This is a genomic window from Corynebacterium uberis, from assembly GCF_020616335.1.
In the GTDB taxonomy this organism is placed as follows: Bacteria; Actinomycetota; Actinomycetes; order Mycobacteriales; family Mycobacteriaceae; genus Corynebacterium; species Corynebacterium uberis.
In genome coordinates, this window is sequence record NZ_CP085051.1 from 229,258 (window position 1) to 344,600 (window position 115,343).

At 65.8% G+C, this 115,343-nt stretch carries 102 protein-coding genes and 1 tRNA gene (2 of these 103 only partly in view); 78 read left to right on the plus strand and 25 right to left on the minus strand.

Going from position 1 to position 115,343, the window contains the following annotated elements; translation table 11 throughout:
- The 3 genes from topA to LH390_RS01040 all read left to right on the plus strand — a co-directional run.
- Positions 1 to 803 carry the 3' end of a type I DNA topoisomerase gene (topA, locus tag LH390_RS01030; protein ID WP_227326835.1) on the plus strand. The gene continues 2,179 nt to the left of window position 1, outside the view, so only the last 803 of its 2,982 coding nucleotides appear in the window; its start codon lies beyond the left edge, outside the window; the stop codon is at positions 801 to 803.
- A 6-nt stretch (positions 804 to 809) separates the two neighbouring features.
- Positions 810 to 1,550 carry a hypothetical protein gene (locus LH390_RS01035; RefSeq protein ID WP_227281013.1) on the plus strand — a complete coding sequence of 247 codons (741 nt, stop codon included), beginning with the start codon at positions 810 to 812 and terminating at the stop codon, positions 1,548 to 1,550.
- A gap of 139 nt (positions 1,551 to 1,689) precedes the next feature.
- Positions 1,690 to 3,165, plus strand: a complete 1,476-nt coding sequence (locus LH390_RS01040; RefSeq protein WP_227337381.1) for an HNH endonuclease signature motif containing protein — start codon at positions 1,690 to 1,692, stop codon at positions 3,163 to 3,165.
- Positions 3,166 to 3,313: 148 nt separating this feature from the next.
- Here LH390_RS01040 and LH390_RS01045 read toward each other — a convergent pair whose 3' ends face one another.
- From LH390_RS01045 to LH390_RS01055, 3 genes are all read right to left on the minus strand, one after another.
- The gene (locus LH390_RS01045; RefSeq protein WP_227281011.1) at positions 3,314 to 3,829 is read right to left on the minus strand and encodes a methylated-DNA--[protein]-cysteine S-methyltransferase; all 516 of its coding nucleotides are present in this window, start codon (positions 3,827 to 3,829) and stop codon (positions 3,314 to 3,316) included.
- Positions 3,826 to 5,853 (minus strand): OPT family oligopeptide transporter, encoded by a 2,028-nt coding sequence (locus LH390_RS01050; protein WP_227281010.1) that lies wholly within the window; start codon positions 5,851 to 5,853, stop codon positions 3,826 to 3,828. Before LH390_RS01050 ends, LH390_RS01045 begins: the two co-directional genes overlap by 4 nt.
- Positions 5,854 to 6,093: 240 nt before the next feature.
- On the minus strand, positions 6,094 to 7,641 hold the full coding sequence (locus LH390_RS01055) for an adenylate/guanylate cyclase domain-containing protein (protein WP_227281009.1): 1,548 nt from the start codon (positions 7,639 to 7,641) through the stop codon (positions 6,094 to 6,096).
- Positions 7,642 to 7,679: 38 nt separating this feature from the next.
- Between LH390_RS01055 and LH390_RS01060 the strand changes: the two genes are divergently transcribed.
- Together LH390_RS01060 and LH390_RS01065 are read left to right on the plus strand one after the other, a co-directional pair.
- Positions 7,680 to 8,900, plus strand: coding sequence for a DNA polymerase III subunit delta' (locus tag LH390_RS01060; RefSeq protein ID WP_399524710.1), 1,221 nt, complete (start codon positions 7,680 to 7,682; stop codon positions 8,898 to 8,900).
- Positions 8,901 to 8,987: 87 nt separating this feature from the next.
- Positions 8,988 to 9,063: transfer RNA gene (locus tag LH390_RS01065), tRNA-Thr, on the plus strand.
- Between the two features lie 85 nt (positions 9,064 to 9,148).
- Here the strand turns inward: LH390_RS01065 and LH390_RS01070 are convergent.
- Both LH390_RS01070 and LH390_RS01075 read right to left on the minus strand, forming a co-directional pair.
- Positions 9,149 to 9,745 carry a DUF5808 domain-containing protein gene (locus LH390_RS01070; RefSeq protein ID WP_227281007.1) on the minus strand — a complete coding sequence of 199 codons (597 nt, stop codon included), beginning with the start codon at positions 9,743 to 9,745 and terminating at the stop codon, positions 9,149 to 9,151.
- A complete protein-coding gene (locus LH390_RS01075; protein WP_227281006.1) occupies positions 9,742 to 10,077 on the minus strand; it encodes a PadR family transcriptional regulator in 336 nt (111 codons plus the stop codon). The genes LH390_RS01070 and LH390_RS01075 overlap by 4 nt, the downstream gene beginning before the upstream one ends.
- 203 nt (positions 10,078 to 10,280) lie before the next feature.
- Here LH390_RS01075 and LH390_RS01080 point away from each other — a divergent pair, with 203 nt between their 5' ends.
- From LH390_RS01080 to LH390_RS01090, 3 genes are read left to right on the plus strand one after another with little or no spacing between them, the layout of a single operon-like run.
- On the plus strand, positions 10,281 to 11,375 hold the full coding sequence (locus tag LH390_RS01080) for an S-(hydroxymethyl)mycothiol dehydrogenase (protein ID WP_227281005.1): 1,095 nt from the start codon (positions 10,281 to 10,283) through the stop codon (positions 11,373 to 11,375).
- Positions 11,375 to 11,995: an MBL fold metallo-hydrolase gene (locus LH390_RS01085; RefSeq protein ID WP_227281004.1), complete on the plus strand. Its 621-nt coding sequence runs from the start codon at positions 11,375 to 11,377 to the stop codon at positions 11,993 to 11,995. The genes LH390_RS01080 and LH390_RS01085 overlap by 1 nt, the downstream gene beginning before the upstream one ends.
- Positions 11,996 to 12,034: 39 nt before the next feature.
- Positions 12,035 to 12,979 (plus strand): NAD-dependent epimerase/dehydratase family protein, encoded by a 945-nt coding sequence (locus tag LH390_RS01090; RefSeq protein WP_227281003.1) that lies wholly within the window; start codon positions 12,035 to 12,037, stop codon positions 12,977 to 12,979.
- A 41-nt stretch (positions 12,980 to 13,020) separates the two neighbouring features.
- On the opposite strand, the gene LH390_RS01095 is transcribed toward LH390_RS01090, so the two are convergent.
- The 5 genes from LH390_RS01095 to LH390_RS01115 form a co-directional block, all read right to left on the minus strand.
- The gene (locus LH390_RS01095; protein WP_227281002.1) at positions 13,021 to 14,325 is read right to left on the minus strand and encodes a DsbA family protein; all 1,305 of its coding nucleotides are present in this window, start codon (positions 14,323 to 14,325) and stop codon (positions 13,021 to 13,023) included.
- A gap of 71 nt (positions 14,326 to 14,396) precedes the next feature.
- A complete protein-coding gene (locus tag LH390_RS01100) occupies positions 14,397 to 14,756 on the minus strand; it encodes a DUF2304 domain-containing protein (protein WP_227281001.1) in 360 nt (119 codons plus the stop codon).
- Positions 14,753 to 15,502: a glycosyltransferase family 2 protein gene (locus tag LH390_RS01105; RefSeq protein ID WP_227281000.1), complete on the minus strand. Its 750-nt coding sequence runs from the start codon at positions 15,500 to 15,502 to the stop codon at positions 14,753 to 14,755. The genes LH390_RS01100 and LH390_RS01105 overlap by 4 nt, the downstream gene beginning before the upstream one ends.
- A 7-nt stretch (positions 15,503 to 15,509) precedes the next feature.
- Positions 15,510 to 16,346 (minus strand): glycosyltransferase, encoded by an 837-nt coding sequence (locus tag LH390_RS01110; RefSeq protein WP_227280999.1) that lies wholly within the window; start codon positions 16,344 to 16,346, stop codon positions 15,510 to 15,512.
- Between the two features lie 11 nt (positions 16,347 to 16,357).
- A complete protein-coding gene (locus tag LH390_RS01115) occupies positions 16,358 to 17,626 on the minus strand; it encodes a hypothetical protein (protein WP_227280998.1) in 1,269 nt (422 codons plus the stop codon).
- Between the two features lie 811 nt (positions 17,627 to 18,437).
- On the opposite strand from LH390_RS01115, the gene LH390_RS01120 reads away from it, so the two are divergent.
- Complete coding sequence (locus tag LH390_RS01120) at positions 18,438 to 26,765, plus strand: VaFE repeat-containing surface-anchored protein (protein ID WP_227337382.1); 8,328 nt, start codon at positions 18,438 to 18,440, stop codon at positions 26,763 to 26,765.
- 414 nt (positions 26,766 to 27,179) lie between these two features.
- Here the strand turns inward: LH390_RS01120 and LH390_RS01125 are convergent, their stop codons facing one another.
- Entirely contained in the window at positions 27,180 to 28,274 is a 1,095-nt protein-coding gene (locus LH390_RS01125) for an alpha/beta hydrolase (RefSeq protein WP_399524903.1), read from the minus strand.
- Positions 28,275 to 28,761: 487 nt separating this feature from the next.
- Between LH390_RS01125 and lpdA the strand changes: the two genes are divergently transcribed.
- The 9 genes from lpdA to LH390_RS01175 all read left to right on the plus strand — a co-directional run bounded on the left by lpdA (position 28,762) and on the right by LH390_RS01175 (position 37,824).
- Entirely contained in the window at positions 28,762 to 30,171 is a 1,410-nt protein-coding gene (gene lpdA, locus LH390_RS01130) for a dihydrolipoyl dehydrogenase (RefSeq protein WP_227280995.1), read from the plus strand.
- Between the two features lie 598 nt (positions 30,172 to 30,769).
- A complete protein-coding gene (locus LH390_RS01140; protein WP_227280994.1) occupies positions 30,770 to 31,525 on the plus strand; it encodes a succinate dehydrogenase cytochrome b subunit in 756 nt (251 codons plus the stop codon).
- A gap of 76 nt (positions 31,526 to 31,601) precedes the next feature.
- Complete coding sequence (locus LH390_RS01145) at positions 31,602 to 33,617, plus strand: fumarate reductase/succinate dehydrogenase flavoprotein subunit (RefSeq protein ID WP_227280993.1); 2,016 nt, start codon at positions 31,602 to 31,604, stop codon at positions 33,615 to 33,617.
- Positions 33,617 to 34,366, plus strand: coding sequence for a succinate dehydrogenase/fumarate reductase iron-sulfur subunit (locus LH390_RS01150; protein WP_227280992.1), 750 nt, complete (start codon positions 33,617 to 33,619; stop codon positions 34,364 to 34,366). Before LH390_RS01145 ends, LH390_RS01150 begins: the two co-directional genes overlap by 1 nt.
- A gap of 132 nt (positions 34,367 to 34,498) precedes the next feature.
- On the plus strand, positions 34,499 to 34,801 hold the full coding sequence (locus tag LH390_RS01155; protein ID WP_399524901.1) for a hypothetical protein: 303 nt from the start codon (positions 34,499 to 34,501) through the stop codon (positions 34,799 to 34,801).
- A gap of 151 nt (positions 34,802 to 34,952) precedes the next feature.
- Complete coding sequence (locus LH390_RS01160; protein ID WP_227280990.1) at positions 34,953 to 36,272, plus strand: DUF445 domain-containing protein; 1,320 nt, start codon at positions 34,953 to 34,955, stop codon at positions 36,270 to 36,272.
- Between the two features lie 67 nt (positions 36,273 to 36,339).
- A complete protein-coding gene (locus tag LH390_RS01165) occupies positions 36,340 to 36,930 on the plus strand; it encodes a CGLAU_01105 family protein (protein ID WP_227280989.1) in 591 nt (196 codons plus the stop codon).
- Positions 36,931 to 36,959: 29 nt separating this feature from the next.
- Entirely contained in the window at positions 36,960 to 37,235 is a 276-nt protein-coding gene (locus LH390_RS01170) for a DUF2516 family protein (protein WP_227282664.1), read from the plus strand.
- A gap of 19 nt (positions 37,236 to 37,254) precedes the next feature.
- Positions 37,255 to 37,824, plus strand: coding sequence for a hypothetical protein (locus LH390_RS01175; RefSeq protein WP_227280988.1), 570 nt, complete (start codon positions 37,255 to 37,257; stop codon positions 37,822 to 37,824).
- Between the two features lie 6 nt (positions 37,825 to 37,830).
- On the opposite strand, the gene LH390_RS01180 is transcribed toward LH390_RS01175, so the two are convergent.
- From LH390_RS01180 to LH390_RS01190, 3 genes are read right to left on the minus strand one after another with little or no spacing between them, the layout of a single operon-like run.
- Complete coding sequence (locus LH390_RS01180) at positions 37,831 to 38,628, minus strand: LmeA family phospholipid-binding protein (protein WP_227280987.1); 798 nt, start codon at positions 38,626 to 38,628, stop codon at positions 37,831 to 37,833.
- A gap of 17 nt (positions 38,629 to 38,645) precedes the next feature.
- A complete protein-coding gene (locus tag LH390_RS01185) occupies positions 38,646 to 39,458 on the minus strand; it encodes a class I SAM-dependent methyltransferase (RefSeq protein WP_227280986.1) in 813 nt (270 codons plus the stop codon).
- 9 nt (positions 39,459 to 39,467) lie between these two features.
- A complete protein-coding gene (locus tag LH390_RS01190; RefSeq protein WP_227280985.1) occupies positions 39,468 to 39,968 on the minus strand; it encodes a DUF2505 domain-containing protein in 501 nt (166 codons plus the stop codon).
- 24 nt (positions 39,969 to 39,992) lie between these two features.
- Between LH390_RS01190 and LH390_RS01195 the strand changes: the two genes are divergently transcribed.
- From LH390_RS01195 to LH390_RS01230, 8 genes are all read left to right on the plus strand, one after another.
- Complete coding sequence (locus tag LH390_RS01195) at positions 39,993 to 41,105, plus strand: UDP-N-acetylmuramate dehydrogenase (RefSeq protein ID WP_399524894.1); 1,113 nt, start codon at positions 39,993 to 39,995, stop codon at positions 41,103 to 41,105.
- An 811-nt stretch (positions 41,106 to 41,916) separates the two neighbouring features.
- Entirely contained in the window at positions 41,917 to 43,584 is a 1,668-nt protein-coding gene (locus tag LH390_RS01200) for a TIGR03773 family transporter-associated surface protein (RefSeq protein WP_227280984.1), read from the plus strand.
- Positions 43,581 to 45,188, plus strand: a complete 1,608-nt coding sequence (locus LH390_RS01205) for an anchored repeat ABC transporter, substrate-binding protein (RefSeq protein WP_227280983.1) — start codon at positions 43,581 to 43,583, stop codon at positions 45,186 to 45,188. Before LH390_RS01200 ends, LH390_RS01205 begins: the two co-directional genes overlap by 4 nt.
- A gap of 2 nt (positions 45,189 to 45,190) precedes the next feature.
- Positions 45,191 to 46,120: a choice-of-anchor M domain-containing protein gene (locus tag LH390_RS01210; RefSeq protein WP_227280982.1), complete on the plus strand. Its 930-nt coding sequence runs from the start codon at positions 45,191 to 45,193 to the stop codon at positions 46,118 to 46,120.
- Positions 46,117 to 46,881, plus strand: coding sequence for an anchored repeat-type ABC transporter ATP-binding subunit (locus LH390_RS01215; RefSeq protein ID WP_227280981.1), 765 nt, complete (start codon positions 46,117 to 46,119; stop codon positions 46,879 to 46,881). Before LH390_RS01210 ends, LH390_RS01215 begins: the two co-directional genes overlap by 4 nt.
- Positions 46,878 to 47,723 carry an anchored repeat-type ABC transporter permease subunit gene (locus tag LH390_RS01220; protein ID WP_227280980.1) on the plus strand — a complete coding sequence of 282 codons (846 nt, stop codon included), beginning with the start codon at positions 46,878 to 46,880 and terminating at the stop codon, positions 47,721 to 47,723. The genes LH390_RS01215 and LH390_RS01220 overlap by 4 nt, the downstream gene beginning before the upstream one ends.
- 4 nt (positions 47,724 to 47,727) lie before the next feature.
- Positions 47,728 to 50,190: a choice-of-anchor M domain-containing protein gene (locus tag LH390_RS01225; protein ID WP_227280979.1), complete on the plus strand. Its 2,463-nt coding sequence runs from the start codon at positions 47,728 to 47,730 to the stop codon at positions 50,188 to 50,190.
- 64 nt (positions 50,191 to 50,254) lie between these two features.
- Entirely contained in the window at positions 50,255 to 50,554 is a 300-nt protein-coding gene (locus LH390_RS01230) for a hypothetical protein (protein ID WP_227280978.1), read from the plus strand.
- Positions 50,555 to 50,584: 30 nt separating this feature from the next.
- On the opposite strand, the gene LH390_RS01235 is transcribed toward LH390_RS01230, so the two are convergent.
- Positions 50,585 to 52,297 carry a long-chain-fatty-acid--CoA ligase gene (locus tag LH390_RS01235; RefSeq protein ID WP_227280977.1) on the minus strand — a complete coding sequence of 571 codons (1,713 nt, stop codon included), beginning with the start codon at positions 52,295 to 52,297 and terminating at the stop codon, positions 50,585 to 50,587.
- Between the two features lie 206 nt (positions 52,298 to 52,503).
- On the opposite strand from LH390_RS01235, the gene mshA reads away from it, so the two are divergent.
- The 4 genes from mshA (at position 52,504) to LH390_RS01255 (ending at position 56,651) form a co-directional block, all read left to right on the plus strand.
- Positions 52,504 to 53,775, plus strand: a complete 1,272-nt coding sequence (gene mshA / locus LH390_RS01240) for a D-inositol-3-phosphate glycosyltransferase (protein ID WP_227280976.1) — start codon at positions 52,504 to 52,506, stop codon at positions 53,773 to 53,775.
- Between the two features lie 119 nt (positions 53,776 to 53,894).
- Positions 53,895 to 54,644: a phosphoglyceromutase gene (locus tag LH390_RS01245; protein ID WP_227280975.1), complete on the plus strand. Its 750-nt coding sequence runs from the start codon at positions 53,895 to 53,897 to the stop codon at positions 54,642 to 54,644.
- A 16-nt stretch (positions 54,645 to 54,660) separates the two neighbouring features.
- Complete coding sequence (locus tag LH390_RS01250; RefSeq protein WP_227280974.1) at positions 54,661 to 55,944, plus strand: sensor histidine kinase; 1,284 nt, start codon at positions 54,661 to 54,663, stop codon at positions 55,942 to 55,944.
- On the plus strand, positions 55,941 to 56,651 hold the full coding sequence (locus LH390_RS01255; protein ID WP_227280973.1) for a response regulator transcription factor: 711 nt from the start codon (positions 55,941 to 55,943) through the stop codon (positions 56,649 to 56,651). Before LH390_RS01250 ends, LH390_RS01255 begins: the two co-directional genes overlap by 4 nt.
- Here the strand turns inward: LH390_RS01255 and LH390_RS01260 are convergent.
- On the minus strand, positions 56,648 to 57,568 hold the full coding sequence (locus LH390_RS01260; protein ID WP_227280972.1) for a DUF3109 family protein: 921 nt from the start codon (positions 57,566 to 57,568) through the stop codon (positions 56,648 to 56,650). The genes LH390_RS01255 and LH390_RS01260 overlap by 4 nt on opposite strands.
- Before the next feature lie 33 nt (positions 57,569 to 57,601).
- Between LH390_RS01260 and LH390_RS01265 the strand changes: the two genes are divergently transcribed.
- From LH390_RS01265 to LH390_RS01285, 5 genes are all read left to right on the plus strand, one after another.
- Positions 57,602 to 58,531 carry a Ppx/GppA family phosphatase gene (locus LH390_RS01265; RefSeq protein WP_227337383.1) on the plus strand — a complete coding sequence of 310 codons (930 nt, stop codon included), beginning with the start codon at positions 57,602 to 57,604 and terminating at the stop codon, positions 58,529 to 58,531.
- A 15-nt stretch (positions 58,532 to 58,546) separates the two neighbouring features.
- Positions 58,547 to 59,755 carry a DUF1097 domain-containing protein gene (locus LH390_RS01270; protein WP_227280970.1) on the plus strand — a complete coding sequence of 403 codons (1,209 nt, stop codon included), beginning with the start codon at positions 58,547 to 58,549 and terminating at the stop codon, positions 59,753 to 59,755.
- 55 nt (positions 59,756 to 59,810) lie between these two features.
- Positions 59,811 to 60,656, plus strand: coding sequence for a pyrroline-5-carboxylate reductase (proC, locus tag LH390_RS01275; protein WP_227280969.1), 846 nt, complete (start codon positions 59,811 to 59,813; stop codon positions 60,654 to 60,656).
- Between the two features lie 224 nt (positions 60,657 to 60,880).
- Positions 60,881 to 61,072: a helix-turn-helix domain-containing protein gene (locus LH390_RS01280; protein WP_227280968.1), complete on the plus strand. Its 192-nt coding sequence runs from the start codon at positions 60,881 to 60,883 to the stop codon at positions 61,070 to 61,072.
- A gap of 359 nt (positions 61,073 to 61,431) precedes the next feature.
- Positions 61,432 to 61,533: a 30S ribosomal protein bS22 gene (locus tag LH390_RS01285; protein ID WP_003855542.1), complete on the plus strand. Its 102-nt coding sequence runs from the start codon at positions 61,432 to 61,434 to the stop codon at positions 61,531 to 61,533.
- A gap of 72 nt (positions 61,534 to 61,605) precedes the next feature.
- On the opposite strand, the gene LH390_RS01290 is transcribed toward LH390_RS01285, so the two are convergent.
- The gene (locus tag LH390_RS01290) at positions 61,606 to 62,658 is read right to left on the minus strand and encodes an HAD family hydrolase (protein ID WP_227280967.1); all 1,053 of its coding nucleotides are present in this window, start codon (positions 62,656 to 62,658) and stop codon (positions 61,606 to 61,608) included.
- A gap of 292 nt (positions 62,659 to 62,950) precedes the next feature.
- Between LH390_RS01290 and LH390_RS01295 the strand changes: the two genes are divergently transcribed.
- The 20 genes from LH390_RS01295 (at position 62,951) to LH390_RS01390 (ending at position 84,009) form a co-directional block, all read left to right on the plus strand.
- Positions 62,951 to 63,199 carry a glutaredoxin family protein gene (locus LH390_RS01295; protein ID WP_227280966.1) on the plus strand — a complete coding sequence of 83 codons (249 nt, stop codon included), beginning with the start codon at positions 62,951 to 62,953 and terminating at the stop codon, positions 63,197 to 63,199.
- Positions 63,200 to 63,447: 248 nt separating this feature from the next.
- The gene (locus LH390_RS01300) at positions 63,448 to 64,911 is read left to right on the plus strand and encodes a glutamyl-tRNA reductase (protein WP_227280965.1); all 1,464 of its coding nucleotides are present in this window, start codon (positions 63,448 to 63,450) and stop codon (positions 64,909 to 64,911) included.
- On the plus strand, positions 64,908 to 65,819 hold the full coding sequence (gene hemC / locus LH390_RS01305; protein ID WP_227280964.1) for a hydroxymethylbilane synthase: 912 nt from the start codon (positions 64,908 to 64,910) through the stop codon (positions 65,817 to 65,819). The genes LH390_RS01300 and hemC overlap by 4 nt, the downstream gene beginning before the upstream one ends.
- A gap of 47 nt (positions 65,820 to 65,866) precedes the next feature.
- Positions 65,867 to 66,283 (plus strand): hypothetical protein, encoded by a 417-nt coding sequence (locus LH390_RS01310; RefSeq protein ID WP_227280963.1) that lies wholly within the window; start codon positions 65,867 to 65,869, stop codon positions 66,281 to 66,283.
- 614 nt (positions 66,284 to 66,897) lie between these two features.
- Entirely contained in the window at positions 66,898 to 68,625 is a 1,728-nt protein-coding gene (locus LH390_RS01315) for a bifunctional uroporphyrinogen-III C-methyltransferase/uroporphyrinogen-III synthase (RefSeq protein ID WP_227282662.1), read from the plus strand.
- A 112-nt stretch (positions 68,626 to 68,737) separates the two neighbouring features.
- Entirely contained in the window at positions 68,738 to 69,757 is a 1,020-nt protein-coding gene (gene hemB, locus LH390_RS01320) for a porphobilinogen synthase (protein ID WP_227280962.1), read from the plus strand.
- 45 nt (positions 69,758 to 69,802) lie between these two features.
- Entirely contained in the window at positions 69,803 to 70,393 is a 591-nt protein-coding gene (locus LH390_RS01325) for a hypothetical protein (protein ID WP_227280961.1), read from the plus strand.
- Positions 70,394 to 70,401: 8 nt separating this feature from the next.
- Complete coding sequence (locus LH390_RS01330; protein WP_227280960.1) at positions 70,402 to 70,836, plus strand: hypothetical protein; 435 nt, start codon at positions 70,402 to 70,404, stop codon at positions 70,834 to 70,836.
- Complete coding sequence (locus LH390_RS01335; RefSeq protein ID WP_227288250.1) at positions 70,829 to 73,429, plus strand: heavy metal translocating P-type ATPase; 2,601 nt, start codon at positions 70,829 to 70,831, stop codon at positions 73,427 to 73,429. Before LH390_RS01330 ends, LH390_RS01335 begins: the two co-directional genes overlap by 8 nt.
- Before the next feature lie 34 nt (positions 73,430 to 73,463).
- Positions 73,464 to 74,525 (plus strand): uroporphyrinogen decarboxylase, encoded by a 1,062-nt coding sequence (hemE, locus tag LH390_RS01340; RefSeq protein ID WP_227280958.1) that lies wholly within the window; start codon positions 73,464 to 73,466, stop codon positions 74,523 to 74,525.
- 47 nt (positions 74,526 to 74,572) lie between these two features.
- Positions 74,573 to 76,027 (plus strand): protoporphyrinogen oxidase, encoded by a 1,455-nt coding sequence (locus tag LH390_RS01345; RefSeq protein WP_227280957.1) that lies wholly within the window; start codon positions 74,573 to 74,575, stop codon positions 76,025 to 76,027.
- Between the two features lie 133 nt (positions 76,028 to 76,160).
- On the plus strand, positions 76,161 to 76,463 hold the full coding sequence (locus tag LH390_RS01350) for an urease subunit gamma (protein WP_227280956.1): 303 nt from the start codon (positions 76,161 to 76,163) through the stop codon (positions 76,461 to 76,463).
- A gap of 23 nt (positions 76,464 to 76,486) precedes the next feature.
- Positions 76,487 to 76,894, plus strand: coding sequence for an urease subunit beta (locus LH390_RS01355; protein ID WP_227280955.1), 408 nt, complete (start codon positions 76,487 to 76,489; stop codon positions 76,892 to 76,894).
- Positions 76,884 to 78,608: an urease subunit alpha gene (gene ureC / locus LH390_RS01360; protein WP_227280954.1), complete on the plus strand. Its 1,725-nt coding sequence runs from the start codon at positions 76,884 to 76,886 to the stop codon at positions 78,606 to 78,608. Before LH390_RS01355 ends, ureC begins: the two co-directional genes overlap by 11 nt.
- 29 nt (positions 78,609 to 78,637) lie before the next feature.
- Positions 78,638 to 79,102, plus strand: a complete 465-nt coding sequence (gene ureE, locus LH390_RS01365) for an urease accessory protein UreE (protein WP_227280953.1) — start codon at positions 78,638 to 78,640, stop codon at positions 79,100 to 79,102.
- A 47-nt stretch (positions 79,103 to 79,149) separates the two neighbouring features.
- The gene (locus LH390_RS01370) at positions 79,150 to 79,830 is read left to right on the plus strand and encodes an urease accessory protein UreF (protein WP_227282661.1); all 681 of its coding nucleotides are present in this window, start codon (positions 79,150 to 79,152) and stop codon (positions 79,828 to 79,830) included.
- 12 nt (positions 79,831 to 79,842) lie between these two features.
- Positions 79,843 to 80,475 (plus strand): urease accessory protein UreG, encoded by a 633-nt coding sequence (gene ureG, locus LH390_RS01375; RefSeq protein ID WP_227280952.1) that lies wholly within the window; start codon positions 79,843 to 79,845, stop codon positions 80,473 to 80,475.
- Positions 80,475 to 81,410, plus strand: coding sequence for an urease accessory protein UreD (locus LH390_RS01380; RefSeq protein ID WP_227280951.1), 936 nt, complete (start codon positions 80,475 to 80,477; stop codon positions 81,408 to 81,410). Before ureG ends, LH390_RS01380 begins: the two co-directional genes overlap by 1 nt.
- Positions 81,411 to 81,416: 6 nt before the next feature.
- Positions 81,417 to 82,280 carry an urea transporter gene (locus LH390_RS01385; RefSeq protein ID WP_227280950.1) on the plus strand — a complete coding sequence of 288 codons (864 nt, stop codon included), beginning with the start codon at positions 81,417 to 81,419 and terminating at the stop codon, positions 82,278 to 82,280.
- A gap of 847 nt (positions 82,281 to 83,127) precedes the next feature.
- On the plus strand, positions 83,128 to 84,009 hold the full coding sequence (locus tag LH390_RS01390) for a 3-hydroxyacyl-CoA dehydrogenase family protein (RefSeq protein WP_227282660.1): 882 nt from the start codon (positions 83,128 to 83,130) through the stop codon (positions 84,007 to 84,009).
- Positions 84,010 to 84,110: 101 nt separating this feature from the next.
- Here LH390_RS01390 and LH390_RS01395 read toward each other — a convergent pair whose 3' ends face one another.
- Positions 84,111 to 84,965 (minus strand): NAD(P)-dependent oxidoreductase, encoded by an 855-nt coding sequence (locus tag LH390_RS01395; RefSeq protein WP_227280949.1) that lies wholly within the window; start codon positions 84,963 to 84,965, stop codon positions 84,111 to 84,113.
- Positions 84,966 to 85,028: 63 nt separating this feature from the next.
- Between LH390_RS01395 and hemL the strand changes: the two genes are divergently transcribed.
- The 12 genes from hemL (at position 85,029) to rfbA (ending at position 97,946) form a co-directional block, all read left to right on the plus strand.
- On the plus strand, positions 85,029 to 86,375 hold the full coding sequence (gene hemL / locus LH390_RS01400) for a glutamate-1-semialdehyde 2,1-aminomutase (RefSeq protein WP_227280948.1): 1,347 nt from the start codon (positions 85,029 to 85,031) through the stop codon (positions 86,373 to 86,375).
- Between the two features lie 128 nt (positions 86,376 to 86,503).
- Complete coding sequence (locus tag LH390_RS01405; protein ID WP_227280947.1) at positions 86,504 to 87,118, plus strand: histidine phosphatase family protein; 615 nt, start codon at positions 86,504 to 86,506, stop codon at positions 87,116 to 87,118.
- Entirely contained in the window at positions 87,119 to 87,769 is a 651-nt protein-coding gene (locus LH390_RS01410; protein ID WP_227280946.1) for a TlpA disulfide reductase family protein, read from the plus strand.
- On the plus strand, positions 87,766 to 88,560 hold the full coding sequence (locus tag LH390_RS01415; RefSeq protein ID WP_227280945.1) for a cytochrome c biogenesis CcdA family protein: 795 nt from the start codon (positions 87,766 to 87,768) through the stop codon (positions 88,558 to 88,560). The genes LH390_RS01410 and LH390_RS01415 overlap by 4 nt, the downstream gene beginning before the upstream one ends.
- A 567-nt stretch (positions 88,561 to 89,127) precedes the next feature.
- A complete protein-coding gene (locus LH390_RS01420) occupies positions 89,128 to 90,075 on the plus strand; it encodes an ABC transporter ATP-binding protein (protein WP_227280944.1) in 948 nt (315 codons plus the stop codon).
- Positions 90,076 to 90,819 carry an ABC transporter permease gene (locus LH390_RS01425; RefSeq protein ID WP_227280943.1) on the plus strand — a complete coding sequence of 248 codons (744 nt, stop codon included), beginning with the start codon at positions 90,076 to 90,078 and terminating at the stop codon, positions 90,817 to 90,819.
- A gap of 669 nt (positions 90,820 to 91,488) precedes the next feature.
- Entirely contained in the window at positions 91,489 to 93,150 is a 1,662-nt protein-coding gene (locus LH390_RS01430; RefSeq protein WP_227282659.1) for a cytochrome c biogenesis protein ResB, read from the plus strand.
- A 244-nt stretch (positions 93,151 to 93,394) separates the two neighbouring features.
- Complete coding sequence (ccsB, locus tag LH390_RS01435) at positions 93,395 to 94,327, plus strand: c-type cytochrome biogenesis protein CcsB (protein WP_227280942.1); 933 nt, start codon at positions 93,395 to 93,397, stop codon at positions 94,325 to 94,327.
- A gap of 581 nt (positions 94,328 to 94,908) precedes the next feature.
- The gene (locus LH390_RS01440; RefSeq protein ID WP_227288251.1) at positions 94,909 to 95,190 is read left to right on the plus strand and encodes a helix-turn-helix domain-containing protein; all 282 of its coding nucleotides are present in this window, start codon (positions 94,909 to 94,911) and stop codon (positions 95,188 to 95,190) included.
- Positions 95,191 to 95,339: 149 nt separating this feature from the next.
- Positions 95,340 to 96,422, plus strand: coding sequence for a dTDP-glucose 4,6-dehydratase (gene rfbB, locus LH390_RS01445; RefSeq protein ID WP_227280940.1), 1,083 nt, complete (start codon positions 95,340 to 95,342; stop codon positions 96,420 to 96,422).
- 10 nt (positions 96,423 to 96,432) lie between these two features.
- Complete coding sequence (gene rfbC, locus LH390_RS01450) at positions 96,433 to 97,059, plus strand: dTDP-4-dehydrorhamnose 3,5-epimerase (protein WP_227280939.1); 627 nt, start codon at positions 96,433 to 96,435, stop codon at positions 97,057 to 97,059.
- Positions 97,056 to 97,946, plus strand: a complete 891-nt coding sequence (gene rfbA / locus LH390_RS01455; protein WP_227280938.1) for a glucose-1-phosphate thymidylyltransferase RfbA — start codon at positions 97,056 to 97,058, stop codon at positions 97,944 to 97,946. The genes rfbC and rfbA overlap by 4 nt, the downstream gene beginning before the upstream one ends.
- A 1-nt stretch (position 97,947) precedes the next feature.
- On the opposite strand, the gene LH390_RS01460 is transcribed toward rfbA, so the two are convergent.
- Positions 97,948 to 98,262: a hypothetical protein gene (locus LH390_RS01460; RefSeq protein WP_227280937.1), complete on the minus strand. Its 315-nt coding sequence runs from the start codon at positions 98,260 to 98,262 to the stop codon at positions 97,948 to 97,950.
- A 92-nt stretch (positions 98,263 to 98,354) separates the two neighbouring features.
- Here LH390_RS01460 and LH390_RS01465 point away from each other — a divergent pair, with 92 nt between their 5' ends.
- Complete coding sequence (locus LH390_RS01465; protein WP_227280936.1) at positions 98,355 to 98,648, plus strand: DUF4229 domain-containing protein; 294 nt, start codon at positions 98,355 to 98,357, stop codon at positions 98,646 to 98,648.
- 76 nt (positions 98,649 to 98,724) lie between these two features.
- Positions 98,725 to 99,621 carry a 3-hydroxyacyl-CoA dehydrogenase gene (locus LH390_RS01470; RefSeq protein WP_311516942.1) on the plus strand — a complete coding sequence of 299 codons (897 nt, stop codon included), beginning with the start codon at positions 98,725 to 98,727 and terminating at the stop codon, positions 99,619 to 99,621.
- Between the two features lie 15 nt (positions 99,622 to 99,636).
- Here LH390_RS01470 and LH390_RS01475 read toward each other — a convergent pair whose 3' ends face one another.
- The 3 genes from LH390_RS01475 to LH390_RS01485 are packed head-to-tail and all read right to left on the minus strand — an operon-like array spanning position 99,637 to position 103,360.
- Positions 99,637 to 101,472, minus strand: coding sequence for a hypothetical protein (locus tag LH390_RS01475; RefSeq protein WP_227280934.1), 1,836 nt, complete (start codon positions 101,470 to 101,472; stop codon positions 99,637 to 99,639).
- Between the two features lie 6 nt (positions 101,473 to 101,478).
- Complete coding sequence (locus LH390_RS01480) at positions 101,479 to 102,399, minus strand: AEC family transporter (protein ID WP_227280933.1); 921 nt, start codon at positions 102,397 to 102,399, stop codon at positions 101,479 to 101,481.
- 7 nt (positions 102,400 to 102,406) lie between these two features.
- Complete coding sequence (locus LH390_RS01485; protein ID WP_227280932.1) at positions 102,407 to 103,360, minus strand: 1,4-dihydroxy-2-naphthoate polyprenyltransferase; 954 nt, start codon at positions 103,358 to 103,360, stop codon at positions 102,407 to 102,409.
- A gap of 132 nt (positions 103,361 to 103,492) precedes the next feature.
- On the opposite strand from LH390_RS01485, the gene LH390_RS01490 reads away from it, so the two are divergent.
- Positions 103,493 to 104,359, plus strand: a complete 867-nt coding sequence (locus tag LH390_RS01490) for a glycosyltransferase (protein ID WP_227280931.1) — start codon at positions 103,493 to 103,495, stop codon at positions 104,357 to 104,359.
- 37 nt (positions 104,360 to 104,396) lie between these two features.
- On the opposite strand, the gene menE is transcribed toward LH390_RS01490, so the two are convergent.
- Complete coding sequence (menE, locus tag LH390_RS01495; protein WP_227280930.1) at positions 104,397 to 105,554, minus strand: o-succinylbenzoate--CoA ligase; 1,158 nt, start codon at positions 105,552 to 105,554, stop codon at positions 104,397 to 104,399.
- A gap of 76 nt (positions 105,555 to 105,630) precedes the next feature.
- Here menE and LH390_RS01500 point away from each other — a divergent pair, with 76 nt between their 5' ends.
- On the plus strand, positions 105,631 to 106,854 hold the full coding sequence (locus LH390_RS01500) for a YkvI family membrane protein (RefSeq protein ID WP_227280929.1): 1,224 nt from the start codon (positions 105,631 to 105,633) through the stop codon (positions 106,852 to 106,854).
- Positions 106,855 to 106,869: 15 nt separating this feature from the next.
- Here the strand turns inward: LH390_RS01500 and LH390_RS01505 are convergent, their stop codons facing one another.
- Positions 106,870 to 107,061 (minus strand): hypothetical protein, encoded by a 192-nt coding sequence (locus LH390_RS01505; RefSeq protein ID WP_227280928.1) that lies wholly within the window; start codon positions 107,059 to 107,061, stop codon positions 106,870 to 106,872.
- A gap of 523 nt (positions 107,062 to 107,584) precedes the next feature.
- On the opposite strand from LH390_RS01505, the gene LH390_RS01510 reads away from it, so the two are divergent.
- The 6 genes from LH390_RS01510 to LH390_RS01535 all read left to right on the plus strand — a co-directional run bounded on the left by LH390_RS01510 (position 107,585) and on the right by LH390_RS01535 (position 113,475).
- The gene (locus LH390_RS01510) at positions 107,585 to 108,466 is read left to right on the plus strand and encodes an MspA family porin (protein ID WP_227280927.1); all 882 of its coding nucleotides are present in this window, start codon (positions 107,585 to 107,587) and stop codon (positions 108,464 to 108,466) included.
- A 28-nt stretch (positions 108,467 to 108,494) separates the two neighbouring features.
- Entirely contained in the window at positions 108,495 to 108,737 is a 243-nt protein-coding gene (locus LH390_RS01515; protein WP_227280926.1) for a hypothetical protein, read from the plus strand.
- Between the two features lie 419 nt (positions 108,738 to 109,156).
- Positions 109,157 to 111,934 (plus strand): HNH endonuclease, encoded by a 2,778-nt coding sequence (locus LH390_RS01520; protein ID WP_227280925.1) that lies wholly within the window; start codon positions 109,157 to 109,159, stop codon positions 111,932 to 111,934.
- Positions 111,935 to 111,936: 2 nt separating this feature from the next.
- Positions 111,937 to 112,467: an SMI1/KNR4 family protein gene (locus tag LH390_RS01525; protein WP_227337384.1), complete on the plus strand. Its 531-nt coding sequence runs from the start codon at positions 111,937 to 111,939 to the stop codon at positions 112,465 to 112,467.
- A gap of 79 nt (positions 112,468 to 112,546) precedes the next feature.
- Positions 112,547 to 112,972, plus strand: a complete 426-nt coding sequence (locus LH390_RS01530) for an HNH endonuclease (protein ID WP_227280923.1) — start codon at positions 112,547 to 112,549, stop codon at positions 112,970 to 112,972.
- 5 nt (positions 112,973 to 112,977) lie between these two features.
- Positions 112,978 to 113,475 (plus strand): SMI1/KNR4 family protein, encoded by a 498-nt coding sequence (locus tag LH390_RS01535; RefSeq protein WP_227280922.1) that lies wholly within the window; start codon positions 112,978 to 112,980, stop codon positions 113,473 to 113,475.
- 39 nt (positions 113,476 to 113,514) lie between these two features.
- Here the strand turns inward: LH390_RS01535 and LH390_RS01540 are convergent, their stop codons facing one another.
- Positions 113,515 to 114,450, minus strand: a complete 936-nt coding sequence (locus tag LH390_RS01540; protein WP_227280921.1) for a 1,4-dihydroxy-2-naphthoyl-CoA synthase — start codon at positions 114,448 to 114,450, stop codon at positions 113,515 to 113,517.
- Positions 114,451 to 114,491: 41 nt separating this feature from the next.
- Between LH390_RS01540 and LH390_RS01545 the strand changes: the two genes are divergently transcribed.
- A protein-coding gene (locus LH390_RS01545; protein WP_227280920.1) for an o-succinylbenzoate synthase crosses the window boundary here: on the plus strand, positions 114,492 to 115,343 show its 5' portion. The gene runs 165 nt beyond the window's last position; only the first 852 of its 1,017 coding nucleotides appear in the window; it begins with the start codon at positions 114,492 to 114,494; the stop codon falls past the right edge of the window.

Below are 115,343 nucleotides of genomic sequence, written 5' to 3' on the forward strand. Positions count from 1 at the left end.
CCAACCCCGACAACGGGCGCATGATCGTGGCCAAGGAAGGCCGCTACGGCCCCTACGTCACCGAGCTGGTGCGCGACGACGAACAGACCACCGCCCAGGAGTGGGCCGAAGGCATCGTCGCCGAAGAACGCGCCGCCGAAGACGCCCAACGCGCCGCCGAAGGCAAGCGCGCCAAAAACTGGGAGACCAAGACCGCCGCGAAGCAAAAAGACAAGCGCATCGCCCAGCTCATCGACGAGCGCCTCAAGCCCGGCACCGCCTCGCTCTTCGCCTCCATGGAACCAGCCACCGTCACCCTCGACGACGCACTCAAGCTGCTCTCCCTGCCCCGCGACGTCGGCGTCGACCCCTCCGACGGAGAAGTTATCACCGCCCAAAACGGCCGCTACGGCCCCTACCTGAAGAAAGGCAACGACTCGCGGTCCCTGGCAAGCGAAGACCAAATCTTCACCATCACGCTTGACGACGCCCGCCGCATCTACGCCGAACCCAAACGCCGCGGCCGCGCCGCCGCCAAACCGCCACTCAAGCAACTCGGCGACAACGACGTCTCCGGCAAACCCATGACCGTCAAAGAAGGCCGCTTCGGCCCCTACGTCACCGACGGCGAAACCAACGCCTCGCTACGCCGCGGCGACACCCCCGAAACCATGACCGACGCGCGCGCCAACGAACTCCTCTCCGAACGGCGCGCCAAAGAAGCCACCGGCGGCGGTCCCGCCACGCGCAAGAAAGCCCCGGCAAAGAAAACGGTGAAAAAGACAACCAAGCGGGTAGTCAAGGCAGGATCGCGGAAGAAGTAGCTCACCGTGACCCCCATGACCGCGGGCGTAGAACTCACCCGCCAAGGCGTCCGCGCCCTCGCCGCCGCCATCGACCGCGCACGCACCAGCCCCCGCCGCGCCGCCTACCTGGCCCTCGGCGAAGCATCCAGCTGGCTGCCCCCGGTGCGCCCTATCGTCCCGCTGGCTCTGCCGCGCCCCGACATCGCCGCCGCCACAGCGCAGGCCGCCCTGCTTATCGACGCCCCCCGTGCCCGCGCCCTCCACGTTGCGGCTCGCCTCGGCGAGCAAGTCGGCCACGGCGTCGGGCTGTGGCGCCGCGGTGCGCGGCCGCAGCCCGTTCTGGTGGGCGTCTATGCGGTGGTGGCGGCTGGTGCTGCTTTAGGTGGTGTTGCTGTCGGTGGTGCTGCTGCCAGTGGGGGGTGTGTCTTCGGTGGGGGGTGTGTCTTCGGTGGGGGGAGTGTCTTCGGTGGGGAGCGGGGCGTCGAGAAGCGGGCGTGGGCTGCGGCGGTGCCGGTGCTGGGTGCGGCGGCGGTGGCCGCGCTGGGGCAGGATCGGCGCATGATTGCGCGGGAGGATGCGGCTGGTGAGGGCATCGGGCATGGGGTGAATCTGCTGCTCGCGGCGCAGGTGGCGCAGGCGTGTGTGGAGCCGCGGCTGTCTGCGGTGCGGCGCAGGTGGGTGCGGGTGCTGGTGCGCGCGGCGATACAGGACGTGCGGGTGATCGGCATGATGCTGCTCGCCGACGGCCTCCGGGTGCAGGAGTAGGGCTGGTGACCAGCATCATGTAAATAGGTCGCTCGCGGGGTGGTGGGGGATGGAAAGTGCGTGCTAATATGGTGGCAACGCACCGGGGAGGATACGGGGTGTTGGGGAATGAACCAGGCACGTGAAGGGGGTGAGTGTAGTGTCTCCGACGATTCGCAGATGTGTCGATGCTATAGATAAGGCATTCGAGCAGATCAACGCGCTCGTGCGCCCGGATCTCACGCTGTCTGAACTTGAGGCGCTCGCCCCGCAGCTGGGCCGGCTCGAAACCCTCATGGGCGCCAAGGATCGCCTCGACGTCACCGTCGGGTGGATCGCCCACTCGCGCAACGCGGGAGACCTTGTGCACTCCGCCCACCCCGTGAACTTCCTCACCGAGGTCCTGGGGATCTCCCGCTCGGAAGGCTACAGCCGCATCCGTCGCGGGCAGTCCCGCTACGCGCCGCCCCCGCCGCCGCGCGTCGTGCCCGCCCCGCCGCAGGAAAGCCCCGAGGCCGCCGCAGAGCGCGAAGCCGCCAACCGCGCCGCCGCGCAGCGCGCCGCCGCCGAACAGGCCGCCAGGAAGGAAGCCGAGCGCGAGGCCCAACGACTGCGCCTGGCCGCAGAAAAAGACCGCATCATCGAACGCGAACTAGCGCACCTGAACAAGGACGCCCACCGCGGGCGCAACGAGCTTCGCCTAGAGGCCATCCGCCAAGCCGCCACCCGCAGCCCCGAAGACCTGCGCGAATGGCTCCGCAGCGCCGTCGCCCGCGCCAACCGCTCCAGCGCGGACCCCTTCGCCGGGCACCGCAAGCGCACACTGACCATCTCCCAACCAGATGGCGATGGTGGCGTCCAACTCAACGCCTACCTACCGGCGCCCGTCGCAGCCCAACTCATCGCAGCCCTGCGGCCCGCCAACAACCCCGGATTCGACCTGCCCACAGACGCCACCGACCGGCGCACCCTCCCGCAGCGCCGCTGCGACCAATTCGCCACCTTCCTGCGCGAATGGTCCAGCGGAAAAGTCCGCTCCACCGGCGGCTGCGGCACCGTCGTCGTCTCCATGTCCACCGCAGACCTCGGCCTCACCGGCTCCACCGAACGCGGCTACGTCACCAACACAGGCGTGCGCCTCACGCTTGCCGACGTCCTCGCCCTCGGCGCCGCCCGCTGGGACCTCACCCTCATCCACGACACCACCACCGGCAACCCACTCATCTGCGGGCGCACCCGACGCACCGCCAACCTTGAACAACGCGCCGCGCTCGTCGCCAGCGAACTCGTGTGCACCCACCCCGGATGCACCATGCCCGCCACCAGCTGCGACGTCCACCACATCACCGCCTGGATCACCGGCGGGCGCACCGACATCGAAAACCTCACCCTGCTCTGCCGGGCACACCACACCGACAACAACGACGCCCGCAACCCCGCCGCCAACCGCGGCTGGGCCGAACGCGACCCCGTCACCGGCAGAGTCGGATACCGCCCACCACCAGGAAGCACCCGGCAAGACCACAACATCCAGTTCAACAACTCCGGAATCGCCGAAGAATCCGCCGGGGCACGCATCCGAGGGCGCGCCGGCCCAGACCCGGGCACCCACCCCGGATTCACCACCGCCGCCTAGCACGGGGTCAATTCCGGCACCCCAAAAGCGGGTGGTGCCCCGCAGTCGGTGTGCGCGCACGCTCTAGTGGGGCCAGGCTTGCGCTCACGCACGCCCAGCGACAGCGGCAATCACGGCTGCCCGCCTGCCGCAGCGACCACCGCAGCCCCTACGCGTGCCCCCGCGGCGCAACACCAGCCGCCTTCGCCCCCGGCAACCCCTCCAACTCCAACAACACTCGCTTCATCCACGCCCCGCCCGCATAGTTACCCAAGGACCCATCCGCATGCACCACCCGATGACACGGCACCACCACCGGCAAAGGATTGGTCCGGCACGCCGTGCCCACCGCGCGGGCAGCCCGCGGCGAACCCACCAGGGCAGCCAACTGGCCATACGAGACCGTCTGCCCCCACGGAATCTCCAGCAGGCCCCGCTGTGCGCGGGCACGGAAGTCTTCGCCGGAGGGTAAGGCGAGTGGCAGGTCAAAGGTGCGGCGCTGGCCGGCGAAGTATTCGGCAAGCTGGGTGGCGGCCTGATCCAGCACCTGCTCCAGCACCTGATCCAGCACCGGCGAGTCCGCCGACTCCCCGGCCCCGCGGTCACCGAACAGCACCCGTGTCAGCCGACCCGCCTCGGCAACCAGGGTCAGGGCCCCGAGCGGGCTATCGACGACCCGCCTCACGGCTGCGCGCCAACCTCCGGGCCAACCTCCGCATCAGCGCCACGGCCGTTGCTGACCTTCTTGACCCACTGGTAGCACCCCGCGATGACCACCGCGAAGACCACCGGGCCCAGCCAGGTGGCGGTCGGCTCGAAGCCTTCCGGAAGCAGCCCCAGCGGCTCCGACTTCCCGGAGGCCGCAATGATGCCGGCGTTGAGCACGCCGAACAGGCTCTCGCCCACGATCAGGCCCGTGGCCATGAGGACGCCCAGGCGTTTGGGGGCCTCGGACTCGGCATCCGCGTGGTGGCGCTTCGCCCACTTGTTGTAGGCCAGCCCAATGAACCCGCCCAGGGCGATCATGACGTTGAGGCTGACCGGCAGGTACATGCCCATGCCCACAGCCAGGGGCGGCAGGTGGAAGCGGTCGTAGCTCAGCCGGCCGAGGACCTCGTCAATGAGGATGACCACCACAGCAATGGCGGCGCCCAGGCCCACCTTGGACCAGTCGAGCGAGTCGCCGAAGATGCCCTGTGAGACCGAGGACATCAGAGCGGCCTGCGGGGCGGCCAGCGCGTCCGGCCCGGCGCCCTCCATGCCCTGGAACCCGAAGGCGGTGAGCATGAGTTGCAGGATCGGCGGGATGATCAGCGCGCCGAAGACCACGCCGATGATGAGCGCGACCTGCTGCTTCCACGGGGTGGCTTCCACCAGCTGGCCGGTCTTGAGGTCCTGGAGGTTGTCGTTAGAAATCGTGGCAATACCAAAGACGATCGCCGACGTGAACAGCGTGTAGGCGACCAGCGCCGTCGGGTTGGTGTGGGATTCGTCGCCCGTGATCACCTTGATCAGCAGCGCCGACGCGATGACGGTGATGATGCCCACCCCAGAAATGGGGCTATTCGACGAGCCAATCAGGCCCGCCATGTAGCCGCACACCGCCGCCACCAGCAGCCCGATGAGCAGCGTGAACACAATGGAAACGATGATCAGCGAGGTCGCGTGATGGTGAATGTCCGAGTCGGCGACAAACCACCACAGCATCAGCCCAATCGGCACCATGAGCACCAGGATGACCCCGGCGACCACGGGGAAGGGGATGTCTCGTTCCGTCAGGGGCACGCGCACGCCTTCCTTGCGCCGCGTGTTGGAGGCCAGCGAATCCTTGATCCCGCGGACGATCGGCCCAATGATCTTCAGCAGCGTCCACACGGCCGCCACCGCCATCGCGCCCGCGCCCACAAAGCGGACCTCCCCAGCGAAGATGCTCGACACCGACTCGGTGATGTCCCCGTCGACCGGCACCCGCCCGGCAGAAAAGTGCGGCAGCAGCACCCCATAAGAAATCGCCACACCAGTCAGCATGGCGATGCCCACGGTCACACCAACCAGATGGCCCACGCCGATCAGCGCGAGCGACAGGGAACCACCCAGCATGGTGCCGCCCGAGCCGACGCGTAGCGACGTCGATAGTGATCCGGACACCGCCCGCAGCGCGGTGAGCAGTGCGTAGCCAGCTGACGCCAGCGCGCCGGCGACGATGACCTTCAGGCCGCGCTTGTTCTCCGCAGCAGAGGCGGTATCGTCGCCCACCTTGAGCACCTCGGCGGCCGCAACCCCCTCCGGGTAGGGCAGATTGGAGCCCGTGACCAGGGCGCGGCGCAGCGGGATGGAATACATCACGCCGAGGATGCCGCCAACCAGGCAGATCAGCAGGGTCGTCCAGTAGGGGAAGCCCTGCCACCAGCCGACCATCACCAGGCCGGGGAGCACGAAGATGAGGGCGGACAGGGTGCCGGCGGCCGAGGCGATCGTCTGCACGATGTTGTTTTCCACCACCGTGTGGTTGGCCACGCCGCGCAGAATCGCCATGGAGATGACGGCCGCCGGGATGGAGGTGGCAAAGGTCAGGCCCACCTTGAGGCCCAGGTAGACATTTGCCGCCGTGAAGATGAGGGTGATCAGCCCGCCGATGAGGATGGCGCGCAGTGTTAGCTCGCGGACCGGATGAGCGGTGCGCGCGCCCGTGGTCTGGGTGTCTGCCACGGTGGGTTCTGCCTTTCGTTTCAGCTCCGCCCGGGGCAGGAAGTGTGAGTCCGCGGAGGAGTCGAATAAGTAGTGTCTTCGGACACGTTACCTTGCATTACGTTGCGCCCGACTCACTGCCTTCCGGCTCCACAGCACACGTGCGGCGGGGCGTACCCAACGGCTGTGCAAGGCCCGCACAAGGCCCGCGCAACGCCCCCGCGCAGCCCCAGCGCACCGGCCCCCGCGGCCCCCGCGCCCCTAGTCCCGCCGCACGGAGCGGTCCGCCAGCGTCTCGCGGATCGGCCGGGCCAGCTGGGTCATCTCGCGGCGCCCGCGCAGCTCCACCGACTTCAGTACCGTCCAGCGGGCCTGTTCGGCCTCGTTGGCCCCGCGCAGCGTGGCGGCGCTGGTGAGCACCCCGCCGGGGGTGTCCTTGGCCAGTTCGGTCAGCCGCGCGGCCTGGTTGACGGCGTCTCCGATGACGGTGTATTCGAAGCGGTCGTGTCCGCCGATGTGTCCGGCGACCACGTGCCCGGCGGCGACGCCGATGCCTGCCTGGAGTTCCATGCCTGCCAGCTCATCGCGCAGCTCGCGGGCTGCGGCGAGGGCGAGGGAGGTGGCGTCGGCAAGCGGGAGGGGGGCGCCGAAGACGGCGAGGGCGGCGTCGCCCTGGAACTTGTTGATGATCCCCTTGTTGCGGTGCACCGCCTCCACGACGTGCTCAAAGAAGGAGTTCAGCGCCCCGACCACCTCCTCGGGGGTGTGGTTGACGGCGAAGGTGGTGGATCCGATGACGTCGACGAACAGCACCGCCACCTTGCGGTCCTCCCCGCCGAGGGTGGGCTTTTCCTCCAGGGCGCGCCGGGCGACTTCCGCGCCGACGTAGCGGCCGAACAGGTCGCGCACCCGCTGGCGTTCCCGTAGGCCACGCAGCATTTCGTTGAAGCCGGCCTGGAGGACGCCGATCTCGGAGCCGTCGTAGATGTCTACCTCCGCGTGGGAGTCGCCGCGGCGCACCCGGTTGATGGCGTCCTGGAGTTCCAGGATGGGGTCCACCACGCTCATGATGGACAAGGTGGTGCCCACGTACCCGGTGATCAGCGCGGCGACGGTGAGCGCGACGATGGCGGGCAGGAGGGCGGCGACGTCGTCAAGGAAGTAGCCGGCGCGCTGGCCCGCGATGAGCAGCAGCACCCCCACCGACGGCAGGGCGGTGGACATCAGCCAGGTCAGCCGCAGCCGGGAGCGGATCGGCGGTTCCAGGGTGGAGTCCTCGAAGCGGCGGGCCAGCGCGCGGGCGGCCACCGGGCGCACCAGCCGTTCGGCCTCAAGGTAGGTCAGCAGCACCATGACCGCGGCCGCGAGCGCGAAGGTCACCCCCACCACCAGTGCCAGCGAGCTCGACTCGGCGGCGGCGACCGTCGTGGCGATGATGATGCCAATGCCCCACACCGCCGCGCTGACCGCCGCCTGGTAGACGGGCATGCGCAGCACCAGGTTGCGCACCATGTTGGGGTCGTGGGCGTCCGGGTTGCGCTGCCAGTCCAGCACCGGGCGGAACACCGCCAGCGTCGCCGCCGCCCCCACCACCACGGCAAAGACAAGGTAGGACACGCCCACCACGGCCAGGTAGGAGTAGCGGTGGGCGAAACCGTCCGGGTGGTCTAGGGCGGGCAGGGGCAGCAGGAAGCGGATGAACAGCATGACCGCCACCGCGCCGAGCACGTTGGAGCCCAGCACCAGCGCGGCGTAGAGAGGCCACGCCGTGCTCCACAGCCACCGAACGGCCCGCACCAGTCGACTCATGTCTCACACTCTAACGAGTCCCGCGCACCCAAGTCACTATGGTTGGTGGCGTGAGTTCCACCCCGCGCAGCGTCGCCGAGCAGCTTTCCGACGCCCCCCTCGTCCGCGACACCATTCTCGCCGCGGCCAGCGCAGCCCGCGACGGGTCCTCCGGTGCGATGACGCACTCCTGGGTGTTTACCGGCGCACCCGGCTCGGGGCGGGCCCAAGCCGCCCTCGCCTTCGCCGCCGCCCTCGAATGCACCGGGCCGCAGCCCGGGTGCGGGCACTGCCCCGACTGCCGCGCCGTGCTGGAGGGCGCGCACACGGACGTGGTGCGCGTGGTGCCGCAGGCGCTGAGCATCGGGGTGGACTTTGTGCGCGAGACCATCATCGCAGGCGCGCACCGCATGCCCACCACCGCCCGCTGGCGGGTGCTCATCATCGAAGACGCGGACCGGCTGTCCGCCTCCGCGGCGGACGCGCTGCTCAAGACGGTCGAGGAGCCCCCGGAGCGCACCGTCATCATCTTCTGCGCCCCGTCGACCGACCCGCTGGACTTTTCCACCACGCTGAACTCCCGTTGCCGCCACGTCTACGTGCCCACCCCCTCGGTGGAGGAGATCGTGCGCATCCTCGTCGAGGAGGAGCACGCCACCGAGGCCGATGCGCGCCTGGCGGCCCACGCCTCCCTGCGCCACATCGGCCGGGCCCGCCGCCTGGTCACCACCCCCACCATGCAGCGCCGCCGCGCCGCCGTGCTCAACTTGGCGGAGCTGATCACCCACGGCGACACCGCCTTCCAGGCCATGTATTCCCTGGTCAAGGCCATAGACAAGGAGGCGGAGGAGGAGTACGCGCAGGCCGATGAGCAGGAGCGGCACAACCTGGAGCGCTCGCTGGGCTTGGGCGGGCGCGGGCGGGGCGCGCAGAAGGCGGCGCGCGGGTCGGCGGGCGCGCTCAAGGAGTTAGAAAAGCAGCAGAAACTGCGGCTGACCCGGCGTCGCCGCGACGTCCTGGACCTGGCGCTGGTGGACCTGGCGGGCCTCTACCGCGATGCGCTGATGGTTGCGGTCGGCGCGGCCGGAACCGTCGCGCCGATCCACCCGGATTTTGCGCCCCTGGCCGACGAGCTGGCCGCCGAGGTCGGCGAGCAGGGCCTTGTTGCCTGCCTCGACGCGGTGGCGATCTGCCGCGGCCACGTGCGCGACAACGTCACCCCGACGATTGCCACCGACGGCCTGGTGGGGCGCTTGCGCCTGGCGTATAAGGCGCACTGAACTGCGGTTTTGTGTCCCACTGTGGGGCATCCGGTACACTGACCACCGGCTTGAGACTTGGCTATGGTGCCCAAGCCTCTTGCCCCCGCCGCCTTAGCTCAGTCGGTAGAGCGATTCACTCGTAATGAATAGGTCGCGAGTTCGATTCTCGCAGGCGGCTCCACTTTTTTGCTTATCGACGCCCCCCGCGGGGCCTCACCACGACCGGTAGCGCTGCGCCCGCCGCCGGTCTTTTTTGTTGCGCGTCCTCACGCCCGCTGGCTGCGCAGGGAGCGGCTGACCCCCTCCAGGGCGCGTCGCACGGTGCCCACGAACACCCCGCCGGTGACCAGCAGGGCGAGCGCGGGGGCCGCGGCGGCCACCGGCTGGCGGCGGCCGGGGGAGGCGGCGTCGCGCAGCGCGGCCAGGGCGGACAGAATCACCAGGGTGTCCAGCCCCAGGGTGGTGGCTGCGGCGGTGACCTGCGCGCCGGGCTCACTGCGGCGCGCCACCACCGCCGAGGGCACGGCCGCCACGGCACTCACGCCCAGCCACGTGGCTGCCGCCACCCGCCCGGATGCGTACTTCTTGGCCCGTCCGCCCAGGGTCCACTGGGTGGCGGCCCGCGGGTGGCGGGCCAGCAGCGCCGACGTCGCAGCGGCCGCGGCCGTGGCGGCCCACGGGCTCCAGCGCACTACCTTCCGGGTGGATTCCGGGATGTAGGCCTCCAGGTCCGGGAGGGAATCGTCGGGGCGGATGAGCCCCAGTTTGACTGCCACGGCGCCGAAATTGAGGTCCCAGCCGATGCCGTAGGTGCGGGGGACAAACCAGGAGGGGTTTTCTGGCTGGAAGTTGCGCGATGTCATTGTTGTGGTCCTTTCAGTGCGTGGGTGACGGCTGCGGACAGCCGCTCCCATTCGGTAGTCAGGTGGATGAGCCGGGTACGCCCAGCGGGGCTGAGCTCGTAGACCTTTCGGGGCGGCCCGGCCGGGGATTCTTCCCAGCTGGTGTGGAGCAGGCCGGCCGTGCGGAGGCGGTTGAGCAGGGGATAGACGGTGCCTTGGGTGACTTCAAGGCCGGTGTCGATTCGTAGGCGTTCGAGGAGCTGGCCGCCGTAGGAGGGGGATTGGGCTAGAAGGCCAAGGGTGATCAGTTCGAGTGCGCCCTTGCGCAGTTGGGACTCCGATCGAGCAACCATGCAATACATAGTACCCGGTATTGCCCAGCCGGAGGGGGAGTGGGGGCGGGGAGTGGGGGCAGGGGGCTGGGGCGCTGCCGCCGCGCGCACCTCCCACCCCCTACTGAACCCCATTTTCAATAACAGCATGTTATTGACAATCCAGTTAGGCTCGCGGGAAGAGGAACAACACCCCCCAACCCACACCAAAGGAGCCCCCACCCATGTCTGAGACCGTGACCGGAATCATCGCCCGCTCCAAGGGCGCCGAGGTCGAGCAGGTGCCCGTGGTCATCCCGGATCCCGGCCCGCGCGACGTCATCGTGCGCATCCAGGCGTGCGGGGTGTGCCACACGGATCTGGCCTACCGCGACGGCGACATCGAGGACGCCTACCCCTTCCTGCTCGGCCACGAGGCCGCCGGCATCGTGGAGACGGTGGGCGAGCGGGTCACCCACGTGGCCGAAGGCGACTTTGTGGTGCTCAATTGGCGCGCCGTGTGCGGCGAGTGCCGGGCGTGCCGCCGCGGGGAGCCGCAGTACTGCTTTGCCACCTTCAACGCGAGCGCCGCAATGACCCTGGAGGACGGCACGGAGCTGACCCCGGCGCTGGGCATCGGGGCCTTCGCCGAAAAGACGCTCGTCCACGAGGGCCAGTGCACCAAGGTCAACCCGCAGGAAGACCCGGCCGCGGCGGGCCTGCTCGGCTGCGGGATCATGGCGGGCCTGGGCGCGGCCGTCAACACCGCGGGCATCAAGCGCGGCGAGTCCGTGGCGGTGTTCGGCTGCGGCGGCGTGGGCGGTGCTGCGGTGGCGGGTGCGCACCTGAACAATGCCACCCGCATTATCGCGGTGGACGTCGATAAGCGGAAGCTGGAGTGGGCGCGCGAGCTGGGGGCGACGCACACGATCGACTCGAAGGACTTGAGCGAACAGGAGGTCATCGACCAGGTCCGCGAGCTGACCGACGGCTTCGGCCCGGATGTCACCATCGATGCGGTGGGCATCCAGCCGACGTGGCGCCAGGCGTTCTACTCGCGCGACCTGGCGGGCCGGATGGTCATGGTGGGGGTGCCCAACCTGACGGATCACATCGACATTCCGGCCATCGATTTCTACTCGCGCGGCGGCTCGCTGCGCCCGGCATGGTACGGCGACTGCCTGCCGGAGCGAGACTTCCCGGCGCTGGTAGACCTGCACCTGGAGGGCCGGTTCCCGCTGGATCGCTTCGTCTCTGAGCGCATCGGCCTCGGCGAGGTGGAACGGGCCTTTGCCACCATGAAGGCCGGCGAGGTGCTGCGCAGCGTGGTGGTGCTCTAATGCGCATCGATCACGTAGTCACCCACGGCATCTTCGCCCTTGACGGCGGGCAGTGGGAAGTAGACAACAACATCTGGATCCTCGGCAACGACCGGGAGGTCTACGTCATCGACGCCGCCCACGACGCCGACCCCATCGTCGACGCGGTCGCCGGCCGCACCGTCAAAGGCATCCTGTGCACCCACGGGCACAATGACCACATCAACGTCGCCGCCGAACTGTCCACGCGTGTCGACGCCCCCATCTACCTCCACCCCGGCGACGACATGCTGTGGCGCGACACCCTCCCGGAGGTCCCCCACGAAGACCTCGCCGACGGGCAGCTCTTCCACATCGACGGCGCGGACCTGCGGGTGCTCAACACCCCCGGCCACTCGCCCGGATCCTGCTGCCTCTACCTGCCGGAAGCCGGCGAACTGTTCTCCGGCGACACCCTCTTCCAGGGCGGGCCCGGGGCGACGGGGCGCAGCTACTCCTCCTTTGACACGATCATCGATTCGCTGCGCACCCGCCTGCTGGACCTGCCCGCAGAAACAATCGTGCGCACCGGGCACGGCGACCACACCACCGTCGGGGCGGAGGCCCCACACCTGGAGGAGTGGATCCGCCGGGGGTACTAAGGGCAAACACCGGCCCCGTGTCCCGCTAAGCTGTCACACATGCGCACACTGGTAACCGGCGGTGCCGGGTTCATCGGATCGACGTTGACTGACCTGCTCATCACGCAGGGCCACCAGGTCACCGTGGTGGACGACCTCTCCAGCGGCCGCCTGGACAACCTCCAACAGGCCCGCACCACCGGGGCGTTGACCTTCGTGGAAGCGGACCTGCGGGAACTGGACACGCAGGCGATGGTGGACCTGTGCGAACAGCACCGCCCGGAAGTCATCTTCCACCTGGCCGCCCAGATTGACGTGCGCCACTCCGTGGCCGACCCCGTCTTTGACGCGCAAACCAACATCCTGCCCACCATCCGGCTTGCCGACGCCGCCCGCCGCACCGGAGTGCGCAAAATCGTCCACACCTCCTCGGGGGGCTCCATCTACGGCGAACCCACCGACTTCCCCGTCGCCGAAACCACCCCCGTAGACCCCCACTCCCCATATGCGGCCAGCAAATACGCCGGCGAAGTCTACCTAAACACCTTCCGCCACCTCTACGGGCTGGACTGCACCCACATCGCCCCGGCCAACGTCTACGGGCCGCGCCAAAACCCCCACGGGGAGGCCGGCGTGGTGGCCATCTTCTCTGAGCGGCTGCTCCACGGCCAGCCCACCAAGGTCTTCGGCGATGGGGGCAACACCCGCGACTACGTCTACGTGGGCGACGTGGTCCGCGCGTTCGCGCTTGCCGGCGGAAACGCGGGCGGCGGGCAGCGCTTCAACATCGGCACCGCGGTGGAAACCTCAGACAGGCAGCTGCACACCCTGGTCGCGCAGGCGGCCGGCGCGCCCGATGGCCCCGAGTACGCCCCCGCCCGGCTTGGCGACGTCCCCCGTTCCGCCCTGTCCTACGCTCGCGCCGAGGAGGTGCTGGGCTGGCGCCCGCAGGTCAGCATCGCCGAGGGCGTGGCCCGCACCGTGGAGTACTTCCGGGGGCTCTAGCAGGGGGGCAGGGCGCCGCTCGGGCTTACTGCTGCTCGGGCTTACTGCTGCTCGGCCGGGGCGGGCGCATCCGCGGCGGGCGCGGGGGCCTCGTGCTGCTCGCCGGCGGGCTTGTCAGCCGGCTTCTCGGCAGGCTTGTCAGCGGCCTTGTCTGCTGCCTTGTCCTTGGCCGCCGGGGCCTCCGGCAGCTTCGGAGTCTCGCCGCGCAGGCCCTGCTCGATGAGGTCCTTGAAGGTGTCATAGTCGGGCAGGTTCGGCAGGAAGGTGCCGTTGATAATGAAGGTTGGCGTGCCGGAGATGCCGAACGCCGAGCCGTAGATCAGGGCGTTGGTGGCCACGGAGGCGTAGGTGCCGTCTTCAATCTCCTTGCGGAAGCGGTCCAGGTCGCTCACCCCGGCGTCCTTGGCAAACGCCACATACTTGTCAATGTCATTCTTGGGGTGCCCGGAAGCGCCTTCGCCGTGGTAGACGGCGTTCTTGAACTCCCAGAACTTGCCCTGGGCGGCGGCGGCGCGCCCCGCCTGCACACCGAGTGCGGAGGACTCGTTGACAATGGGCATGTCATTCCACTCCAGGCGCACCTTCCCGGCGTTGACATAGTCCTCGATGATCTTCGGCTCGACGTCCGTGTCAAACTTGGCGCACACCGGGCATTCCAGGTCAGAGAAGTAGGAGATGACCACGGGGGCGTCCTTCTCACCAATCGCCAGCGGGTCGCCGTCGAGGCGGCGGTGCATGTCATTGGGCTCGTGGAGCATGCGCACCGCGCCGACCTGGGAGGCGGCATCCTGGGCGATCTGCTGCTTGTGCCCGCTATTTTGGCCCAGGAAGTAGCCGCCGATGCCAGCAGCCAGGATGAGTACCAGCCCGCCTGCGACGATGGGGGCGATCTTGTTGGTCTTGCGCGCGCCGGCCTCTGCGGCGGCGGGGGAGTCAGGAGCCGGATCAGCAGCAGGGTCAGCCTCCGGGGCGGCCTGCCCGGTGACGGCCGGAGCCTCGACGGTGGGTGCCTCGGCGGGGGCCTCGGTGGGCGCCTCGGTGGACCGGCCGGCGTTGTCGGACAGGTCCGTGTCCTGGGCGGCGGGGGTCAGATCCTCGTGGGCGCCGGCGACCTGCGCGGCGTTGGCTCCTTGGTCGCCGGCGACGGCCTTCGCGTCTGCGCTGGGCTCCGCGGCCTGCGAAGCCTTCGAGACCTCAGACGCCTCCGGGGTCTCAGACACCTGAGGCGAATCCGTGGAGTCCGCTACCTTCGGGGCCTCCGGCGTGTCTGGGGTGCGCTGGAGGCGGGAGGAGCTGCCGGTCTTCTTTTCCGGTTCGTTGGGCTGGTCGGGGGTGCTATCAGACATGGGGATCCCTCCGGATCGGGTGTCGCGGCTATGGTCGTCCCCGAGTCTAACCACGCGGCGTGGCGGCGCGGCTAGCGGCCCGCCTGGGTGGTGTTTTCCGGCGGGATTGCGTTTTGGAGGGCCACGGCGCGGGCGAGCCGGGCGTAGCGCAGTTCTTGTTCCCGGAAGCGCACGTAGGTGGACATGGTGGTGAACATGAAGGCGACGACGAGCCCGTAGAGCAGCAGGTCGGTGCCGCGGTCAACGCCGAGCGCGTTGGCTAGGACGGTGAGGTCGTCGGGGCGCAGCACGGCCCAGATGCACACGAGGATGAACACCAGGAACAGCAGTTTGACGCTGGCTTTGGCGCGGGCTTTGCGCCGGTGGCTGATGAAGTACCAGACCAGGGCGATGGTGGCTAGCAGCAGTAGGGTTTGGATGATGGAGCTCATGGCAGCCTCTTGCTCAGTAGTTCGTCAGCCAGGATGTTCACGCCGTTGAAGAGGGACTGGCCTTTGCTCATGGAGTATTCGGTGTAGAGGATTTCTACGGGTTCTTCTCCGACGCGCCAGCCGCAGGTGTCCATGAGTGCCACAAATTCGGAGGCGTGGGACATGCCGTTCATGCGGAGGTTGAGGGAGTCTGCGACGGTGCGGTTGAAGGCGCGTAGGCCGTTGTGGGCGTCAGTCAGCCCGAGGCGGCGGGTGCGCGGGGAGAGCGCCACGACCGTTTTGAGCACGATCCTTTTGAGCAGGGGTACCTGGTCGTCTTCGGTTTTGGGCCGGCCGAAGCGGGTGCCCACCACGATGTCCAGGGGCTCGGTGCGCAGCCGGTTGACCATGCGGATGACGTCGGCGACTTGGTGTTGGCCGTCGGCGTCGAAGGTGACAAAGTAGCGGGCGCCGGGCTGGGCGCGGGCGTATTCCACGCCGGTTTGGATGGCGGCGCCTTGGCCCAGGTTGACGGGGTGGTTGACCAGGTGGGCGCCGGCGGCGTGGATGGCGGCGGCGGAGTTGTCGGCGGAGCCGTCGTTGACGGCAACGATGTTGGGGAAGGTGGCCCGTGCCTGGGTGATGACGTCCCCGATGACGGTGCCTTCGTTGTAGCAGGGCACCACCAGCCAGGTGTCATCCCAGGTTGCTGCTGGGGTAGCGGTGGAGTCCCCGGGGGTGGCTGCGGGGCGGAAATCGGCGTTCATTATGCACTCATGCTAGCGGGTGGGGGTGTGAGCGGTGGAAAAGACATGAATAAGCGCGACGTAATGCGCGCCGCGGCAGCAGCCGGTAGGCGGTGCGGACCAGGAAGTTGAGGGCCGCGCGGGGTTTGCCGATCATCCCGTAGGACACCAGGTTGGATTGCATGCGCGCCTCGGCGGCGAGCATGTCGCGCCCGGTGCGGCGGTCAAACTGGGCGTCGTCGACGCGGAAGTAGGTCAGCGCCTCGGGCAGGTTGTGCAGGTGGGCGCCGGTGGCCAGGGCGCGGGCGAAGAGGTCATAGTCTTCCATGTGGTGGACGTCGCGGTAGCCGCCGGCGCGGCGCACGGCGTCGGTGCGCATCATCACGGACGGGTTGTTGATCGGCGAGTTCCAGCGTGCGTACCGTGCGATGTCGCGGTGCTGTTCCGGGAGGCGTCGATAAGCGGTGACCTGGGTGGGGTCGGTGTGGAACTCGGCGAGCGCGGTGCCCAGGATGTCCGTGTCCGGGTGCGCGGCAAAGTAGTCCAGCTGCTGGGCAAAGCGGGTGGGCGCGGCGATGTCATCGGCGTCGAGGCGGGCGACAAACTCCTGGTCAATGGCCTCCATGCCGGCTGCGGCGGCGGGCCCGGCCCCCTGGTTGTGGGGCAGCCGGATGAGCTGCGTGTGGGCGTCCGCGGCGGCGTGCTCGGCGATGACCTCCTCCAGCTGCGGGGTCAGCGGCCCGTCGGCGACGATGACGGTGCGGTCAGCGGGGCGGGTCTGGTCGCGCAGGGACGCCAGGCAGGCGCGCAGCTGATCCGGCTCGATGCGGTGGTAAACGGTCACCAGGACCCCCAGGGTTGCCATGGCACCGTATCTTAGTGCAGCCCCTCAGGTGCGCCATGCTTATCGACGCCCCCCGTGCCCGCGCCCCCACGCACCTTTCCGGAGCGCGCCGCCTGCGCAAACGCCACCGTGTGCACCGCGGCTCCCGCTAGCGGCCCGACGAGCAGCGCCAGGCACACCGCCGGTTCGAGTGCCAGCGGGGTGTTGAGCACGGCCCACGCCACCACCGCGGCGGCGAGCCACCCGCCCACGTAGGCGCGGTGGGCCTTCGCCGCAACCACCGCCGCGCCGGTGACCATGACCACGCCGGTGCAGGCGGCGTCGAACGTCAGCGCGGCGAGCAGATGGCCGGGCACAAAGAGGTCTGCCCGGTAGAAAGTGCGCAGGATCCACGGCCCGAGCGCCCACGCGGCCGCCGCGCCGACCACACCCACACCCAGCACCGCGGCCACGGGCAGCGCCAGTGACGACCACGCCGAGCGGGCCTGCACGAACCGCACGATGAGCGCGGACTGGAAGCGCTGCAGCGGCACGAGCACAGGCGCGCGCGTCAGCGTTACCGCATTAATAATCCCCGCCACAGTCACCGCCGAACCCGCCGTGGGAAACGCCCCATTAATCAGCAGCGGAATCCCGGTAATCACAATTGCCGACGCCCCCGACGCCGCCATCGCCGACCCCGCCCGGCGTACAAACGTGCCCATCTCCACATCAATGCCGGCCCCCACCGCCGCGCGCACCCGCGCATCCGCAGCCAACATGACCAGCCAACTCGCCGCCCCAATCACCGTCACCACCAGGAAGGCATCCAGCCCCCAGCCGGCAGCAAAAGCGATGACCACCAAGACCAGGCGCACACCAGAGTCAAGAGCCATCAGACGCGCATAGCTTCCCCACAACTGCAAACCCGAGAGCAGCCCGGAGACCACCGCCTGGAAGGCATACGACGCCAAACCCGCGGCGAGCAGACTCACCCCCGTGCCCAGGTGCGGCAGCTCCGTGTAACCCCGCCACAGCGGAGCAGTAACAATCGCCAGCACCGCCGCGGCAACCGCCACCGCGGCGCCCAGGCGCCACGGCGCGTGCGTGGACCCCGCATGCTCATGGGACCGCCCCGCAGCGACGGCGCGAGTGGTCTCCTGCATGATGCCATCAATAAACCCCGTGCACGCGAAGAACAAGGCCCAGTAAGTCTGGAAAGACGTGGCCTGGTCCTGGGCACCAAGCGAGTTGACACCGACGTACATGACCACAAAGCCGGCCAGGGCGGCAAAGATAGTGGCAAGGCTAAGGGAGCGCACGAGAGGGAACCGGGCCTTATATATAGAGGAAAGAGCGGGAGACGCGGTAGAGCGACTGGCACGCAAGCTTAGCAATCAGGCGCCTATCTGCGGCCCTGAGGGGGCGATGGGGGGTTGCTGTCGCGCGGTGCGGGGGTGGGAACGCTACGGCGTGCGGGTTGTATGACGCAAATCATAGTCCTGAGATTTAGCAGAAATAACTTACGCGCCATACCTAGCCTGAGTGGACGCCAGCAACCTTAAGCAAAGTTAAAAAAACTCGCATAGTTGGATCCTAGATGCATGATTTGGGTGGAGCGGTTTTGCCCAATGAAGTATCTCAGGCCCCCAAGCTGCACGGATACGCCCGGAGACGCCACCTAAAAGGTATAGTTCATGCATCGCTGATGTAGCGGGCGCGATGCATTGTGTACCGCTAGCGTTGCGGGCGTTGGAGTGCGTCCTTACAGGCGTGATGCTACCTCCGATAAGGCCTCCGACATGCAGACCGTCGCCGATCCGGGGAGGGTGAGGGGTGGCCTTGCATGCGCCGCGCGGTCCGGTAACATATGGCGCAGCTAGGTCTAGCCTGGCCGGAGACTGCTTTGCCCCCTCCACCTTGCAGGTTGAAGGGGGGTGGAGTCCCAAAAATTCAACCTTGATGGCAATCAGCCACAATTACGCTGCCTGTTTTCCGGTTGCACCGACCGAAAAACAGGCCGTGTACAGCAAGATAGGAAAATATATGATAGGCAGGAACAGGAAGGCGCTAACCGTTCGGTTATACGCGTTCCTCGGGGCCTTGGCTGTCATCTTTGCTACGGCAGTAGTGGTGCACCCACCGACTGCCAAGGCGGATGAGACCAACGGCTACGGGGAAGCGGTAACCGGATGGACCGCCATTACCCCGGAGGGGGCACCGGCCAAACCTAATGCGCAAGGTCAGCTGGAAGGCCAACTCGTGGCCACACGTGACGGCAAGCAGGGTTATGGTTGGTGCATCGACTTTGGTATCCATAATCCAACCAAGGCGCCGAAGAATATAAAGTACACCGGCCCGGTTCGGTTGACCCATGTCAAGCCGTTGTATACAAGGGAAATTGCCCAAGTATTCAACTATGGCGATAAGCAGGAAACTGCTCGGGGCGTTGATCTTAACCAGGACAAGGATCGCCGTAATGTGATGATCCACCTGGTCAAGGAGCTTAAGAAGGCCCAGAAGCGTGGAGATACGGAGCGCGCGTCTAAGCTGGCCCGGTCCCTGCAGTTGGTTTCGGCTTCGTTCTATGAGACGAACAAGCAGGTGTTGCAGTACACCTACAATGGTGTCCGCCAATATGGCTGGAACCTGAACAATGCTGAGTTCGAGCAACTTACCGGCTACAAGGTGGCTAAGGGCGAGGATAGTCAGTACTTCCTCGAGCACACTGGAAAGGCTAACCCGCCTATCCCTGAGGCTGCGCCCGATGAGTACCTCACCATTATTTCGCCCACGGAATACCGACTGGACAAGGTCAGGCCTTCGGAGGCGCAGCGCCTGATCACGATCGATCAGCCCGGTCTGAAGATCGGACCGGAGATCGGTACCAAGGCTGCCTTCAAGGGCGAGAACCACCAGGTTAAGGCTGGCGCGGTTATTACCGATACCGTGTCCTACAAGAACCTGGCGGTCGGCAAGGAATACACGCTGAACGCGAAGCTCGTCGACAAGAAGGACGCCTCCCGCGTTCTCGGCGAGGCAACTAAGACCTTCAAGACGCCGGCGACGAACACCGACGGTGAGGTTATGGTTGATATTCCTGTCAAGGATGATGTGACCACGGCTGTGGAATCGGCCGTTGTCTTTGAGACTCTTACCTCAACTGCTGTGGATAAGGATGGTGCTCCCACCACGGATGGTGCAGTCCGGGAGATCGCCAAGCACGAGGACATTAACGACGATGCTCAAACTGTGACCACGGAGAAGAAGGTTAACGCCTTCAAGCCTGCGATTGGCACGGTTGCTTCGTGGGAGAACGGCAAGTTCGGCAACGATCGTGTCCCCAGTGTTGAGGGCAAGACCGGAAAGACTACGGTCTTCGACCGTGTCAAGATTGACAACATTGCGCCCGACAAGACCTACAAACTGACCGGTGTTCTTCATAAGAAGAACGCCGAGGGCGGCGATGGTGGCGCGATCGATGGGGCTACGGCTTCCCGTGAGTTCACCAGTGCTGAGCTTGAGGATGCGGTGACCAACGAGAAGGATGGTTCCGTTTCCGGTTACCTGGTTCTTGAGATTCCTGGTGGTGACAAGGTCAACGCTGGCGAGTCTGCTGTTGTCTTTGAGACTTTGACGTCGAAGGTTGTCGATAAGGAAGGCAACGATGTCGAGGGTGATAAGGATCAGGAGATCGCCAAGCACGAGAACATTGGCGATGCTGCTCAGACTGTGACGGTGACCAAGAAGAACAACGCGTTTGTTCCCAACATTGGCACTGAAGCTTCGTGGGAGCAGGGCAAGTTCGGCAACGACCGTGTGGCCAGCATGGAAGGCGAGACCGGTAGTGCCACGGTGTACGACCGTGTCAAGATCGACAACATTGCTAAGGACAAGACCTACAAGCTGACCGGTGTGCTTCACAAGAAGAACGCTGATGGTACTGATGGTGGCGCGATCGAGGGGGCTACGGCGTCCCGTGAGTTCACCCACACCGATCTTGTGGACTCCCGTGAGAACAAGACTGAGGGTTCCTACTCTGGATACCTGGTTCTTGAGATTCCTGGCGGTGACAAGGTCAACGCTGGTGAGTCCGCTGTTGTCTTTGAGAAGCTGACGTCGACTGTTGTTGATAAGGCTGGCAATGACATTGAAGGCGGCCAGGAGCAGGAGATCGCCAAGCACGAGAATATTGGCGACGCTTCCCAGACTGTCACTGTGACGAAGCCGCGTAATGCCTTCGAGCCTCGGATTGGTACCGAAGCTTCGTGGGAGAATGGCCGTTTCGGTGATGGTCGTGTGGCCAATGTTGAGGGTGCGACCGGCAAGGATGTTGTCTACGACAACGTCTATGTTGAAAACATTGCACCTGACAAGGAATACAAGCTGATCGGTGAGCTTCACAAGAAGAACGCCGACGGTACTGATGGTGGTGTCATTGGCACCTCTGAGCCGAAGACCTTTACTTCTGCGGATCTTGATGGTGAGCAGAATAAGGATGGTTCCTACTCTGGTTACATCGTCATCGAGGTTCCTGGCGGTTCTAAGATCAACGCTGGTGAGTCTGGTGTTGTCTTCGAGACCTTGACCTCTGCGGTTGTGGATAAGGAAGGCAATGATGTTGAGGGTGGTAAGGATCAGGAGATCGCTAAGCACCACGACATCACTGATGAGGATCAGACTGTTTCTGTGACCAAGGCCCCGAATGCGTTTGTGCCGAAGATCGGTACTGAGGCTTCGTGGGAGAATGGCAAGTTCGGTGACGAGCGTGTCTCTAATGTTGAGGGCGAGACCGGTAAGGCTAGCGTCTTCGACCGGGTCAAGATCGAGAACATTGCTAAGGACAAGACCTACAAGCTGACCGGTGTGCTTCATAAGAAGAACGCTGATGGTGGCGATGGTGGTGCGATCGAGGGTGCTACGGCTTCTCGTGAGTTCACCAGTGCTGAGCTTGAGGATTCGGTGACCAATGAGAAGGATGGTTCCGTTTCCGGTTACCTGGTTCTTGAGATTCCTGGTGCTGACAAGGTCAAGGCTGGTGAGTCTGCTGTTGCCTTCGAGAAGCTGACGTCGACTGTTGTTGATAAGGCTGGCAATGATGTCGAAGGTGGCGAAGAGCAGGAGATCGCCAAGCACGAGAACATTGAGGATGCAGCTCAGACTGTCACGGTGACGAAGAAGCCGAATGCGTTTGAGCCGAAGATTAAGACTGAGGCGTTCTTCGATGAGGGCCTGACGCAGAAGACTGCTGAGGGTGAGGCTCCGTCTGACTTTGTCTACGACAAGGTTTCTGTGAGCAATATTGTTCCTGGCAAGGAGTACGCGCTTGCTGGTGAGCTGATGTCGAAGGCTGAGGATGGTAAGAAGCTGGGTGAGGGTTCTGTGACCTTCACGGATGCTGAGTTGAAGGATCGGGTTGAGAATGCGGATGGTTCCGTTTCTGGTTCGATTGTTCTGAAGGTGTCTGGTGCTAAGTCTGTGAAGGCTGGCGAGTCGGCTGTTGTCTTCGAGACGTTGACGTCGAAGGTTGTGGATAAGCAGGGTAATGAGACTCCGGGTAATGAGGAGCCGAAGACTGTTGCTGAGCACAAGGATCCGAATGATGAGGATCAGATCGTTTCGGTTGGTAAGAAGCCGAATGCGTTTGAGCCGAAGATTAAGACTGAGGCGTTCTTCGATGAGGGCCTGACGCAGAAGACTGCTGAGGGTGAGGCTCCGTCTGACTTTGTCTACGACAAGGTTTCTGTGAGCAATATTGTTCCTGGCAAGGAGTACGCGCTTGCTGGTGAGCTGATGTCGAAGGCTGAGGATGGTAAGAAGCTGGGTGAGGGTTCTGTGACCTTCACGGATGCTGAGTTGAAGGATCGGGTTGAGAATGCGGATGGTTCCGTTTCTGGTTCGATTGTTCTGAAGGTGTCTGGTGCTAAGTCTGTGAAGGCTGGCGAGTCGGCTGTTGTCTTCGAGACGTTGACGTCGAAGGTTGTGGATAAGCAGGGTAATGAGACTCCGGGTAATGAGGAGCCGAAGACTGTTGCTGAGCACAAGGATCCGAATGATGAGGATCAGATCGTTTCGGTTGGTAAGAAGCCGAATGCGTTTGAGCCGAAGATTAAGACTGAGGCGTTCTTCGATGAGGGCCTGACGCAGAAGACTGCTGAGGGTGAGGCTCCGTCTGACTTTGTCTACGACAAGGTTTCTGTGAGCAATATTGTTCCTGGCAAGGAGTACGCGCTTGCTGGTGAGCTGATGTCGAAGGCTGAGGATGGTAAGAAGCTGGGTGAGGGTTCTGTGACCTTCACGGATGCTGAGTTGAAGGATCGGGTTGAGAATGCGGATGGTTCCGTTTCTGGTTCGATTGTTCTGAAGGTGTCTGGTGCTAAGTCTGTGAAGGCTGGCGAGTCGGCTGTTGTCTTCGAGACGTTGACGTCGAAGGTTGTGGATAAGCAGGGTAATGAGACTCCGGGTAATGAGGAGCCGAAGACTGTTGCTGAGCACAAGGATCCGAATGATGAGGATCAGATCGTTTCGGTTGGTAAGAAGCCGAATGCGTTTGAGCCGAAGATTAAGACTGAGGCGTTCTTCGATGAGGGCCTGACGCAGAAGACTGCTGAGGGTGAGGCTCCGTCTGACTTTGTCTACGACAAGGTTTCTGTGAGCAATATTGTTCCTGGCAAGGAGTACGCGCTTGCTGGTGAGCTGATGTCGAAGGCTGAGGATGGTAAGAAGCTGGGTGAGGGTTCTGTGACCTTCACGGATGCTGAGTTGAAGGATCGGGTTGAGAATGCGGATGGTTCCGTTTCTGGTTCGATTGTTCTGAAGGTGTCTGGTGCTAAGTCTGTGAAGGCTGGCGAGTCGGCTGTTGTCTTCGAGACGTTGACGTCGAAGGTTGTGGATAAGCAGGGTAATGAGACTCCGGGTAATGAGGAGCCGAAGACTGTTGCTGAGCACAAGGATCCGAATGATGAGGATCAGATCGTTTCGGTTGGTAAGAAGCCGAATGCGTTTGAGCCGAAGATTAAGACTGAGGCGTTCTTCGATGAGGGCCTGACGCAGAAGACTGCTGAGGGTGAGGCTCCGTCTGACTTTGTCTACGACAAGGTTTCTGTGAGCAATATTGTTCCTGGCAAGGAGTACGCGCTTGCTGGTGAGCTGATGTCGAAGGCTGAGGATGGTAAGAAGCTGGGTGAGGGTTCTGTGACCTTCACGGATGCTGAGTTGAAGGATCGGGTTGAGAATGCGGATGGTTCCGTTTCTGGTTCGATTGTTCTGAAGGTGTCTGGTGCTAAGTCTGTGAAGGCTGGCGAGTCGGCTGTTGTCTTCGAGACGTTGACGTCGAAGGTTGTGGATAAGCAGGGTAATGAGACTCCGGGTAATGAGGAGCCGAAGACTGTTGCTGAGCACAAGGATCCGAATGATGAGGATCAGATCGTTTCGGTTGGTAAGAAGCCGAATGCGTTTGAGCCGAAGATTAAGACTGAGGCGTTCTTCGATGAGGGCCTGACGCAGAAGACTGCTGAGGGTGAGGCTCCGTCTGACTTTGTCTACGACAAGGTTTCTGTGAGCAATATTGTTCCTGGCAAGGAGTACGCGCTTGCTGGTGAGCTGATGTCGAAGGCTGAGGATGGTAAGAAGCTGGGTGAGGGTTCTGTGACCTTCACGGATGCTGAGTTGAAGGATCGGGTTGAGAATGCGGATGGTTCCGTTTCTGGTTCGATTGTTCTGAAGGTGTCTGGTGCTAAGTCTGTGAAGGCTGGCGAGTCGGCTGTTGTCTTCGAGACGTTGACGTCGAAGGTTGTGGATAAGCAGGGTAATGAGACTCCGGGTAATGAGGAGCCGAAGACTGTTGCTGAGCACAAGGATCCGAATGATGAGGATCAGATCGTTTCGGTGACCAAGCCTGAGCCCACGGAGTCGACGACTCCGGAGGCGACGACGGAAGAGACTCCGACTGAGTCGACGACTCCTGAGGATGGTGGGGTTGTTCCGCCGCCGTCGGTGACGGAGGAGGAGACCACGCCTGAGATTTCTGATGAGCCGACTGAGTCGACGACGCCTGAGTCGCCGGTTGAGTCCACGACGCCTGATGAGTGTGCTACTGAGTCCACCACGCCTGGTAAGCCTGGCGAGCCGGGTGAGGGTGAGTCGACTACTCCGGGTAAGCCGGGTGAGGGTGAATCCACCACGCCTGGTAAGCCGGGTGAGCCTGGCGAGGGTACGACGACTGAGGAGTGCGAGCCGTCTGAGTCGACGACTCCGGACAAGCCGAAGGCGGAGCCGAAGATTGGTACCCGTGCTGATTTTGCTAAGGATTCCAAGACTGAGGTTGTTGCTGGCGCTACGATCATCGACAACGTTGAGTACACCGGTTTGGTTGGCGGCAAGGAGTACACCTTGAACGCGCAGCTGGTGGATAAGACTGATGCGTCGAAGGTTCTGGGTACCGGTTCTGTGACCTTTACCCCGGGTAGTGCTGATGGTGATGTTGATGTCACGATCACGGTTGATGAGTCTGTGACTGAGCCTGTTGAGGCTGCGGTTGCGTTCGAGACTCTGACGTCGAAGGTTGTGGATAAGGACGGCAATGATGTTGAGGGTGATAAGGATCAGGAGATCGCTAAGCACCACGACATCGATGACCCGAACCAGACGGTGATTTCCAAGCGTCCGACGGAGTCGACGACTCCGGAGGCGACGACGGAAGAGTCCCCGACTGAGTCCACGACGCCGGAGGAAACTTCACCTGAGTCGCCGGTTGAGTCCACCACGCCGGAGGAGACTTCGCCTGAGTCGCCGGTTGAGTCCACCACGCCGGAGTCGCCGGCTGCGTCGACGACTCCTGAGGAAGGTGGGGTTGTTCCGCCGCCGTCGGTGACGGAGGAGGAGACCACGCCTGGTGTTTCTGGTGAGTCGACGACGCCTGAGTCGCCGGTTGAGTCCACGACGCCTGATGAGTGTGCTACTGAGTCCACCACGCCTGGTAAGCCTGGCGAACCGGGTGAGGGTGAGTCGACTACTCCGGGTAAGCCGGGTGAGGGTGAATCCACCACGCCTGGTAAGCCGGGTGAGCCCGGCGAGGGTACGACGACTGAGGAGTGCGAGCCGTCTGAGTCGACGACTCCGGACAAGCCGAAGGCGGAGCCGAAGATTGGTACCCGTGCTGAGTTTGCTAAGGATTCCAAGACTGAGGTTGTTGCTGGCGCTACGATCATCGACAACGTTGAGTACACCGGTTTGGTTGGCGGCAAGGAGTACACCTTGAACGCGCAGCTGGTGGATAAGACTGATGCGTCGAAGGTTCTGGGTACCGGTTCTGTGACCTTTACCCCGGGTAGTGCTGATGGTGATGTTGATGTCACGATCACGGTTGATGAGTCTGTGACTGAGCCTGTTGAGGCTGCGGTTGCGTTCGAGACTTTGACCTCGAAGGTTGTGGATAAGCAGGGCAATGAGACTCCGGGTAACACGGAGGACACTGTTATTGCTGAGCACAAGGACATCAATGATGACAACCAGACGGTGATTTCCAAGCGTCCGACGGAGTCCACGACGCCTGAGTCGCCGGCTGCGTCGACGACTCCGGGCACCGAGGAGCCTGGTCCTGCCCCGTCGAAGACGGAGGAGGAGACCACGCCTGGTGTTTCTGGTGAGTCGACCACGCCTGAGTCGCCGGTTGAGTCCACGACGCCGGATGAGTGTGCTACTGAGTCGACTACTCCGGGTAAGCCGGGTGAGCCGGGTGAGGGTGAGTCCACCACGCCTGGTAAGCCGGGTGAGCCTGGTGAGGGTACGACGACTGAGGAGTGCGAGCCGTCTGAGTCGACGACTCCGGGTGTCAGTGATGAGTCCACTACGCCGGATGAGCCGGGTAAGCCTGGTGGTGGTGAGTCCACCACGCCGGGTAAGCCGGGTGTTCCGGGTAAGCCGGGTTCGGAGGAGCCTTCTAAGAAGACGCCGAAGATCTCTACGTCTGCTCATATTGAGGGTGATGGTGTTCTGGCTAAGGGTGCCAAGGTTGTTGATACGGTGACGTTTACCAACCTGGTGCCGGGCAAGAAGTACGTCCTTAATGGTGAGTTGATGTGCAAGGCTGGTGGTAAGTCCACTGGTGCGACCGGTACTGTGACGTTCGTTCCGTTCAAGGAGGATGGTTCGGTCAATCTGACCATTGAGGTCACTGATGGTGATTGTGCTGAGCAGGTTGTCTTTGAGACGCTGCGGGATCGTGATGGCAATGTGGTGGCTATCCACCATGACATCAATGATGCTGCGCAGACGGTGACTGCTAAGGATGCGTTGAAGCCGGGTCCGAAGGAGACGCCGAAGGACAAGAATGTCAATGTGGTCGTCAACAAGAAGCCGGATAATGGTAAGCCTTCTGAGCCGAAGGCTGAGCGTCGTCCGATTAAGTCTGTGCCTTCTGGTTCCCTGCAGTGGGTGCCGGGTATGGAGGTAGCTATCTAGTTTGGCTAGGTGCTACGTGTTGGCAGTAAGGTCCTGGTAGTTCGGGGCCTGGGGCGCCTGGGGTGGTGAGTGTTTCACCGCCTTGGGCGCCTTTTGCTGTGTGGGGGTGGGCGCTGTTGGGGCTGTTCCGTGCTCGTATTGGTGTGTCTGACTGTCGCTGTGGGGGTGTCAGGGGGTTGTAGGGTGTGGGCCACAGGGGGGGCACGGGGTTGTGGTCTCGTCTCGTTGGTGAGGGCCTGGGTGGTTGCTATCGCGCTGGTGTGGTGGGGTGGGGTTGCTGGTGGGTTGGGGTGTGGGCTGCTGCTGCCGTTGGGGTGGTGTGGGTATAGGAAAGCACCCCGTGGTTTGGTTGCCTTGGGGGGCGAACCAAAAAACGGGGTGCGGGGGTGTACGGAGTGTACGGGGAGTTACAAGTTAGAGCTCCAGGGCCTTGGCAAATACCGGCCAGGACTCGCGGAGATCTTCTTGCCAGTAGCTCCAGGAGTGGGTGCCCGTGTTGTGGAAGTTGAAGGTCGCGGGGATGTTCAGCTTGCGCAGCTTGGCGTCCAGGTTGTGCGTGCACACGTTGGTGGTGGCTTCGATGACGCCGCCGACGCCGATGGTCTGAATCATCGCGGAGACGGTCTCCGGCGGGGTGTAGTCCTGGAAGCGGGGACCGTTGGGCATGTCGTACTTGCCGGCGGTGCCGGAGCCGTTGGACACGTACAGGGCGGTGCCGGCGAGCTTATCGGCGTTGTGCAGGGCGTCGTTGTACATGTTGACTTCGCCCTTTTGGGGGCCCCACATGGCCTCCGGGGTGGTCTTTGCCCGGTCCAGGGTCAGGGCCATGGACAGCCAGCCTGCGGGGGTGGAGGTTTCGGCGCAGCCGGAGAAGGAGCCGACGGCGTCGTAAAGCTCGGGGTTGTGCTCGGCGAGCAGCAGTGCGGACGTGGCGGACATGGACATGCCGGCGATGGCGCGCTTGCCGTTGGCCTGGAGTTCCTTTTCCAGCGGCCCGGGCAGTTCCTTGGTCAGGAACGTCTCCCAGCGCTGGACGCCGCCGAGCTGGGGCACGTCGGTGACCCAGTCGGTGTAGTAGGAGAACTTCCCCTTCATGGGGATGACAACGTTGATGCCCTTGTCCAGGTAGAAGTCAATGACGTCGGTCTGCTGGATCCAGTTGGCGCCGGCTTCGCCGCCGTCGCCGCCGTTGAGCAGGTAGAGGGTGGGGGCGTCGGGCTTGCCGGCCTTGATGATCGCCAGCGGGATGTCAATGTTCATTGACGGGGAGTGGGCGATCAGCTCGACGGCGCGGTCCGCGTGGTGGCGGATGGCCTTGCGCCAGTAGGGCGTGGTGTCAGAAAAGCCCATGTGTTGGGGCTTGATGGTGGCCTGCGCGGTCTCTGCGTTGGGCTCGTCGCTAGCGCTGGTGGCGCTGGGGGCCTCGCTGTCGGGTGTCTCGCTGGTGGCCTCGGCGCTGGAGGTGGCGGCCTGGCTGGTTTCCTCAGCCGAGGCTGCGGGAATGGTCACGGCAGACAGTGCCACCGTGGCGGCTGCGGCGCAGGCGGCGGCGTGGCGTGCCAGCCGTGCGCGGGTGAGGGAGCGTGGAGTCAATCGTCTAACCTGTCGTAGTTGGTGCGTGCTTCAAAGGAGGCTGACCTGCCCTCGAGCGGACAGACTAAGGTCAGTTTAGACGCGCCACGGCGAAAGTCCAGCGTGTCTGCTGCCAAGGGTGTAGAACTTGGGGGGATCAGCGGTGGGCTGGGGGCGTCGATAAGCGGTGCCCCGTGGCCGACTGCACAGTGAGTAGAAGAGAAAGAGGTAAAGGTCATGACCCCTACGGAGAGCATTGTGGTTGCCATTTCTGGGCTGTTTGGCCAGCTGGGTAACGCCGGTTCGTCTGCTGGCGCGGAGCTGTCCATCGCCACCGATACGCTGCTCTAAGGCGGCCGGGGCAGCGGGGGTGCCCCCGAATTGGGCGACGCGGGTGGGGTAGTTTGCCGTATTCTTGGAAGGCGTGAGTGAACATTTTGATGTTGTTGTCCTCGGCGCCGGCCCCGGAGGGTACGTCGCCGCCATCCGCGCCGCCCAGCTTGGCAAGAAGGTTGCCGTCGTAGAAAAGCAGTATTGGGGGGGTGTGTGCCTCAACGTGGGCTGCATCCCGTCCAAGGCGCTGCTCAAGAACGCTGAGGTGGCGCACACCTTTAACCACCAGGCCAAGACCTTTGGCATGAGTGGGCAGGTCAGCTTTGACTTTGGGGCGGCCCATCAGCGCTCCCGGAAGGTCTCTGAGGGCATTGTCAAGGGTGTCCACTACCTGATGAAGAAGAACGGCATCACGGAGATCAACGGCTTGGGCTCCTTCACGGATGCGCATTCCCTAGAGATCACCGAGGGCAAGGATGCCGGCACCACCGTCACCTTCGACGACGTGATTATTGCCACCGGTTCCGTGGTGCGCACCCTGCCGGGGGTGGAGCTGTCTGACAACGTGGTGTCCTTTGAGGAGCAGATCCTCAACCCGGAGGCGCCCAAGAAGATGGTCATTGTGGGCGGCGGTGCGATCGGCATGGAGTTTGCCTACGTGCTGGCCAACTATGGCGTGGAACTGACCATCGTGGAGTTCATGGACCGCGTGCTGCCCAATGAGGAGCCGGAGGTATCCAAGGCGATTGCCCGCGAGTACAAGAAGCTCAAGGTCAAACTCCTCACCGGTTACAAGACCACCGCGGTGCGCGATAACGGCTCCGAGGTGGAGGTGGACGTGGAGTCCAAGGATGGCTCCAAGAAGGACACCCTGACCGTTGACCGCGTGCTCATCTCCGTGGGCTTTGCCCCCCGCGTGGAGGGCTACGGCCTGGAGAACACGGGCGTGAAGCTCACCGAGCGCGGCGCCATCGACGTGGATGAGCGCATGCGCACCAACGTCGAGCACATCTACGCCATCGGTGATGTCACCGCCAAGCTGCAGCTCGCGCACGTCGCCGAGGCGCAGGGTGTGGTCGCCGCTGAGACGATCGCCGGCGCGGAGACCCAGGAGCTGGGTGACTACCAGATGATGCCGCGCGCGACCTTCTGCAACCCCCAGGTGGCTTCCTTCGGCTACACGGAGGCCGCGGCCAAGGAGAAGTGGCCGGACCGGGAGATCGTGTCCGCGACCTTCCCGTTTAGCGCCAACGGCAAGGCTGCGGGCCTGGCGGAGACCGCCGGGTTTGCCAAGATCGTGGCGGATAAGGAGTTCGGGGAGATCCTCGGCGCGCACCTGGTGGGCGCCAACGTCTCGGAGATGCTTGCGGAGCTGACCCTCGCCCAGCGCTTCGACCTGACCGCCACGGAGATCGGCCGCAACGTGCACATCCACCCGACCATGTCTGAGGCCATCAAGGAGGCCGCTGAGGGCATTGAGGGCCACATGATTAACCTCTAGCGCGGCCGCCTACCGTTCGGGCTGTCCCGAGCGGTGTGTGCCTCGCTTATCGACGCCCCCGCGCCCCGCCGCGCGCAGCACCCGTCCCGGAACCCCGGTGCGTGCTGCCCGTGGCGGGGCTGTCGTCTGCCGGGGCCGGGCGCGGGGCCAGGCGCGGGGCCGGCTGAGCGCCGCGGAGATTCGGCGCAGGTGCGGGGGAGTGTGTGGGGAGGTGGGGGACGGGGGCGTCGAGAAGCGTTCGGGGTCCACGCGGACAGGGGAGCGTGCGGGGCGTATTGCTGCGGGTAAGGGTGAGTTTTCGGCCGAAAGATTGACTCCCTTCGGGGGTCGCCCAAGGGGGGAGACTGCCGTGGTGTGGCCATTGTCACCCCATAATTTCCACGGAAAGTAATTTTAGCCCCTCATCGGCTTTCGTCCACCTTGTGGACCATTAGTACCACCTAAGAACCCGCGGAGATGAGGAAACCGCCAGGTGACGCTTTCCTAAGAAAGTGGCAAAAATCCCCCAAGAACGCCCCTATCCGGCAGGTTCACCCCCTGAACGGAGTGGGTAAAATCCCTCATTCCTGCCTATGGTTAAAGGGACATTGGAGGTGCCATGACTGTTAGAAACCCGGACCGTGAGGCAATCCGCCACGGCAAAATCACTGAAGAGCCGATCCGTAAGAGTCCGCGCGTGCCGTCTTGGGCACTCAAGCTCGGGATGGCGTTGTCGGGCCTTGTTTTCTGTGGGTTCGTGCTTGTCCACATGGTGGGCAACCTGAAGCTGTTCCTGCCGGCCCACGATGGCGTGCCTGCCATCAACGAGTACGGCGAGTTCCTGCGTGAGATCGGCGAGCCGCTCTTCCCGCGCGAGTCCATCCTGTGGATCCTGCGCATCCTGCTGCTGGCCTGCCTGGTCATCCACGTGTGGGGCGGCATTGAGCTGCACCACCGGTCCCGGGTGTCGCGTGGCAAGTTCCGCCGCACCAACCTCATCGGCGGGCTGAACTCCTTTACCAGCCGCACCATGCTGGTCACCGGCATCGTGCTGCTGCTGTTCATCATCTTCCACATCCTGGACCTCACCCTCGGCGTGGCCCCCGCGGCCAGCACCGCCTTCGAGCACGGCGAGGTGTACGCCAACCTGGTTGCCAGCTTCAGCCGGTGGCCCGTGGCCCTGTTCTACGTGGCGTCCATGATCATCCTGTTCCTGCACCTGTCCCACGGCATCTGGCTGGCCGTCAGCGACCTGGGCATCACCGGGCGCAGGACCCGCTCCGTGGCGCTGTTTTTGGCCTACCTCATTCCCGCGGTGGTCATGGTGGGCAACATCATCCTGCCGCTGACCATCCTCTTTGGGTGGGTGAGTTAGCCCCGGGCAGGCCACCGCTTCCGCGGCGATCCGCCCCACTAGCTAGCTCTCACGGACAAGAAGGTTGTAAGGAAAAATGAGCACTCACACCGAAACTGGCGCCCAGCGCCCCGCGTTCACCGCCCCGGACACGTGCGTCGAGGGCGTGACCGTTGGCCGCGTCCTGGATTCCGCCGAACCCAAGGGCGTCCCCACCAAGGACATGTGGGACTACCAAAAGGACCACATGAACCTGGTCTCCCCGCTTAACCGGCGCAAGTTCACCGTGCTGGTGGTGGGCACCGGCCTGTCGGGCGGCGCTGCGGCCGCCGCGCTGGGCGAGCTGGGCTACAACGTCAAGGTGTTTACCTACCACGATGCCCCGCGCCGCGCGCACTCCATCGCGGCCCAGGGTGGCGTCAACGCCGCCCGCGGCAAGAAGGTGGACAATGACTCCGCCTACCGCCACGTCAAGGACACCGTCAAGGGTGGGGATTACCGCGGCCGGGAGTCGGACTGCTGGCGCCTGGCGTATGAGTCCGTGCGCGTCATTGACCACATGAACGCCATCGGCGCGCCGTTTGCCCGCGAGTACGGCGGCACGCTGGCCACCCGCTCCTTCGGCGGCGTGCAGGTCTCGCGCACCTACTACACGCGTGGCCAGACGGGCCAGCAGCTGCAGCTGTCCACGGCGTCGGCGTTGCAACGCCAGATTCACCTGGGTTCGGTGGAGATTTTCACCCACAATGACTTCCAGGACCTCATTGTCACCGAGGAAGACGGGGTGCGCCGCGCCCGCGGCATTGTCACCCGCAACCTCATCACCGGCGAGCTGACGGCCTTCACTGGGCATGCGGTCATCCTGGCCACCGGCGGCTACGGCAACGTCTACGGCATGACCACCCTGGCCATCAACTCCAATGCGTCGGCGATGATGCGCGTCTACGAGCGCGGCGCCTACATGGCCTCCCCGGCGTTCATCCAGTTCCACCCGACGGGCCTGCCCATCAACGCGGACTGGCAGTCCAAGACGATCCTCATGTCGGAGTCGCTGCGTAACGATGGCCGCATCTGGTGCCCCAAGGAAAAGGACGACCAGCGCGACCCGAACACCATCCCGGAGGAGGAGCGCGACTACTTCCTGGAACGGCGCTACCCGGCGTTCGGCAACCTGGTGCCCCGCGACGTCGCCTCCCGCGCGATCTCCCAGCAGATCAACGCCGGCTACGGCGTGGGCCCGAAGAAGAACTCCGCCTACCTGGACTTCCGCGACGCCTTCGAGCGCCTGGGACACAAGACCGTCGACGAGCGCTACTCCAACCTGTTCAAGATGTACGAGGAGGCCATCGGCGAGGACCCGCACAAGACGCCGATGCGCATCGCCCCCACCGTCCACTTCACCATGGGCGGTCTGTGGACCGACTTCAATGAGATGACCTCCATCGACGGCCTCTTCGCCGGCGGCGAGTGCTCCTGGACCTACCACGGCGCCAACCGCCTGGGCGCGAACTCGCTGCTGTCCGCCTCCGTCGACGGCTGGTTCACCCTCCCGTTCACCGTGCCCAACTACCTGGCCAACCACCTCAACGAGCCGCTGCTTCCCGATGACGCCCCGGCCGTCGCCGAGGCACTGGAGCGTTCGCGGGCGCGTATCGACGCCCTGGTTAACAACGCAGGCCCGGACCCGCACGGTCCCGAGTACTTCCACCGCCAGCTCGGCGAGATCCTCTACCGCTGCTGCGGCGTGGCCCGCAACGTGGACCTGCTGCGCCAGGGCATCGAGGAGATCCGCGCCCTGCGCAAGGAGTTCCACCGCAATGTGGCCATCCCGGCCTCCGGGGACCAGATGAACCAGGTCCTCGAGCGCGCCTGCCGCGTCGCGGACTACATCAACTTAGGCGAGCTGATGTGCGTGGACGCGCTGGACCGCGACGAATCCTGCGGCGCCCACTACCGGGAGGATCACCTCTCGGACGAGGGCGAGGCAGAGCGCGATGACGAGCACTGGTGCTTCGTCTCCGCGTGGGAAGCTGCCGGTGAGGACGCCTACGTGCGCCACGCCGAGCCGCTGTACTTCGAATCGATCCCGCTGCAGACAAGGAACTACAAGTAATGAAACTTCATCTTGAGATCTGGCGTCAGGCCGGCCCCACCACGGACGGTTCCTTTGAGGGTGTCGAGGTCGACGACGCTGAAGAGCAAATGTCCATCCTGGAGCTGTTGGACTACGTCAACGAAAAGCTCATCGAGGCAGGCAAGGAACCGTACGCCTTCGCCTCGGACTGCCGCGAGGGCATCTGCGGCACCTGTGGCCTGCTCGTCAATGGCAGGCCCCACGGCGCCGGCAAGAACTCTCCGGCCTGCCAGCAGCGCCTGTTTAACTACAAAGACGGGGACACGCTCAAGATTGAGCCGCTGCGCTCCGCCGCCTTCCCGGTGATCAAGGACATGGTGGTGGACCGCTCTGCCCTGGACCGGGTCATGCAGCAGGGTGGCTACGTCTCCGTGCAGGCTGGCACCGCGCCGGACGCGGACACGCTGCACCTCAACCACGAGGTTGCGGAGTTCTCGCTGGACCACGCCGCCTGCATCGGCTGCGGCGCCTGCGTGGCGGCGTGCCCGAACGGCGCGGCGCACCTGTTTACCGGCGCCAAGCTGATTCACCTGTCCAAGCTGCCGATGGGCAAGGAAGAGCGCGGCAAGCGCGCCCGCCAGATGGTCGACGAGTTGGAAACCAACTTTGGCCACTGCACCCTCTACGGGGAGTGTGCGGACGTGTGCCCCGCCGGAATCCCACTGTCGGCCGTGGCGGCCGTCACTAAGGAAAGGGCGCGTGCCGCTTTCCGGGGTAAAGACGACTAGCATGCGTTAAGGTTGAGGTCATTGGACCTCTTTGAAAGAAAGTTGAGTTCTCTGGCTATGTCCAAGCACACTGCGGTTTCCCAGAAATCTGCGCCGGCGCAGCACGGGTCCACCCCTGCCTACTCCGGGCGCATGCACTACATCGAGGGCTATGACCCGGTCAGCTATGAGGCCCCGCATTCCTCACTGCTGCGTACCTCCACTTGGGTGGGTATGGGCCTGGTTCTCGCGGCACTGTGCCCGGCGGGCACGATGGTCTACGCCGGGTCGCTTATGGCCTTTGGCAACACCGGCCACGCCGTGATCAACCCCTCGTTGATCCTCATCATCGGCGCGGTGCTCCTGGTGGCGTTCCTGGTGGCTGGTGCGGCCCTGATTTACCACGGGCGGCGCTACTACTTCCAGTACCGCAAGGAAACGGGGCGCGTGAACTAGCGGCCCTAAGGTGGGGCGGGGGGAGCGAGCCGGCGGCGTCGGAGGCTCTATTATTGGAAGCCATGATGCGAAAAATTATGTGGGTAGCCATCGCCGGCATCGCGCTGATCACGGGAATCTCCTTCCTGATGACCGGCATTGAGATGCTCTGATGGGCGCACAACCCGCAGCGCGCACCTCCGGCCCGCGGCATGCCCGCTCCGTGCCAGGCCCAGCCCCCGCCGACGAGGCGCGCCGGCGCCGGGAGCTGCGCCGCCACAAGACCTTTGTCACCGCGCTGCTGGCCGCAGCCGCGGTGATCTTCTTGGCCTGCTCGTTTTGGCAGTCCCGCGCGGGCGGGGCCCCAGAGTGGGTCGGCTACGTGCGCGCCGCCGCGGAGGCGGGCATGGTCGGTGGCCTGGCGGACTGGTTCGCCGTCACCGCGTTGTTCCGCCACCCCATGGGGCTGCCCATCCCGCACACGGCGCTCATCCCGCGCAACAAGGACCGGCTGGGCGACTCCCTGTCCGGGTTCGTGGGGGAGAACTTTCTTAATGCGGAGCTGATCACGGAGAAGGTAGCTACCGCGGAGATCCCGCTGCGGGTGGGCCAGTGGCTAGCCACCCCGGAGAACGCGGCGAAGGCGTCCAGTGAGGTTGGCAGGCTGGTGGGCAACGCGCTGCGGGCGATCGACCCTGCGGACGCGGAGGCACTGATTCGTGGGGGGATCGTCGATAAGCTCGCACAGCCGGAGTGGGGCCCGCCGTTGGGGCGCGCGCTCGGCCAGCTCATCGAGGACGGCCGGGTGCAGCCCGTCGTCGAGGACGTGGTCGGCTGGGCGTGCCGGAAGGTGGAGGACTCCCAGGAGCTCATCGTCAGCATGGTGGACGGGCGCGCCCCCAGCTGGGCGCCGAAGTTTGTCAATGACCTCGTCGGCGAGCGCATCTACCGGGAGTTGCTGGGCTGGTGCCGCGACGTGGCGGCCAACCCCAACCATGAGGCCCGGGTGGCGCTGCTGGGCTACATCACGCAGCTCAGCGTCGATCTCCAGCACGACCCGCAGCTCATGGCCCGGGTGGAAGGCTGGAAGGACGACCTGATGGCCTCGCGCCCGGTGGCCGCCGCCGCGCCGGCGATCTGGGAGCGCACCAGCGCCGGGCTTATCGACGCCGCCGGGGACCCCCAGTCTCTACTGCGCCGCAAGGTGGAGGAATACGCCCTGGACTGGGGTCAGCGCCTGGTCAGCGAGCCGGAGCTGCGTGACCAGTTCAACCGCCGGATCACGGATGTGGCGGCGTTTGTGGCCAGTAACTATTCCGGGCAGATCACCGCGATCATCTCAGAGACCGTGCAGGCCTGGGACGCGGAGGAGGCCAGCGACAAGATTGAGCTGATGGTGGGCAAGGACTTGCAGTACATTCGGCTCAACGGCACCATCGTCGGCTCGCTGGCCGGGCTAGTCATTTACACTATTTCTCAGATCCTTTTTTAGTATTCATTTCCCCTTTTGAGGTGGGGCGCCGCCGGGCGCCCCCGATGAGACAAGGCAGGTGACCAACGTGTCAGAAGAGTCCGCTTTTGATGCCCTCGGACGCGCCGGGCGCAGCGCCGGAGACGTCGCACGCGGGGCCGTCGGTGATTTCACGCAGCGGCTGCGCGCCGGCCAGGACTCGTCCTGGGCGCGGATGAAAGAGACCTCCACGCGGACGCTGCGTTCGCTGGCCCAGGTGCGCTCCGCCGAGGAACTGCGCGCCACCACCACCGAGTTTGCCGACGCCGCCGAAGCGGTCCTCGATGAGCTCACCTCCGCCGCCCGCGGCGCCGCGCAGTCCGCCCGGCAGGGTGAGGATTACGCCGAGGCCCAGGAGGCGCTGACCAGTGCCGCCGCCGCGATGCGCATCACGTTGAATGACGCCACCGATACCCTGCGCCGCGAGGGCAGCCGCGTGGGCTCCCAGCTGTGGGACGGCTCGCCCAAGGTGGCCGCCCTGCGCGAGCGCCTGGACGGGCTGCTGGGCCAGGACTCTCGGCGTGCGGACACGCCCGCGGAGGAGCACCAGGGCCGCCACCGCCGCCCGGAACCAGACCCGGGGCCGGGGGCGCACCCGGAGGTCATTGACGGCGAGGTCCTCTGGGAGGAGCGCCCGTGAATCAGGGGCTAGAGACGGTTCTGTGGGGCCTGGACCGGCTGGATAATTACCTGTTCCTCCTCGCTGCGGTGGCCGCCCTGGTGGGCGCGCTGCTGATTGCCACCACGCGGGCGGACGCCTTTGACGCCGCTGACCGCAAGTCCAAGTGGACGTGGGCGGGCATGCTCCTCGCCGCCGCGGTGGCCTGTGTTTTCTACCCCATGACCACCCTGTTGGCCTGGGTGGGCATCGTGGTCACCGGCCTGTATTGGTTTGACGTCCGACCCCAGATTGCGCGCCTGCTTGGCGGGCAGTCCGGCTGGTAGGCGCGGGGTCTGCGCGCAGATGCTTCTCGACGCCCTCCTCGACCACCCCGCACACCGCGAGAAGGTGGCCGCCGCCTGCGCGTCCTCCGGATGGCATGGCGTGGTCGCCCCGGCCGGCTGGATCACGGCGGAACGTGAGCCGTCCGAGGTCCTAGTGCTCACCGCCCTGTGTGGTTTTCCCACCGGCACTCACCACGGGCTGGTCAAGGCCGCGGAGGCGCGGCTGGCGGTCCACAGCGGGGCGACCGAGGTGCTTGTGGCCCTAGATCCGCTGGCGGGGCAGGATGCGGCGCTGGCGCAGCTGGCGCTGACCATGGAGGCTGCCACCCCCCACGTGCCTGTGGGGGCGGTGTGTGGCGCGCCGGTGAGCGCGCAGGAGTGGTCGGGCCTGCTGGCGGCGTGCGCCCAGGCGCGGGTGGCCACCGTGGCGCTGGACGCCCGGGTGGGCGCCGCGCTGGCCGGATGGTCGGAGCTGGTGGCCCAGGTGCACGCAGCCGGCGCGGCCCTGATGGTGCTGGGGGCGGCGCCGGCGCAGGTGGAGGACTTGGAGGCCGCAGGCGTGGACCGGGTGGCCGTGCCGGTGGCCTGATCGCGGCTAGTTGGCCACCCGGGAGGCCTCGAGGTCCCGCAGGGCCACGTTTTCGCCGCGCACGCTGGCGGTGAGTCCTTCCTCGGTGGCGGTGGCCTGGGTGATGGCCAGCCCGCCGAAGCGGGCGAGCTGCTGGCTGATGCCCTCCTGGAGGGCCTGGGTCAGCTGCCTGGTCACCTCCTCGGGCAGTTCGAGTCCCAGCACCTCCGTCTTGGTGACGGCAAACGTGATCGCGTCGCCGGAGGGAGCGGGGGTGAGCGTGGCGGATGCGGCCCCGCCGGAGAATTCCACGACGAGGGTGTCCGCGGCGGCGTCGGAACGCACGTCGGTGACCTGCACTAAGGAGCGCAGCAGCTGCGCGCCGAAGCCGCCGCCAGCCTCCTGGGCGGCCTGGGCGTTGATGGTGTGGCGCACGGTGGCCAGCAGGAACTCGTTGCTCAGCGTGCTGGTGGCCTCCAGGGTGCCGGCGACGGGGTTGTTCTGGTCGCTGATGTCTAGGTCGGTGAGCACCAGGTGGGAGCCGGGTTGGCCGGAGATGTCATCGCCGCGCACCATGAGCGTGGAGGGGGTATCTACCTCGACGTGACCGACGGTGCGGGTCACAGCCGCCGCGATGACGGGGTGCAGGCCAAAGGAGACCTTCGGGTCGTCGGGGGTGAATCCGGGGTTTTCTGCCGTGGCTTGGGCGCGGAACTCGTCGGCGATTTCGCGCCCGGCGTACCAGCGCACCGCGAACTCTGCGGCCGCCGCCACCACGGCGAGGACAACAATCAGGCTGAGAAGTACTTTGAGGGTTCTAGACACGCCCCCTAGTGTGCCACCTAGGGGGCCACCAGGGACCACGCTACGGTGATCGTATTGTCGCGCAGGCGGCGCCGCTGCGGGTCGATGGGGACCCCGGCGGCGCGCAGGTCTTCGTGGGCGTGGCGCCAGCGCACGCGCGGGCCGTAGGGTGACCATCCGGCGGCGCGGTCCCAGGCGGCGTCGAGAAGCGTCAAGAATTCGTGGATGGGCTGTCCGGGCCGGTTGTTGTGGATGAGTGCTTTGGGCAGGCGCTCGGCCAGGTCGGAGGGGCGCTCTACGTCGAAGGGGTCCCACGCGAGGGTCAGGGATCGGGGGCCGTGGGCGTCGAGGAGGATCCAGGTGGCGCGCCGGCCGAGCTCATCGCAGGTGCCTTCGATGAAGAATCCGCCCGCGGCGAGCCGGGAGGTGACGGTGTGCCAGGCGGCGTGGACTTGGGCGACGTCGTATTGGCGCAGCACATTGAAGGCGCGCACCACCTGGGGGCGCAATCCGGCGAGCTCGAATCCTCCGAGGGCGAAGGTCACGCCGTCGCGCGGGGGCAGGACGCGGTCGGGGTCGATTTCTAGGCCGGTGACCGCCACGTCTGGGCGTACGCCGCGCAGCCAGCGGGCCCACTCCACGGTGGTGGTGTGGCTCGCCCCATAGCCCACATCGACGGCGAGCGGGTGCTCGGCGCGGCGCAGTACGTCCCGAATCGCCGGGTGGTGGGCCATCCAGCGGTCCGCGCGGCGCAGCCGGTTGTAGCCGGTGGTCCCGCGGGTGATCACGCCCACGGGCGCGTCGGTGGTGTCATCGAAGCGGGCGCGCAGGTTGTGGGCGTGATCGGCCATTGCTTGGGTTTAGAGGTTTTCGCTGATCCAGGTCTCCAGCAGGCGGGCCTCGTTGTCAAAGATCTCCGCCAGCGGGCCGGCGACCTTCGGCTCGATGGCCCCGCCCATGAACGGGATGGCCACGGTGACCTCGTGCTCGTAGTCGAAGGTGGTGGTGTCGGTGCCGGAGACGGTGGCCTCGCCCTTGTAGTCCACGGGGGTGCCCTTGACGTCTGCGGTGTACTCCAGCTCGATGCGGCCGTCGCTCAGCGCGCCGACGGTGATCACGCGCTTGACCTTGAGTGCCTGGGAGACCATGGAGCGCACGGCCTCGGGCAGTACCTCCAGGGGCAGGACCTCGAAAAGCGTGACCTCGGCGCCGCCGTCGGTGGCGGTGAACTCGTGGACCTCGCCGGGCTCCGGGGACAGGTGGGCAGCATCGTAGGCCCAGAAGTCCTTGTTGGTCAGCGCCGCGTGCACCTTGTCCAGCGGCTGGTTGACGGTGACGGTATTTTCGCTTCGGGTTGTCATGGACTTGAGACTACCGTTATAGGGGTGATTCCTACACCGCTGGCCCATGCGCTGGAGACGATCCCGGACTGTCACATTGCTACAGACACGTCCCTGTCCGAGTTGACCACCTTTCATCTGGGCGGCCGCCCGCGCGCGACGCTGACGTGTACGACCGCGCAGGCCGTCGCCCAGGCGGTGGGTGTTTTAGACGATGCCGGAGTGGAGGCGTTGGTCGTCGGCGGCGGGTCGAACCTGGTCATCGCCGATGGGGAGCTGGATCTGGTGGCCGTGGTGGTGGCCAATACGGGGGTAGACATCGGGGAGGACGGGCTGGTGCGCGCCCAGGCGGGCACGGTGTGGGACGAGGTGGTTGCTGCCACCGTCGACGCGGGCTTGGGCGGGCTGGAGTGCCTGTCCGGCATCCCCGGTTCGGCGGGGGCCACCCCGGTGCAAAACGTGGGCGCCTACGGCGCCGAGATCGCCGACGTGCTCACCCGCGTGCAGCTCTATGACCGCGCCACCGGCCAGATTTCCTGGGTGCCGGCGCAGTCCCTGGAGTTGTCCTACCGCTACTCCAACCTCAAGTTCACCCAGCGTGCCGTGGTGCTTGCCGTGGAGTTTCAGCTGCTTATCGACGCCCTGAGCGCACCGTTGCGCTACGGCGAGCTGGCCCGCAGGCTGGGCGCTACCGAAGGCGAGCAGCGCTTCCCCGTCGCCGCCGTGCGCGCGGAGGTCCTTGCCCTGCGCGCGGGCAAAGGGATGGTGGTCGATCCGCAGGATCATGACACCTGGTCCGCCGGGTCCTTCTTTACCAACCCGATCGTCGCCGACGCCCAGGCCGATGCCGTCGCCGCCGCCGTGGCCACCACCGACCCAGACGGCGCCGCCGCCATGCCGCGCTACCCGGCGGGGACGCAAGGGCAGGTCAAGCTGTCCGCCGCCTGGCTCATCGAGCGCGCCGGGTTTGCCAAGGGGCACCTCGGCCCGGGCGGGCGCGCCGGGCTGTCCACCAAGCACACCCTGGCGCTGACCAACCGGGGGCAGGCCACCACGGAAGACCTGGTGGCGCTGGCCCGGCAGGTCCGTGACGGCGTGCGCGAGGCCTTCGGCGTGGAGCTGGTGCCGGAGCCGGTGTGGGTGGGCGTGGAACTCTAGGGGCGCCGGATTATAAGGCGCAGGCAGGGCCGCCGCAAGAGCTTTGGGAAAATGGGATACTAAAGGATAAAGCGGCGGGTACTTTAGTATCCGCCGCTGTGTCAGGAGGGCGGCCTTCCCAGTTAATGGGAAGGGTGATCCCGTCGCTTTGTTATGGGCTACTCATGGCTGTCACCGCTGCTGCAAGGCAGACCTTAAGGTGGGGCTGGTCCGCATGGCGCGGCGGTGACCTGCGGTTCTGTGTGATTTGAGGGTGGGGTGGGGGACGGGAATGTGCATTGTGGTGGGCGGAAAATGAGCCCATTAGTTTATTTATGGGCAAAGTGTGACCGTAGAAGTGGGCGGATGAAAAGTGCTTGGGCAATGCGGTTCATGCGCGCTAATTGCGGGGATGTGAATTGCCTTTTGTGTAATGCGCAAAAGGGGACCGGTGTGTGGTTCCGAAAATTGTCCGGGGGAGCGGCGGTGGTGCCAGCGGTGTGTATTGAGTCGCGGCGATAGCGGGCGCGTGTGCGTCCATCCGGCCACGTAGCGGGACGTGTCGGGGTGAGGGAAGGGGCGCGCATAGGCCTGTGTGGGGCGACCGGATGGCCGCCGGTGTTTGGGGCGCTAGGGGGTGTGTGTTGTCTGGTGGTGCGGGTGGGGTTTTGGCGCCAGGGGGCGGGCGTCTGGGGTTGTGAAGAAGCGGGCATAAATCTGCACCAATGGCCCTAATGAACATGAATTGCAATAACGGTCGCGCGGCCTTAATCTGCTAACGACAATCGCTTTCACTTCACGCGTGTGGACCAAGCAAGAAACTGAGGACCGAGTGAGCAACTCCCATCCCACCGTGCGCGCGTGGCTAACCGTGCCGCTGGCACTCTGCGCCGCACTCCTACTGATCCTGCTCAGCGCCCTGCCCGCCCGCGCCGCCGCGGACGGCACTCTGTCTGAGGGGCACACAGACATCTTCTACGTGGTCTCCGACGGGTCCTCGCTGAACATGCTGCTCAAAGAGGACGTCACCGGATCCAACGTCCTCCACCACCCAGAAGACATCACCCTGGGCGTCAACGAGGAAGCCTGGAACACCGACGTGGCCGAGGTCCCCGGCATCGGGGAGCCCGGCTACTTCCTGCCCCAGACCCAGCAGGCCGGCCTGCTGTGGCCCGGCTGGTCCACCGAACAGGTCGCCGAGGCCGGTCTGGGAGCCGTGGACCTCGTCTTTGATGAGGTCACCGGGCCCGGTAACGTCTACCTGTTTAGCCAAGCCGGCATCGGCGAGCTCGGCCCCCTGCTTGCCGACGGCTCGCTCACCCTGTCCAGCGGTTCCGTCCTGCCCGTCCCGCGCCCCGCCCACACCCACGCCAACTGGGTATTCAGCCAGCCGGGCACCTACACCATGACCGTGCACGCAGACGCCGGCTCCCTGGCCTCTTCCGCGCACACCTACACCTGGGTGGTCGGCGGCCAGCCCGGCACCGATGCCGTGGCCTCTGACCTGGGCATCGACGACGTCATCGACGCCGCGGCCATCCCCGCGGCCGAGCGCGACGACGACGCCCCCGGCGAGGACGCCGCAGCAGGATCAGGCGGCGCGGCGAGCGCCGACTCCAATGGCGCGCGCGGCGGCACCCGCCGGCCCGGCAACTCCGGGGCCGCCACAAACTCCGGCGCAGGCGGAGCCAAGTCCCACGCGGCCGGGGCAAACGCCCCCGGGCCCAAGAAGAAGGAAGACGGCACCTGCGAGGGCCTCATCCCGCAGATCAAGGACGATTCCGTCCACCCCGCGGTCATGCGCAAGCCCCAAGAAGTCACCTTCGCCCTCGGCCCGGCAGCCAAAAAAGACCTGCCGCGCGCCTTAGGGCCCATCCAACCCGGGGCCGTCCACATGATCGGCGCCACCCAAGAACCCGGCGTGCCCTGGGTGGGGGCAAACACCATGGACACCGAGCTGAAGAACCACACCGAGGGGGCCGTGACCTGGACCCTCGACGCCTTTGACGGGCCCGGCGAAATGTTCGTCTATGAGCAGGGCAACCTGGGCAAGGTCGTGGGCAAAGAATGGTTCCGCGGCCAAGGCACCAAGCCGGAAGGCCAGGTAGAAATCCCCCGCAACACCCACGTCCACCCCAACTGGGTCTTCTCCGAGCCGGGCACCTACCGCATGCGCATTACCCAGCACGCCACGCCCACCGGCGGCGGGGAGCCGGTCAGCGCAGCCACGGACCTGACGTTCAAGGTCGGCTCCTCCGACGGCTCCGATGACGGCCACTTTGACATCGGGGCGACGTGGGGACCCACTGACTGCGCCGCCGCCGGCCCCCTGGCCGGGGTAGACAAGCCCGTGGACGTGCGCGCCTCGCGCACCGGGGAGGCCGCCCCGGCGGAGCTCGGCGGGGCACACGTCACCGCGCCGGCGGCACTCATCGCCTTAGGCGGGGTGAGCATATTGGGGTTGGGCCTGTGGGCCTACAACCGGGTGGGACGGCAGTGAGGGCGCGCATCGGGGCGTCGATAAGCATCTGCTGTGCCCTGCTGGCCGCAGGGTGCGCTACCAGCCCGGAACCTGACGGCGTGCAGGTGGTCGCCTCCACGCCGGTGCTTGCCGATCTCGCCCGGCAGGTTGCCGGCGAGCGCGCCCACGTCACCGACCTGGTCCCGCCGGGCGCCGACCCGCACACCGCCGAACCTACGCTGCGCGACGTGCGCGCCGTTGCCAACGCCGACGTGGTGCTGGCCAACGGCCTGCTACTCGAACCCGAAGCACTCACCCGCACCCTGGAAACCTCCACCCGCCCCGGCGTGCGCGTCACCGACGTCGCCCACGAAGCCACCGGGCACGGCGCCCACCTGATCCCCCTGGTAGAAAACGCCGCCCTCGACTCGGTGTGGCTGGGCCTGCGCGTGCGCGGCGCCGGCGCCTCCCGCGGGGTCACCCGCACCAGCGAAATCACCGTCACCGCCACGGACATCACCGGTCCCGGCACCCTGAGCGCCTTTGTTACCGGCACCTTCGGCCAACCCGAACCCGTCTTCGCCCCCACCCGCGGCGCGGACACCGCCCGCCTGCCCGTCGGCGCCCACACCCACTTAAGCTGGGCGTTTACCGAGGCCGGCGAGTACCGCATGGACCTGCGCGGCGGCATCGACGGCCACGACTGCGGCACCGGGCAGCTCCTCTTCGCCGTCGGCGTTGACCCGCACGCCCCCGGGCGCACCGTCATCGACACCGGCCACCAAGACCTCACCGTCGACCTGGACGCCTGCACCCTGTCCATCACCGGAGACGCCGGCACCATCGCCCTGGACAAGGCCATCATCTCCGTACCCGGAACCACCTACAGCGAAATCCCGCCAGACCCGCGCTTCCGCTTCCTCGGCCGGCCCGGACAGCCCGCCTACATGCTCGCCCAGGCCGTGCTGGGCCGCCACCTCCACGGCGAAATGGACCCCCACTTATGGCTCGACGTCTCCAACGCCATCGCCTACGTTGACGTCATCGAACAAGCCCTCACCGCCGCGGACCCCGCCGGCGGGCCCGGCTACGCGCGCCGCGCCGAAGACTACCGCGAACGCCTCCGCCGCCTCGACCACACCCTGCAGGAGACGGTTGCCGCCATCCCCCCGCAGCGCCGCCACCTGATCACCACCCACGACGCCTACGGCTACCTGGCCAAAGCCTACGGCCTCGACGTCGCCGGATTTGTCAGCCCCAACCCCTCCGTGCCCGCCAGCGCCACCGACCTGGTGCGCCTGACCCGCACCCTGAACCAGCTGAGCGTGCCCGCCGTCTTCCTCGAACCGCAGCTGGCCTCCCGCTCCGGGGAGCTGACCTCCCTGGCCCGGGACAACGGCGTCGAGGTGTGCCCCATCTACTCCGACAGCTTCGACCCGGCGGCCGGGGTGGACTCCTATCTCAGCGCCATGACCGCCACCGCGGACTCGCTGCGCCGCTGCCTGGGGCCAGGCGCCGCGGGAGGCGGGGGATCGGCTGACCCTCCTGCGTCGGCGGCACCCGCACCGGGGTCGGCGGCACCCGCACCGGGGTCGTCAGCGCCCGCAGCAACGACCACCACCACACACAACAAAGGACACTAACCATGAATCACCAACTCCCGCGCGCCGCCGGCTGGCTGCGCCCCTTAGCCGCCCTGAGCCTGGCTGTCGGCCTGACCCTGGGCACCGCCGGCCTCGGCGAGGTGAGCCTGGCGGCCGCCAACCCCCTGGACCAGCACGTCTCCGCCGATGAGTCCATCGTCCCGCCCGGCACCCAGGCCACCCTAGAAGAAGGCCACGCGGACATGGGCCCGGCGTTTGTCAACGGCACCTTCGACCTGCTGGTCCGCGATGACTCCGTCAGCCCCCCGGTGCACCGCCACGCCGAGGACCTGGTGTTTAAGGTCGGAGAGGGCGCGCAGATGCCGCTGCCAGAGGCCTCCGAGGGCGGCAAGGACTACCAGTTCACTGGCGCGAAGCCGGGCGCGCAGGTGTGGGTGATTCCCCAAACCCAGGTCACCGGTGTGCCCTGGCTCGGGTGGAACACGCAGGCGCCAAGCCTGGGCGAGCAGGTAGATACCGGCGTGGACCTGGAGTTCATGGGCCACCAGGGCCCGGGCCACTTCTCCGTCTTCCTCCAGGCCGGCGGGTTCGCCGCGCCCCAGAAGGTGTGGACCTCCACCGAGGACGCCCCCCAGAAGGCGTGGGTGGAAATGAATAGCCACGCCCACGCCAACTGGGTGTTTACCCAGCCGGGCATTCACCTGGTGGCCGTGCGCGCCACCGCGACGTTGCGCGACGGCACCACGGCGTCGACCACCCGCGTGCTGCGCTTTGCCGTCGGGCAGGATGCTGATGTCGCCCAGGCCCGCACCGCTTCCTGGGACGGCGACCCGACCGTGGGCAAGGCCGCCGACGCCGGAAGCAACCCGCACCGCGGCTGGCTGATCGGCGGGGCTGTCCTCGCCGCGGCACTGTGCGCCGGGGCGGCGGCATTCTACTTTGGGCGCCGCGCCTCAAGGAGCAATCAGTGACGGGGCCGCAGGAGGTGCTACGCGCCGAGTACGTGCACGTGCGGCTCGGCCGCCGGGACGTCCTCCACGGCGTGTCCCTTGCCGTCCACGCCGGCGAGTTCCTGGGGCTTCTGGGGCCCAACGGGGCGGGCAAAACCACGCTGCTGCGCACGCTGCTCGGCCTGCTCAGCCCCACTTCCGGGACCGTCTCTGCGACCGGTCGCGTGGGCTACGTCCCCCAAAATCACCACATGGCCTGGGATTTTCCCTTAAGCGTGGAGCAGGTGGTGCGCTCCGGGCGTACCGGCCTGCGCGGGTTGCTGCGCCCCTTTACGCGTATCGACGCCACCGCGGTCACCCATGCGCTGGAGCGTGTCGGCCTGTCCGAGCTCGCCGCCCGCCCCGTCGCGGCGCTATCCGGCGGGCAGCGCCAGCGGGTGCTCATCGCCCGGGCGCTGGCCGTCGAACCGCAGGCGCTGCTGCTCGACGAGCCTTTCACCGGGCTGGACATGCCCGCCCAGGAGTCCCTGCTCGCACTGATCCGGGGCCTTGCTGCAACGGATGGGGTGGCCATTGCTATGTCCACCCATGACATCGGCGAGGCGATGGACACGTGCGACTCGGTGGCGCTGCTGCGCGCCGGGACGTTGAGCGCGGGCCCGGCCGCCCCGGCGACGCTGCGCGACGCGCAGCTGTGGACGCGCACCTTCGGGGTGCGGGAGGATTCCCCGCTGCTGCGCGCGGCGGGCATCATCGGCCCGGACAGGCAGGTGGCGTCGTGATCTCTGTGGCAGATTTCTTCGCAGACCTGACCAACCCGGCGTTGGCCTTCCTGCCGCGCGCCCTGGCGGTCTCTGTGGTGGCGGCGGTGGTCTGCGCCGTGGTGGGCACTTTCGTGGTGCTGCGCGGCATGGCGTTTATTGGCGATGCCGTGGCCCACTCCGTCTTCCCCGGCATTGCCATCGCCTTTGCCCTGGAAGGCAGCGTGCTGCTGGGCGGGGCGATCGCCGGGGTGACGGTGGCGGTGTTGGTGGCGGTGTTCTCGCAGCGACGCCGGGTGGGGGAGGACACCGCGATTGGCATCTTCTTTGCCGCCGCATTCTCTCTTGGTGTGGTGGTCATCGCCCGCGTCGAGGGCTACACCGCGTCTCTGACGTCCTTCCTCTTCGGCTCGATTACGGGCGTGTCGCGCTCGGACATCGTCATTGCCGCGGTGGTGGGAGGGGTAGCCGTCGCGCTGATTTTTGTGTTCCTCAAAGAACTCGTGGCCGTGAGCCTGGATCGGGAAACCGCCCGGGCGATGGGGCTGCGCGTGTTCTGGCTCGATCTCTTGCTCTATGTGGCGGTCACTGCGGCGGTGGTGATCTCGGTGCGCACCATCGGCAACATCCTGGTGCTCGCGCTGCTGGTTACCCCCGCCGCCACGGCTCGCCTGCTCACGGACCGGCTGGGGGTGATGATGGGCCTGGCGGCCCTCATCGGCGCCGCAGCCTCGGCCGTGGGCCTGTATTTATCCTGGGCGATCGATTTGCCCACCGGCGCCACGATCGTACTGACGGTCACCGCCATTTTCCTGGTCAGCTGGGCTATTACCGGGCTGACCCGAACTGAGGAGAGTGTCTAAAACAGTGTCTATTTCAACGCTCCACCACCATCGGCGGATGCGGTCTACGGTGGCGCTGCTGGCCACCGCCCTGCTGGCCGCCGCGGTGGCCCCACAGGTGGCCCCCCAGGTCGCCGCCGCCGGCGAGGTGGCCGCCCACAAGCCCGGCACGCCCGGCTTTGGGGTGGATGTTCCCAGCGATCTTGATCACGTCTGCGCGGGCCGCAAGCTGACGTACAAGGCGCACTCGGATGCCCTGTATGCCACCTACGATGCCGATGGTGAGCTGATGATCGCCACCATCGATGGCCAGCAGGTCCGCGACGCCGATGACCTGTGCATGCGCCTTGCTCCCGACGCCGACGATGACGGCAATGAGCTGTCCCGCTTTGCCATCCCCGACGACCCGGCCTTCAGCTTCCTGGGCACCCCCGGCGAGGTGATCTGGCAGGCCCCGCAATCGGTGAACGCGTGGCGTGGGTGGCGGCCGCTGTGGTCCGGCATCGGCGCGTTTGACCCGCACCATGAAAACGCGGTGCCAGAAGACCTGATGGATTCCTCGGTCCACTTTGAAATGACCGACTACCAGGGCCCCGGTCGCACGGACGTGTTCTTCTACAACGCGTCCACGGACGCGCCCAAGGTGCTGTTTGATAGCCGCGATCACCGCGAGTTTGACTACAAGGTCGGCGGCCACGGCCACTTCACCTGGACGTTTACTAAGCCCGGTATCTACTCCATGACCTTCAAGGCCACCGCTGAGCGCACCGATGGCCAGCACTTGGAGTCCCCGGAGACCACCATCTACTGGCTGGTGGGCACCGACGAGCAGGTGGGCCTGCCCGAGGGCACCACCACGGGGCTCAACCCGATTAAGGAGCTGTTGGCGCCGCTGGATGAGGAGGCAGAAGCCTCCGAGTCTGAAACTGAGACGGCCTCTGAGACCACGGAGGCGGAGACGGACGCCGCCTCCGAGGAGGCGACGGATTCCGCGGGTGCGGCGACCCCGGAGTGCCACTGCACCACGGAGCCGAGCGCGGAGCCCAAGCCTTCCGACAAGCCCAAGCCTGCCGACAAGCCGAAGCCGTCGGACAAGCCGAAGCCGTCGGACAAGCCCAAGCCTTCCGATAAGCCCAAGCCCTCGGACAAGCCGAAGCCCACGGCCGCGCCGGCCCCGGAGCCGCAGCCTGAGCCCCAACCCCAGCCCCAACCGACGCCGAAGGAGCCGGAGCTTCCTGATGAATCCCCGGTGGCGCACATCATCACTGACGGACACATGGACCTCATGGCCTACGCCACCGCCGAGGACGGCCTGAAGGCCGGCCTGCGTGACGGGGCGGATCCGGCCCATGAGCTGTGGCGCGAGTCCGGTACCTTCGCCTTCGCCGTGCCCAATGCGGCGCGGCGCACCCTGCCAGCCAAGGTTGCGGCCTCCGTTGGCGGGGACCTGCCGGAGGCGATCTGGGAGCTGCCGCAGGCGCAGGTCGACGGCCTGCCCTGGCTGGGCTTTTCCACCGATATTGCCGATGACGCCGGCATCGATACCTCCGCGCCCGTGGAGGTCAGCCTGGCCAACTTCACCGGCCCCGGCCGGATGGTGGCCTCAGAGGCCACGCTGACCGCCGTGTCGGTGCGGCTGGATTCGGCCGATCGTTCCAAGGTGTTGCAATACGGCCCCCGGGCGCACAACCACATGTCCTTCTGGTTCACCGAGGCCGGACGCTACGAGGTCACCTTCCGCTTTAGCGCCCGCGACCTGTCCGGGAAGCTGGTGGAGCGCGATGTAGAGACCGCGTTTTTGGTGGGTTCTGATGCCATTGGTGTCACCCGCCCGGACGAGGAGTCCCCGAAGCGGGGCCTGACTCCGGCGGAGCACCCGGCTGCGCCTGCCCCCGCCCCGGCTCCCGCCCCGGCGCACCGCCCGGGTGCGGGTGCGGCCCCTGCGGCCAAGCCGATGCCCATCGGGCACCGCCCGGATGCGGCCTCCCCGGCACCGCAGCGCCCCGCAGGTTCTGCCGGTGTGAATCCCTCGACGGGAAATACGTCGCGGGTGTCGGTGGCCGGGCAGCGGGCCCCGCAGCACGCGCCGGGATCGGCCTCCGGGTCGGTGCGTGCGGCGTCGATGGCGACGGGCCCCTCCGGGTCCGCCGGTAGCCGCCCGGCGGGAAGCTCGTCTGCGGCACGCAGCACCAGCTCGGGTGCGAAGGTGGGCCAGAAGACCGGAACGCAGCCGGGTGCTAAGCCCGGAACGAAGACGGGGACGAAGCCCGCGGACCGGGCGCGCGGGGCGTCGACAAGCGGAAAGCAGGACGTCCCGGACGTGTCCACCCAGGCGCTGACGGCGTCGGCTCCGGGGATGCAGGCCGGCGGCTGGGCCTCCGGGCTGGTCATCGGCATGGGCGTGGCGGCCGCCGTGGTGGGCGCCGGGTTCCTCATCGCCGCGGAGATTAACCGGCGGGTCGCCGCCCGGCTGCGCGAGCGCGAGTAGGGGTGTTCGATTACCCTCGGGTGGCACAACGAACCTGCTGTGCCACCCGAGGGGAAGGGCGCCGATGATGCTCGCCCACAAGGTCATCCCTAGTCTCATCGCCGGCCTTGCTGGGCTGGCGGTGGGCTACGCTGCGATGTGGATCGCCGTGGCGGCCCTGAGCGTCGTTGACCTGTCGGTGGTGGGGTTTGTTGCCCTGGCCACCGCCTGTGGGTTGGGCTGTGCCGCCCTCGGGGCCCTGCTGCTGCGCCGCACCCGCCTGTGGCCGGGCGCGACGCTGGTGGCCGCGGTGTGCACCGTGGCCAGCGCTGGGGGATGGGCGGCGTTTGTTTCCTTGTTCGCCAGCGGGCTGGCGGGCCTGTAGCTCGCACGCCCGCGCGAGGGCAGGGGGTTTTTAAGAGTTGCGCTCGAGTAGGCGCAACAGTTCCTTTTGCACGTCGCGGCGGCGAATCTTGCCCATCTGGTCGCGGGGCAGCTCTTCGAAGTGGTAGAAGGTGCGCGGCACCTTATACCGGGTGAGCAGTTCGCGGGCGTAGTCCTTGAGGCCCTCCGGGTCCAGCGCGGCGCCCTCGTTGAGGGTGACGCAGGCGACGACGGATTCGGAGCCATCCTCACGCGGGCGGCCGACGACCGCAATATCGGCGATGTCCGGGTGGGCGCGCAGCGCTTCTTCCACCTCGGCGGGGTAGACGTTAAAGCCGCCGGTGATGATGACTTCCTTGATGCGGGCGACCAGGCGGATGAAGCCGTCGGGCTCCATGACGCCGACGTCGCCGGTGCGGTACCAGCCGTTATGGAAGCTCGCCTCGGTGGCCTCCGGGTTGTTGAGGTAGCCCTTGAACACCTGGGGGCCACGCACAAGCAGCTCGCCCTCCTCGCCGTACTCGACGGTGCGGTCCAGGTCCTCCGGGTCCGCGATGCGCACGTCGGTGTCGGGGAAGGGGATGCCCACGTAGCCGGGGCGGCGCGCCGCGCTCATAGGATTGCCCACGATGATGGGGGAGGTTTCGGTCAGCCCGTAGCCCTCCACCAGCAGGCCCTTGGTCATCGACTCCCAGCGCTGCACGGTGGCGACGGGCAAGGTGGACGCCCCGGAGAAGGAGTTGCGCACGCCGCGCAGCTCGACGCCGCGCTTGCGGGCGGTGTCCACGATCTTTTCGTAGAGGGTGGGCACCCCGGGAACCCAGGTGGGGGTGTGCTTCTTCATCACGTCCATGATGAGGTCCATCTGCGGGGCGGGCAGCAAAATAATCTCCCCGCCGATGAGCATGGACAGCGTGCAGCACATGGTCATGCCGTAGGCGTGGAACATGGGCAGCGCGGCGAGGATGCGCTCATCATTTTCGCCGAGGTTAGGCACCCACGCCTTGCCCTGGGTGATGTTGGCGTTGAGGTTGGCGTGGGTCAGCTGGGCGCCCTTGGGGGCGCCGGTGGTGCCGGAGGTGTAGAGGATCAGGGCGGTGGTATCCGGGGTGACCTCGGGGCTGGCCACGACGTCGGAGCCGTCGCCGCCGAGGCGGTTGCCCAGCAGCATCTCAAAGGGCAGCGTGTTGGGCGCCGGCGCGGTCAGCTGGGCGCGCATGCGGCGGACCTTGGGGATGGGCAGGCGGAGGGCCAGCTGCCGGGAGGTGGGCATCTCCTCTGTCATGTTGACGGAGACGATGGTTTCGAGCTCGGTGGTGGGGCGCAGCGCCTCGAAGACGTCGGCGCGCTTGTCCCAGATGATGGCCACGCGGGCGCCGTGGTCAACGAAGGGGTCGTGGAGCTCGTGGCTGGTGTAGAGCGGGTTGTGTTCCACCACGGTGGCGCCGAGCATCTGGACCGCCCAGAAGGCGATGATGTGCTGCGGGCAGTTGGGCAGGGCCACGGCGACGCGGTCGCCGGCGCGGACTCCCAAGGCGCGCAGGCCCGCGGCGGCGGCGCGGACCTTGCGGTCCAGCTCCGTGTAGGTCATGGTGCGCCCGAAGAACCAGGTGGCGGGCTTGGAGCCCTTGTTTGCCAGGTTGGTTTCGTAGAGGTCGAGCAGCGTGGTCTGGCCGTAGTCGAGGGTGTGGGGGGTAAAGGAGGCGTAGTGGCGCAGCCAGATGCGGTCGGTGGGGGTGGTCATAGGCGTGGGAGTCCTTTCGCTGTGGTTCGTGGCGGCGCGGGCGGGGTGCGCGGTATGGGTGCGCGGGGCGTCGTTAGTTACCACCGGGTAGGTTACCTTGAGCCACTCTAGTACCCCCACTCGGGGTGGCGGCAATCGCGCCCCTTGCAGCGCCCCTGTTCCGGCGCCCCGGGGACCCGCCCGGCGGAATGATTAATATCGGGCACATGCGCGTTGCCATGATCTCCATGCACACCTCCCCGTTGACGCAGCCCGGCTCTGGGGACGCCGGCGGGATGAACGTTTACGTGTTATCCACCGCCACGCAGCTTGCCCGGCAGGGGGTGGACGTGGACGTGTTTACGCGGGCGACCCGGCCGAGCCAGGGCGACGTGGTGGAGGTGGCGCCGCACCTGCGGGTGGTCAACGTGGTTGCCGGCCCCTATGAGGGGTTGAGCAAGGAGGAGCTGCCCACGCAGCTGGCGGCGTTCGCGGGGGGAATTGTGCAGTTTGTGCGCTCGGAGGGGGTGGATTATGACGTCATCCATTCCCACTATTGGCTTTCTGGCCAGGTCGGCTGGCTGTTGCGGGACCTGTGGGGCATCCCGTTGGTGCACACGGCGCACACGTTGGCGGCGGTGAAGAACCTGCACCGGGCGGCGTCGGATTCTGCTGAGTCGGAGGCGCGGCGCATCTGTGAGCAGCAGATTGTGGACAATGCGGACGTCATGGTGGTCAATACCGCCGAGGAGCAGGGCGATCTGCTCTGCCACTACGATGCGGAGCTTGAGCGCATCGTGGTCGTCCCCCCGGGCGCGGATACGGAGCTGTTTACGCCGGGCACCAACCGCAACACGGAGCTGGCGCGCCGGGCGTTGGGGGTGCCGCTGCACGCGAAGGTCATTGCGTTTGTGGGCCGACTCCAGGAGTTCAAGGGCCCGCAGGTGCTCATTCGTGCGGTGGCACAGATGCTTGCCGACGCCCCCTGGGCCAACCTGCGGGTGCTCATCTGTGGGGGTGCCTCCGGCGCGCAGGCGGCGGCGACGACCTACCGCGACCTCGCCCGTGAGCTCGGGGTGGCCCACCGCATCCGCTTCCTCGATCCGCGCCCGCCGGAGGAGCTTGTCACGGTCTACCAGGCGGCGGATGTGGTCGCCGTGCCCAGCTACAACGAGTCCTTCGGCCTCGTGGCGCTGGAAGCCCAGGCTACGGGCACGCCGGTGGTTGCCGCCCGGGCTGGTGGGCTGCCCATCGCGGTGGCGGAGGGGGAGACCGGGGTGCTCGTGGAGGGCCACGATCCGCGGGACTGGGCGGAGGCGCTGGCGGAGCTGCTCGACGATGATGACACGCGCATCCGGATGGGTCGCGATGCCGTGGAGCACGCGGCGCAGTTTTCCTGGGCGGCCACGGCCTCCCGGTTGGCGGAGGTCTACGCGCAGACGGTGGCGTGGCGTGCGCAGGGTGCCCAGGGGCGGCGTCGCAACGCGATTGGGGGCTGAACCCGGAGGCTAAACACAGGCAATCGGGCGCCCACCCGCGCACCCCTGCGCCCGATTATGTGGAAACTCACAGAGTCAAACATGGGCGCGGCGGGGTGATTCATGGCATGCTAAAGAACATGAGCAACGGACAACTGATTCTTCTGCGCCACGGCCAAAGCGAGTGGAACGCCTCCAACCAGTTCACCGGATGGGTGGACGTGGACCTGACCGAACAGGGCAAGCAAGAAGCCCAGCGCGGCGGAGAAATGATCAAGGAATCGGGCCTCAAGCCCACCGTGGTCTACACCTCCCTGCTGCGCCGCGCCATCAAGACCGCCAACATCGCCCTCGACGCCGCGGACTACCACTGGATCCCCGTCGTGCGCGACTGGCGCCTCAACGAGCGCCACTACGGCGCCCTCCAGGGCCTGAACAAGGCGGAGACCCGCGACAAGTACGGCGACGAGCAGTTCATGGAATGGCGCCGCTCCTACGGCACCCCGCCGCCCGAGCTCGACGACGACAACGAGTACTCCCAGGCCAACGACCCCCGCTACGCAGACCTTGAGCAGGTCCCGCGCACCGAATGCCTCAAGGACGTTGTCGCCCGCTTCGTGCCCTACTTCGAGCAGGAGATCCTGCCGCGCGCCAAGGACGGCCAGACCGTGGTCATCGCCGCCCACGGCAACTCCCTGCGCGCCCTGGTCAAGTACCTGGACAACATCTCCGACGCGGACATCGCCGAGCTGAACATCCCCACCGGCATCCCGCTGGTCTATGAGATCGCCTCCGACGGCTCCGTGGTCAACCCCGGCGGCACCTACCTCGACCCCGAGGCCGCCGCCGCCGGCGCTGCCGCCGTGGCCAACCAGGGCGCCTCCAAGTAGCACCGCCCCACTCACGGTGATCTGGGTCTGGGTCCTCGGCGGTGCCGCCTTCGCGGCCGGCGGGCTGCTAGGAAGCAGCGCCGCGCCGCTGCTTGCGCGCGCCCGGCACCGCCGCCCCCACCGCGCACACCGCCCCCACCGGGAAACCGGGGACGAGGCGGGCCGCAACCAGGTCACCACCATCAGCCAGGTCCTCCACCTGGCCATCCAGGGCAGCCCCACCGGCATGGCCGTGGTCAGCCGCGACGCCGAACTGCTGCTATCAAACAGCTGGGCCCATGAGATGGGCGTCATCCACGAACGCGCCGTCACCCCGGAGGTGTGGGCCGTCATCGAGCGGGTCTTTGAAGACAAAGAAACCCACGTGCTCAACCTGACCACACCCCGGCGCCGCCCAGGAAACCGGGTCACCGACGTCCGCGTGGTGGTCAAGCCGCTCACGCTCGTCGATGACCGCTTTGTCATCGTCTACAGCACCGACGAGTCGGAATACATGCGCATGGAGTCCGCCCGCCGCGACTTTGTGGCCAACGTCTCCCACGAACTGAAAACGCCCGTCGGCGGCATGGCACTGCTCGCCGAGGCGCTCATGGAATCCAGCGACGACCCCGAGCAGGTGACCTACTTTGGCACCCGCCTGCACCGCGAGGCGCTGCGCATGTCCGACCTGGTCAACGAGCTGATCTCGCTCTCCAAACTCCAAGGCGCCGAGGCGCTGCCGGAAATGGAACCCGTCGCCGTCGACGACATCATCGATGAAGCCATCGCCCGCAACCAGATCGCCGCAGAAAACCGCGACGTAACGCTCACCCGCGGCCCCGAATCCCAAGCCCAGGTCAACGGCGACATGTCCCTGCTGGTGACCGCCGTATCCAACCTGATCAGCAACGCGATCAACTACTCGGCAGAGTCCATGCCCGTCTCCCTGACCCACAAGGTGCTGCCGGACCATGACGCGGTAGCCATCCGGGTCACCGACCGCGGCATCGGCATCGCCGAGGATGACCAAAAGCGCGTCTTCGAACGCTTCTTCCGCGTAGACAAGGCCCGATCCCGCTCCACCGGCGGGACGGGACTGGGCCTGGCGATAGTCAAGCATGTGGTGGCCAACCACGGCGGTACCATTAAGCTGTGGTCGAAGCCGGGCACCGGCTCGACCTTCACCATCGAATTACCGCTCTACCATCCGGAGACGGCCGCCGAGTTGCCGCCGCCGGAGGACCCCATTGATCCGCCGGATGCCGCCCTGCGCAGGGCAGCGCACCGGGTGTCGGCGCGTCGAAAGGACAAGACTGCATGACCACGATCTTGATCGTCGAAGATGAGGAATCCTTGGCCGATCCGCTGGCCTTCCTGCTGCGCAAAGAGGGATTTGAGACGATCATCGCCGGCGACGGCCCCTCCGCGCTGGTGGAGTTTGGCAAAAACGACGTGGACATTGTGCTGCTGGACCTTATGCTGCCCGGCATGTCCGGCACGGATGTGTGTAAGCACCTGCGCGCCCACTCGGACGTGCCCGTCATCATGGTCACGGCGCGGGACTCGGAGATCGATAAGGTGGTGGGCCTAGAACTCGGGGCAGACGATTACGTGACCAAGCCCTACTCCTCCCGCGAGCTCATCGCCCGCATCCGCGCGGTGCTGCGCCGCCGCGGCGACGGCGTGGGCGGGCCATCCGTGGCCGCCGCGGCCGAGGAACAAGAGGCAGAAAGCCTCCAGGTCGGCCGCGTATCCATGAACGTAGACAGCCACACCGTCACCGTGGACGGCCAGCCGGTCAACATGCCGCTCAAGGAGTTTGACCTGCTGGAATACCTGTTGCGCAACGCCGGGCGCGTGCTCACCCGCGGCCAGCTCATCGACCGCGTCTGGGGGGCCGACTACGTGGGCGACACCAAGACCCTGGACGTGCACGTCAAGCGGCTGCGCTCCAAGATCGAAGAGGAGCCCTCCCGGCCGCGCCACCTGGTCACCGTGCGGGGCCTGGGCTACAAGTACGAGTCCTAAGCCTGCGCCTGGGCCTGGCGCGTCGCCGGATGGGCGGGCCAGGGCGCGTCGAGTCCCCCCTCCTGGGCCGCCGCGGCGATGGCCTGCCGGCGGCGGCAATACTGCGCCAGGACCTCGTAGGCGGCATCGCCCAACAGGGCACGCAGCTCCGCCTCCTGGCTCAGCCACAGCGGCCGGGCACCCGTGTGGCACTCCGGCGCCGCCGAACAGTACCAATCAAAGTCCTCGCCGCCGTTGCCCCACCCGCGGCGGTCATATTCGCCGATGGTGGTCACAAGCTTATCGACGCCGTCCGAGCGCTCCACCCACTCCTCCTCGCGGCGCAGCGGCAACTGCCAACACACCTCCGGCTTGACCACGGTCAGGTCCGCGCCAACATCCACCGCCCACTGGTGGATCGCGCAGCCTGCGCCCGTGGGCCAGCCTGGGCGGTTGGCAAAGATGCAGGCCCCGTTCACCACCTTGGTCTTGAGGGCCGGCTCCGGATCGCCGTTATCGTCATCAAGCTCGTCCCAGTCCAGCCACGGCTCTAGGTCCTCGGGCTCCCCGGAGGCCAGGAAGGCGTCGGTGCCCGCCGGGCGGAGCTGCCAGTAGCGTGCGGGCATGGTGGCGGCGGCGTCGTAAAGCTGATCGCGATCCTCCTCGTCGCTTAAGAAGGCCCCGTGGATGCAGCAGCCGGCGTCCGGCTGGCTGGCAGAAATACCCCGGCAGTTCGGCGTGCCAAAGGTACACTGCCAATGCGATTCCATCCAGGTGATATCCACGCGAAGCACGCGATCTGGATCAGCCGGATCTGCAAATTCAAACCATTCCCGGGGAAAATCCGGCGCTACTTCGACGCCCCTGGCGATGGCCGCAGCCGCGGGCGTAGCGGCGGGAAAACCCAGATAGACGGGCGGTCGAGATGGTTGATCCACACCCAAGAAGGGTAGACCGTCTACTGTGAGAGTGTGCGATTAGGTGTTTTGGACGTGGGCAGTAACACGGTTCACCTCGTGGCCGTGGACGCCCGCCCCGGTGGGCGGCCCACCCCCATGAGTGACTGGAAGACCACCCTCAAGCTGGTAGACCTGCTGGATAAGCGGGGCGCGGTCAGCGATAAGGGGCTGGCGCGGCTGACGGCCGCCGTCGGTGAGGCGGCGGAGCTGGCCGGCAAGCTAGGCTGCGTGGAGCTCATCGCGTTTGCCACCTCTGCGGTGCGCTCGGCAACAAACTCAGAAAAGGTGCTCGCCCATGTGCGCAAGCACACCGGGGTGGAATTAGAAATCCTCTTCGGACCGGATGAAGCCAGGTTAACTTTCCTGGCAACGCGCCGCTGGTATGGATGGTCCGCCGGGCGGATTATTAACCTTGACATTGGCGGTGGATCGTTGGAAATGGCCACCGGATTGGATGAAACACCGGATGTGGCTTTCTCCTTGGATCTGGGAGCGGGTAGATTGACCCACGAGTGGTTCGACACCGATCCGCCTGAACGTAAAAAGATCAACCTCTTGCGGGACTTCATCGACGCCGAGTTGGTGGAACCCGCGCGGCAGATGCGCGCCTATGGTCCGGCACGCGTGGCCACCGGCACGTCCAAGACTTTCCGCACCCTGGCCCGGCTCACGGGCGCGGCACCGTCTTCGGAGGGGCCGTTTGTCACACGCACGCTCTCGTCCCCAGGTCTGCGGCAGCTGATCGCCTTTATCTCCCGGATGACGGCGGCAGATCGCGCAGAATTGGAGGGAGTCAGCGCTGACCGTTCCTATCAGATCGTCGCCGGAGCCCTCGTGGCAGAGGCGGCCATGCGGGCGTTGGCGCTCGAAGAGATTGAGATCTGCCCCTGGGCGTTGCGTGAGGGAGTCATCCTGCGGCGGATCGATAAGGGACTGGAATAGAAAGGACGCCACCTCATGAGTGACGACAAACAACTCACCGTCGCCGAGCTCCTTGCCCGCGCCGGCGGGGAGGGCGCCGCTGCCGGCAGCGGCTCCGGACGTCGCCGCCACCGGAGCATCGACCAGGGCGGAATCTCCGTCGCGGAGCTTACGGGGTCGATGGCACGGGTGACGGACAAGCCGGTAGAGCCCCGGCACTCCTCGGTGCCCATGGACACCGAAGAGTCCCTCCGCGCGCCACACGGCCACCACCACGGCGGCGCGGTACCGCCGGCGCAACAGGCACCCCCGGCCGTGGAACAGGTCCCCCAGCCGGCCCACCAGCCGACTCCGCAGCAGGTCCAGCGGCCCGCCCCGGGAGGGGCCAGCCGCATCGAACGCCCGCGCACCCAGCCCCAGCCGCAGGCCCAGCCACACTCGTATGCGGACAACCAGCCGGCTGTCACCCAGGTTCCGGCCGGCACCGCACCGGCCCAGCCGCCCACCGGGCAGCGCCCCTCCCCGTGGCCGATTCCGCAGCGCACCCCCGGCACGGCCCCGACGCCGCCGGCCCCGCGCCCGGAGTCCTCTCCCAGCTCTGAACACACGGCCGTCATCTACGGCATGGACCGCGGGCTGAAGTCCTCGGCCCGGGCCGAGCAGCGGGTGCAGCAGGCCCAGGCGCGGGCCTCTGCCACGGCGCTGCGGGCCAGCGAGCAGCAGGAGCGCCACGAGGATCAGGGCGTGGGTGCGGATGAAACCGGCCGCATCCCGCGGGTGCCGGACGGCCCCGATGCCTCCGCTTCGGCGGATGCCCGCCAGGAGGACGCGGAGCAGTACAACCGCGCCCTCGGGGAGACGGACACCCCCTCGGTGGAGAGCTACAACGTGCACGCCACCGCGGCGCGCCCCCACCCGGCGGCCCGCCCGCACGGGGAGCGCGACCTGGTCCGCGACAGCGACGAGGACGCAGAAGGCGCCTCCGGCGGGCTCGGCGGGGCGATCCTGCTGGCCGTGGTGGGCGTGGTGCTCGGCGCCATCGTCTTCCTGGCATTCAAGCAACTGTGGGATTCGGGGATGTCCCGGATCATGATCGGCCTTGCCGCCCTGGCGGTGACCGCGGTGATGGTTGCCGGCGTGCACTTCCTGCGCACCGCCCGGGATTCCCTGTCCATGGTGCTGGCCGCCGTGGTGGGCCTGGCCATGACCTTCGGGCCCTACGTGCCCACCATCTTGGGCCACTAGGAGACAATCCGGCTCAGCGTGCCCACTACCGCCGCCTTATGGCAGGGTAGTGGGCATGACTTCTATCGCCGTGATCGGCGGAGGCGAAATTGGGGAGGCGCTCGTCGCCGGCCTGATCTCCTCTGGGGCCGATCCGTCCACCATTACCGTGTCCAACCGGCGCGCCCAGCGCAGCGAGTACTTCGCGGAAAAATATGGGGTGCACACCGAGCTGGACAATGCGCGCGCCGCATCCGAGGCGCAGGTCATCATCGTGTGCGTTAAGCCCGGTGTGGTGCCTGGGGTGCTCGAGGAGATCGCGGAGGCCGTCAGCGACAATGACAACCAGCCGGTGGTGGTCTCCTTCGCCGCCGGGGTGACCATTCAGACGATGGCTGACGCCTTGTCCGCGGGTACGCCCGTGGTGCGGGTGATGCCCAATACGCCCATGCACAAGCGCCTGGGGGTCTTTGCGGTGACGCCGGGGCGGTTTGTGGACGAGGACCAGATGGCAACCCTGTCTGAGGTCCTGTCCGCCGTGGGCACGGTGGTCACCGTCGCGGAAGAAGAAATGGATGCCGCGACGGCAATGTCCGGCTCGGGGCCGGGCTATATCTACCTGGTCGCCGAGGCGATGATTGATGCCGGTGTGAATCAGGGGCTGCCCCGGGCCACCGCCCGGGCGCTGGTGTGCGGCGCGATTGAGGGCGCCGGTGCGATGCTTGCCGCCGGTGAGGAGTCGCCCACCGATTTGCGCGAGCAGATCTGCACCCCCGGCGGGACGACGTCTGCTGCGGTGCGCGAGCTTGAGGAATCCGGGCTGCGCGGCGCGTTCTTCCGCGCCGTGGAGGCGTGTGTCTCGCGCGCGGCGGAGTTTGGCGCGCAGGATGAGGATTCCAGCTCCTCCTCCGAGGACGACTAGCGGGAGGCCGCTTCCCCCCCACGGGGGCACCCCCGCCGGGCGCGGCGGGGGGAGTGTTGTCCCCGTTGTTGCAGGCGTCACCAGCGCCATCAGCCCCATAAGAAAAAATAACCAACTTGGGTCGCAACAGTCACATGTTTCACGCTAAGCTGAACCGAGCACGTGCGTGACTTCACTGCGGGAGGGGAAGCCTGCAGCGCGCCACGGCTTGAAGGGTGAAAAATATGGCACACGATGACAAGGCAACGTTTCTGACGGTTGCCGAGGTCGCGGAGATCATGCGAGTCTCCAAGATGACTGTCTACCGTCTCGTTCATTCGGGCGAGCTTCCGGCGGTTCGCGTCGGGCGCTCCTTCCGGGTGCATGAGAAGGCGGTCAATGACTACCTCGATTCCTCGTACTACGAGGTGGGTTAGTCGGACTTCGGCATCACGCCAGCACGCCTCACCGCACCCCCGCGTCCTCCTTCTTTCGGGCCCGCGGGGGTGTGGTGCGTCACGGGCTGTGGGCGCGCGTCGCGGGACCCGGCTTTTGGCCGCTGGTTGCGTCCTAGCTAGAATGGGCGCATTCGTGCCTGACGCCTTGTTTGAGCATGCCCCTGCCGGCTGCGTGTCGCGTGAGACGTGCACATCCGCGTCACACCATCGCCGCCGCACCGCCCAGGTTGTGCCCGGGTGGGCTGGCCGGCTTCCCGGCTGGGGGCTGTGGACGCTCGGCAGGGCGCGGGCAAGGAAATGTACGTACATGACGTCAAAGAAGTAGCGAGGAGAACTCCATGGGTTCTGTGATCAAGAAGCGCCGCAAGCGCATGTCCAAGAAGAAGCACCGCAAGATGCTGCGCCGCACCCGCGTGCAGCGTCGTAAGTTGGGCAAGTAAACCCAGCACCCACCACACACCCCCTGTCGCAGCCAGCGGCAGGGGGTGTCGGCATCTGAGGGGGCGGCGCCGTTAGGCGCGGTGCAGGTAGCGCCGCCACCGCCACCCGGCCAGGCTAAACGCCGCGGTGACCAGCCCGGGCAGCCCGAAGGTGCGGATGGCCTTGCGCACGTTGCGGTAGTCACGAATCTGCCAGCCGCGGCGCTGGGCCTCGGCGCGCAGCTTGCGGTCCGGGTTGATGGCCACGGCGGTGCCCACCATGGACAGCATGGGGATGTCATTGGCGGAGTCGGAGTACGCGGTGCAGCGCGACAGGTCGAGCTTTTCTATGGCGGCCAGCGCCGCCACCGCGTGGCTCTTGCCCGGCCCGTGGAGGATGTCGCCGACGAGCCGGCCGGTGAACTTTCCGTCCTTGACCTCCGGGACCGTGCCCAGCGCCCCGGTAAACCCGAAGCGCCGGGCGATGACCTGGGCGAGCTGGACGGGCGTGGCGGAGACCAGCCACACCTGGTGGCCGGCGGCTAGGTGCATCTCTGCCAGGCTGCGCGTGCCGGGGAAGGCGCGGTCTTCGACCCGGTTGATCACGATGTCGTCGCAGATGCGGGCCAGCTCGGCGACGTCATAGCCGCGGACAAACTCGAGGGCCTGGGCGCGGCCCTCGGCGACGTCCTCGGCGTTTTCGGAGCCGGTGACGCGGTATTTGATCTGCTTCCACACGATGGGCAGGATCTCGTGGATTTTAAAGTAGCGTTTGCGGGCTAGCCCCAGGGCCAGGGCCACCAGGGAGGAGCCCTGAATGAGGGTGTTGTCCACGTCGAAGAAGGCGGCCACGCCGGGCTCTTGGGGAACGTCCGGGTCGGTGGGGGACAGACGCAGCGCCCCGGCGGCCTGGATGGATCCGCTCACGGAGTCCACCCCGGAGCTGAAGGAGTCCAGGTCGAGGTCGAAGGTGTCGCGCACCGCTGCTGCGGCGGCGGCTTGGCCGGCGGCGAGTTGGGCGGCGTCGTCAAGCGGAGGTAGTGCGGTGGTCTCCAGGAAGTTGCGGAGGTTGCCGTGGCTGGTGGACCAGCTTGCTAGGAACTCGCGGGGGGAGGAGGGAAACAGTGGTGGCTCGACTGAGTTCATCGCTTAGATTCAGAAACCTTCCTTCGATGATGCGACCCGGGGGTACCCCACGGGGGTGGGGTAGTGGGTGTGCCTTTCATCATATTGCCGCATGCCCGTTGGCGCCGTGCGCGGTGCGGCTGTGGGATGCTAACCCTACAAGGACGCGGCGCGCGCGCAACTGGGGCGTCGACAAGCGGGCAACTTCGGAGAGCCAGCACCATCGGCACCACCAGTACCACGGTGCCGCGCGCACCCTGGCCGCGCCCGGGAGGATTGCCGGGCCCGGGCGAGCAGCACAACAGTGAGGAAAATGATGCCTGATCAAGCACACCTGGTGGAATTGATGGTGCGCGCAACGTGTGGCTCCTGCGACCGCGTGGCCGCCCAGATCGAGCCGGTGATTGCGGCCCGCAGTGCGCGGCTGGTGCTGCGCGACGTGGACGCGGATCCGGAGCTGGCGGCCGAGTTTGGGGACCGGGTGCCGGTGGTGGTCATCGACGGGGAGGAGTTTGCGTGCTGGGAAGTAGACAATGATGAGTTAGGCCTCGCTTTGTTGTAACAGGTCAGGGGCCCTATTAGCGTTGACTGGCAGTAAAGCGAACCCTTGTACTGCAAGGAGTACTGCAAGGAGTACTGCAAGAAGTACTGCAGGGCGTACTGCACGGCGTGACGGGGCTGCACCCAGGCGTAGCACCCAGGCGTAGCGGTCCGCTGAAGGGTTCCACACATGCATGATTGCCCTACCCGGGTGGGGCAGGCAGACCGGCCCAGTGTGGCGCGGGTCCGAAGGGAAGCGGTGAAGTCGGCGTGAGTGTGCTCGTTGTAGGCATGTCACACAAGTCAGCTCCGGTAGCGCTTTTGGAGAAGCTGAGCATGGATGTTCCTGCTCGGCGGCGCGCGGCGGTGCAGCTGACGGGGCGGCCTTCGCTGTCTGAAGCGATGATCGTGTCCACCTGCAATCGTCTGGAGATCTACGTGGTGGCGCACAGCTTCCACCCGGGCGTGCAGGACGTGGTGGCCGTGCTTCACGATGCCTCCGGGGTCGATGCGGAGACGCTGCGCAGCTACCTGTACGTGCGCTACGCGGACGCGGCGGCTGAGCACATGCTGGCGGTGACCGCGGGGCTAGATTCCATGGTCGTCGGCGAGCAGCAGATCATCGGCCAGATGCGCGCCGCCTACCAGGAGGCCGCGGACTGGAAGACCGTGGGCCCCGTGCTGCACACCTTGGCGCAGACGGCGCTGCACACCGGCAAGCGCGTGCACTCGGAGACCGCCATCGATGACGCCGGAGCTTCCATGGTCTCCTACGCCCTCGACGGGGCGTTGGAGCAGCTTGGGGTCAAGGGCGCGCCGAGCCCGCTGGCCGGACGCGCCGCCCTGGTGCTGGGCGCGGGGGCGATGGCCTCCCTGGCGGCCACGCACCTGGGCCGGCTGGGCATCTCCCGGCTGATCATTGCCAACCGCACCCGCTCGCGCGCCGAGCGACTAGCCGACCACGCCCGGCAGGCCGGGGTGGACGCGGAAGTGGTGGACTTCTCCGCGCGGCGGGCGGCCCTGGCGCGCGTGGACATCGCGGTGTCCGCCATCGGCGCGCACACCGCCACCATCACCGGGGCGGACATCCCGCAGCAGCGGACGGATTCGCTGACCCTGGTGGACCTGTCCATGCCCCGCGACATCACCGCCGACGTCACCGATCATCCTGGTGTGCACCTGATCAACATCGAGCAGCTGCATCAGCGCCGCGCCGCCCAGACCCAGCCGGGTGCTGGGGATGGTGCGGATAACGACGCCGCCGTGGTCACCCTGCCCACCAAGGGCACCGATGGCCACGCCCAGGCACTGCGCATCGTCGCCGAGGAGCTGGAGTCCTACACCACCGCCCAGCGGGTGCGCGACATTGTGCCTGCCGTCGCCGCGCTGCGCAGGCACGCCAATGAGCTGGTCAGCGCGGAGCTGCGCCGCCTGCGCGGGCGCACCCCCGACATGGACGAGCAGGAGTTCGACGAAGTCTCCCGCTCCCTGCGCCGGGTGGTGGACAAGCTTCTGCACAACCCCACGGTCAAGGTCAAGCAATTGGCCGCGGATTCGGGTACCGTCTCCTACGACTCCGCCCTCCAGGAGCTCTTTGGGCTCGACGCTGGAAATGACCAGGACCGGTCGGTTGCGGTGGAGGCCACCGCCTTGCCGGCGCAGGACTTCCGCGCCGGCGCTGCCGCTGAGACGGAAGGGCGCACGGCAAACGAGTGTGCACGGGAGACTGCATGAATGACAGCTTGACCATCGGAACGCGAGCCAGCCTGCTGGCCACCACCCAATCCGGCCACGTGTGTGACGCACTGGCCGGTCACGGCTATCATGCCCAGCTGCACCACGTCACCACCGAAGGCGACGTCAACATGGCCCCCGTCGAGCGCATCGGCGTCGGCGTGTTCACCCAGGCCCTGCGCGAGGCCCTTGACCGCGGCGAATGTGACATCGCCGTGCACTCCTTCAAGGACCTGCCCACCGCACCCGACCCCCGCTTCCACCTCATCGTGCCCCCGCGCGAAGACCCCCGCGAGGCGCTGGTGGCCCGCGACGGGCTAACCCTCAAGGACCTGCCCGAGGGGGCCACGGTGGGCACCTCGGCGCCGCGGCGAGTATCCCAGCTGCGCGCGGTGCGCCCGGACCTCAGCGTGCGCCCGCTGCGCGGCAACATCGATACGCGCATGGGCCGGGTCTTCTCCGGCGAACTCGACGCCATCGTGCTCGCCTACGCCGGCATGAGCCGCGTCGGACGCCAGGACCACGCCACCGAAGTCTTTGACCCCACCGTGCTCATGCCCGCCCCCGCCCAAGGCGCCCTGGCCGTAGAGTGCCGCGCCGACGACGCCCGCGCCGTCGCCGCCATCGACGCCCTCGCCTGCCCAGACGCCACCGACGCCGCCCGCGCCGAACGCGCCCTCCTCGCCGCGCTCGAAGCAGGCTGCACCGCGCCCGTGGCCGCCCACGCCACCCTCGACGGGGACCACCTCACCCTCACCGCCGGGGTCTTTGCCCTCGACGGATCCGCACGCCTGGTATCCCAGATCACCGGGGCCCGCAGCAACGCGGCAGAGCTAGGTCAAAGCCTCGCCGGCGAACTCCTAGGCGGGGGCGCCCGCGACCTCATGGCCACCGCCGACGCGCCCTAATTCCGCCCGGCCTCCCGTTTGCTTCACCTGCCCCGAAGGAACCCCGATTGGCCTTCCTGGAAATCTCACCAGACCACGTCACCGTGCAGCTGCAATGGTGGGAAAAAATCGCCGCGCGGCGGTCCAACCTGACCATCCCGCTGCGCGCCATCAGCCACGCCAGCATTGTCCCCGACGTCTATGAACTGCCGGAACTCCAACAGCCCAACACCCGCGGCCAGGCGGCCACCCACGTCCGCGGCCTGCTGACCACCGGCACCCTCGACCACCCGGATGCCACCGGCGGGCTGGTCTTTGTTGCCTGCCACCGCTCCCGCCACGCCTCCCAGAAAGACGGGGGTGCCACGCACCAGCCCGGGCTGGTCCTTGATTTGACCCGGGCGACTGTCTCCCGGGTGATCGTCACCGCAGATCCGCAGCTGCTGAGCGGGTGGCAAGATCAGCTTCAGCGGGTCACGTCGTAGGCGCGGTGGCGGCGGCGCGGAGGCTGTGGCTGCCGAGCGGAGGCTGTGGCTGCGGCTGTGGCTGGGGCGCGGAAGCCGCAGCCGATGCCGAAGGTTCGCCCAGCGCGAAATCGTGGCGTCGGCCCTGCATAACGCGGGTGCGGGCGCGCAGGAATGGCCGCGGTGATCCCGATTCGGTTTTCCATTAGCCCGCGACTCAATTATGGTGTGAATACCACACTGCATGTGCGCAGTGGTGACTGGGGGCTGCCCTGCGGATGTTGGGCAGGCCTCGCAGCACGGAAGTGGGGGACTGCCTTTCAGCCCCTTGCGCCGTGTCCAGCCCGGCCTTCCATCCGCGTGCCGCGTGGCTTGTGCGTTGCTGCGCCAGGCCTGCGGTTGTGCCCGGCCCGGGTGACTGCGCACCGATGCGCGCCGCGTGTCCTCCCCCGTGGGGCAGGGCCGCGGGATCCGGTCATGCCCGGGCTTTGGTGGACAAGGCCTGGCACGTGTCGGAGCCGATGGGCAGTCAGGCTGCCGCGGGCCTGCCAGCCGCGCGGCGGGCAGGCGGCACGTCCGTGTACTGTACCCGATTTCAACCCATGTCGACGGAGATTAGAAACAAGCATATGAGTATGCCCGAGCAGGCTTCCTCGCCGCAGGCCGTCCCGCACGCTGTCCAACCAGGCCAGCTTGCCCCAGCGGCAGGCACCGTCTTCTTCGTCGGCGCGGGCCCGGGAAACCCGGATCTGCTGACTATCCGCGCCCGCGAGGTGCTCTCCCACAACGCCACCGCCGTCGTCGACCCGGACGTGTTGCCCGGGGTGCGTGACATCATCGCCGCCTCCGTGCCGGTGCCGCAGGAGAAGATCGACCAGGCGGACAAGGACTACCAGGCGCTCATTGAGGAGGCCAAGGAGTCCGGCGCCCGGCGCAAGCCGCCGCGGCCGGCCCCGCCGACGGCCGCCAACATCACCGACCTGCCTGCCGGGTCCCCGCAGCTGGCCGAGTTGCTTGCGCAGCTTGTCGCCGACGGTGAGGACGTGGTGCGCCTGGTGGCCGGCAACCCGCTGTCGCGCGAGTCGGTCCTCGCGGAGATCAACTCGGTGGCCACCGCCGGGGTGGATTTCCAGGTGGTGCCGGGCATGTCGCTGCCGTCGACGGTGCCGGCCTTCGCGGGCATCGCCTTGGGCTCGGCGTATACGGAGATGGACGTCACTGTTGAGGACGTGGACTGGGATCAGCTCGCCGGGGCTCCGCAGCCGCTGGTGTTGCAGGCCCGGAAGGAAGACTTGCCCACCATTGCTGCCCAGTTGCAGCAGCGCGGGCTGGCGGCGAGCATGCCGGCGTCGGTGACCGTCAACGGCACCACCCGCCTGCAGCGTACGTTCGACGTCACCTTGGGCACCCTGGGCAAGCTGGATGCGGAGCTCGACGGCGCCCTGGTGGTCACCCTGGGCACGGCCGTGGACGATCGCTCCAAGTACTCCTGGTGGGAAAACCGGCCGCTCTACGGGTGGCGGGTGCTGGTCCCGCGGGCGAAGTCGCAGGCGGCGCCAATGAGCGCGCGCCTGGCAACCCACGGCGCCATCCCGCAGGAGGTGCCCACCATCTCCTTGGAGCCGCCGCGCAACCCGTTGCAGATGGAGCGTTCCATCAAGGGCATCGTGGAGGGGCGCTACCAGTGGATCGTGTTTACCTCCGTCAATGCGGTGGATGCCGTCTGGGAGAAGATCGCCGCCTTTGGCCTGGATGCGCGGGCTTTTGCCGGTGTGCATCTGGCGGCGGTGGGGCAGAAGACCGCGCAGGCGATCCGTGATTTGGGCCTGACCCCGGAGGTGACTCCGCCGGTGACGCGCCAGAATGCGCACGGGCTGGTGGAGGTTTTCCCGGAGTATGTGGAGGACCTTGACCCGGTGGGTCGGGTGTTGTTGCCGCGGGCGGACCTGGGCAGTGAGGTGCTGGTAGAAGGCCTCAAGGCCGCGGGCTGGGAGGTCGATGATGTGGTGGCCTACCGCACGGTGCGCGCAGCCCCGCCGAGTGCGGAGGTCCGGGACATGATTAAGTCCGGTGGCTTTGACGCGGTGTGTTTCACCTCTTCTTCGACGGTGAAGAATCTGGTGGGCATCGCCGGCAAGCCGCACCGGCGCACCATCATCGCGGCGATCGGCCCGGCGGCCGCGCACACGGCCCGGGAGATGGGGCTGCGCGTGGATGTGGTTCCGGAGGTCGCGGATATTCCTTCGCTTGTCGACGCCCTCGCCGCCCACGTCGCCGCGCTGCGTGCGGCAGGGCAGTTGCCACCGCCGCGCAAGAAGCGCCGGGCGCGGCGCAAGCCGGAGGCCGCCGCAGAGCAGGGCTAAGCCCCGGCGTGGCCGACATGGTGGGGTGGATAGAATGGGCCAGCAGACAGCGCGCGGGCAGCGGGCCCCGTCCGCCCCGCGCGTCCCTGTGAGAAAGGAAGAAGTAGTTTCCATGGTGGACTCTTTCGACTACCCCGTCACCCGTCCTGCCCGCCGCCCCCGGCGGTTGCGTACTACCCCGGCGCTGCGCAGCCTGGTCGCCGAGACCACCCTTGCCCCCCAGCACCTCATCTTGCCCATGTTCATCGCGGACGGCATTGATGCTCCTCGGGAGATCGCCTCGATGCCCGGGGTCTATCAGCACACGCAGGACTCCCTGCTGCGCGCGGTGGAGGAGGCCGCCGAGGCCGGCGTGCTGTGCATCGACCTCTTTGGGGTGCCCCTGGCGCAGGATAAGGATGCCACCGGCTCGGTGGCGTGGGACCCGGAGGGGATTCTCAACCGCGGTGTTGCGGCGGTGCGGCAGCGCTTCGGCGATGATGTCATCGTCATGGCGGATACCTGCCTCGATGAGTTCACTGACCACGGCCACTGCGGCGTGGTGGTCACGGACCGCCATGGCGCCAGCGTGGTGGACAATGATGCCACCTTGCCGCTCTACCAGGCCATGGCCGTGGCCCAGGCCCGCGCCGGGGCGCACATGGTCTCCCCGTCGGGGATGATGGACGGCCAGATTCTGGCGATCCGGGACGCGCTCGATCAGGAGGGCTTCCAGGATGTGTCCATCATGGCGTATTCCGCCAAGTACGCCTCCGCGTTTTTTGGTCCATTCCGGGACGCCGTGGGCAGTTCTCTTCAGGGGGACCGGCGCACCTACCAGCAGGATCCGGCGAATGCGCGGGAGTCGCTGCTGGAGGTGGAGTTGGATATTGATGAAGGCGCGGACATCGTCATGGTCAAGCCCGCCCTGCCCTACCTGGACATCGTGCACCAGGTGGCCCAGGTCTCTCCGGTCCCGGTGGCGGCCTACCAGGTCTCTGGCGAGTACGCCATGATCAAGGCGGCCGGCGCCAACGGGTGGATCGATGAGCATCGCGTGATGATGGAAGCCCTGACCTCCATCAAGCGCGCCGGGGCGGACCAGATCCTGACCTACTTTGCCACCGAGGCGGCCCGCGCCTTGCGCGGCTAGACTACGCAGCACACACTCGCTTTTTTAAGGATGCAGCCAACAGACGTGGACAGCACTCAGGCCGTGACGCCCCCTTCGCACACCCAGCCGGACTCCGCCGGCGCCCACCGCCCCGAATCGGTGGTCCTCACCGGCCGGCTGTGGACCTGGATCCTCCTCATCGAGGCCGCCCATGCACTCCTCGGCGCGGTGATCACGCTGCTGGATCCCAGCCTGCTGCGCGCCGCGGTGACCAAGCAGATTGACGCCATGCCGGATGGCACGGCGCTGCCCGCGGGGATCGTGGACGTGGCCATGGTGGCCTCGGTGGTCATGTCCGCCGGGCTGTCTCTCATCATCGTGGGGGTGCTGGCGTGGATGGTGCGCACCGTGGTGCGCCCCGGGCGCTGGGCGGCCGGGGGCCGAAGGCTGCTGCTGTTCTTCGGCTTTTACTATGTCCTGCGCGCCGTGACGGTCTTTTCCTTGCACCCCGGCGGCACCTCGGTGCCGGTGGCGTTCTATGCGGTAGACGGCGCCGCCCAGGTGGTGGTGGGCGTGGTGGCCGCGATGGCGCTGGTGTTCCTGTTTCGGCAGGATACGTTGCGCTGGACCGGGGAAGTGGTGCGCCGCGGCCCCGGCGGCGGGCCGCAGGCATAGTTAACCGGATGAGTCTTCACGGTCCTTCCGCGCGCCGGCTCCAGGTCGCCTGGCTGGTGGCGCTGGTCGCGGCGGTCGCGCAGGTGGTGTGTGCCCTGGAATTGTGGGCCACGCCGCTGCCGCAGGCTGCTATCGATGCCGAAGCTGCCGCCGCGGTCACGTTGGCGCACAACAGGCAGTTCATGGCCGTCTTTGCCCTGCTGACCGGGGTGGGGCTGGCGTTGATGGCCGCCCAGCTGCGCGGCGGCGGCGCCCGGGCCCGGCGCTGGTGCGTGGGCGTGGTGGGGGTCGCCGCGGTAGGTAATCTGGTGGGGTTGGCACTTCAGGTCGTCGGCATGGCGCTGGTGGTCAATGAGGTGTTGTTAGTGATTGTCGTGTGGCTCGTCGCGGCGCCGTCTGGGGCGTCGGGTGGGGTCGCAGAAAGGTGGTGGGGGCGTGTCTGACGTTGTAGATGAGGCGATCAGTCAGGCCAAGCAGGCGGCGGCGCAGGCGGGTTTTGGCGCGGCCGTGGAGCTGGAGGAGTCGACGCACAAGACGTCGTACGCCTTCGAGCTTGAGGGCTTGGATGAGGCCCCCGTCATCCCGGATATTGAGGCCGCGCTCCACGCCCTGCCGGGGGTGCGCGCCCGGGTGGTCTATAGCACCAAGTCGGCGTGGATCACGGCCCCGGAGGGGCTGCCGCCGCAGCGGATCGTGGAGGTGTTTGCCACCTTTGGGGTGCGTGCGGTGATGACGGATTCGTCGCTGCGGCGCCGCTCGATGCTGCGGGGGGAGTCCGCGGATGCGCTGCCGAAGAGCTATGCGAACAGGAAGGCGCGCCGCCACGCCGAGGAGGAGGCGCAGAGTTTGGAGCAGGCGCGCCGCTCGGGCTTTTTTGCTTCTTCTGGGCGCCAGCCGCAGTGGCGCCCGGAGGGCGGCGCGGTGGACCCGGCGACGGGCCAGACGGTGGACCGGGATGTGCTGTATACGGCCCGCGATCTGATTACCACGCCGCGCCTGTTCATGGCGGTGGTGCTCACGGTGCCGGTGCTGGCGTTGTCCTACCGGGAGTCGTGGCAGTTTGCCGGCTGGCAGTGGCTGGTGGCGGCGTTGACGCTGCCGGTGGTGACGTGGTGTGCGTTTCCTTTCCACCGGGCGATGGCCGGCGGGGTGCGCCGCGGCGCGGTGGCGTTGGATGGCGCGAGCTCTATTGCCATCGTTTTGGCGTTTGTGTGGTCGGTCGGCGCGTTGTGTGTGACGGAGGCGGGAACTATTGGTTGGCGGGGCACCCCGCACCTGTTGGCGGCCTATGATCCGGGCCGCGGGGATGCGACGGAGCTGTTTTTTGATGTCGCGTGCGGGGTGACGGCGCTGCTGCTGTGCGGGCGGAAGTTGTCTATCCAGTCCCGGTCGAGCCTGCTGGAGGAGCTGGCTGCCCAGCACGTGGATCCGCAGGAGCAGATCACTGTGGCGCGGCGGAATCGGGCGACCGGTGAGGTGACCAAGGAGGTCACCACCATCGGGGAGATCAACGTGGGCGATGACGTGCTGGTTGAGCCGGGCCAGCTCATCCCGGTCGATGGGGTGGTGGTTGGCGGGCACAGTACTGTGCGCCCGAGCGTGATTGCGGCGGCGTCGACAGGCAAGGCCGCCACCTTCGAGGTGGACGTGGATGACCGGGTGGCGGCGGGCAGTTTCAACGTCACGCACCGGCTGAAGATTCGGGTGCACCGCACGGGGCACCGCACCCGCATGGCGGGGGTGGAGCGCTGGATCGCGGCGGTCAATCGGCACCAAAACGATGCGGTGATGCTGTCCACGCGCACGGCGTCGACCCTGATCCCGGTGGCGTTTGTGCTGGCCGCGGGCGGCTTCGCGCTGTGGGCGTTGGCCACGAATAACTTGGCGTTGGCGTTGTCTTCGGCGTTGGCGGTGTTGGCCAGCGTGGCCCCGGCGGCGCTGGCGTTGTCTTCGGCGTTGGCGCTGCGCTTGGGCATTGAGACGGCCGCGCGGGGCGGGATGCTGCTGCGCGCCGGGGAGGTCATGCGGGGCTTGCAGATGGTGGACACGGTGGTGTTTAACCGGGTGGGCACCCTGGCGGAGCCGGACATGGTGGTGGAGACGGTGACGGCGGATCGGGGGGAGAACCCGGAGTTGGTGCTGCGGGTGGCCGGCGCGCTGTGCCTGGAGTCGGACCATCCGGCGTCGCAAGCGATTGTGCATGCGGCCCGCCAGGCCCGTGACCAGGGCTCGGGCGGGGATGACATCCCGAATTGGATTGAGGTGTCCCACCTGGGCATTGACGCGGATGGGGCGTTTGTGGCCACCATCGATATGGAGGTCACCGACGCCCAGGGCCAGACGCATTCGCGGCTGATCCCGGCCAAGCTGTGGCGCCCGCGCAACCTTTCTGAGCTGGATGGGCAGTTGGCGGCCGCGGCCATCGCGGGCGGCACCCCGCTGGTGGTGGCGTGGAACGGCAAGGATCGCGGCGTGATTACGCTGCACGATTCGGTCAAGGATGATGCGGCGCGGGCGGTGCGCGAGCTCGGCGAGATGGGCCTAGAGACGATGATGCTCACCCGGGATACCTACCCGGTAGGGCGGCGCTTTGCGGACCGCATTGGCATCGACCGGGTGCTCGCCGGCATTGCCCCGGGCCGCAAGGAGTACACCATCCGTGCGGTGCATACGCGCGGCGCCCGGGTGGCCATGGTGGGCGACTCCTCGGTCACGCAGTGCCTGGAGGTCGCGGATGTTGGGCTGTTGATCAGCGATGAGATCTCCTTTGAGCACGTCTCCCGCGGGCGCCACCGCGGCATCGACGTGGTGGTGCTGCGCCATGACGTCAAGGCGGTGCCCCAGCTGATCCGGCTGGCGCGCACGGTGTGCAGCGTCATCGACCGCAATATCCTTTTTGCCTGGGCGTATAACGGGCTGGCGGTGGTGGCCTCCCTGGCGGGACTGCTCCACCCCATGGTGGCCACGGTGCTCATGCTGGCGTCTTCTTTGGTCATTGAGGCCCGCTCCAATTCGGTGCGCAAGGCCCTGCGCTAACCTCCCCGGGGCCCGGTGAGGCAGGATGGGAGCCATGACTTCTCGCCGACAGCTTCACCGCGCCCCGCTTCTCGACGCCGCCGCCGGCACCGCACCCACCCGCCAACCGGTGTGGTTCATGCGCCAGGCAGGCCGCTCCTTACCGGAGTACCGCGCCATCCGGGAGGGGGTGGGCATGCTGGAGTCCTGCTTCCGGCCCGACCTGCTGGCGGAGATCACCCTCCAGCCGGTGCGCCGCCACGACGTCGACGCGGCGATCCTGTTTTCAGACATCGTCGTCCCGCTCAAGGCGGCGGGCGTGGACGTGGATATCGTCGCGGGGCGCGGGCCGGTGGTGGCGCAGCCGATCCGCGGGAGAGGGGACGTCGATAAGCTGCCGCGACTGGACCAGGACATCCCCGCCATCCGGGAGGGCATTGCCACGATCCTGGAGGAGCTGACGGACACCCAGGCGCTCATCGGGTTCGCCGGCGCGCCGTTTACGCTGGCCAGCTACCTGGTGGAGGGCGGGCCGTCCAAGACCCACCAGAACACCAAGGCGCTCATGCACAACGACCCGGACACGTGGAACGCGCTCATGGAGTCCCTGGTAGAAACCGTGCTGGCGTTCATCCGCATCCAGCTCGACGCCGGCGTAGACGCCTGGCAGCTGTTCGACTCCTGGGCCGGCTACCTGAGCGAATATGACTACCGCACCTTCGTTGAGCCGCACTCGCGGCACATCTTCGCGGAGCTGGAAAGCGCCGGGGTGCCGCGCATCCACTTCGGCGTGGGCACCGGGGAGCTGCTCGGCGATATGGCCGCCGCAGGCCCGGACGTGGTGGGTGTGGACTGGCGGGTGCCGCTGGATCGTGCGGCCGCGCGCATCTGTGCGGCAGCGGAGCCGAAAGTGCTCCAGGGTAACCTGGATCCAGCGATCCTTTTTGCCGGAGAGGCCACCGTGCGCGCGGAAGTCGCGCGCATCAAGGCGGACGCCGCCCGGGCGATAGCCGCCGGGCAGGCCACCGGGCACATCTTCAACCTGGGCCACGGCGTGCTGCCAGACACCCCGGCCGAAGCGATCACCAAGGCCGTGGAGATCATCCACGAGCCCTAACACACGTTCGCATTTTCCGTTTTTTTTGAAAGGACGCGTCTTCGCCCATGCGTTACGCCATTGTGGGGGCCGGACTAGCCGGCCTGACCTGCGCCTATGAAATCGCCCGCCAGGATGACCAGGCCGCCATCGAGGTCTTCGAGGCTGCCGGGCGCATCGGCGGCAAGCTCTACACGGTGCCCTTCTCCGGCGGGCCCGTGGACGTAGGTGCGGAGGCGTTTATCGCCCGGCACGCCGCCGCCCGAGACTTCTTCACCGAGCTCGGCCTAGAAGACTCCGTGGTCTACCCCTCCGGGGCGCGCTCGCTGCTGTACACCGGCGGCCAGCTCAAGGACATGCCCGGCGCCACCGTCATGGGGGTGCCCGGCTCCAGCGCCGCGGTCGCGCATTTGGTCTCCGCGGAGACCGCCGCGCGTATCGACGCCGAAGGCGACGCCGAGCCCATCGACTGGACCGTCGGCGGCGACACCAACCTCGGCGCCCTGGTACGCCAACGCTACGGCGATGAGGTGGCCGACCGCCTGGTCGCCGCCCTGCTCGGCGGGGTGTACTCCTGCTCCGCCGACGACCTCGGGGTGCGCGCCACCATCCCGCAGCTGGCCGCCGCGCTCGACGAGCTGGCCCAAGAAGGCACCCCGGTGACACTCTCCGGGGCGGTGGGCCGCATCCTGTCTCACCGGCCCGCACCCACGCCCGGGGCGAAGCCCGCACCCATCTTTGGCACCTTCAAGGAGGGCTACCAGGAGCTGTATGAGACCCTGGCACAGCGCAGCGGGGCGGACATCTACGTCGACGCGTTCGTCTCTGGCATCGGGCGCGACAAGGATGGCCGCTTCACCCTGACCGGCGCCGGGGAGGGCGCCTACGATCGCCTCATCCTGGCCACCCCCGCACCGACCACCGCGCTGCTGCTGGGCACCCTGGGTGCTGCCGGGGAGGACGCCGCCGGGCGCGCGGGCGCGGCAATGAAGTCCATCAAGCTGGCCAGCTGCGCGCTGGTGACCATGAAGTTCGACTCGGATGCCGGCCTGCCGGAGAACTCCGGGGTGCTCGTCGCCGCCGACGAACCCGGCGTGCATGCCAAGGCCTTCACCCTGTCCTCGCGCAAGTGGCCGCACCTGGGCGAGCGCGGCGGGGCGCTCGTGCGGGCCAGCTTCGGGCGCTTTGGCGATGACTCCCTGGTACGCGCCGAAGAAGACACCCTGGTGGACTACGCCCTGGATGACCTCCAGCACATCACCGGCTTCGACGGGCGCGCCGCTAACCCGGCAGAGATCTTTGTGCAGCGCTGGTTCGGCGCGCTGCCCCGCTACGACGAGCACCACCTCGACACCGTCGCCACCGTGCGCGCAGCCCTCGCCGACGTCCCCGGGCTGGAGGCCACCGGCGCCTGGGCCGGCGGAGTGGGAGTCCCGGCCGTCATCGTTGACGCGCGCGCCACCGCTGCGCGTGCCGCCGCCGCTGGTAGTGGTGCAGAAGCAGGCCCCGCGGAAGGTAAGTGATTGGCGCCACACTAGTGGGGGCGTAGGCTTTGGGGGTCGAAAATATCCGCCATGGGTGAGAGTTTCGCAGCACACCCGCGGCGGATGTTTTGATTCTATTACCTAAAAAGCAACGCAGGACTGGTCGCCGCTCATGCACTTACAACCCAGAGAACAAGAAAAGCTGCTCATCGTCGTCGCCGCCGACCTGGCGCGCCGACGCCAAGCCCGCGGCCTGGCACTGAACTACCCAGAAGCCGTAGCGATCATCACCTACGAGCTGATGGAAGGCGCCCGCGATGGGATGAGCGTGGCAGAACTGATGTCCTACGGCACCACGCTGCTGCGCGCAGAAGACGTCATGGAAGGCGTCCCGGAGATGATTGACAACGTGCAGGTGGAAGCAACCTTCCCCGACGGCACCAAGCTGGTCACCGTCCACAACCCCATCCGCTAACAGCAGAAAGAAGAACACCGCACATGATTCCAGGGGAATACGTCTTGTGCACGGAGCCCATCACCTGCAATCCCGGGCGCCAGCGCATCCTTCTCAGCGTGACCAACACCGGCGACCGGCCCGTCCAGGTGGGCTCCCACTACCACTTTGCTGAAGCCAACCCGGCCCTTGAGTTCGACCGCGACGCCGCCCGCGGCCACCGCCTAGACATCCCGGCTGGCACCGCCGTGCGCCTCGAACCCGGCGACGCCACCACTGTGCCGCTGATTCCGCTGGCCGGCAACCGGATCGTGCGCGGGTTCCGCAACGCTGTCGACGGGCCGCTCGACGGCGCCGCTGCTGCGGACGCTGCTGCGCCGGGTGCTGCTGCGGATGCCGCTGCGGACGAGCAGGACACCACCACGAAGGAGGCCCGCCACCATGAGCTTTGAGATGCCCCGCCAGCAATACGCCGGCCTCTACGGGCCCACCGTGGGCGACCAGGTGCGCCTGGCTGACACCGAGCTTTTCGCCCGCATCGAGCGGGACCTGACCCTGCCCGGCGAGGAGGCCGTCTTCGGTGGCGGCAAGGTCGTCCGCGTGGGCATGGGCGAGCGGGGAGAAAACCCCCGCAGCGCGGATCCCGGGCTGCCGGACCTGGTGATCACGGACGTGATCATCATTGATTACACCGGCGTGTACAAGGGGGACGTGGCCGTGCGCGACGGGCATATTTGCGCCATTGGGCACGCCGGAAACCCGGACATCATGGACGGGGCGACCATCCCCATCGGCGTGTGTACGGATGTCATCGCCGGGGAGGGCAAGATCCTGACCGCCGGCGGGATTGACACCCACATTCACTTTGTCAGCCCGGATCAGATTGAAACCGCCCTGGTCTCTGGGATTACCACCATGATCGGCGGCGGCACCGGGCCGTCGGAGTCCTCCAAGGCCACCACGTTGACCCCGGGCCCGTGGAACATTGCCATGCTGCTGCGTTCCCTGGAGGCCTTCCCCATGAATTTTGGCATCTTGGGCAAGGGGCACGGGACGTCCTTCGCGGCGCTGGAGGAGCAGATCACCGCGGGTGCGATCGGCCTGAAGGTGCACGAGGACTGGGGTGCGACCCCGGCGACCATCGACCTGTCCTTGCAGGTTGCTGACGCCACTGACACCCAGGTGGCCATCCACACCGATACCCTCAACGAGGCCGGGTTTGTGGAGTCCACCCGCGCGGCGATCGCCGGGCGCGTCATCCACACCTTCCACACCGAGGGCGCTGGCGGTGGGCACGCCCCGGACATCATCACCCTGGCCGGCGATAGCAACGTGCTGCCCGCCTCGACGAACCCCACGCTGCCCTACACCCGCAACACCGCCGAGGAACACCTGGACATGCTCATGGTGTGCCACCACCTCAACGCGGACCTGCCGGAGGATGTGGCGTTTGCGGATTCACGTATCCGCACCGAGACCATCGCCGCCGAGGATGTCCTCCATGACCTGGGCGTGTTTTCTATCACCTCTTCCGACTCCCAGGCGATGGGCCGGGTGGGGGAGACGATCCTGCGCACCTGGCAGGTGGCGGATTCCATGAAGCGGCAGCGGGGCACCTACCCGGAGGACGCGGCCGCTGGCGGCGGGGACAATGCCCGCATTCGGCGCTTCGTGGCCAAATACACCATCAACCCGGCGCTGGCCCACGGTATTGCCGATTCCGTCGGCTCGATTGAGGTGGGCAAGTTTGCGGACATGGTGTTGTGGGAACCCAAGTTCTTTGGGGTCAAGCCGGACATGATTATCAAGGGCGGGCAGATCGTCCACGGCCCCTGCGGCGACCCCAATGCGTCGATCCCTACCCCGCAGCTGGTGGCCTACCGCAAGGCCTTCGGGGCCTATGGCACCGCGGTGGGGCGCAATTCCATTTCCTTTGTCTCCCAGGCGGCCGTGGCGGCCGATGTGGCCGGCCAGCTTGACCTGCACAAGATCATCCGCCCGTGCTCAGGCATCCGCACGCTGACCAAGGCGGACCTGCCGCATAACGGGCTGACCCCCACCATCACGGTGGACCCGGAGACCTACGTGGTGTGCGTGGACGGTGAGGTCATCACCGCCGAGCCCGCCGCGACGCTGCCCATGGCGCAGCGCTACTTCCTGTTCTAACAATCTTGCTGAAGCGAAAGGTGGTTGCGGTGATCATTACTGGCATCGCAGGCAACATTCATGATGATCCGACCGGGGTGGGCGCCGCCGTGGCCGCCCGGCACCAGGAGCGCGTGACTTTAAGCGGGGAGGCGCTGGTCAAACGGATCCAGCGGGTGACCACGGATCACGGCACCGAGCTGGGTATCCGGCTGCCTGCCGGCGCGGCCGACTTGCGCGACGGCGATGTGCTGGTCCTGGAGCAGGATAACGCCATCGTCGTGTGTGCCGAGCCCACCGACGTGCTGGTGATCACCCCGGCAGATATTCACCAGATGGGGACCGTCGCCCACGCGCTGGGCAACCGGCACCTGCCGGCCCAGTTCCCGGATCAGTCCATGGTGGTGGCCTTTGACCAGACGGTGGTGGACTACCTGGAGCATGCGGGCGTGAACTACCACCGGGAGCAGCGCGTGCTGCCGGTGCCTTTCCGCCACGCGGAGCACACCCACTGATGAGCACGGCTGCTACTGCCGACGCCGCGACCAGCACCGCCGCAACAATGACTATCGACGCCCAGCTCGCCCTCATGCAGCTGGCCGACTCCGCCCTGCCCACCGGGGCGTTCTCCCACTCCTTGGGCTGCGAGACCTACCTCGACCGGCAGGTCGTTGTCGATGAGCCCACTTTTGCCGCCTGGCTAGAGATGTTCATCACCGAACAGCTCACCTACACCGAGGCGCTTTTGGTGCGCGCCGCCTACCGCGTCGCCAGCCCGGCGCAGCTGGCGGACCTTGATGAGCTCGCCCTGGTGGCGGCCGTGCCGGAGGAAATCCGGCGCGCCGGGGCGACACAAGGCCGCCGGCTACTACAGATCGCCGCCCCCGCCTACGGTGGACGGTGGGTGGAGGAGTACCACCGGGGCGTCGATAAGCAGCACTACGTGGGGCACCAGTCGATCGCATGGGGGCTGGTGTGCCAGCACCTCGGGATAGATGCGGACCGGGCGGTGGCCGCGCACCTGTACTCCACGGCCATCACCCTCACCCAAAACGCGGTGCGCGCGGTGCCGCTGGGCCAGGACGCCGGGCAGCGCGTCATCCGGGCCGCCCAGCCGTGGGTGCGCCAGGCAACGCAAGCCTCCGCGGGGCTGGGCGAAGAGGACTTTGGCGCCATGCCGCCGGGCCTGGAGATCGCCCAAATGAACCACCAGGTCCAGCGCGCCCGCATGTTTATGAGCTAGAAGGAGCCACACGTGAGTACTGAGCAACAACAATCCACCCCGGTGCGCATCGGCGTCGGCGGGCCCGTCGGCGCGGGCAAAACCCAGCTCGTCGAGCGCATCACCCGGGCACTGGACGGCGAGCTATCCATGGCCGCAGTGACCAATGACATCTACACCATCGAGGACGCCAAAATCCTGGCGGCCAACGGGGTGCTAGACCCGGAACGCATCGTCGGCATTGAAACCGGCGGCTGCCCGCACACCGCCATCCGCGAAGACCCCTCCATGAACGAGGCCGCGGTGCGCGACCTGATGGCCAAGTTCCCCGACCTGGACCTGGTGTTCATCGAATCCGGCGGCGACAACCTGTCCGCCACCTTCTCCCCGGAACTGGTGGACTTTTCCATCTACATCATCGACGTCGCCCAAGGGGAGAAGATCCCCCGCAAGGCCGGTCAAGGGATGATCAAGTCGGACCTGTTCATCATCAACAAGACCGACCTGGCGCCCTACGTGGGCGCAAACCTCGACGTCATGGTTTCCGACGCCCGCCAATTCCGCCGCGACAAACCCTTCGTGCTCACCAACCTGAAAACCGACGAGGGCCTGGATCAGGTGATTGATTGGATCCGCCACGACGTCCTCATGCAGGACCTGGGCTAGTGGGCGTGCCGCTTCCGGGTGCTGCTCATCGCGCGGGTGCCGCCCGTTCCGCGGGTGCCGCCCTGCGCGACCCCGGCGACTGGACTGGCCAGCTCACCCTGCGCATCGCCACCCGGCCCGCCCCCGCCGCACCCAACGGCCAGCGCGCCGTGGCAGTAGAACAATTCCACGAGGGCGCCCTGCGGGTTTTGCGCCCCCACTACCTTGACGAATCCGGGCAGGTCTCCTACACGCTGGTCAACCCCGGCGGCGGATACCTCGGCGGAGATAGCTACCTGGTAGACGTGGAGGTCGCCGACGGCGCTGCGGCCCTGCTGACCACCCAGTCAGCCACCAAGGTCTACCGCACCCCGCAGGGCCCGGCCCGCCAACACACCCGGCTGCGCCTGCGGGCGGGGGCACGCCTGGAATACGTCCCGGACCAGCTCATCGTCTACCGCGACGGCGCCTACCGCCAGACCACCGAGGTGCTCATGGCCCCCGATGCGTCCCTAGTGACCTCGGAGATCATCACCCCCGGCTGGTCACCCACCGGCGAGCCGTTCGGCTGGGACCTGCTCACCGCGCGCTGCGACGTCCGCGTAGACACCCCCACCGGCCCACGGCGCCTCCTACTCGATCACCTGCGCCTAGACCCGCGCCGCGACCTCACCGGCATAGGCATCCTCGAAGGCCACACCCACACCGGAACACTGCTGGTCATCGACCCGCTTATCGACGCCCCCCTCACCCAACGCCTCCACGACATCACCGCCGCCACGGCTCCGGCCTCCGGGATCGCGCAGCTGCACAGCGCGCCGGGCCTGCCCGCCGGACTGCTGGTACGCAGCCTGGGCACCTCCACCAGCGACATCGCGCGCCTGCACACCTGCCTGCTCAACGAGGTGCGCGCCCGGCTGCACGACCAAGGGCCCCTGAACTTAAGAAAGTACTAACCCGCCATGCTCACTGCGCTTGCCCGAGGGCTGGCCCAAATCTACCTGGCCTCCTCACCGCTGACCGGCGTGCTCATCCTCGCCGGCCTGGCGATAGCCGCCCCCGACATGGCTGTCCTGGTGGCCATCGGCGCGGCCATCCAGCCGCTGGCCGCGCGCGCTATGCGAGTACCAGACGCGCAGGTGCGCGCCGGACTCTTCGGCTACAACGGCGCCCTATGCGGCACCACCACCTGGGCCTGCCTGGGCTTGAGCTGGACAGGCGTGGCAGTCACCGCGATTGGTGCGATGCTGTGCGTGCCGATCCACCTGCTTGTAGCCCGCCTGGCAACACGCGGCAACAAGCGGTGGGATCTGCCGGTGCTCACCGTGCCGTTTTGTGCCCTGAGCACCGCCCTTGTGGCGGTTGTCCCCACCCGCGCCGACCTCCCCGCGCCCAGCCACGGGCCGGTCATTGCTGGCGCCGCCAACGCCATGGCCGAGGTATGCCGTGCCGACGGCTGGCTACCCGGGCTGATCATCCTTGCCGGCCTGGCCCTCGCCGGGTGGCGAATCGCCACCTGGGCCCTCGCCGGCTGGGCAGCCTCGTGCCTCGCCGTGGTGCTACCCGGAGTGGATACCGACGCGTTGGCCACCGGCGTGCCGTCCTACTGCTCCGTACTGGTGGCCATCGCCGTCGGGGCGGTGTTCCTGCCGCAGGCATCCCTGCCAGTGCGGGCCGGTGCCACGGCCGCAGGGGTGGTCGTAGCGCTGCTCGTCCAGGCGGGGCTAGTGGCGTTGGGAATCGGGGTGTTCACATGGCCGTTCATCGCCGGCACCTGGGCGGGGCTGCTCCTTGGGCGGGCGCTGGAGGGCCTTCCGCGTGGCTAGTTCTCTGACCCACCATGCGACTCGTCCTGCGACCCGCCCTGCACCGTGTGACTGGTGTGATTAACAGAGTGCGTAAATCACCCCCGAAACACCGGTTTTTCACCCCCGAAAACGCACCGTGTAAACCCCACCAGTCACACGGTGCATGTGGGGGCCCTCCCGGAGAGCGCGAACCTCGCCCCGGGGGACGCGGGCAAACCCCCGAGCATGAGCAGACGGTTCTTGCTTAGGAAGCCCGCGGGCGTCGATAAGCCTCTGCCTTGCGAACCTTGTAGACTCCCGCCCTTGCTACGACCCTCCCGCTCCCACCGTTTTGCCCCGCGCCATGCACCGTGTGACTGGTGTGATTAACAGAGTGCACAAATCACCCCCGAAACAGCGGTTTTTCACCCCCGAAAACGCACCGTGTAAACCCCACCAGTCACACGGTGCAGAGGTGACGCCGCAGGGTGCAGGTGTGGCGTCGGGTGGTGCAGGGAGCGTCGATAGGTGTGTGACGTGGTCGCGATGGGTTGGGGCGAGACGGGGCCTTCACGGTCCTGGCGTGGCATCAGTGCAACGCATGGAAATACGGGGCCTTAAAGAATCGTGGTGAGCATGCTGGGCTGTAAAAATTGACGGGATTAGAGCACTAGGGCGGATGTGCGCAATCAGTGACCAGGGTACGCACTCCGGGACATGCGGGGGTGGTGGCTTCATGCGCGCTCACCCTCGTGCGCGGAGTCTCGGCCGTGGGTACAGTCGAGCTGTATACAGCCAAGGCTGGCCGAAGCCATAACCAATCCGGAACCCAGCAGGATCAAAACCTCCCCGCACAACCAGCGGAGTTCCATTCCACAAAGGAGAACTGACTATGAGCACCCCGCACGATATTGATCAGCGTCCCATCACCATCATTGGCGGCGGCACGTTGGGCCGGCGCATCGCCTTGATGTTCCTCACTCGCGGTGGGGTGGTGCGCATCAATGACACCGATGAGTCTGTCCTGGAGGCGGCTCGCGCTTTCATCGATGAGCAGCTGCCCGGCTGGCTGGAGGTTCGTGCGCAGGCGGATGATGCTCCGGATGATGTGGCTGCCGGCACTGTGGAGACCACCACCGACATGAAGGAAGCCGTCAAGGACTCTTGGCTGATCGTTGAGGCTGTCCCGGAGGTCCCGGAGCTCAAGCGCACGATTTTGGGCCAGCTGGATGCGGCGGCGGCTGATGACGCGATCGTGGCCACCAATTCCAGCTCCTACCGCTCTGACCTGCTCATTGATAATGTCACCGCGCCCGAGCGGGTGATGAACATGCACTTCCAGATGCCCCCGCAGGCCCTGGCCGTGGAGCTGATGACTGACGGGCAGACCGATGAGGACCTCCTGGATGTCGCCGCCGCGCAGCTGAAAACCTATGGGCTGTTTCCCTTCATCGCGCGCAAGCCTTCTACCGGCCTGATTGCCAACCGCATCTGGGCGGCGATCAAGCGCGAGTCTTTGGCCGTGGTGGCCGAGGGCGTGGCCACCCCGCAGGATGTGGACCAGCTGTTTAAGATCATGCTTCACACCGCGTTCGGCCCCTTCGAAATGATGGACAAGGTGGGCCTGGATGTGGTGCTGGCCATTGAGGAGAATTACGTCAGCGAAAATCCGAACCTGCCGGAGGGTCCGCGCGAGCTGCTGCATCGCTACATTGATGCGGGCAAGCTGGGCGAAAAGTCCGGCGAGGGGTTCTACGAGCACTCCTAAAATCTCGCTTATCGACGCCCCCTTCCCTCCCCGTGGGCACAGCGTGCGAGGTGCGCTGGAGGCTCCTCAAGCGCTAGCCAAGGACACCCCGCAAGCGCTGCCTATTGTTCGTCGCGGTAGACCACCATGGCGGAGAAGTCCTGGTTGCCGCGCTCGGCGTGCTGCTGGCCTTCCAGGGAGTCCAGTGCGGCGTGGAGGGCGGGCAGGTCTTGGCCTGCGGTGTCCAGCATGAGGCGGGCATCCTTGGCAATGGCGTCGACGGTGAAGTCGCCGGGATCGGTGTCCCGCTGGCCAAGGACGAAGGGGGCCTTCATGTTCTTGATGAACGCCAGGCCGGTGAACTCCAGCATGTCCAGCACTTCCTCGGCGGGGGTGTCGGTGGCGGCGCCGAGGAGCAGGGCTTCCTTGAGGCCTTCGGCACTGACGGCCAGCGCCAGGTTTGCCAGGAGCTTGCCGGTGGCGGCCTTGGGGGCGGTGTCTACTTCGCGGAGGCGCTGCGGGTTGGCGGCGGCCCAGGGGGCGACGATCTCGGCGGCTAGTGCCCGGGCGTCGGTGTCGGTGGAGCCCACGTAGACGCCGAGCTTGCCGTCGCGGGCGGGCCCCAGGGTGCCCACGACGGGGGCGTGGACGTAGCGGGGGTGGGCGGCGGCGAATTCGGCGGCGTCGGCAGGCGAGATGGTGGTGGTGTCAATCCAGACCTTGTCTGCGGGGATGAGTCCGGGGGTGGTGATGATCTCGCGGACGGTGTCGGGCCCGAAGAGGCTGGTGATGATGACGTCGGCGTCTGCGATGGCCGCGGAGGGGCTGTCGGCGCGGGAGGCACCGGCGTCGATAAGCGGCTGGGTCTTGTCCGCGGTGCGGTTCCATACGGTCACGTGGTGGGTATCCAGGAGGTGGCGGGCAAGCTCGGTGCCCATGCGTCCGGTCCCAAGGAAGGCAATGCTGTGTTGGTTCATGGCTCCCACCGTGCCACAAACCGCGCCCGGGGGTGGTTGCGGGCGTGCCCTACAATAGGGCGCATGACTGCCCAGGACGCTGACGCTGTTGCCGCTACTGATCCCACTTCCTTGCATACGCAGGGCTCTGCCGCGCTGTTTGCGCAGGCCCGCGCCGTGACGCCGGGCGGGGTGAACTCCCCGGTGCGCGCGTTTGGTTCGGTGGGAGGACAGCCGCGGTTTATTGACCATGCGCGCGGCGCCCACCTGACGGACGTGGATGGCAATGACTATGTTGACCTGGTGTGTTCCTGGGGGCCCATGCTCATGGGGCATGCGCTGCCGCAGGTGGTGGAGGCGGTGCAGGAGGCCGCGGCGAAGGGCCTGTCCTTTGGCACGCCGACGGCGGGGGAGACCACCCTGGCGGAGCTGATTGTGGAGCGCACTAGCGCCCAAGAGGTGCGCCTGGTCAACTCCGGCACGGAGGCGACGATGTCCGCGGTGCGCCTGGCGCGCGGGTTTACGGGCCGGCCCAAGATCATCAAGTTTGAGGGCTGCTATCACGGGCACGTGGATGCGCTGCTGGCCGCCGCAGGCTCGGGTGTGGCCACGTTTGCGCTGCCGGATTCGCCGGGGGTGACCGGTGCTTCGGCCGCCGATACGATCGTGGTGCCGTACAACGATATTGCCGCCGTGCGTGCCGCCTTTGAGCAGTACCCGGACCAGATCGCCGCCGTGATCGCGGAGGCTGCCGCGGGCAACATGGGCACGGTCGCCCCGCGTGACGGCTTCAACGCCGAGCTCAAGGAGATCGCCCACGCACACGGCGCGCTGCTCATCCTCGACGAAGTGATGACCGGCTTCCGCACCTCCTACAACGGCTGGTTTGGTATCGATGGCGTCGCCGGCGACCTGACCACCTTTGGCAAGGTCATCTCCGGGGGCCTGCCCGCGGCGGCGTTCGGCGGGCGCGCAGATATCATGGAACACCTCGCCCCCCAGGGGCCGGTCTACCAGGCGGGCACCCTGTCCGGAAACCCGGTGGCCGTCGCCGCCGGCACCGCGTCCCTGAAGGCGGCCACCCCGGAGGTCTACCAGCAGGTCGCCGCCAACGCGGACCGGCTGGCCGGGCTGCTCGATTCCTCCCTGAGCGCCGCCGGCGTGGCCCACCACATCCAGCGCGCCGCGACGATGCTCTCCGTGCGCTTCGCCGAGGGCGAGGGCCACAACTTCGCAGACATGAAGGCCGCGGACACCTTCCGCTACCCGGCGTTCTTCCACGCCCTGCTGGACGCGGGCGTGTTCGCCCCGCCGAGCGTGTTTGAAACGTGGTTCGTCTCCTCCGCGCTGACGGACGCGGACTTTGAGCGCATCGAATCCGCGCTCACCCAGGCTGCGCGCGCGGCCGCCGCAGCCACTCCGGACAACTAAAACCGGACACCCAAACCAGCCAATTACCCCCAGCCAGCGAGCCCAGCCAGCTCACCCGGCACCCACGGATCCCCTCCGGCGCCCCGCGCACGTTCGTGACCAACCCCCTGAAAGGACGACCTCAACCCATGAGCCACGCCGCGACCATCGTGCACCTTGTTCGCCACGGTGAGGTCTATAACCCCACCAAGATTCTCTACGGCCGGATGCCGGGCTATCACTTGTCCTCCCGCGGCCGCAGTCAGGCCGCCCGCACCGCCCAGGCTTTCGCCGGCCATGATGTGACGTACCTGGCGGCCTCCCCGCTTGAGCGCGCCCAGCAGACCGCGGAGCCGATCTCCCAGGTCACCGGGGTTGCGGTGAGCACCGATGACGCCTTATTGGAGGCGGGTAACCGTTTCGAGGGGCTGCGCACCAAGGGGTGGCGCTCCCAGCTGCTCAACCCGGTGCGCTGGCCGCTGATGCTGCACCCGAGCCAGCCGAGCTGGGGCGAGCCGTATTCGGATATTTTGGCCCGCGTCATGGACGCGGTGGAGCGCGCCCGCCTGGAGGCGGAGGGCCACGAGGCGATTCTGGTCAGCCACCAGCTGCCCATCGTGACGGTGCAGCGCGACGTCGCCGGGCGGCCCCTGGCGCACAATCCGGCGGCCCGCCGCTGCGATCTGGCTAGCGTGACGTCCTTGATTTTCCACGGCGACCAGCTCATCGGGCACCGCTACAGCGAGCCCGCCCAGGAGATCTAGATGTCCGCTTATCGACGCCCCCGCGCCACCGCCGCACACCTCGTCGCAGCTGTCAGCACGGCCCTGCTCACGGTTGGTCTTGCCGCCACGGGGTTGGCAGGATGCTCGGCCGATCAGACCGCCGGTACAGACGCCGTGGCCCAAGGCGGCAACGGCAGCTTCAACTTCTACTCGCCAGGCGGCAAGCTAGAGATCACCTACCCGCCCGAGGAGCGCGCGCCCGTGCAGGACTTCTCCGCCCAGTCCCTCATGGGCGAAGAGGGCACAACCATCGCGCTGTCTGACTTTGCCGGCAAGGTCGTGGTGCTCAACGCGTGGGGGCAGTGGTGCGCCCCCTGCCGGGCGGAGGTCGATGACCTCGAAGAGGTCCAGGAGGCCATCGCCCCCAAGGGTGCCACCGTGCTGGGAATCAACGTGCGCGACAACAACCGCCAGGTAGCCCAGGACTTTGTCAAGGACAACGCGGTGAGCTACCCGTCCCTCTATGACCCGCCCTTCCGCACCGGGGCGGCCCTCGGCGGTCTGCCCACCTCCGTGGTTCCCACCACTGTGGTGCTAGACAAGCAGCACCGCCCCGCCGCAGTATTCCTGCGCACCGTCTCCTCCAAGGAGATCATTGACCTGGTCAACCAACTGGTGGCAGAACCGTGAGTGACGTTGGTACCGGCCTAGCAGAAATTGTGGCCTCCGGGCCGCTGCTCCTGGGACTACTCGCCGCGGCGCTCGCCGGACTCGTCTCCTTTGCCTCCCCCTGCGTGGTACCCCTGGTCCCGGGATACCTGTCCTATCTTGCTGGCACAGTCGGTGGGGAGATGGACTACTCTGACGCCGCCGCCCCCACGGTGGGCCGCCAACGCAAGTGGGCGGTGGTCATCGCCGCGATCCTCTTCGTCGCCGGCTTTACCGTCATCTTCGTGCTGGCCACGGTCACCATCTTCGGTGCGATCAGCGCCTTGACGCTTGGCGCCCAGACGCTCATGCGCGCCGGGGGAGTAATCACCATCCTCATGGGCTTGGTGTTTCTGGGCCTGGTTCCCGGCCTTAACCGGGACACCCGCCGTGCGCCCAAGCGGCTGACCACCTGGATCGGCGCGCCGCTGCTCGGCGCCGTGTTCGCACTGGGCTGGACACCATGTCTAGGCCCCACCCTCGGGGCGATCATCTCTGTCTCCGTGGGCACGGAAGGCATGACCGCCGCGCGCGGAGTGGCACTCATCATCGCCTACTGCGTGGGCCTGGGCCTGCCCTTCGTCGCCCTGGCGGTAGGTTCCTCAGCAGCGATGCGCGGGGTCGGCTGGCTGCGCCGCCACACCCGCGGGGTGCAGATCTTCGGCGGCGTCGCCATGATCCTGGTGGGTCTGGCGCTTGTCACCGGTGTGTGGGGCCACGTCATCGATTGGGCACGCCAGTGGACAGTGGACTACGGTGCAACGTTGATCTAGCCGGGATTAACACCCCCGTATGGGGGTGTAGATGGCCTTAATGTCCACCAAACGCGAAGAAAACCATTAACCATCCTTGAATGTGCGGGGGGGGGGGGGTAGGTAATCTTGGCCCGAAACCGGTGAACTTATGGGTTCGGTATCGTTCGTAGCGGCTCTATGGATGGGCTACAGCCTGAGCTGAACGATGACGCCGTTGTTCCGTAGGGCAGAAGGTGTGCGAATAGAAGAACCTGACTATTTCGAGGGGCCGTTTTCCTGATCGAAAGCTGGCTCATACGCCTTTTGCCACAATCCTGTTCACGTGGTGATGTCAGAGTAGTGATTCTAATCTTCACCCTCACAGAGGAGGCACCTTGTTGTTCAAGGACATAATGAGAATTGGACCCGCACCCACGATCAAGCGTGAGCTCATGTGCGCACTAGTCATGGCGATTGCTATAGGAATATTCTGCTACTGGGTGAACAACTCTGACAAACCGCTCCTTGGATATGCGGTTGCTGCTCTTATGGGCCTGTATGTAATTGGAAGGGTTGTTGTTCGAGTGGTACAGGGTGATTCTGTCGATGAAGGATAAAGTGCAGAGAACTTTAGAGGTCTCAAATCTTGCATTCAGTTACGGAAAATACACGGCGGTAAAAGACGTCTCGTTTGAGGTTAAATCTGGTGAGATCTTTGGTCTTTTAGGCACCAACGGAGCTGGGAAAACAACGACACTAGAGATCGTTGAGGGGTTCAAGACGGCGAAGTCGGGAACCGTGCGGTGCTTCGGGCTGGATCCTTCTAAGAGTCCCGGTGCTGTGCGATCAAGAACAGGAATTGTGCTTCAAACCTCTGGCTTTTTCAATGAGATGTCGGTGCAAGATACGTTAAGCTGGTGGGGGTCTATTTCGGGAAGGCAGGACCGGGAAGACCAGGTACTTGAATCGTGCGGACTGGCTAACCGTGCCCGGTCTAGTGTTGGATCGCTATCGGGAGGGGAGAAAAGAAGGCTTGACTTAGCGATGGCTATTTGGGGATCGCCGGAGCTGATCATTCTTGATGAGCCAACCACCGGTTTGGACCCAGAGTCACGCCAGATGCTGTGGAGCCTCGTGGAGCAGGAAAAGGGTCGAGGGGCCTCAGTGATCCTCACGACGCATTACCTTGATGAGGCTGAGAGGCTTTGTGACCGCATAGCGATTATGCACGAGGGGAGTATTGTGGCAAGGGGCACCTTGGAAGAATTGCGTGACTCCGGTTCAGTTACTGGTTATATCTCAGTCCAGGGCCCTCGTGAGGAATTTGACAGGTTAGTAACCCCAATGGATTTGACGGTGGCGAACGTCTCTGGGTCCCCGGAGCATTGTCGATATGAATTTCAGGATACTCAGCTCGAACCTCTCACTGACTTGATCGCGGAAATACACGGATCGGACGTGCTCAGCATCACGGAGCTTTCCATCAGGCCGAGGAATCTCGATGAGATATTTATGGGAATCGCTCGAGGTCAAGCAGGCAAAGAGGAGGTATAGGTGTTACAGCAGTTTATTTTTGAGTGTAAGACTATTTTCCTTAAAAAGACTGTCGCCATGACGGTATTTTTGGTGCCGCTTGCGCTCGTTGGCCTTGCTTACGCTACGCAACCCCAGGATGAGGCTTCTTGGGTATCTTTGGCGGCTTCTTGGGGGGTGCTTGTGGTCGCTTTCTCGGTTTTGTTTGCGATCCCTACAGTCGTTGCTGATCGCCGTTCGAGGCTTCTTTATAAGCGGTTGTTAACTTCAGCGCTGTCAAAATCGCAGATTATCATCGCAGGGATGGCACCGTATTTTTTCATCGGAATATTTCAAGTGGTTTTCGTGATCATTTGCCTGTCGTTCCTTGGCGATTTGAAAATAGTTAATCCCGCCCTCATGTTCTTTGGGGCAGTGCTCCTAGCCTTGGTTGCGTGCGTTGCGGGACTGGCGTTGGGCGCTCTTTCACAAGAAGCGGAAAAGGCGCAATGGGTGGTTCTACCGGTGGTTGTGGTAGTCGCAGTTGCCGCAAATTTCCTTCCCATGCAAACACTGGATGGATGGTTGCGTACCGTTCTGTATCTGGCCCCTGGGGGAGGATTTGTTGATCTGTTCTATGTATCCTTAGGGGAAACCTCATTTGGGCATTCGATCCTGGGGGTTGCACCTACGGTCGGGGTTGTAGTGTCGATTGTGTCTTCGGCAATATGGGGCATTATTTCCGGATGGGTTGCGATGTCGCGTTTCCGCTGGGACATCCGATAAAGAATGATCCGTCTCCTAACTCGGTTGTCTAGGTTGCGCTAACTCCCTGCTATTGCGGCCAAAGTGGACGCTATCAGGGGGTAATTGTGGCGAATGCTTCATACTGGTCTTGAGTGAATTCTCAGTGGGTAGTCTTCCGTGGATCGATGCTGTAGTGAATGGGAGCCTCGGGCAATGGTAATTCCATGCTAGTTCGGGTATCCTATTGCATCCGTAAGTGAGTTTCCTTGCGTGCTAGTTTAAAAATGTATGGCCCTCGGATCGGGTTCGGGTGCCTGTTTGTTCTAAAATGTGGTTCCGTTTGCGCGCAAAGTGTAGCATTACAAAATCCTTCTCCAGTATGCGCTACCACTACGAATAATGGTTCATCTGGTTTGCCATAAGAAACTGATGATGGGCGGGTACGCAAGTGGTTGAGGGTAGCTGCACAGGCTGATGCCTACTGAATGAGAGGGTTTTGCTCAGGTAGGGGGCTCGTGCTGGTGGCAGCACCTTCGGGGTACCAGCGGGGATCTGTTTTCGGGGGAGACGCGTCGGGTAGGGTATCCACCTTTGGTATCACTCGAGGACTCCCCGGTACACTCCGCGTAGTTCGACAAACTCTTCCGGGAGGCAGAAGTGAAGACGATTATTCGGTGGTTGCGGCGGGCCTGGAACTGGCTCACCAGCATGCGCACCGCCCTGGTCTTGCTGTTTCTATTGGCGCTTGCCGCCATCCCGGGCGCGCTGCTGCCGCAACGCTCACTCAATGAGTCCAACGTGGCCGACTACCTGGCGGCCAACGGCACAGTGGCGCAAGTCTATGACAAGCTGCACCTCTTCGATGTCTTCTCTGCCCCCTGGTTCACCGCCATTTACGTGCTGCTGACCATCTCCTTGGTGGGCTGCATCATTCCGCGCACCCTGGAGCACTGGCGCGCCATGCGCACCCCGCCGGTGCGCGCACCGAAGGTGCTCTCCCGGATGCCGCATCACGCGCAGGGGCGTGTGGAGGAGGAAGTAGGGGACGTCGAAAAGCGGGTGCGTGGCTACCTGCGCGGCTGGCACGTCGCCCGCTACACCCCGGAGGAGGACCGTGCGGGCGCGCTGTCCCTGTCTGCCGAGCGCGGCTATGCGCGCGAGTTGTGCAACCTGATTTTCCACCTGTCGCTGGTGGCCATCCTGGTCACCGTGGCCGCCGGACGGCTGGTCTCCTACGAAGGCCACGTCATCGTGGTCACCGGAACCGGCTCCAACCCGGAGATCGCGGCCGCGCAAAAGGGGGAGTTCTGCAACACCTCGCCCGCCAACTTTGACACCTTCCGCGGGGGATTGCTTTTTGACGGCACCGGGCTCAACCCCTTCTGCTTCATCCCCCACGACTTCACCGCGGACTACCTGCCCAACGGCCAAGCCGAAATGTTCAGCTCCACCATCTCCTACGCCCGCGGAGACGACATCACCACCGACCCCTCCAGCTGGAAGACCTACGACCTCAAGGTCAACCACCCGCTGCGCCTCGGCGGAGACCGCATCTACCTCCAGGGCCACGGCTTCGCCCCCACCTTCACCGTCACCTGGCCCAATGGGGAAACCCGCAGCCAAACCCTGCAATGGCTTCCCGACGACCCCACGTTCTTCCTGTCGTCCGGAGCCATGCGCTTCGACCCTCCCGCAGGGATGTACCCGGACCTCTACGAGCGCCGGCAACACCAGCTGGCCATCCAAGGGCTATTCGCCCCCACCGCCGCCTGGTCCGGAGAAAAAGGCGAACTGCTCAGCTCCGCGTTCCCCCAGATGCGCGACCCCGCGGTGGCCATTGACGTCTACCGCGGCGACAACGGCCTGGACACCGGCGTGGGCCAAAACATCTTCACCCTGGACCGCTCGCTCATCCACTCCGGGCAACTGCGCAAAATCGACCGCGTCAACCTTTCCCAAGGCCAGCAGGTCACCCTCGACGACGGCACCAAGATCCGCTTCGACGGCGCCAGCGAATACGCCAACTACGTGGTGGGTCACGACCCCACCCAAGGCTTCGTCCTGGCCGCGGCGATCAGCATGCTGGTCAGCCTCATGGCGTCCCTGATGATCAAGCGCCGCCGCGTGTGGGTGCGCCTGCGCCCGGGTGCCCAGGGCGGCACCGACATCGAGCTGGGCGGCCTGGCGCGCACAGACCACGCCGGATGGGGTGGCGAGTTTGATGCCCTGGCCCGCAAGGTGCTGCTGCTTCCGGATCCGGATGAGGAAGAAGAGGAAGAAGAGGAAGCCGACGACCGTGGCGCAGCCAATAGTGCGGACGCCAGCGGAGATGATGAGTCGGATGCCAGCCCGGCGCCAGCCGGAGCCTAAGGCGGCGGTGCCGGAGGGTTGACTCTTGGGGGAGAGGGGCTGCCTTCTCCCGCGCCGCGGGGTGAGCCCGGAGTGTGCCACCCGCGGTTCCAGTCGCTGCCGCCCGCACCCCGAAGGGCGCCTTTGAGCAGGTAACACGGCATCTGGTAGCGTTTCGCGGTGGAACTATTAGGCGCAGGGAACTGACCGTGCGCCCTCACTTTGTCTCCGGGCCGTCAGCGGTGAAGAGGACGCAGCAACAACCATGCCAATCGATCAAAATTTTGCAAACCTATCAGACCACGCCTTCCAGGGGGCCAGCGTGGTCTACATCGTGGCCCTGATCGCCTCTCTGTTTTATTACGTCAAGGAGCAGGGCAGGATCCGAGCGCAAGCCGAAGGCGAGTCCGGCGATACACCGGAGGCGGCGAAGCGGGCTGCCTCGGCACAGAAGTGGGGCGGAATCACGCAGGCGATGGTGTGGCTGGGCATCATCTTGCACGTGATCGCCGTGATCGTCCGCGGGCTGGCGGTGCACCGCGTGCCGCTGGGCAATCTCTACGAGTACGTCCTGGTGATCTCTGCCGGCACCATGATCGTCGCCGCGATTGTTATCCAGCTGCGTAACGCCCGGGTGTTCTGGCCGTGGGTGCTCACCCCCATGGTGGTGCTCATGTTCTACGGCGGAACCAAGCTCTACGTGGCCGCCGCCCCGGTGGTGCCGGCGCTGCGTTCCTTCTGGCTGCCCATGCACGTCACAGTGGTATCCGCCGGTGGCTCCATCGGCATCGTCTCCGGGTTGTTCTCTCTGGCCTACCTGCTGCGGGTGTGGCAGCCCAAGGGCAAGGAGCGGGGCTTCTTTGGCGCGGTGGCGCGCCCGCTTCCCACCGCGAAGGCGCTTGACCAGGTGGCCTACCGGCTGGCCATTTTCACCCTGCCCATCTTGGGCATCGGGATCATCCTGGGGGCAATCTGGGCGGAGGCCGCCTGGAATAGGTACTGGGGTTGGGACCCCAAGGAGACGGTGTCCTTTATCACCTGGATCCTCTACGCGGCGTACCTGCACGCGCGCGCGACCGCCGGGTGGAAGGTTGGCGCGGCGTGGGTGAACATCCTGGCGCTGGCCACGATGGTGTTCAACCTCTTCTTTATCAACATGGTGGTCTCCGGCCTGCACTCCTATGCCGGCTTGAACTGACAGGGGTAAGGGGGCAGGGGGCGGGGGAGTCGCTGCTGCGCCAGCCAAGAGGAGACGTGGCTGGCTCGGGCGGGGCGGTAGCTGGGCCCGCTGACGCGGGTCTAGAGCGGGCCCGTTCGGGCGAGCTGGAGTGGGATGTGCTGTAGCGTGCTCGGGGCCCGCGTGCAGGTCGGGGGTAATTTATGGGGGTAAAGCCTGCGTTGCAGGACTCGTCATTCGGAAGGGTCCATGGATACCTTGCGTTGTTCGTAATTCCGTTGACTTTCATAGGAAATGTATGGGAATTAGGGGCAAAAAATTCACCCGGTACGCCCGCGACCAGGGGTTACTGCTGTAATACACGCATTCTTCCGCACACAAATTATGTGTGACCTGAACCTATAGGTGTGCGCACATTGCTTAAGTTTCGGATATTTCTTACGTCTGATTGCGACCGCGCCGGGATACCTAAGCGAAATCATTGTCATTATGGTTGGCCATTGTGTAGCCAAAGGATGTAATCTGCAAGCAAAACCAGGATGGACGAGATGGACGAGGCTGTTCATCGAACCACACGTTGAAGATCGAAGAGAGGGGCAGACATGGCAGTACCCCGTCGCAAGGTGGGAAAGCCGGCGGGCGACAATGAGGAGCTTCTGGAGCTGGGATCCCAGCTGGCAGAGCGTCGTCGACGTATGGGGCGTCTCCAGCAAGACGTCGCGGACTCCGCGGGTGTATCCCGCTCCACATTGCACGCCATTGAGCACGGTGCCACCGGCGTGCGTTGGGAAAAGGTGGCGGCAGTAGCAGGGGCGTTGGAGCTGCGCTTGTGCTTCATCGAACCGCAACCGCCGCGCGAACCGCCGAAGCCCATCTCCTACTAATCGCCCGCCTCAATCAACCGAGTAGGGGCCGTCACGTCAAGGCCCACTCACGGTTCACGCACCCGCGTCCGGGTGGAGGGTCGGCCCCCACGTGCGGCCCCACACCGCAGCATTGCGCTATGACCCCATGGCGCCATTAGGCTGTTGTCATGCACATTCTGGTCACCGGAGGAGCCGGCTTCATCGGCTCTAACTTTGTCCGTAGTGCGCTGCAACCAGCGCGCCGGTGCGTGAGCACCGTTACTGTCCTTGACGCTATGACCTACGCAGCTAACCCCGCCAGCCTTCAGGGGCTGGACGGGGCTTATGTATCTGCGGATGTATCTGCGGATGTATCTGCGGGCCAGGGGGAGCGCCCGCGCCTGAGGGTGGTCGAAGGTTCCGTGTGTGATCGGGACCTGGTGTATGACCTCGTCTCTGAGGCGGACCTGGTGGTTCACTTCGCCGCGGAGTCGCACAACGATCGGTCTTTGACGGATCCCATGGCCTTCGTGCGCACCAACGTGGAGGGCACTGTGACGGTTGCACAGGCGGCCGCGGACCGCGGGGTGCGGCTGCATCATGTTTCTACGGATGAGGTTTATGGTGATCTGCCTTTGACTCCGCGGGGGGTTGATCGTTTTACCCCAAAAACACCATATCGGCCCTCTAGTCCGTATTCTGCTTCTAAGGCTGCAAGTGATCATTTCATTCGCGCCTATACGCGGAGTATGGGTCTGGAGGCGACAATATCTAATTGCTCAAACAACTACGGTCCGCGCCAGCACCCGGAGAAGTTTATTCCACGGCAAATAATCACACTATTACGCGGTGGACGGCCGCGCGTCTATGGCGGGGGACACAACGTGCGCGATTGGATCCACGTTGCGGACCACAATGAGGCAGTTTGGGCGATTGTGCATAAAGGCACCCCCGGGCAGACCTACCTCATCGGCGCCGATGGGGAACGCTCGAACCTGGAGATCGTCGCGGAGCTGAACACTATCTTCGGCCGCGACCCGGATGACTGCGTCCACGTCACTGATCGTCCCGGCCATGATCGGCGCTATGCCATCGATCCGTCGAGTGTCCGGGCGTTGGGCTGGCGGCCTGAGCATACGGACCTGGCGGAGGGCTTGGCGCAGACGGCGCAGTGGTACCGGGATAATGAGTCCTGGTGGGCGCAGGCCTTTGCCCGTTCGGAGGAGTTCTACCGGCGTTCCGAACGCGAGCTTGACCGGCCGGGCCACTAGGATAAGCCCCATGTTCACACCGGTAGAAGGATTTGACGGCGTCTTGCATCTGTCCCCCACGGTCCACCCGGACGAGCGGGGCACCTTCCACGAATGGTTCAAGGCTTCCGCTTTTGAGGAGGCCACGGGCCATCCCTTCGATCTTCAGCAGGCCAACATGTCCGTGTCTAAGGCGGGCGTGCTGCGGGGCCTGCACTATGCGGAGGTGCCCCCGGGCCAGGCGAAGTTTGTCACCTGCCCTGCGGGCGCGATCTTTGATGTGGTGGTGGATGTGCGGGAGGGCAGTGACTCCTTTGGTCGGTGGACGTCGTTCGAGCTGACTCAGGACAACCACCACGGGGTGTACATCCCGGCGGGGTATGCCCATGGTTTCGTGGCGGTGCGCGATTCTTGCGTGGTCTACTTGACTACCTCGGAGTATGAGCCTGCCGCGGAGCATTCCCTCAATCCTTTCGATGAGCAGATCAACGTGGCGTGGCCCAATATGGACTACATCTTGTCGCAGAAGGATCAGCAGGCGCCTTCGGTGGCGCAGCTGGGGGAGGAGGGCTTGCTGCCCCACATGGAGGAGTGCCAGGCCCAGCTGACGGATCTGCGCGATAGCTGGGCTGTTGCCAATGAAGAGGCGGGGCTGTGAAGGGCATCATCTTGGCTGGGGGGACGGGGTCGCGGCTGTGGCCGATCACCCAGGCGGTGAGCAAGCAGCTGGTTCCGGTCTATGACAAGCCGATGGTCTACTACCCGCTGTCGACGCTCATGTTGGCGGGGATTCGGGACATCCTCATCATCACCACGGTGCAGGATGAGCCGCAGTTTCGGCGGCTTTTGGGGGATGGTTCGCAGTTTGGTATTTCGTTGAGCTTTGCGCAGCAGGAGCGTCCGGGCGGCTTGGCGGAGGCGTTCATCCTGGGTGCGCAGCATATTGGCGGCGACTCTGTGGCGTTGGTGTTGGGGGATAATATTTTTTATGGCGCGGGCCTGGGCACTCAGCTGCGCCGTTATACCGAGCCTGTGGGGGCGACGATTTTTGCGTATTGGGTCTCCCAGCCGCAGGACTACGGTGTGGTTTCCTTTAATGAGCAGGGCACGGCCACGGCGTTGGAGGAAAAACCGGCCCACCCGCGCTCCCATTATGCAGTTCCCGGCTTGTATTTTTATGACAATGATGTTGTAGAGATTGCCCGGGGGCTGACCCCCAGCGCGCGCGGCGAGCTGGAGATCACGGACGTCAATAACGCGTACCTGCGCCGGGGGGCGTTGCAGGTGGAGGTGCTTCCGCGGGGGACGGCCTGGCTGGATACGGGCACGGTGGACAACCTCATGGCCGCGGGGGACTTCGTGCGCACCATCGAGCAGCGCCAGGGGCTCAAGATCGGGGTTCCTGAGGAGGTGGCGTGGCGGATGGGCTATCTTGACGACGCCGCCGTCCTCGCCCGGGCCCACAGCCTGCGGGCGTCTGGCTACGGGGACTACCTCGCGCAGATCGTCGAGCGGGAGCGGGCCCAGGGCCCGGCCGCGACGTAGGCTAGCTGTCTTCCTCGTCCGGTTCGGGCGGGGTGGTGGTGTCGCGGGAGTAGCGTTCTTTGGCGCGGCGGAGCCGTTCGGCCTCCTCGCGCTCGGCCTCCTCTTGGGCGCGCCGGGCTTTGAAGCGGTTCTTTTCGATGGTCCACAGGAACTCTTCATCATCGTCGGGGCCCTTGATCTGTGGGGGCTGCGCCCCGCCCCGCGGGCCTCCGGGCAGGAATCCCCCGGATTGGGAGCCCCTGCTGCCGGGTCCAAAGGCCTTCCACAGCAGCACCACGCACACCACGATGAGGGCGGGAATGATGATTCTGCCCATGAGTACGGTCCTCCTTGTCCCTCACACTCGCGCCATCCCGGATGGATGGCCATATCTGTCCAGGATACGGACCTTGGGTAACGTGGGGAGACGTGAGTCAGGATCAGGAGCTACGCAAGAAGGCCAACCGCGCCCTGCTGGTATACGGGTTGGCCCGGCTGGGGTTGTTTATTGTGCTGACCACCGTCATTCAGGCGGTGGCGGTGGCCGCCAGCGCGCCGGTGCCGCTGGTGGTTTCTGCGCTGTTGGCGCTGCTGGTGGCGTTCCCGTTGTCCATGCTGGTGTTTAAAAAGCAGCGCTTGGCGGCCAATGAGGCCGTGGCCGCGTGGTCTGCGCGGCGCAAGGAGCGCAAGGCGTGGATTGCTGACGAACTCTCCTCGCGCTGATCCAAGCGTAGGGTGGCCTCAAGCCGCGGTGATCGCGGAAGAGACCATTTTTTCAGGAGGTTGTCCCTTGTCTGACATGCCAAACTTGACCGTTTTTGGGACCGGAGTGCTGGGGTCCCAGATCATCTTGCAGGCCGCCTACCACGGCAAGAACGTGGTGGCCTTTGATGTTGCTCAGGAGCTTTTGGATCGCCTGCCCGCGCGGTGGGAGGCGCTGCGCAAGGACTACCGCCGTGATCTAGCGGACTACTCGGATGAGGCTTTCGATGCCGCTGTGGCTCGAATCACCCCGTCGCTGGATCCGGCGGAGGCGCTCAAGGACGCGGACGTTGTCATTGAGGCGGTTCCGGAGCGGCTGGACCTCAAGCGCCAGGTGTGGGAGACCATCGGCGCCAACGCGCCGGAGAAGACCATTTTTGCCACCAACACCTCCTCGCTGAAGCTGTCTGACATCGCGGACGCCTCCGGCTCCCCGGAGCGCTTCTGCGCGCTGCACTTTGCCAACCGGGTCTGGCAGTTCAACATCGGCGAGGTCATGGGCCACGCGGGGACGGATCCCGCGGTTGTCCAGCGGCTCTACGCGTTCGCTGAGGAGATGGGCCTGGAGCCGGTGTTGGTGAAGAAGGAGACCCCGGGGTTCATCCTCAATCGCCTGAACATTCCGCTGCTGAACGCGGGCGTGGACCTGTACATGGAGGGCGTGGCCTCCATCGAGGACATTGACCGCACGTGGCGGGTGTCCACCGGCGCGCCGCGGGGCCCGTTTGAAACCTATGACATCATCGGCTTCCGCCCCGTCTATGACATTCGGGTGGCTAAGAACCCGGAGGATGGTTTTGCCAAGATCCTCAAGGAGCGCATGGATGCCGGGAAGTCCGGCATCGTCGACGGGGAGGGTTTCTACCGCTACGACGAAGACGGCAACAACCTGGGCATTGCCGAGTTCGCCGCCGAGCCCACCCCGGAGGCCTAGGCCGGCAACCTGGCGCTAGTTGGCCAGCTGCCCCACGCTGCTGCGGTAAATACTCACGCCGGCTGGGGCGCGCACGAAGAGCGCGTCCCCGCCGCCGCTGACCTGCACGTAGACGGAATTGAGTCCGGCTTGCAGCGGCACCTCGACGGCGCGGCCGTCCAGGGCGATGGACGCCGTTGCCGGGTCGTGCGCCAGGTAATTGAGCCGCACCACCCACGTGCGTGACATCAGGGGCCCGTCCAGCGGCACCCGAGTGACCCCGGGGGTGGTGTGCGCGGGCAGGCTGGCGCGCAGTTCGGTGAGCCCTGCTGGGTGCAGGGCCCCCGCGGCGTCGATAAGCACGGGATCGTCGGTCCACGCGGCGGTCTTGACACCCAGCAGCGGGGCCAGCGCGGACAGCTGGTTGTAGGGGTAGGTCACCGGGAGCAGCACCTCAAAAGCGACCTCCTGATCCAGCAGCGGTGAGGCATGCGTCATCGCCTGCTCCTGCATGGTGTGCACATACCCGCGCGCCGGCTGATCCGCCCACGCCTGCCCGTACGTCCACACGCTTATCGACGCCCCCACGCACCACACCGCACACAGCGCCACCCCCAGCCGCGCCCGCAGCGGGCGGCGCGCAGCCACCCACGCCACCGTCACCGCACACAGCACTGCCACCTCATTGACGTGCCGCAACGTCTGCGCAATCTCCACCGCCGTGTCCGCACCACTGCGCCACAACGCCACCGCACACAACGGAATCAGCGGGTAGGCCAGCGCCCCCAACCACGCCGGTGCCAGGCGGCGCGACCACCACAGCACCGCCACCGCGACCGCCACCCCCGCGGCCACCGCCACCGGGTGCGGGGCCGCCCACGGCGGGGCCGGAACCCACCGCTCCCACTGCCACGGGCCGCCCGCCCACGTGGGCACCACGCCCAACCCGTAGCCGTGCGCCACCAGCTCGCCCACGCCCGGGCCCGGGCGGTTGGCACCCACAGCAGGAGCCTGTGGGTGGGCGGCGAGCACATAGACCGCAGCCCACCCCGCAGCCACCGCCCACGCCGGATACACCGCGCGCGCCACGCGCCGCCACCCGCCTTCCGGGCGCTGCGCCCACGCCACCCCCACCACCAGCAGCGTCACCGCCGGGGCGGCCAACGCCGCGCGCTCCGAAAACAGGCACCCGCACACCATCCCGGCCACCCCCACCGCCGTGACCCAGCCGCGCGGGCCGTGGCGCAGCGTCCCCATCGTCGCGCCCACCACCAGGGCAAAAGCCAGATGCACCGGCAACACGCCCAGCGCCGAGGCCATCCAGGACGTTGATGGCACCGTCAGCGGAATCGCCGCATAGACTGCCAGCCCCGCAAGCCGCGCCCCCGCGTGCGCCGGGCCGGCGACCCGGCACAGGGCCCACCACACCGCCGCGCCGCAACACAGCTGGGCCGCGGCCGCGATGCCCACCGCCCACGGCCACGCCAGCCCGGCTGTCCACGCAAACACCCAGCACAGCAGCCAGCCGGCGGGCATGAGGTGGCCATCGTGAACCGTCAGCAGCAGGTCCATGTCCGGGCGGGAATGCTCCCGCGCCTGCGCGAGCAGCGTGAGGTCATCCCAATAGAACCAGCCGCGCGCGGCCACCACCGTGCGCACGGCCACCGCGGCAACAACAATCGCCGCAGCGAGTAGCCCCACCGGGGAGCCGTGGGCACGCGGGTGGCCAAGGGGGTGGGACAGCCCCGCGGCGTCGGTAAGCGGCGAACCAGGCGCTGAACCAGCACCTGACTTGGAGGCGTGCTCGGCGGAAAGGTCGGGAGAGGTTGTTGCGGAAGGGGAGGAGGAAGCGGGCACAGAAGAAGGAGTCATGGTGGCCTATCGTCCAAAGACCAGCGCGATGATGAGCATCACCGGCAGGGAAGCAAAGGTAGTTAAAAACACAGTATCCCGTGCCACGATGGTTCCCTTGTTGTACGTCGCCGCATAGTTGTACACGTTTTGCGCCGTGGGCAGGGCGGCCAGAATCACACACGCATACAGCGCCTCGTCGCGCAGCCCACACGCCAGCCCTAGGGCCGTGGCGATCAGCGGCATGGCCACAATCTTCAAGCCCGTGGCCAGCAGCACCCCCGCCCGCTGGCCTGGCTCGCGCAGCACCCGCGTGGTCATCAGGGAGGCGCCAAAGCTCATCAAGATCAGCGGGATCGACGCCCCGCCGAGGATCTCCACCGGGACGGCCACCGGATCCGGAACCGTCACCCCCGTCAAGCACACCGCCACCCCGGCCACGGATGCCAGCACCACCGGGGAAAACAGCGCCCCCCGGATGGCCGTCCACACCTTCGCCCCACTGCCCGCCGCCCCCAGCGCCGCAAGCATGATCGGGGTGAGTATAACCATCTGGAACACCAAGATCGGGGGCACATAAGCCCCCGTGCCCAGCACATAGATGCTCACCGGCAGGCCGATATTGTTGGAGTTCACCCAGGCGGACGCCGCAGCACCGGCAGCGGTGGTGGCCAAATCCTGGCGCAACACCAGCGCGGAGATGAGGCAAAACACCGTCGCGGTGACGGCCGTGGCCGCCACGGAAACCCCAAAGACGGGGGAGAACAACGTCTCCGGTTCGGAGGTAGACACCACGGAGAACATCAGCGCCGGGGTGGCCGCAAAGAAGGCCACCCGGTTGAGCACCAGGCGCTCGTGCTCGGTGGAAAAGACACCCGCCCGGCCCAGGGCGTAGCCGACGGCGATGACGGCGAAGATGATGGCAAAACCGGTGATGATCGATCCCATGACTGCCCTACCACCCCACGCTCAAGGCCACGGCAGTAATCAGGGCCCACACCAGCATCGCCCGCCCGGTGGCACCCAGCACCGGAATCAGTGCCGCCCCGCGGGCCTTGGCCACCACCGGGCGCACCCCCATCCAGGCCACCGGCGCGGCGATGAGGCCCGCAACCGCCGGCCAGGTGGCGCAGGTCAGGATCAAAGAAACCACAAACGGCGTGGCCACCAGGGCCACAAAGGTGGCGCGGGTGGCCTTCTCGCCGAGGCGCACCGCCAGGGTGACCTTGCCCGCGGCGGCGTCGGTAGGAATATCGCGCAGGTTGTTAGCCAGGTTGACCCCGGCAGACATCGCGCCGATGGCCACCGCGCACACCACCCCGTGCCAGCTGATCCGCCCGGCCTGGGTGAACTGGGTGCCCAGCACGGCCACCAGCCCAAAGAAGACGAACACGGCGACCTCCCCTAAGCCCCGGTAGCCGTAGGGGCGGGAGCCCCCGGTATAAAACCAGGCCCCGGCGATGCACGCCGCGCCCACGGCGATGAGCCACGGGGCGCTGGCCAGGCTCAGCGCTATCCCGGCGACCGCGGCGACGCCAAAGGCGAGGAAGGCGGCGCGTTTGACCGCCGCGGGGCGCGCCAGCCCGGAACCGGTCAGGCGCAGCGGGCCGGAGCGGTCGGCGGAGTCGGTGCCGCGGATGCCGTCGGAGTAGTCATTGGCATAGTTGACACCCACGATCAGCGCCCAGGCCACCACGAGCGCCAGCAGCGCGCGCCACCAGCTGGCGGCGCCCACGAAGGCAGCGGCCCCGGTCCCCACCACCACGGGGGAGATGGCGTTGGCCCAGGTGTGGGGGCGTGCGCCGGTCAGCCAGTCGCCGGCGGTGGCCCGCCGCGGCGCCGCCGTGGGCGCGCCGGCGCTGGTCGCGGCGTCTGGGCGGTGGGGGGTGTTGGGTGCAGCTTGGTCCATGCTGGTCATTGTCGTACACGGGGCGGTGCCGGGGCTAAAGTGGGGTGCATCCAGTGGGGTGCGCGCCACCCGGTTTGCCCCCTAGTTCAGGCCCCGCGTGGGCGTAGTTTTCCCAAGGAGCGGCGGAGGAACATGTGGTTGCGCTACGTTGCCGGCCAGGCGCTCAGCGTGGTGTTTACGCTGGCACGTCTGCTGCCGTTGCAGTGGAGCAACCATTTTTCGCGGTCGGTGATCCCCCGCGACGGGGATGTGGTCATTTCTCTGACCACGCATGGTCGGCGGCTGGATACGGTGTTTTATGCCATCGAGTCGGTGGCGCGGGGTCCGCGCCGGGCACCTATTGTGCTGTGGCTGGATCCGCAGGATTTTTCCGCGCCGTGGCCGGACTCGTTGCGCCGGCTGGTGGCGCGGGGGTTGCAGGTGCGGTGTGGCTCCGGGGGCATGGGCCCGCACGCGAAGTATTGGGATATGTTTTGCGCGGTAGCGGGCTCGGATACCCGGGTGGTCACCATTGATGATGACATCATCTACCCGGAGTGGTTTTTGGATCGGCTCTTGGCCGTCGGGGGCCTGCGCGAGGATACGGTGGTGGCCTATCGGGCGCACCGCATTGAGCTGCGCGACGGGGTGCTTTTGCCCTACATGAAGTGGACGCCGGCCAATACCTCACATGCCTCGGTGCTGCACTTTGCCACGGGGGTCTCCGGGGTGGACTATCCGCCGAGTTTTATCTCTTTTGTGGTGGAGCAGGGCACCCAGTTCCTTCAGGTCGCTCCGCGTGCCGACGACGTCTGGCTCCACCTATGCGCGCTGCGTTCCGGTCACAGCGTGCGCCAGGTCTTCGCCCAGCCCCGCAACTTTGCGGTGGTGCCCTCCACGCAGGTCTCTGCGCTGGTGCGCACCAACGGCATGGGTGGCGGCAACGATGAGCAGATCGCCCGGGCCTACACGCCGGGAGATGTTGCGGCGCTCGTCGCGGCGAGCGCCCGGGAGGACTGACCGCTGCCCGCGGTGAGGGGCCGAGGGGGTGCGCCTGCTAGCGCTGCCCGTTGGCAGTAAAAAGCTTCCCGACGGCCGCCCGGTCCGTCTTGCCTAGCGCGGTGGCGGGAAGCTCCGGCACGCGCAGCAGCTGCTTGGGCAGCTGCCAGCGGGGCAGGTCCTCGAGCGCGGCGAGGATGTCCGTGGGGGTGGCGGTGCCGGTGTAGGCGGCGACCACGGCCTGGCCGAGCCGGGGATCGGGGATACCCACCACGCATGCCTGGGCCACACCAGTGACGGCGCGCATCTGCTCTTCGAGGATCTCGGGGTGCAGTTTGAGCCCACCGGTATCGATGACCGCGTCGAGACGACCGCTGACGGTGAGCACGCCGGCGTCGGAAAGCGTGCCCGCATCGGAGGTGGCAAACCAGCCCGGGTGGGAAAACGCCTCGTGGTCGGGGTGGTTGCGGTAGCCGGCGGCGATCATCGGGCCGGCGAGGTAGATCCGCCCGGTAGGTTCGGCGACGTGGATGTGCGCGCCGGGGATCGGCCGCCCGCTGTAGACGCACCCGCCGGAGGTTTCGGAAGACCCGTAGGTGGTGACCACCCGGATGCGCAGCCTGTCCGCGGCGTGAAGCGTCTGGGCGCTGGTGGGCCCGCCGCCGACCAGGATCGCATCGAAGCTGCGCAGGGCCTCGATGCCTTCTAGCGTGTCCATGGCTTTGAGCAGCTGCATGGGGGTTAAGGAGGTGTAGGTGCGCTCCCCGGTGGCGGCCAAGCGGGCGGCCCCGCGGGCGAAGGCGGACACGTCAAAGCCGCCGCGCAGGTCCAGGCACAGCGGGGTGACCCCGGCGATGAGGCTGCGCACCAACACCTGGATGCCGGCGATGTGGTGGGCGGGCAGGGCGAGTAGCCAGTGCCCCGGCCCGCCCAGGGCGGTGTGGGTGGCATCCGCGCTGGACACCAGGTTGGCCGCGGTGAGTTGCGCGCCTTTGGGGGTGCCGGTGGACCCGGAGGTGGCTACCACGAGTGCCACGGTGGCGTCGATAGGCTCCCCCACGCGCTGGGAGGTGGACAACAGATCGGCGCGCTGCGGGTCCGCCTCCGGCAGGGGGAGGTAGGTGGCCTGTCCGGCGATGGCGCGCTCCAGGTTGCCCAGGATGGGGGTGGGGTCTGCGGCCGGGATGATCAGGGGTTCTAGTAGGTGCGCGCTCACGGGGTTCTACCTTAGTGGGCCGGGTGTGCGCCTATACTGTGCGCACTGGTCGTCCCGCTTATTGTTAAGGACTCTCATGCATACTCTCCGGCAGATCGTCACCGTCGCGTTGGCCTTTGTGGGCATCATCGTGGGTGCCGGGTTCGCCTCGGGGCAGGAGGTCATGCAGTATTTTGTGGCCTTTGGCCCCGGCGGGCTGTGGGGCGGGGTGGCCTCGGCGGTGGTGATGTCGGTGATGGCCATGATCATCTTGCAGCTGGGCAGCTACTTCAACGCGGACCAGCACGGGGATGTGTTCCGGCGGGTCAGCCACCCGATCTTCTCGCGCATCCTGGACATCGGGGTGGTGATCACCCTGTTTTCTACCGGGCTTGTCATGTTCGCCGGGGCGGGGTCAAACCTCAACCAGCAGTGGGGCGCGCCGATGTGGGTTGGTGCGGTGCTCATGGTGGTGCTGGTGCTCGCCGCGGGGATGCTCGACGTGGATCGCGTCACCGCGGTCATCGGGGCGATCACCCCGGCGATCATCGTTCTGCTGTCCGTGGCGTCGGTGTACGTGTTGGCGTTCACGGACCATGCCCCGGCCGAACAGCTCCACCAGGCGGCCGCGCAAGTGGGCACCACCCTGCCCAACTGGGGCGTCGCCGCGGTGAACTACGTGGGCTTCAACCTCATGGTGGCCGTCTCTATGGCGGTGGTCATCGGCGGGCGGATGTTCCACCCCCGGGTCGCCGGGCGTGGGGGCCTGCTCGGCGGGCTGATCTACTCGGCGCTGCTGCTGTTGAGCACGTGGACGCTGTACAGCTGCGTGGATCGCGTCGGCGGGGACGATGTGCCCATGCTCAGCATCATCAACGAGCTGTCCCCGCAGCTGGGCTGGCTCATGGCCCTGGTGGTCTACGGCATGATCTTCAACACCGCGCTGGGCATGTTTTATGCCCTGGCCAAGCGGCTGTCCGCCCGCGACCCGCAGCACTTCCGCCGCTACTACATTGTCACGGTGCTCATCGGTTTCGCCTTGAGCTTCCTGGGTTTCCGCACGCTCGTCGGCGCGGTGTACCCGATCCTGGGCTACATCGGCCTTCTGCTCATCGCCGTGATGGTGGTCGCCTGGGTGCGCGGACGCTCCCGCATCCTCCAAGAAGCTTCTCGACGCCGCCGCATCACCGACCTGCTCCAACTGCGCGACGACCCCACCACAGGGTGGGAACCCGCCCAGCAACACGAGCTGCGCGTGGCCGTCAAGGAGTCCAACCTGGATGGTTCCCAGATTGCCGAGGCCGTTGACCGGGAGGGGTAAGCCGGGCGAGAGCCGTTAGCGCCGCCGAAAGCGCGTCACCGCCACGTACACCCAGTCGGCGATGATGCCCGCGACGAGACCGCCGAGAAGCAACGAATTCCTATCCACTCCATGTGCGTCAGTGAGCACGGCGATGAGAAAACCCGCCAGCAGGCCGCCAAGGACGCACAGAATCTGGACGCGGTAGTCCTTCCACGAGAACTTCACCCGGACCTCCTAGTCTCGTGTGGTGCAACGAACGTGGGGCCAGGATAGTCGATTCTGCGGGGCCAGCTTTGCAGCAACTGCGTGCGGCTGATGGTGCCGCACCGCGTCCGCTTATCGACGCCCCCTGCCCACCGCTCCGGCCGTCCCCGAACCCGAGCGCCTCGCGGAACTAGCCGCTGATGCTGCTACTGCCGACTGGTGGCGGGAGCGTATTGAGCGGTGTTGGCAGGTGCTTGCGGGGCTACGGTGACTGGTCATAGGTGTATTGGGCGGGGTGTTGGTTGAGGAGGGGAGCAGGAAGGTGGGGAGGGGCCTTTTACGGGGGTAATGGTTGTCGGAGTGTGGGTACAAGGCCCCTATATGGGGGTGAAGATGGGGCAACATGGCACCGTGTGTGGGATATCTCACACTGGTGTGTTTGTGCTGGTCATTGTGTGCGGCGGCTGGGTGTGGTTGGTTTTGTCCGGTGTTTGTGGGGGTAAATGTGTCGCTTTTTTTTCGTATTGGTGGTTGATTGGTTGGTATGAGGATCTTTTCAGTTTTGCGGGTTGTTTCTGTGGTTTCTGTTGGCGTGTTGTCTGCGGGGGTGGCTGGTGCTGTTCCTGTGGGTGATTTTGTGCCGTATCCGGGTGCGCCTTTTGGGGGCCAAAAGCAGTTGGCTGATCGGTATGTGGAGCGTGTGAGTGCTGATGGGTGGGTGTTGCATGCGTCGAAGGAGGGGGAGGTTGTTCATGTTGCTGCGCCGTTGGATTCGGCGGTGACAACGGGGGAGACGTTTGGCACGGTCAGTGGTCGGGTGTGGGTTGATGGTCAGGGTGCTCCTGAGTTGAGTGGGGCGTTTTTTGATATGGGCTATCAGGTTGGTTGTGGTGTTGAAGTGGGTGATGGTGTTGATTTTGAGGTTGCGGGCACTGTGGGTGTGGCGCCTCATGTGATGGCTGGTCGGGAGGATTCGCGTCATCAGTCTCAGGGGATTGAGGGGGGTCCGAGTGTCAATGTTGCTGGTGAGGCTGGTCCTTCTGTGGAGGTGTCTTTGCCGGACGGGTCGGTCAAGTTGGGTGCTGATGGAAAAGTGAAGCCCGAGGCTGGTGGGGATGTCACTGCTAAGGCTGAGCGGGGTAAGGACTCGGTAAAGAAGCGGGAGGTTGGTCTTGATGCTAAGGCTGAGGTTTCTCCTGCGGTTAAGGGGCATTTGACTCCGGGGAAGGTGACTAATGTGTCGCTTGTTTCGATGCCTGTGGATAAGGAGTTCATGCGTGCTGCGGGTGGGTTTACTGGTGCCCATGTTCAGATCAATGGGTGTGTGGGGCCGGTGTCGGTGCGTTCGTATGTGACGTTGGCGACGGCGTCGCGTACTTCGGTGGATTCTGTGAGTGTGTATGGCGATGCGCAGCGTATTCGTTAAGCGTTAATTGTGGTGGAAGTGGTTTGTCGTGGTTGGTGGTGAGGATCGTTCGGTAGCTTTGGCGGTGCTGCTTGGGGTGATCAAGGCAGTTGTTGGGGCTGTGATCGTTGTGGCGGGGATTGCTGCCAGTGAGCATTTTGGTCCGTGGATGGATCGTTGGGGGTATGTGGCGGTGATGGTGGTGTTTATGGCGGTGATGATGGTTGGTGGGGCTCTGCTGGCTGGTGGTGTTGGTGGTGTGTGGGCTTTGGTGAGGAATCCTGGTAAATGAGTGTGTTGGTGGGGTTGCGGGAAGTGGGGGTGCGTGTTGCGGCGTGTGTTGTTGTGTGCGTGTGGGTGTTGTGTGTGGTGGGGGGCTTCGCGTGGGCTGAGACTCCGGAGGAGAGGTGTCAGCGTGAGACTGCGCAGTGGAATGCGACGATGGAGGCGCTGTGGCGGGCTAATCATCCAGGACAGGAGCCGGGTGAGGGTGCGTGGCCGCCGTATGTGTGTGTTGGAGGTCCTCAGGGGCCAGGTGGTAAGAGTGATGCTCCTGGTGGTAGCCGGGGTGAGGAGTTTGTACCGCGGGGTCATCAGCGTACCCATCGGTGGGATGATTCGGTAGGTAGTCCTGATCGGGAGCCGAAGACGACTTATGAGGGGTTTGATAGGCCGAAGTCGCAGTATCGCCAGGACATGGAGCTATCGCCTTTGGATACCAGTAAGGGTGAGGTGTCTGGCGTAGGACCTCAGGGCACCAAGCGTGATGGTGGTGGTTCGGATTCTGCCCGGTCGAATGTGCCGCGGGTTGTTTCCTGGCCTGTTGAGGTTAATCGTGGGGGCGGTGGGCCAGATGGTGGTGCGCAGGTTGTTCGGGTTGTTGGAGATGAGCAGGGCCGGCGGCTAGTTGTTGATGATCGTGGCGTGGCTACTGGGGAGGTGGTTGTTGCTGGTTCTGATGGTGTGCAGGTTGTGCGTGATGAGGGGGTAGCTGGCCGGAGGTTTGCTGTTGTTGAGGGGCGCGATGAGTCTGGGCAAGCGGAGGCAAGTTCGCGTCCGGGTTCTGAGCCTGTGGTGGTTTCGGGGGCAAAGAGGTCTGCTGGGGATGATGGTTTAGGGGGTAGTGCTTCTGGTGGTGGTGTTGGCAGTGGTGTGTTGGGGGTTGTTGGTGCTGTTGTTGGTGGGGCGGTTGTTGTTGGTCGTAGGGTGATGCGTCGGGATGGTGCGCATCGGTTGGATGTTGATTGGGGGCAGGGCCATAGGCAGCGGCTGGTGTTGTTGGAGGGGCCTGATTCTTCGCGTCGGCAGGTTTTTGATGTTGATGTTCCTGAGGGTGGGGGTTTGGTGAAGAATTCTGATGGGTCGGTTGATGTGGTTGATCGTAATGGGGTGATGGTTAATCATATTGATCGGCCGTGGGCTGTTGATGCTGCTGGTCGTGGTGTGCCGACGTGGTATGAGGTTGATGAGCAGGGCCGGTTGGTTCAGGTTATTGATCCGCAGCGTTCGACGGTGTTGCCGGTGTTGGCGGATCCTGATGAGAAGCGTGCTGGTGGTAAGTCGTCGCGTAAGAAGGGTAATCCTGCGCGTAGGCCGATTAAGGATATTCGTCCTGCGCGTCCGGGGGAGGAGGTTCCGGTTGTTCGTACGTCGGGTAAGTCTGGTAAGGGATCGAAGGGTAAGCCTGGTGCGGGTTCGAAGGATGGTGTGAAGTCGCGTTCGGGTAGTGATCAGGAGAAGGTCAATAGTGGTGATTATGATGTAGTTCCTGGTCCTGGTGGGGCTCCGACGCCAGTGAAGAAGTCGCAGTCGTCGCGGCGTTCGCAGGGAGGAAAGTCGAAGGGGTCGGGTAATCCTGCGCGTAGGCCTATTAAGCGAGTTGGTCCGGAGCCTGTTGAGCAGAAGGCTGCGGTGTCTGATACTTCGGGTAAGTCTGGTGGGGGTTCGAAGGATGGTGTGAAGTCGCGTCGGGGTAGTGATCAGGAGAAGGTCAATAGTGGTGATTATGATGTAGTTCCTGGTCCTGGTGGAGCCCCGAAGTTAGTGGAGAAGTCGCAGTCGTCGCAGCGTTCGCAGGGTGGGGGTTCGAAGGGGCGTGGTGGTCAGGCTGCCCGTTCTGGTGAGGTGCCGTCTTATGCTGGTCAGACTGGGGAATTGACGCATAAGGCGCCGCCGGAGGAGTTACGTAATCAGGCGGGTGTTGATTGGTCGAAGAAGAAGGCTGGGGAGGGCAAGAATAAGGTTCGTGGTGCTGCGTCGGGGGTGGCGGAGCGTGAGCGGAGGAGTTTTGAGCGTCAAGAGGAGAGTATTCGTCGTCGGGAGAATAGTGATTCGCGGTTGACGAGGGGGTTGGCGAAGGTTGATCGTGCGGAGTTGGGGTTTGAACGTGGTGCTTCGCGTGCGATTGGTGAGGGGGTTTCTGGTGCGGCGCCTTTGGTGGGGATGGGTGAGGATGGTGGTCCTGGGGTTAAGGAGTCGTGGCGTGATGGTCCGGGTTCTTTGGTGGGGTTGAATGATGATGTTTCGGCTAAGGATGCGTGGAAGGAGACTGGTCGGGGGGTTGTGGCTGCTGATGAGTGGCAGGAGGGGAAGTATGGGGAGGCGTTGGGGGTAATTGTTGGTGGTGGGTTGGTGCCGGATAAGGGGGTTGGTAAGGCGGGGAAGGTTGGTCGTGCTGGTAAGGCTGCTGGTGGGGGTGCTGTTAAGGGTGGTAAGCATGCGGCTGGTGGGCGGCGTGCTGGGGGTTCGGGTAAGCCGGTTGGGCCTGTGGAGGGTGGGGGTAGGCCGGTGCAGGGGCGGGCTCCTTCGGCGGGTCGCCAACCTGCCACACATCGTGTAGACCGTGGGGTTGAAGGTCCAGCTCCCGCGTCGGCTACAAAACCCCAGCTTGCTCAAGTAAAAGAGCCTTCAGTAACCTGGCCAGATAATGGTCGTGCGCCGGAGCTGCATCTGCCCCACCCTCCGAAGGCGACAAAACATGGTAGGCCAGTCGACTCAGTCCGTAGGCACGAGCGTGAGGGGACTCCTACTCCCCTTAATAATCCGCCAAAGAGGGGAAATAGGCCGGAGACCGTTCAGCCGTATGTGAGTCCAAGAAGTGGAAAGTGGAGGTATCCTATCAATGCCAAGTGGGCAGGGAAGACTTATCCGCCGGACAAATTGCCAAAGCAACTACGTGAGATTGCGCCGGATGGAGTGAAGTTCACAGAAGAAGGTTTCCCGGATTTTACTGAGTTTGCTGCACGGTATAATGGAAAACCGGTGATGGTGGAGCTGTCCGAACTTGCCAGAAGGTCGGATGTTGATGTGAAAAGAGCCAATCAAATATTCGGTATTGACGCCGGAGATTTGGGAATGGTGTGGCACCACGTAGAGCATAGCAATACCCTGATTCTCATCCCTCTGGAATTGCATGATGTTGTAAAGCATGCTGGCGGGAGGGCTACCAATAGCCCGATAAGTGCTGCTCTAAGAAAGGTGTTGGGTTAATTGTGGTTGGGTTAAAATACATACATAATCATTTTTATGTAGAAGGAGATTTTGTTCGAGATGTTGAGAAGATATTGGGGAATCCACTACCGTCGGAATATAGAGAATTTCTTATAAATACTGGCGGTGGCTTACCCAGGTACGAGGGAACGCATGATGCTCCCATCCTCCCTTTAGGGGGGGGAGGGTTTGATGACTGGGCGGCGGTCGGGGAATTTTCGTCAAGTGGCGACCTCCTTTCTTATCTTGATCGAAAAGATGTATTCCGAAGCTGGAGGTGGGAATATCTAATTGACGATATGGTTCCTCTTGCGACCAGCACGACTGGCGTATGGGGTTTAGGGATTGATGGCAGGAGAAGGGGTAAAATTTGCCTAATCGACGAGGAGATCTCCGACCTTGAATTGTTTGATTATGAAGACGGGTTGGATGATCGTACGATAGCGCATCCGGGAATAATAGTTGCCCAGTCGTTTGGGGAATTTTTCCGAAGATTAGTTCCGTTTAAGACGGTATATCCGGATTGCGATTAACTGCAAATAGAAGGATTTTGGAATGGGCTCTAATGATTCATTCGAGCATGTACAGCCGTATGTGAGTCCACGTACGGGTGTGGAACGTCTGCCGAGCAATTTTCATCTAGCTGGGCAAAAATATCCCCTGGAGGAAGTAGCACCCAAGGTTGCGCAGCGCTACCCGGAGGGAGTGTCCTTTGATGAGGAGGGTTTTCCGGACTTTGAGCCGTACATCGTCACAGCGGACGGAAAGCCCGTCATGGTTGAGCTCAATGAGCTCAGCGAGATGAGCGCGCTGGATGTCTATAGGGCCAATAAGATCTTTGGCATCTGCGCTCGTTCGATGGGACTTGCGTGGCATCACGTGCCCAACAGTCGGACCCTGATACTTATCGATCGTGCTTTGCAGCGTGCCGTGGTGTGCTCCGACGGCCATTCCACGAACGGCCCGTTGACGGTGGCGGCGTATCAGGAATGGAAACGCCAGCAGGCGAGCAAGTCAGCTGATGAAGGCGAGGAGTAGCGGCGATGAGTGTTGACTTTGAGATGGTGCGCCCGGGCGACATGCCTCAAGAAAACTGCATCCCGCAGATCGAGGCACTGACTGGTGCCCGCCTGCCCGCAGATTTCCGGGCCTTCCTTGAACAGTATGACGGCGGCGTGCCGGTCACTGAAGACGTCGGCGACATGATTGTGCTGCCCGATCCGGAGCTGGACGCCTCGCTGGATCGTTTTGCTACCAGCAGGGAGATCCTTGAGCACCTTCAGGGCGTTGAGTTCAACCCCTACTGGGCATTCTTCTCAGAGGGTGTGTTGCCGTTTGCGGAAGGCAGTGCAGTGGAGTGGGGCATCGGTGTGTCCGGTGCCCACGAAGGCGAGATTGTGCTCCTGCATCATGAGTGTGCCCCGGTGTCTGGGGTGGCGGTTCCGGCGGATGGCAGCGCGTCCTGGGAGATGGGCTCGCCGATGAGCTTTAGCCAGCTCATGGACGCCCTTGTGCCTTTAAGCTCACTGGTGGAGGACTAGCCCGCCGCGCCCCCACTGCGACCCAACCGCACCACCGTCCTAGTAATAGAACGGGAACTCGGACCAGTCGGGGTCGCGCTTTTCCAGGAACGCTTCTTTGCCTTCTACCGCTTCGTCGGTCATGTAGGCCAGGCGGGTGGCTTCGCCTGCGAAGACCTGCTGGCCCATGAGGCCATCGTCGGTGAGGTTGAAGGCGAATTTGAGCATGCGTTGGGCGGTGGGGGATTTGCCGTTGATCTCGCGGGCCATGGTGATGCCGGCGTTTTCTAGCTCGGCGTGGTCGGCTACCTCGTTGACGGCGCCCATGCGGTGCATCGTCTCGGCGTCATAGGTGCGGCCCAGGAAGAAGATTTCGCGTGCAAACTTTTGGCCTACCTGTTTTGCCAGGTAGGCGCTGCCGTAGCCGGCGTCGAAGGAGCCAACGTCTGCATCGGTCTGCTTGAAGCGGGCTTCTTGGCGGGAGGCGATGGTCAGGTCGCACACCACGTGCAGGGAGTGTCCGCCCCCGGCTGCCCAGCCGTTCACCAGGGCGATGACTATTTTGGGCATGGTGCGGATGAGGCGTTGGACCTCCAGGATGTGCAGGCGCCCCCCTTCGGCTTTTTCTCTGGCAGCATCGACAGTCTCTGCGGTCTCGCCGGTGGCGTAGCGGTAGCCGGAGCGGCCGCGGATGCGCTGGTCGCCGCCGGAGCAAAACGCCCAGCCGCCGTCCTTGGTCGAGGGACCGTTGCCGGTGAGCAGGACCACGCCAACGTCGGGGCTGCGCCGGGCATGGTCGAGCGCCCGGTAGAGTTCGTCAACGGTGTGGGGGCGAAACGCGTTGCGCACTTCGGGGCGGTTGAAGGCGATGCGGACGGTGGCGTCGGCGCGGGTGGTGCCCACGTGGCGGTGGTAGGTGATGTCGGTAAGGTCCTCGAATCCTGCCACGGTGCGCCATTGGGCGGCGTCGAAGGGCTGGGCGGTGCTGTAGCTCATAGTGCAAGGGTAACGGGCGCTAGCTACTAGGCTGGGCAAGCATGTCGCACCTTCCTGCCTTGTCTGAAATTTTGGAGCGCACGTACGTGGTGGAGCTTCCCATGGTGGCTCGCTTCCGGGGGATCACCACGCGCCAGGCGGCCCTGTTTGAGGGGCCTGCGGGGTGGGGGGAGTTTTCTCCTTTTGTGGAGTACGCCGACGCGGAGGCGGCGTCGTGGCTGGCTGCGGGCCTGGAGGCGGCGTGGAAGGGGTTGCCACGGGGGCGTCGAGAAGCAATCGATGTCAACGCCACCATCCCTGCGGTGGATGCGCAGCAGGTGCCGGAGTTGGCGGCGCGCTACCCGGGGTGCCAGACGTTCAAGGTCAAGGTGGCGGAGCCGGGGCAGTCGCTGCGTGCGGACGTCGCCCGGGTCGAGGCGGTGCGTGCGGCCGTGCCGGGGGCGCGCATCCGGGTGGACGCCAACGGCGGGTGGACGGTGGAGCAGGCGCTCGCCGCCGCAGCCGAGTTGGGGCCGCTGGACTACATGGAGCAGCCGTGCGCGTCGGTGGAGGAGCTGGCGCAGCTGCGCGGCCTGTTGCAGCGGCGCGGGCACTTTGTGCGCGTAGCTGCTGATGAATCCATTCGCCGCGCCGCCGACCCCTACCGGGTGGCGCAGCTGCACGCCGCCGACGTCGCCGTGGTCAAGGTGGCCCCCCTGGGTGGGGTGCGCCGCGTGCTCGCGCTTGCCCAGGACCTGCGCGCCCAGCACATGGACATCACAGTCGCCTCAGCGCTGGACACCGCCGTGGGCTTAAGCGCCGGGCTGGCCGCCGTGAGCGCGCTGCCCACGATCACCGACGATGACGGCTCCGATGTCCCCCCGGCCGCCGCGGGGCTAGCGACACAGCAACTG

What these genes read in the sequence shown, in the direction of transcription:
- LH390_RS01285 (WP_003855542.1), top strand. Translation starts at nt 61,432, where the DNA reads ATGGGTTCTGTGATCAAGAAGCGCCGCAAGCGCATGTCCAAGAAGAAG.
- LH390_RS01230 (WP_227280978.1), top strand. Translation starts at nt 50,255, where the DNA reads ATGATGCTCGCCCACAAGGTCATCCCTAGTCTCATCGCCGGCCTTGCT.
- hemC (WP_227280964.1), top strand. Translation starts at nt 64,908, where the DNA reads ATGAATGACAGCTTGACCATCGGAACGCGAGCCAGCCTGCTGGCCACC.
- LH390_RS01155 (WP_399524901.1), top strand. Translation starts at nt 34,499, where the DNA reads ATGCACTACATCGAGGGCTATGACCCGGTCAGCTATGAGGCCCCGCAT.
- LH390_RS01210 (WP_227280982.1), top strand. Translation starts at nt 45,191, where the DNA reads ATGAATCACCAACTCCCGCGCGCCGCCGGCTGGCTGCGCCCCTTAGCC.
- LH390_RS01160 (WP_227280990.1), top strand. Translation starts at nt 34,953, where the DNA reads ATGGGCGCACAACCCGCAGCGCGCACCTCCGGCCCGCGGCATGCCCGC.
- LH390_RS01145 (WP_227280993.1), top strand. Translation starts at nt 31,602, where the DNA reads ATGAGCACTCACACCGAAACTGGCGCCCAGCGCCCCGCGTTCACCGCC.
- rfbB (WP_227280940.1), top strand. Translation starts at nt 95,340, where the DNA reads ATGCACATTCTGGTCACCGGAGGAGCCGGCTTCATCGGCTCTAACTTT.
- LH390_RS01480 (WP_227280933.1), bottom strand. Translation starts at nt 102,399, where the DNA reads ATGGGATCGATCATCACCGGTTTTGCCATCATCTTCGCCGTCATCGCC.
- LH390_RS01245 (WP_227280975.1), top strand. Translation starts at nt 53,895, where the DNA reads ATGAGCAACGGACAACTGATTCTTCTGCGCCACGGCCAAAGCGAGTGG.
- LH390_RS01175 (WP_227280988.1), top strand. Translation starts at nt 37,255, where the DNA reads ATGCTTCTCGACGCCCTCCTCGACCACCCCGCACACCGCGAGAAGGTG.
- LH390_RS01395 (WP_227280949.1), bottom strand. Translation starts at nt 84,965, where the DNA reads ATGAACCAACACAGCATTGCCTTCCTTGGGACCGGACGCATGGGCACC.
- LH390_RS01270 (WP_227280970.1), top strand. Translation starts at nt 58,547, where the DNA reads ATGAGTGACGACAAACAACTCACCGTCGCCGAGCTCCTTGCCCGCGCC.
- LH390_RS01385 (WP_227280950.1), top strand. Translation starts at nt 81,417, where the DNA reads ATGCTCACTGCGCTTGCCCGAGGGCTGGCCCAAATCTACCTGGCCTCC.
- hemE (WP_227280958.1), top strand. Translation starts at nt 73,464, where the DNA reads ATGACTTCTCGCCGACAGCTTCACCGCGCCCCGCTTCTCGACGCCGCC.
- LH390_RS01490 (WP_227280931.1), top strand. Translation starts at nt 103,493, where the DNA reads ATGTGGTTGCGCTACGTTGCCGGCCAGGCGCTCAGCGTGGTGTTTACG.
- LH390_RS01420 (WP_227280944.1), top strand. Translation starts at nt 89,128, where the DNA reads ATGAAGGATAAAGTGCAGAGAACTTTAGAGGTCTCAAATCTTGCATTC.
- LH390_RS01105 (WP_227281000.1), bottom strand. Translation starts at nt 15,502, where the DNA reads ATGAACGCCGATTTCCGCCCCGCAGCCACCCCCGGGGACTCCACCGCT.
- LH390_RS01405 (WP_227280947.1), top strand. Translation starts at nt 86,504, where the DNA reads ATGAGCCACGCCGCGACCATCGTGCACCTTGTTCGCCACGGTGAGGTC.
- LH390_RS01060 (WP_399524710.1), top strand. Translation starts at nt 7,680, where the DNA reads ATGGTTGGTGGCGTGAGTTCCACCCCGCGCAGCGTCGCCGAGCAGCTT.
- LH390_RS01500 (WP_227280929.1), top strand. Translation starts at nt 105,631, where the DNA reads ATGCATACTCTCCGGCAGATCGTCACCGTCGCGTTGGCCTTTGTGGGC.
- LH390_RS01460 (WP_227280937.1), bottom strand. Translation starts at nt 98,262, where the DNA reads ATGGGCAGAATCATCATTCCCGCCCTCATCGTGGTGTGCGTGGTGCTG.
- LH390_RS01355 (WP_227280955.1), top strand. Translation starts at nt 76,487, where the DNA reads ATGATTCCAGGGGAATACGTCTTGTGCACGGAGCCCATCACCTGCAAT.
- LH390_RS01485 (WP_227280932.1), bottom strand. Translation starts at nt 103,360, where the DNA reads ATGGACCAAGCTGCACCCAACACCCCCCACCGCCCAGACGCCGCGACC.
- LH390_RS01475 (WP_227280934.1), bottom strand. Translation starts at nt 101,472, where the DNA reads ATGACTCCTTCTTCTGTGCCCGCTTCCTCCTCCCCTTCCGCAACAACC.
- LH390_RS01055 (WP_227281009.1), bottom strand. Translation starts at nt 7,641, where the DNA reads ATGAGTCGACTGGTGCGGGCCGTTCGGTGGCTGTGGAGCACGGCGTGG.
- LH390_RS01430 (WP_227282659.1), top strand. Translation starts at nt 91,489, where the DNA reads ATGCGCACCGCCCTGGTCTTGCTGTTTCTATTGGCGCTTGCCGCCATC.
- LH390_RS01350 (WP_227280956.1), top strand. Translation starts at nt 76,161, where the DNA reads ATGCACTTACAACCCAGAGAACAAGAAAAGCTGCTCATCGTCGTCGCC.
- LH390_RS01085 (WP_227281004.1), top strand. Translation starts at nt 11,375, where the DNA reads ATGCGCATCGATCACGTAGTCACCCACGGCATCTTCGCCCTTGACGGC.
- LH390_RS01295 (WP_227280966.1), top strand. Translation starts at nt 62,951, where the DNA reads ATGATGCCTGATCAAGCACACCTGGTGGAATTGATGGTGCGCGCAACG.
- LH390_RS01540 (WP_227280921.1), bottom strand. Translation starts at nt 114,450, where the DNA reads ATGAGCTACAGCACCGCCCAGCCCTTCGACGCCGCCCAATGGCGCACC.
- LH390_RS01100 (WP_227281001.1), bottom strand. Translation starts at nt 14,756, where the DNA reads ATGAGCTCCATCATCCAAACCCTACTGCTGCTAGCCACCATCGCCCTG.
- LH390_RS01110 (WP_227280999.1), bottom strand. Translation starts at nt 16,346, where the DNA reads ATGGCAACCCTGGGGGTCCTGGTGACCGTTTACCACCGCATCGAGCCG.
- LH390_RS01190 (WP_227280985.1), bottom strand. Translation starts at nt 39,968, where the DNA reads ATGACAACCCGAAGCGAAAATACCGTCACCGTCAACCAGCCGCTGGAC.
- LH390_RS01235 (WP_227280977.1), bottom strand. Translation starts at nt 52,297, where the DNA reads ATGACCACCCCCACCGACCGCATCTGGCTGCGCCACTACGCCTCCTTT.
- LH390_RS01315 (WP_227282662.1), top strand. Translation starts at nt 66,898, where the DNA reads ATGCCCGAGCAGGCTTCCTCGCCGCAGGCCGTCCCGCACGCTGTCCAA.
- mshA (WP_227280976.1), top strand. Translation starts at nt 52,504, where the DNA reads ATGCGCGTTGCCATGATCTCCATGCACACCTCCCCGTTGACGCAGCCC.
- rfbC (WP_227280939.1), top strand. Translation starts at nt 96,433, where the DNA reads ATGTTCACACCGGTAGAAGGATTTGACGGCGTCTTGCATCTGTCCCCC.
- LH390_RS01345 (WP_227280957.1), top strand. Translation starts at nt 74,573, where the DNA reads ATGCGTTACGCCATTGTGGGGGCCGGACTAGCCGGCCTGACCTGCGCC.
- LH390_RS01470 (WP_311516942.1), top strand. Translation starts at nt 98,725, where the DNA reads ATGCCAAACTTGACCGTTTTTGGGACCGGAGTGCTGGGGTCCCAGATC.
- LH390_RS01140 (WP_227280994.1), top strand. Translation starts at nt 30,770, where the DNA reads ATGACTGTTAGAAACCCGGACCGTGAGGCAATCCGCCACGGCAAAATC.
- LH390_RS01290 (WP_227280967.1), bottom strand. Translation starts at nt 62,658, where the DNA reads ATGAACTCAGTCGAGCCACCACTGTTTCCCTCCTCCCCCCGCGAGTTC.
- LH390_RS01535 (WP_227280922.1), top strand. Translation starts at nt 112,978, where the DNA reads ATGAGTGTTGACTTTGAGATGGTGCGCCCGGGCGACATGCCTCAAGAA.
- hemB (WP_227280962.1), top strand. Translation starts at nt 68,738, where the DNA reads ATGGTGGACTCTTTCGACTACCCCGTCACCCGTCCTGCCCGCCGCCCC.
- LH390_RS01150 (WP_227280992.1), top strand. Translation starts at nt 33,617, where the DNA reads ATGAAACTTCATCTTGAGATCTGGCGTCAGGCCGGCCCCACCACGGAC.
- LH390_RS01280 (WP_227280968.1), top strand. Translation starts at nt 60,881, where the DNA reads ATGGCACACGATGACAAGGCAACGTTTCTGACGGTTGCCGAGGTCGCG.
- LH390_RS01070 (WP_227281007.1), bottom strand. Translation starts at nt 9,745, where the DNA reads ATGACATCGCGCAACTTCCAGCCAGAAAACCCCTCCTGGTTTGTCCCC.
- LH390_RS01075 (WP_227281006.1), bottom strand. Translation starts at nt 10,077, where the DNA reads ATGGTTGCTCGATCGGAGTCCCAACTGCGCAAGGGCGCACTCGAACTG.
- LH390_RS01185 (WP_227280986.1), bottom strand. Translation starts at nt 39,458, where the DNA reads ATGGCCGATCACGCCCACAACCTGCGCGCCCGCTTCGATGACACCACC.
- LH390_RS01090 (WP_227281003.1), top strand. Translation starts at nt 12,035, where the DNA reads ATGCGCACACTGGTAACCGGCGGTGCCGGGTTCATCGGATCGACGTTG.
- LH390_RS01440 (WP_227288251.1), top strand. Translation starts at nt 94,909, where the DNA reads ATGGCAGTACCCCGTCGCAAGGTGGGAAAGCCGGCGGGCGACAATGAG.
- LH390_RS01255 (WP_227280973.1), top strand. Translation starts at nt 55,941, where the DNA reads ATGACCACGATCTTGATCGTCGAAGATGAGGAATCCTTGGCCGATCCG.
- LH390_RS01330 (WP_227280960.1), top strand. Translation starts at nt 70,402, where the DNA reads ATGAGTCTTCACGGTCCTTCCGCGCGCCGGCTCCAGGTCGCCTGGCTG.
- LH390_RS01410 (WP_227280946.1), top strand. Translation starts at nt 87,119, where the DNA reads ATGTCCGCTTATCGACGCCCCCGCGCCACCGCCGCACACCTCGTCGCA.
- ureC (WP_227280954.1), top strand. Translation starts at nt 76,884, where the DNA reads ATGAGCTTTGAGATGCCCCGCCAGCAATACGCCGGCCTCTACGGGCCC.
- LH390_RS01370 (WP_227282661.1), top strand. Translation starts at nt 79,150, where the DNA reads ATGACTATCGACGCCCAGCTCGCCCTCATGCAGCTGGCCGACTCCGCC.
- LH390_RS01080 (WP_227281005.1), top strand. Translation starts at nt 10,281, where the DNA reads ATGTCTGAGACCGTGACCGGAATCATCGCCCGCTCCAAGGGCGCCGAG.
- ccsB (WP_227280942.1), top strand. Translation starts at nt 93,395, where the DNA reads ATGCCAATCGATCAAAATTTTGCAAACCTATCAGACCACGCCTTCCAG.
- proC (WP_227280969.1), top strand. Translation starts at nt 59,811, where the DNA reads ATGACTTCTATCGCCGTGATCGGCGGAGGCGAAATTGGGGAGGCGCTC.
- LH390_RS01095 (WP_227281002.1), bottom strand. Translation starts at nt 14,325, where the DNA reads ATGTCTGATAGCACCCCCGACCAGCCCAACGAACCGGAAAAGAAGACC.
- LH390_RS01510 (WP_227280927.1), top strand. Translation starts at nt 107,585, where the DNA reads ATGAGGATCTTTTCAGTTTTGCGGGTTGTTTCTGTGGTTTCTGTTGGC.
- hemL (WP_227280948.1), top strand. Translation starts at nt 85,029, where the DNA reads ATGACTGCCCAGGACGCTGACGCTGTTGCCGCTACTGATCCCACTTCC.